This is a genomic window from Pseudomonas sp. P1_F7 (assembly GCF_056405655.1).
The window spans coordinates 55900-171242 of the sequence record NZ_JBFUBR010000002.1 but is presented as its reverse complement, the minus strand read 5'-3'; the positions used below and the strand labels follow the sequence as shown (position 1 = coordinate 171242).

General features: G+C 58.1%; 103 protein-coding genes and 3 pseudogenes (2 of these 106 only partly in view). 44 read left to right on the top strand and 62 right to left on the bottom strand.

Going from position 1 to position 115343, the window contains the following annotated elements; translation table 11 throughout:
* From AC1D1M_RS02495 to AC1D1M_RS02455, 9 genes are all read right to left on the bottom strand, one after another.
* Window positions 1-440: the 5' portion of an outer membrane beta-barrel protein gene (locus AC1D1M_RS02495; protein WP_477774365.1), read on the bottom strand. It extends 61 nt beyond the left edge of the window; the window shows 440 of its 501 coding nt (coding positions 1-440); it begins with the start codon at window positions 438-440; the stop codon falls past the left edge of the window.
* Between the two features lie 70 nt (window positions 441-510).
* Window positions 511-2106, bottom strand: a complete 1596-nt coding sequence (locus AC1D1M_RS02490) for an EAL domain-containing protein (RefSeq protein WP_477774364.1) — start codon at window positions 2104-2106, stop codon at window positions 511-513.
* Between the two features lie 262 nt (window positions 2107-2368).
* Window positions 2369-3382, bottom strand: a complete 1014-nt coding sequence (locus AC1D1M_RS02485) for a helix-turn-helix domain-containing protein (RefSeq protein ID WP_477774363.1) — start codon at window positions 3380-3382, stop codon at window positions 2369-2371.
* Between the two features lie 116 nt (window positions 3383-3498).
* The gene (locus AC1D1M_RS02480; protein WP_477774362.1) at window positions 3499-3831 is read right to left on the bottom strand and encodes a hypothetical protein; all 333 of its coding nucleotides are present in this window, start codon (window positions 3829-3831) and stop codon (window positions 3499-3501) included.
* Between the two features lie 178 nt (window positions 3832-4009).
* Entirely contained in the window at window positions 4010-4300 is a 291-nt protein-coding gene (locus AC1D1M_RS02475; RefSeq protein WP_477774645.1) for a hypothetical protein, read from the bottom strand.
* Between the two features lie 193 nt (window positions 4301-4493).
* Window positions 4494-4976, bottom strand: coding sequence for a hypothetical protein (locus tag AC1D1M_RS02470; RefSeq protein WP_477774361.1), 483 nt, complete (start codon window positions 4974-4976; stop codon window positions 4494-4496).
* The gene (locus tag AC1D1M_RS02465) at window positions 4973-5794 is read right to left on the bottom strand and encodes a winged helix-turn-helix domain-containing protein (RefSeq protein ID WP_477774360.1); all 822 of its coding nucleotides are present in this window, start codon (window positions 5792-5794) and stop codon (window positions 4973-4975) included. Before AC1D1M_RS02465 ends, AC1D1M_RS02470 begins: the two co-directional genes overlap by 4 nt.
* 683 nt (window positions 5795-6477) lie before the next feature.
* Window positions 6478-6939 carry a hypothetical protein gene (locus AC1D1M_RS02460; RefSeq protein ID WP_477774644.1) on the bottom strand — a complete coding sequence of 154 codons (462 nt, stop codon included), beginning with the start codon at window positions 6937-6939 and terminating at the stop codon, window positions 6478-6480.
* A gap of 115 nt (window positions 6940-7054) precedes the next feature.
* Window positions 7055-7735 carry a DUF3313 domain-containing protein gene (locus AC1D1M_RS02455; RefSeq protein ID WP_477774359.1) on the bottom strand — a complete coding sequence of 227 codons (681 nt, stop codon included), beginning with the start codon at window positions 7733-7735 and terminating at the stop codon, window positions 7055-7057.
* Between the two features lie 307 nt (window positions 7736-8042).
* Here AC1D1M_RS02455 and AC1D1M_RS02450 point away from each other — a divergent pair, with 307 nt between their 5' ends.
* From AC1D1M_RS02450 to AC1D1M_RS02435, 4 genes are all read left to right on the top strand, one after another.
* A complete protein-coding gene (locus tag AC1D1M_RS02450; RefSeq protein WP_477774643.1) occupies window positions 8043-8843 on the top strand; it encodes a transporter in 801 nt (266 codons plus the stop codon).
* Between the two features lie 34 nt (window positions 8844-8877).
* Window positions 8878-9270, top strand: coding sequence for a GFA family protein (locus AC1D1M_RS02445; protein ID WP_477774358.1), 393 nt, complete (start codon window positions 8878-8880; stop codon window positions 9268-9270).
* A 195-nt stretch (window positions 9271-9465) separates the two neighbouring features.
* Window positions 9466-10440 carry a quinone oxidoreductase family protein gene (locus AC1D1M_RS02440; RefSeq protein WP_477774642.1) on the top strand — a complete coding sequence of 325 codons (975 nt, stop codon included), beginning with the start codon at window positions 9466-9468 and terminating at the stop codon, window positions 10438-10440.
* Window positions 10437-11363 (top strand): LysR family transcriptional regulator, encoded by a 927-nt coding sequence (locus AC1D1M_RS02435; protein ID WP_477774357.1) that lies wholly within the window; start codon window positions 10437-10439, stop codon window positions 11361-11363. The genes AC1D1M_RS02440 and AC1D1M_RS02435 overlap by 4 nt, the downstream gene beginning before the upstream one ends.
* 87 nt (window positions 11364-11450) lie before the next feature.
* Here the strand turns inward: AC1D1M_RS02435 and AC1D1M_RS02430 are convergent, their stop codons facing one another.
* The 7 genes from AC1D1M_RS02430 to AC1D1M_RS02400 all read right to left on the bottom strand — a co-directional run bounded on the left by AC1D1M_RS02430 (window position 11451) and on the right by AC1D1M_RS02400 (window position 18148).
* Window positions 11451-12254 carry a 2OG-Fe(II) oxygenase gene (locus AC1D1M_RS02430; RefSeq protein WP_477774356.1) on the bottom strand — a complete coding sequence of 268 codons (804 nt, stop codon included), beginning with the start codon at window positions 12252-12254 and terminating at the stop codon, window positions 11451-11453.
* An 83-nt stretch (window positions 12255-12337) separates the two neighbouring features.
* On the bottom strand, window positions 12338-13147 hold the full coding sequence (locus AC1D1M_RS02425) for a glycosyltransferase (protein WP_477774641.1): 810 nt from the start codon (window positions 13145-13147) through the stop codon (window positions 12338-12340).
* A 281-nt stretch (window positions 13148-13428) separates the two neighbouring features.
* The gene (locus AC1D1M_RS02420) at window positions 13429-14145 is read right to left on the bottom strand and encodes a gamma-glutamylcyclotransferase (RefSeq protein ID WP_477774355.1); all 717 of its coding nucleotides are present in this window, start codon (window positions 14143-14145) and stop codon (window positions 13429-13431) included.
* Between the two features lie 39 nt (window positions 14146-14184).
* The gene (locus tag AC1D1M_RS02415; protein WP_477774354.1) at window positions 14185-15144 is read right to left on the bottom strand and encodes an alpha/beta fold hydrolase; all 960 of its coding nucleotides are present in this window, start codon (window positions 15142-15144) and stop codon (window positions 14185-14187) included.
* A gap of 16 nt (window positions 15145-15160) precedes the next feature.
* Complete coding sequence (locus AC1D1M_RS02410) at window positions 15161-16573, bottom strand: NAD(P)/FAD-dependent oxidoreductase (RefSeq protein WP_477774353.1); 1413 nt, start codon at window positions 16571-16573, stop codon at window positions 15161-15163.
* A gap of 195 nt (window positions 16574-16768) precedes the next feature.
* Complete coding sequence (locus AC1D1M_RS02405) at window positions 16769-17176, bottom strand: MAPEG family protein (RefSeq protein WP_477774640.1); 408 nt, start codon at window positions 17174-17176, stop codon at window positions 16769-16771.
* A gap of 18 nt (window positions 17177-17194) precedes the next feature.
* The gene (locus tag AC1D1M_RS02400) at window positions 17195-18148 is read right to left on the bottom strand and encodes a diiron oxygenase (protein WP_477774352.1); all 954 of its coding nucleotides are present in this window, start codon (window positions 18146-18148) and stop codon (window positions 17195-17197) included.
* A 199-nt stretch (window positions 18149-18347) separates the two neighbouring features.
* Between AC1D1M_RS02400 and AC1D1M_RS02395 the strand changes: the two genes are divergently transcribed.
* Window positions 18348-19304 carry an AraC family transcriptional regulator gene (locus tag AC1D1M_RS02395; protein ID WP_477774351.1) on the top strand — a complete coding sequence of 319 codons (957 nt, stop codon included), beginning with the start codon at window positions 18348-18350 and terminating at the stop codon, window positions 19302-19304.
* Window positions 19305-19334: 30 nt separating this feature from the next.
* Here AC1D1M_RS02395 and AC1D1M_RS02390 read toward each other — a convergent pair whose 3' ends face one another.
* The gene (locus AC1D1M_RS02390; protein WP_477774350.1) at window positions 19335-19673 is read right to left on the bottom strand and encodes a hypothetical protein; all 339 of its coding nucleotides are present in this window, start codon (window positions 19671-19673) and stop codon (window positions 19335-19337) included.
* A gap of 315 nt (window positions 19674-19988) precedes the next feature.
* Between AC1D1M_RS02390 and AC1D1M_RS02385 the strand changes: the two genes are divergently transcribed.
* From AC1D1M_RS02385 to AC1D1M_RS02365, 5 genes are read left to right on the top strand one after another with little or no spacing between them, the layout of a single operon-like run.
* Window positions 19989-21467, top strand: a complete 1479-nt coding sequence (locus AC1D1M_RS02385; protein WP_477774349.1) for a c-type cytochrome — start codon at window positions 19989-19991, stop codon at window positions 21465-21467.
* A 43-nt stretch (window positions 21468-21510) separates the two neighbouring features.
* A complete protein-coding gene (ctaD, locus tag AC1D1M_RS02380) occupies window positions 21511-23286 on the top strand; it encodes a cytochrome c oxidase subunit I (protein WP_477774348.1) in 1776 nt (591 codons plus the stop codon).
* Entirely contained in the window at window positions 23283-23975 is a 693-nt protein-coding gene (locus AC1D1M_RS02375; protein WP_477774347.1) for a cytochrome c oxidase subunit 3, read from the top strand. Before ctaD ends, AC1D1M_RS02375 begins: the two co-directional genes overlap by 4 nt.
* Before the next feature lie 6 nt (window positions 23976-23981).
* Complete coding sequence (locus AC1D1M_RS02370; RefSeq protein WP_477774346.1) at window positions 23982-24695, top strand: heme-copper oxidase subunit III family protein; 714 nt, start codon at window positions 23982-23984, stop codon at window positions 24693-24695.
* A 13-nt stretch (window positions 24696-24708) separates the two neighbouring features.
* Window positions 24709-25026, top strand: coding sequence for a cytochrome C oxidase subunit IV family protein (locus AC1D1M_RS02365; protein ID WP_477774345.1), 318 nt, complete (start codon window positions 24709-24711; stop codon window positions 25024-25026).
* Window positions 25027-25058: 32 nt separating this feature from the next.
* On the opposite strand, the gene AC1D1M_RS02360 is transcribed toward AC1D1M_RS02365, so the two are convergent.
* From AC1D1M_RS02360 to AC1D1M_RS02350, 3 genes are all read right to left on the bottom strand, one after another.
* A complete protein-coding gene (locus AC1D1M_RS02360; RefSeq protein ID WP_477774344.1) occupies window positions 25059-25619 on the bottom strand; it encodes a magnesium transporter in 561 nt (186 codons plus the stop codon).
* Between the two features lie 151 nt (window positions 25620-25770).
* Entirely contained in the window at window positions 25771-26061 is a 291-nt protein-coding gene (locus AC1D1M_RS02355; protein ID WP_477774343.1) for a hypothetical protein, read from the bottom strand.
* A 212-nt stretch (window positions 26062-26273) separates the two neighbouring features.
* Window positions 26274-27095: a helix-turn-helix transcriptional regulator gene (locus AC1D1M_RS02350; RefSeq protein ID WP_477774342.1), complete on the bottom strand. Its 822-nt coding sequence runs from the start codon at window positions 27093-27095 to the stop codon at window positions 26274-26276.
* Between the two features lie 96 nt (window positions 27096-27191).
* On the opposite strand from AC1D1M_RS02350, the gene AC1D1M_RS02345 reads away from it, so the two are divergent.
* Together AC1D1M_RS02345 and AC1D1M_RS02340 are read left to right on the top strand one after the other, a co-directional pair.
* Window positions 27192-28148 (top strand): threonine dehydratase, encoded by a 957-nt coding sequence (locus tag AC1D1M_RS02345; protein WP_477774341.1) that lies wholly within the window; start codon window positions 27192-27194, stop codon window positions 28146-28148.
* A gap of 110 nt (window positions 28149-28258) precedes the next feature.
* On the top strand, window positions 28259-28954 hold the full coding sequence (locus AC1D1M_RS02340; protein ID WP_477774340.1) for a tRNA (adenine(22)-N(1))-methyltransferase: 696 nt from the start codon (window positions 28259-28261) through the stop codon (window positions 28952-28954).
* Here the strand turns inward: AC1D1M_RS02340 and AC1D1M_RS02335 are convergent.
* Window positions 28935-29975, bottom strand: coding sequence for a GlxA family transcriptional regulator (locus AC1D1M_RS02335; RefSeq protein ID WP_477774339.1), 1041 nt, complete (start codon window positions 29973-29975; stop codon window positions 28935-28937). The two genes, AC1D1M_RS02340 and AC1D1M_RS02335, sit on opposite strands and share 20 nt — an antisense overlap.
* 195 nt (window positions 29976-30170) lie before the next feature.
* Between AC1D1M_RS02335 and AC1D1M_RS02330 the strand changes: the two genes are divergently transcribed.
* Complete coding sequence (locus AC1D1M_RS02330) at window positions 30171-30962, top strand: cysteine hydrolase family protein (protein ID WP_477774338.1); 792 nt, start codon at window positions 30171-30173, stop codon at window positions 30960-30962.
* Between the two features lie 101 nt (window positions 30963-31063).
* Here AC1D1M_RS02330 and AC1D1M_RS02325 read toward each other — a convergent pair whose 3' ends face one another.
* Entirely contained in the window at window positions 31064-31333 is a 270-nt protein-coding gene (locus tag AC1D1M_RS02325) for a hypothetical protein (RefSeq protein WP_477774337.1), read from the bottom strand.
* A gap of 741 nt (window positions 31334-32074) precedes the next feature.
* Here AC1D1M_RS02325 and AC1D1M_RS02320 point away from each other — a divergent pair.
* The 3 genes and pseudogenes from AC1D1M_RS02320 (at window position 32075) to AC1D1M_RS02310 (ending at window position 34227) form a co-directional block, all read left to right on the top strand.
* Window positions 32075-32725 carry a hypothetical protein gene (locus AC1D1M_RS02320; RefSeq protein WP_477774639.1) on the top strand — a complete coding sequence of 217 codons (651 nt, stop codon included), beginning with the start codon at window positions 32075-32077 and terminating at the stop codon, window positions 32723-32725.
* 599 nt (window positions 32726-33324) lie between these two features.
* Window positions 33325-33672: pseudogene (locus AC1D1M_RS02315) on the top strand (OsmC family protein); the annotation flags it as partial.
* 96 nt (window positions 33673-33768) lie between these two features.
* Window positions 33769-34227 carry a MarR family winged helix-turn-helix transcriptional regulator gene (locus tag AC1D1M_RS02310; RefSeq protein WP_477774638.1) on the top strand — a complete coding sequence of 153 codons (459 nt, stop codon included), beginning with the start codon at window positions 33769-33771 and terminating at the stop codon, window positions 34225-34227.
* A 63-nt stretch (window positions 34228-34290) separates the two neighbouring features.
* On the opposite strand, the gene AC1D1M_RS02305 is transcribed toward AC1D1M_RS02310, so the two are convergent.
* From AC1D1M_RS02305 to AC1D1M_RS02295, 3 genes are all read right to left on the bottom strand, one after another.
* Window positions 34291-35265 (bottom strand): NADP-dependent oxidoreductase, encoded by a 975-nt coding sequence (locus tag AC1D1M_RS02305; protein WP_477774336.1) that lies wholly within the window; start codon window positions 35263-35265, stop codon window positions 34291-34293.
* 68 nt (window positions 35266-35333) lie between these two features.
* A complete protein-coding gene (locus AC1D1M_RS02300; RefSeq protein WP_477774335.1) occupies window positions 35334-35978 on the bottom strand; it encodes a Dabb family protein in 645 nt (214 codons plus the stop codon).
* On the bottom strand, window positions 35968-36312 hold the full coding sequence (locus AC1D1M_RS02295; RefSeq protein ID WP_477774334.1) for a hypothetical protein: 345 nt from the start codon (window positions 36310-36312) through the stop codon (window positions 35968-35970). The genes AC1D1M_RS02300 and AC1D1M_RS02295 overlap by 11 nt, the downstream gene beginning before the upstream one ends.
* A 188-nt stretch (window positions 36313-36500) precedes the next feature.
* On the opposite strand from AC1D1M_RS02295, the gene AC1D1M_RS02290 reads away from it, so the two are divergent.
* From AC1D1M_RS02290 to AC1D1M_RS02255, 8 genes are all read left to right on the top strand, one after another.
* The gene (locus AC1D1M_RS02290) at window positions 36501-37508 is read left to right on the top strand and encodes an AraC family transcriptional regulator (protein ID WP_477774333.1); all 1008 of its coding nucleotides are present in this window, start codon (window positions 36501-36503) and stop codon (window positions 37506-37508) included.
* A gap of 88 nt (window positions 37509-37596) precedes the next feature.
* The gene (locus AC1D1M_RS02285) at window positions 37597-38649 is read left to right on the top strand and encodes a WD40/YVTN/BNR-like repeat-containing protein (protein WP_477774332.1); all 1053 of its coding nucleotides are present in this window, start codon (window positions 37597-37599) and stop codon (window positions 38647-38649) included.
* 17 nt (window positions 38650-38666) lie between these two features.
* Window positions 38667-41069 carry an efflux RND transporter permease subunit gene (locus AC1D1M_RS02280; RefSeq protein ID WP_477774331.1) on the top strand — a complete coding sequence of 801 codons (2403 nt, stop codon included), beginning with the start codon at window positions 38667-38669 and terminating at the stop codon, window positions 41067-41069.
* A gap of 155 nt (window positions 41070-41224) precedes the next feature.
* Window positions 41225-42787, top strand: a complete 1563-nt coding sequence (locus AC1D1M_RS02275; RefSeq protein ID WP_477774330.1) for a DUF1302 domain-containing protein — start codon at window positions 41225-41227, stop codon at window positions 42785-42787.
* A gap of 21 nt (window positions 42788-42808) precedes the next feature.
* Window positions 42809-44209, top strand: coding sequence for a DUF1329 domain-containing protein (locus AC1D1M_RS02270; RefSeq protein ID WP_477774329.1), 1401 nt, complete (start codon window positions 42809-42811; stop codon window positions 44207-44209).
* Window positions 44210-44283: 74 nt separating this feature from the next.
* Complete coding sequence (locus tag AC1D1M_RS02265; protein ID WP_477774328.1) at window positions 44284-45156, top strand: SDR family NAD(P)-dependent oxidoreductase; 873 nt, start codon at window positions 44284-44286, stop codon at window positions 45154-45156.
* Window positions 45157-45611: 455 nt separating this feature from the next.
* Window positions 45612-47084 (top strand): multiheme c-type cytochrome, encoded by a 1473-nt coding sequence (locus AC1D1M_RS02260; RefSeq protein WP_477774327.1) that lies wholly within the window; start codon window positions 45612-45614, stop codon window positions 47082-47084.
* A gap of 186 nt (window positions 47085-47270) precedes the next feature.
* Entirely contained in the window at window positions 47271-49394 is a 2124-nt protein-coding gene (locus tag AC1D1M_RS02255; protein WP_477774326.1) for a TonB-dependent receptor, read from the top strand.
* Window positions 49395-49524: 130 nt separating this feature from the next.
* On the opposite strand, the gene AC1D1M_RS02250 is transcribed toward AC1D1M_RS02255, so the two are convergent.
* A complete protein-coding gene (locus AC1D1M_RS02250; RefSeq protein ID WP_477774325.1) occupies window positions 49525-50658 on the bottom strand; it encodes an ATP-binding response regulator in 1134 nt (377 codons plus the stop codon).
* A gap of 117 nt (window positions 50659-50775) precedes the next feature.
* Window positions 50776-55638: a HAMP domain-containing protein gene (locus tag AC1D1M_RS02245; RefSeq protein WP_477774324.1), complete on the bottom strand. Its 4863-nt coding sequence runs from the start codon at window positions 55636-55638 to the stop codon at window positions 50776-50778.
* Window positions 55639-55936: 298 nt separating this feature from the next.
* Here AC1D1M_RS02245 and AC1D1M_RS02240 point away from each other — a divergent pair, with 298 nt between their 5' ends.
* Together AC1D1M_RS02240 and AC1D1M_RS02235 are read left to right on the top strand one after the other, a co-directional pair.
* Window positions 55937-56578 carry a response regulator gene (locus tag AC1D1M_RS02240; RefSeq protein WP_477774323.1) on the top strand — a complete coding sequence of 214 codons (642 nt, stop codon included), beginning with the start codon at window positions 55937-55939 and terminating at the stop codon, window positions 56576-56578.
* 262 nt (window positions 56579-56840) lie between these two features.
* A complete protein-coding gene (locus tag AC1D1M_RS02235; protein ID WP_477774322.1) occupies window positions 56841-57140 on the top strand; it encodes a hypothetical protein in 300 nt (99 codons plus the stop codon).
* 280 nt (window positions 57141-57420) lie between these two features.
* Here AC1D1M_RS02235 and AC1D1M_RS02230 read toward each other — a convergent pair whose 3' ends face one another.
* On the bottom strand, window positions 57421-58074 hold the full coding sequence (locus tag AC1D1M_RS02230; RefSeq protein ID WP_477774321.1) for a hypothetical protein: 654 nt from the start codon (window positions 58072-58074) through the stop codon (window positions 57421-57423).
* Window positions 58075-58351: 277 nt separating this feature from the next.
* Window positions 58352-58630 (bottom strand): DUF2790 domain-containing protein, encoded by a 279-nt coding sequence (locus AC1D1M_RS02225; protein ID WP_477774320.1) that lies wholly within the window; start codon window positions 58628-58630, stop codon window positions 58352-58354.
* Window positions 58631-59207: 577 nt separating this feature from the next.
* Here AC1D1M_RS02225 and AC1D1M_RS02220 point away from each other — a divergent pair.
* Window positions 59208-59912: a response regulator gene (locus tag AC1D1M_RS02220; RefSeq protein ID WP_477774319.1), complete on the top strand. Its 705-nt coding sequence runs from the start codon at window positions 59208-59210 to the stop codon at window positions 59910-59912.
* On the opposite strand, the gene AC1D1M_RS02215 is transcribed toward AC1D1M_RS02220, so the two are convergent.
* The 4 genes from AC1D1M_RS02215 to pdxR form a co-directional block, all read right to left on the bottom strand.
* Window positions 59902-61389, bottom strand: a complete 1488-nt coding sequence (locus AC1D1M_RS02215) for a sensor histidine kinase (RefSeq protein WP_477774318.1) — start codon at window positions 61387-61389, stop codon at window positions 59902-59904. The two genes, AC1D1M_RS02220 and AC1D1M_RS02215, sit on opposite strands and share 11 nt — an antisense overlap.
* 162 nt (window positions 61390-61551) lie before the next feature.
* On the bottom strand, window positions 61552-62817 hold the full coding sequence (locus tag AC1D1M_RS02210; protein WP_477774317.1) for an MFS transporter: 1266 nt from the start codon (window positions 62815-62817) through the stop codon (window positions 61552-61554).
* A 51-nt stretch (window positions 62818-62868) separates the two neighbouring features.
* Window positions 62869-63939, bottom strand: a complete 1071-nt coding sequence (locus AC1D1M_RS02205) for a sugar phosphate isomerase/epimerase family protein (RefSeq protein ID WP_477774316.1) — start codon at window positions 63937-63939, stop codon at window positions 62869-62871.
* Window positions 63940-64051: 112 nt separating this feature from the next.
* Window positions 64052-65560 carry a MocR-like pyridoxine biosynthesis transcription factor PdxR gene (pdxR, locus tag AC1D1M_RS02200; protein WP_477774315.1) on the bottom strand — a complete coding sequence of 503 codons (1509 nt, stop codon included), beginning with the start codon at window positions 65558-65560 and terminating at the stop codon, window positions 64052-64054.
* Between the two features lie 347 nt (window positions 65561-65907).
* Here pdxR and AC1D1M_RS02195 point away from each other — a divergent pair, with 347 nt between their 5' ends.
* The 4 genes from AC1D1M_RS02195 to AC1D1M_RS02180 all read left to right on the top strand — a co-directional run bounded on the left by AC1D1M_RS02195 (window position 65908) and on the right by AC1D1M_RS02180 (window position 71587).
* Window positions 65908-66780: a DNA/RNA non-specific endonuclease gene (locus AC1D1M_RS02195; RefSeq protein WP_477774314.1), complete on the top strand. Its 873-nt coding sequence runs from the start codon at window positions 65908-65910 to the stop codon at window positions 66778-66780.
* A gap of 243 nt (window positions 66781-67023) precedes the next feature.
* Entirely contained in the window at window positions 67024-69207 is a 2184-nt protein-coding gene (gene speF / locus AC1D1M_RS02190; protein WP_477774313.1) for an ornithine decarboxylase SpeF, read from the top strand.
* 86 nt (window positions 69208-69293) lie between these two features.
* Window positions 69294-70634: a putrescine-ornithine antiporter gene (gene potE, locus AC1D1M_RS02185; RefSeq protein WP_477774312.1), complete on the top strand. Its 1341-nt coding sequence runs from the start codon at window positions 69294-69296 to the stop codon at window positions 70632-70634.
* A 47-nt stretch (window positions 70635-70681) separates the two neighbouring features.
* Entirely contained in the window at window positions 70682-71587 is a 906-nt protein-coding gene (locus AC1D1M_RS02180) for an amino acid ABC transporter substrate-binding protein (protein WP_477774311.1), read from the top strand.
* A 72-nt stretch (window positions 71588-71659) separates the two neighbouring features.
* On the opposite strand, the gene AC1D1M_RS02175 is transcribed toward AC1D1M_RS02180, so the two are convergent.
* Window positions 71660-73360 (bottom strand): aspartate:alanine exchanger family transporter, encoded by a 1701-nt coding sequence (locus AC1D1M_RS02175; protein WP_477774310.1) that lies wholly within the window; start codon window positions 73358-73360, stop codon window positions 71660-71662.
* Between the two features lie 144 nt (window positions 73361-73504).
* Window positions 73505-74842 (bottom strand): MFS transporter, encoded by a 1338-nt coding sequence (locus tag AC1D1M_RS02170; RefSeq protein WP_477774309.1) that lies wholly within the window; start codon window positions 74840-74842, stop codon window positions 73505-73507.
* 230 nt (window positions 74843-75072) lie between these two features.
* On the opposite strand from AC1D1M_RS02170, the gene AC1D1M_RS02165 reads away from it, so the two are divergent.
* Entirely contained in the window at window positions 75073-75639 is a 567-nt protein-coding gene (locus AC1D1M_RS02165) for a nucleotidyltransferase family protein (protein ID WP_477774637.1), read from the top strand.
* Between the two features lie 214 nt (window positions 75640-75853).
* Here the strand turns inward: AC1D1M_RS02165 and AC1D1M_RS02160 are convergent, their stop codons facing one another.
* The 9 genes and pseudogenes from AC1D1M_RS02160 to AC1D1M_RS02120 form a co-directional block, all read right to left on the bottom strand.
* The gene (locus tag AC1D1M_RS02160) at window positions 75854-76060 is read right to left on the bottom strand and encodes a co-regulatory protein PtrA N-terminal domain-containing protein (RefSeq protein ID WP_477774308.1); all 207 of its coding nucleotides are present in this window, start codon (window positions 76058-76060) and stop codon (window positions 75854-75856) included.
* An 82-nt stretch (window positions 76061-76142) separates the two neighbouring features.
* Window positions 76143-76796: a hypothetical protein gene (locus tag AC1D1M_RS02155; RefSeq protein WP_477774307.1), complete on the bottom strand. Its 654-nt coding sequence runs from the start codon at window positions 76794-76796 to the stop codon at window positions 76143-76145.
* A gap of 862 nt (window positions 76797-77658) precedes the next feature.
* Window positions 77659-78360 carry an EthD domain-containing protein gene (locus AC1D1M_RS02150; RefSeq protein ID WP_477774306.1) on the bottom strand — a complete coding sequence of 234 codons (702 nt, stop codon included), beginning with the start codon at window positions 78358-78360 and terminating at the stop codon, window positions 77659-77661.
* Window positions 78361-78766: 406 nt separating this feature from the next.
* Window positions 78767-80227, bottom strand: a complete 1461-nt coding sequence (locus AC1D1M_RS02145; RefSeq protein WP_477774305.1) for an efflux transporter outer membrane subunit — start codon at window positions 80225-80227, stop codon at window positions 78767-78769.
* Window positions 80224-82269, bottom strand: coding sequence for an FUSC family protein (locus AC1D1M_RS02140; protein WP_477774304.1), 2046 nt, complete (start codon window positions 82267-82269; stop codon window positions 80224-80226). Before AC1D1M_RS02140 ends, AC1D1M_RS02145 begins: the two co-directional genes overlap by 4 nt.
* A complete protein-coding gene (mdtN, locus tag AC1D1M_RS02135) occupies window positions 82266-83318 on the bottom strand; it encodes a multidrug transporter subunit MdtN (RefSeq protein WP_477774303.1) in 1053 nt (350 codons plus the stop codon). The genes AC1D1M_RS02140 and mdtN overlap by 4 nt, the downstream gene beginning before the upstream one ends.
* Before the next feature lie 15 nt (window positions 83319-83333).
* A complete protein-coding gene (locus AC1D1M_RS02130) occupies window positions 83334-83597 on the bottom strand; it encodes a YtcA family lipoprotein (protein WP_223458264.1) in 264 nt (87 codons plus the stop codon).
* Window positions 83598-83960: 363 nt separating this feature from the next.
* Window positions 83961-84104: pseudogene (locus AC1D1M_RS02125) on the bottom strand (P1 family peptidase); the annotation flags it as partial.
* Window positions 84105-84123: 19 nt separating this feature from the next.
* Window positions 84124-85227 (bottom strand): polyamine ABC transporter substrate-binding protein, encoded by a 1104-nt coding sequence (locus AC1D1M_RS02120; protein ID WP_477774302.1) that lies wholly within the window; start codon window positions 85225-85227, stop codon window positions 84124-84126.
* 224 nt (window positions 85228-85451) lie between these two features.
* Here AC1D1M_RS02120 and AC1D1M_RS02115 point away from each other — a divergent pair.
* Window positions 85452-85670: pseudogene (locus AC1D1M_RS02115) on the top strand (transposase); the annotation flags it as partial.
* Here the strand turns inward: AC1D1M_RS02115 and AC1D1M_RS02110 are convergent.
* On the bottom strand, window positions 85670-86992 hold the full coding sequence (locus AC1D1M_RS02110) for a DUF1329 domain-containing protein (protein ID WP_477774301.1): 1323 nt from the start codon (window positions 86990-86992) through the stop codon (window positions 85670-85672). The pseudogene AC1D1M_RS02115 and the gene AC1D1M_RS02110 sit on opposite strands and share 1 nt — an antisense overlap.
* A gap of 380 nt (window positions 86993-87372) precedes the next feature.
* On the opposite strand from AC1D1M_RS02110, the gene AC1D1M_RS02105 reads away from it, so the two are divergent.
* The gene (locus tag AC1D1M_RS02105) at window positions 87373-87609 is read left to right on the top strand and encodes a hypothetical protein (RefSeq protein ID WP_477774300.1); all 237 of its coding nucleotides are present in this window, start codon (window positions 87373-87375) and stop codon (window positions 87607-87609) included.
* Window positions 87610-87759: 150 nt separating this feature from the next.
* Here AC1D1M_RS02105 and AC1D1M_RS02100 read toward each other — a convergent pair whose 3' ends face one another.
* Window positions 87760-88620, bottom strand: coding sequence for a TauD/TfdA dioxygenase family protein (locus tag AC1D1M_RS02100; protein ID WP_477774299.1), 861 nt, complete (start codon window positions 88618-88620; stop codon window positions 87760-87762).
* Between the two features lie 407 nt (window positions 88621-89027).
* On the opposite strand from AC1D1M_RS02100, the gene AC1D1M_RS02095 reads away from it, so the two are divergent.
* The gene (locus AC1D1M_RS02095) at window positions 89028-90359 is read left to right on the top strand and encodes an MFS transporter (protein WP_477774298.1); all 1332 of its coding nucleotides are present in this window, start codon (window positions 89028-89030) and stop codon (window positions 90357-90359) included.
* Between the two features lie 132 nt (window positions 90360-90491).
* On the opposite strand, the gene AC1D1M_RS02090 is transcribed toward AC1D1M_RS02095, so the two are convergent.
* Together AC1D1M_RS02090 and AC1D1M_RS02085 are read right to left on the bottom strand one after the other, a co-directional pair.
* Window positions 90492-91535 (bottom strand): AraC family transcriptional regulator, encoded by a 1044-nt coding sequence (locus AC1D1M_RS02090; protein WP_477774297.1) that lies wholly within the window; start codon window positions 91533-91535, stop codon window positions 90492-90494.
* 265 nt (window positions 91536-91800) lie between these two features.
* Entirely contained in the window at window positions 91801-92838 is a 1038-nt protein-coding gene (locus AC1D1M_RS02085; RefSeq protein WP_477774296.1) for an AraC family transcriptional regulator, read from the bottom strand.
* Between the two features lie 111 nt (window positions 92839-92949).
* On the opposite strand from AC1D1M_RS02085, the gene AC1D1M_RS02080 reads away from it, so the two are divergent.
* Window positions 92950-93993: an alpha/beta hydrolase gene (locus tag AC1D1M_RS02080; RefSeq protein ID WP_477774295.1), complete on the top strand. Its 1044-nt coding sequence runs from the start codon at window positions 92950-92952 to the stop codon at window positions 93991-93993.
* A gap of 76 nt (window positions 93994-94069) precedes the next feature.
* Here the strand turns inward: AC1D1M_RS02080 and AC1D1M_RS02075 are convergent, their stop codons facing one another.
* From AC1D1M_RS02075 to AC1D1M_RS02065, 3 genes are all read right to left on the bottom strand, one after another.
* Window positions 94070-95719 carry a 3-(methylthio)propionyl-CoA ligase gene (locus AC1D1M_RS02075; RefSeq protein ID WP_477774294.1) on the bottom strand — a complete coding sequence of 550 codons (1650 nt, stop codon included), beginning with the start codon at window positions 95717-95719 and terminating at the stop codon, window positions 94070-94072.
* Between the two features lie 183 nt (window positions 95720-95902).
* Window positions 95903-96382, bottom strand: a complete 480-nt coding sequence (locus tag AC1D1M_RS02070) for a 2,4'-dihydroxyacetophenone dioxygenase family protein (RefSeq protein WP_477774293.1) — start codon at window positions 96380-96382, stop codon at window positions 95903-95905.
* 51 nt (window positions 96383-96433) lie between these two features.
* A complete protein-coding gene (locus tag AC1D1M_RS02065) occupies window positions 96434-97306 on the bottom strand; it encodes a TauD/TfdA dioxygenase family protein (RefSeq protein WP_477774636.1) in 873 nt (290 codons plus the stop codon).
* Window positions 97307-97739: 433 nt separating this feature from the next.
* Between AC1D1M_RS02065 and AC1D1M_RS02060 the strand changes: the two genes are divergently transcribed.
* Window positions 97740-98318 (top strand): eCIS core domain-containing protein, encoded by a 579-nt coding sequence (locus AC1D1M_RS02060; protein WP_477774292.1) that lies wholly within the window; start codon window positions 97740-97742, stop codon window positions 98316-98318.
* Window positions 98319-98423: 105 nt separating this feature from the next.
* Here the strand turns inward: AC1D1M_RS02060 and AC1D1M_RS02055 are convergent, their stop codons facing one another.
* The gene (locus tag AC1D1M_RS02055) at window positions 98424-99656 is read right to left on the bottom strand and encodes an MFS transporter (RefSeq protein ID WP_477774291.1); all 1233 of its coding nucleotides are present in this window, start codon (window positions 99654-99656) and stop codon (window positions 98424-98426) included.
* Window positions 99657-99791: 135 nt separating this feature from the next.
* Here AC1D1M_RS02055 and AC1D1M_RS02050 point away from each other — a divergent pair, with 135 nt between their 5' ends.
* Window positions 99792-100250, top strand: coding sequence for a winged helix-turn-helix transcriptional regulator (locus tag AC1D1M_RS02050; RefSeq protein ID WP_477774290.1), 459 nt, complete (start codon window positions 99792-99794; stop codon window positions 100248-100250).
* A 20-nt stretch (window positions 100251-100270) separates the two neighbouring features.
* Here the strand turns inward: AC1D1M_RS02050 and AC1D1M_RS02045 are convergent, their stop codons facing one another.
* Together AC1D1M_RS02045 and AC1D1M_RS02040 are read right to left on the bottom strand one after the other, a co-directional pair.
* On the bottom strand, window positions 100271-100729 hold the full coding sequence (locus AC1D1M_RS02045; protein ID WP_477774289.1) for a metallophosphoesterase family protein: 459 nt from the start codon (window positions 100727-100729) through the stop codon (window positions 100271-100273).
* Window positions 100730-100763: 34 nt separating this feature from the next.
* The gene (locus AC1D1M_RS02040) at window positions 100764-101681 is read right to left on the bottom strand and encodes a LysR family transcriptional regulator (protein WP_477774288.1); all 918 of its coding nucleotides are present in this window, start codon (window positions 101679-101681) and stop codon (window positions 100764-100766) included.
* A gap of 197 nt (window positions 101682-101878) precedes the next feature.
* On the opposite strand from AC1D1M_RS02040, the gene AC1D1M_RS02035 reads away from it, so the two are divergent.
* Together AC1D1M_RS02035 and AC1D1M_RS02030 are read left to right on the top strand one after the other, a co-directional pair.
* Window positions 101879-102319, top strand: a complete 441-nt coding sequence (locus AC1D1M_RS02035; RefSeq protein WP_477774287.1) for a DoxX family protein — start codon at window positions 101879-101881, stop codon at window positions 102317-102319.
* A 76-nt stretch (window positions 102320-102395) separates the two neighbouring features.
* A complete protein-coding gene (locus AC1D1M_RS02030) occupies window positions 102396-103319 on the top strand; it encodes an NADP-dependent oxidoreductase (RefSeq protein WP_477774286.1) in 924 nt (307 codons plus the stop codon).
* A 78-nt stretch (window positions 103320-103397) separates the two neighbouring features.
* Here the strand turns inward: AC1D1M_RS02030 and AC1D1M_RS02025 are convergent, their stop codons facing one another.
* From AC1D1M_RS02025 to AC1D1M_RS02015, 3 genes are all read right to left on the bottom strand, one after another.
* Window positions 103398-104468, bottom strand: a complete 1071-nt coding sequence (locus AC1D1M_RS02025) for a threonine aldolase family protein (RefSeq protein WP_477774285.1) — start codon at window positions 104466-104468, stop codon at window positions 103398-103400.
* Between the two features lie 113 nt (window positions 104469-104581).
* Window positions 104582-105397 (bottom strand): AraC family transcriptional regulator, encoded by an 816-nt coding sequence (locus tag AC1D1M_RS02020; RefSeq protein ID WP_477774284.1) that lies wholly within the window; start codon window positions 105395-105397, stop codon window positions 104582-104584.
* Between the two features lie 94 nt (window positions 105398-105491).
* On the bottom strand, window positions 105492-106403 hold the full coding sequence (locus AC1D1M_RS02015; RefSeq protein ID WP_477774283.1) for a LysR family transcriptional regulator: 912 nt from the start codon (window positions 106401-106403) through the stop codon (window positions 105492-105494).
* Between the two features lie 122 nt (window positions 106404-106525).
* Between AC1D1M_RS02015 and AC1D1M_RS02010 the strand changes: the two genes are divergently transcribed.
* Window positions 106526-107425 (top strand): pirin family protein, encoded by a 900-nt coding sequence (locus tag AC1D1M_RS02010; protein ID WP_477774635.1) that lies wholly within the window; start codon window positions 106526-106528, stop codon window positions 107423-107425.
* A gap of 69 nt (window positions 107426-107494) precedes the next feature.
* Here the strand turns inward: AC1D1M_RS02010 and AC1D1M_RS02005 are convergent, their stop codons facing one another.
* From AC1D1M_RS02005 to AC1D1M_RS01985, 5 genes are all read right to left on the bottom strand, one after another.
* A complete protein-coding gene (locus AC1D1M_RS02005; RefSeq protein ID WP_477774282.1) occupies window positions 107495-107950 on the bottom strand; it encodes a glycine zipper 2TM domain-containing protein in 456 nt (151 codons plus the stop codon).
* Window positions 107951-108114: 164 nt separating this feature from the next.
* Window positions 108115-109287: a helix-turn-helix transcriptional regulator gene (locus tag AC1D1M_RS02000; RefSeq protein WP_477774281.1), complete on the bottom strand. Its 1173-nt coding sequence runs from the start codon at window positions 109285-109287 to the stop codon at window positions 108115-108117.
* Between the two features lie 132 nt (window positions 109288-109419).
* Window positions 109420-111312, bottom strand: coding sequence for a sulfate adenylyltransferase subunit CysN (cysN, locus tag AC1D1M_RS01995; protein WP_477774280.1), 1893 nt, complete (start codon window positions 111310-111312; stop codon window positions 109420-109422).
* Window positions 111312-112379, bottom strand: coding sequence for a sulfate adenylyltransferase subunit CysD (cysD, locus tag AC1D1M_RS01990; RefSeq protein ID WP_477774279.1), 1068 nt, complete (start codon window positions 112377-112379; stop codon window positions 111312-111314). The genes cysN and cysD overlap by 1 nt, the downstream gene beginning before the upstream one ends.
* On the bottom strand, window positions 112321-112791 hold the full coding sequence (locus AC1D1M_RS01985) for an SRPBCC domain-containing protein (RefSeq protein ID WP_477774278.1): 471 nt from the start codon (window positions 112789-112791) through the stop codon (window positions 112321-112323). Before AC1D1M_RS01985 ends, cysD begins: the two co-directional genes overlap by 59 nt.
* A gap of 209 nt (window positions 112792-113000) precedes the next feature.
* Between AC1D1M_RS01985 and AC1D1M_RS01980 the strand changes: the two genes are divergently transcribed.
* The 3 genes in view from AC1D1M_RS01980 to AC1D1M_RS01970 are tightly spaced (at most 32 nt apart) and all read left to right on the top strand, a layout consistent with a single transcriptional unit that may run on beyond the window.
* Window positions 113001-114116: a DUF1214 domain-containing protein gene (locus AC1D1M_RS01980; RefSeq protein WP_477774277.1), complete on the top strand. Its 1116-nt coding sequence runs from the start codon at window positions 113001-113003 to the stop codon at window positions 114114-114116.
* Window positions 114113-115282, top strand: coding sequence for a sulfotransferase family protein (locus tag AC1D1M_RS01975; RefSeq protein WP_477774276.1), 1170 nt, complete (start codon window positions 114113-114115; stop codon window positions 115280-115282). Before AC1D1M_RS01980 ends, AC1D1M_RS01975 begins: the two co-directional genes overlap by 4 nt.
* A gap of 32 nt (window positions 115283-115314) precedes the next feature.
* Window positions 115315-115343 carry the start of an SDR family oxidoreductase gene (locus AC1D1M_RS01970; RefSeq protein ID WP_477774275.1) on the top strand. Its footprint extends 760 nt past the window's final position, so the window shows 29 of its 789 coding nt (coding positions 1-29); the start codon lies at window positions 115315-115317; the stop codon falls past the right edge of the window.

Sequence of the window (115343 nt, the reverse complement as noted above, 5' to 3'; positions counted from 1 at the left end):
ACTTCGTATTCAGCGCGCAGGCCGATGTTGCGAAAGACGTCGACCTCCAGGCCGACACCGTAGGTCAAGTCAACCCCGGTATCGTCGTCGGTGGCATTGCCGTCGGCGTCCCAGGCGTGAGCACCGACACTGCCGAATACCCGCAACCGATCGCCCAACGGAAAGCCGACATGGGCGGCAGCCTGAACCGATTTGCCTTCGAAATCGACATTCTTGTCCTTGAATTGACCGAGATCGACGTAGGCACCCTCGAAGGCCAGGTAGCTATTGACGCGATACCCTGCATAAACCTTGTAGCTGGTGTCGTCGTCATCCAGTCTGGATTCGTCGGTCTGTATGCTGCTTACGCCAGCTCCAAGATACAAACCTTTGTCATCGGCGAGCGCCTGAAAAGACAGCAACGATAGCAGTGAAGCGAAGCCAAGGTTTCGAAGTAGCATGTGTAGTGGAGTCCTTGTACAGGTTTGTCAGGTGTTAGGGTTCGGCGAGCATTTGAGGGGCCATCAGGTGTTAATAGAAGTCATTGATTGATATTTTTGAGTCGTAAGGCGGGATGTTTGCCGGACATTGAAAGTAGCGTCTTGCCAACGCTTGAACAGGCAGCGCTTTGCAGAACAACGAGCCTTGTGCCAATACAACCCCCTCCGAAATCAGATGCGGCAGTTGCTCCTGAGACTCGACACCTTCGGCCACGACCTTGAGTCTTAGCGACTTGGCCAACTGGGCAATGTGTCGCCACAGGGCATCCTTGGCCGCGATCTTGTCGTCTGCGATGAATGAGCGATCTATTTTCAGAATGTCGAAAGGCACTGAATCCAGGAGCGAGAGGTTGGAATAGCCGATACCGATGTCGTCCACGGCAATGCGATGACCACACGCACGAAGCCGTCGCAATTGCATGGCGGCAGGCTTCTGATCGAGCAAGGTCCTTTCGGTGAGTTCAAAAGTCATGGCGGATGCCGGCATGCGATAGGTTGCCAGCAGGCTGGCCACAAAGTCTGGAAAGGTCGGGTCCTGAATATCCTGGGCGGAAAGATTCACCGTAATGTAGAAGTCCTTGCACGCCCAAAGGTAAGTGCTGTAATCCTCCGCCACTTGTCGAATCACCGAACGCGTCAGTTTGCGGATCAAGTCAGACTTCAGCGCCACCGGAATGAAAACATCCGCAGGCACATGGGTGCCGTTGTCGTTCCAGTGAGAAAGTGATTCGGCGCCAACCAGGTAGCCCGTCGTCAAATTAACGATAGGCTGGTAGTGAACACCCAACGTGTTGGCTTTTATGGCATTGCGAAGCCGTACGGCAGTAGAGGTGTAATGCCGTTGGGTACACCTTGCGAAGAAGAACAGCGCTGCGAACACGCACACAAGGCCGATGAATAATTTGAATTTGAGACTTGTCAGGTAGCTCAACGGAAGAGAAATGACAGAGATCAGTTCATTCCGGTTGCCCGCAAAGGCGATGAGGACTTTGTCTGCCGAGGTAACGAGTTCTTCAAGGTGGAACGGCTTCTGCATCTTCAGCGGCTGAGTGCCCGTAGAGGCAATGGGTACTGCGCCGCCGGGGCCGATGAGGTCCAGTTGCAGGTCCTCGGGAAACTTCAAATTGTCGAGCAGGATCTTCTTGTTTGCCCAGACGTAGGTCGACTGTTCCGACACAATGATGAAGTCGGTGTCCGCAGAAACTGCGCGGCCAGAATCGACCCAATAGGTTCGCTTTCCAACGGAGAACTTGCGTTTCACGTTACCGGCCAGTAACGACGGGAGTTCTTGTCCGTAGGAAGAACAGATCTTGCCATTCGGCAGCTGGATTGCCGCTTGATCAACAAATCGCAGGTTTTTAACCAGGTCGGCCAGTTGTGAGTATTGCTCGACGGAGCATTCCTGACCCGATCGATCAAGATCGCCGAGGGTTTCCAGTACTTTGTCGATCTGCGCATTAGGCTCCACCTGAGCAGCACGCAGATCGGCATAAACGTTATTCAACTTCCGTGCAATGATTGGCTCCGCCAGTCCTCCAGCACAGAACCATGCGGCCCAGCCTGTTACAGCAATCAGACATACAGTGACTGCGTGCCTTCCAAGTAACGCTTTATATATGGTAACCATCGAAAAACCCCGAGGTATCATTTTTCACTGTGCACCCTGTAGTCGCGGATTATGCGGCTTCAGTACCAGTCAACTACCCAGGCCAATAAGATGCCGCTGACATAGACGGCAATGCACAGAATGATTTTCTGCTTGAGTGGCAGTGTGTTTATTCGATGATGCATGCTTATCTCCTTGAGTGGGCAAATAAGCAATTGTGGGTGCCTGTGGTTAGTAAAACGAAATCATTAATCATCATTTGCAGGGCTTTGATAAAAAACTGTTAACGATAACTTCTATCGCCAACGACCTGATTGTAAACGGATGAGGTCGTGTTCCTGGGCTTGGTTGAGTTGCGCCTGGCTGTTTCTGACGGTGTCTCTCCGTAAGCAATCTGATACGCCTTGGAAAACCGGCCCAGATGGTGAAAGTTCCAGAACATCGCGGTTTCTGTCACGGTGGGCCACGTTTTATTAATCAGATCGCGACGGGCACTTGCGAGCCTCAAGTTTCTGATATAGGCGATTGGCGACATCCCGAACATTTCAATAAAGCCAAAATGCAGGGTGCGAGTGGTGGTTTCAAGTTGCCTTACGAGTGATTTTATAGTGAGCGTTTTTTTTGTATTTTCATGAATGTACTCTATGGCTTCTATCGCCACCTTTCTTCTTGTCGGGACTTTACGACTGAAACCACCAGCGGGTGTCAACGACTGCAATAGAGAAGCAAGCACCGCACTTTCAATCGCGGAACGCTCTGTTTCACCGCATTGTGCTGAAGCAGAGTCATTGATGTCGACACAGCAAGCGCTGATGGCTTGAATGGCCGATTGTACGAATTGAAAGTTTTCAGCCTGGAAGCTGTGTTGTGTTCTGTTGGCAAGTATATCTATGACAGAGTGATGTTGGCGGCACCGGTCATAGTTTTCCAGTGTTGTGGTGATGGTGAAAAGTGTTTCATTCGGTTCGCAGGTGTAATGCACCGATTCATCGCTATGCAGTACGATGACTTCGTCCGGCCGTAGTTTGTGATTGTTTACGACGGGACGACCAATCGGGGCCTGCGAGATGGCGAATGTCACGAATCCGGCAGGGACAGAACTGACCAGGGTGACGGATGAGTCGAACTCAAGGCGACTGCACTGGAGTTCGGGACTGTGAAAGAGCTTGTGTTGCCGAATGCGCGCCTCATGCTCAGTCGGGATCAGGCTCATTTGCCAATTGCCTATTGTTCTATTCAATTGGCTCGGCAAGGCAGAAGACAAATGAAAGATTTCATCGGGCGGTGCGATACTCATGAAATTGAAAGCTCAGCTGTTAAATGATTAGGATCAAGTATTGACTGTCCGTGCAGCGATGGCAGTCACATGCCAGATGAATGTACATCCGTGGCGGGAAGCGTGATGAGGGGTAGTCAGAGCCCGCGGATCAGTTCCAGCTCCGCCGAAAATGCGTATTTGCTGTCCAAGGGTGAGTCGTCCATGTGTTGAACGTTGCGCGGGTCAATTTTCGAACTAAAGATCTGCGATTGGGGTTTCATCGGGTCAATGGCTGCAGCTGTAAAGGAGTAAAAGTCGTCAATACGATAACCGGTTTTTACCTGATAGTTGGTTTTCACGGCGCTTTTGGCCTTCTTGTCGGTTTCGATACTCGTCAATTTGGCACTGTAGACGCCCTTGTCGTCGGCCATGGCCTTGAGAGAAAGCAATAAACCAAACGACACGGTGACGAAGTTTTTCAGTAGCATCGAGGTGATTTCCTTATTAACAGGTTATTCAGGCAGAACGTAGTTTTAGCTGCGTCTCTGGCACGGGTTGGTCTGAAAATAATCTCACCCCGATTGCGCCTGCCCAAGTCAATAACTCATATTTGCCAGGTCGCCATAAGCGGCCATTCACCGCTTGCCTCGGCAAACACCACGTTCCTCAAAAAAATATGCGCGAGTTGGCGTAACTCGTGCCGGTATCACTTTGTGGAGGGGTAGGGAGAGCAAAATCACTGTCCTGCTCATCTGTATGATACTCATTCTCACTATGGATTTTCAGATGCGATAGCTTCTGGCGGTCATCCGGGCTTGTTTCAACTTCATAATATTCAATTGTCGTGCTTTCGACGGAGTGCTCGTCGTGCGCTAATGAATAAAGTGGAATGGCAGACAGAAACAAGACCGCCAGGAATCCGAAAGTCGTCGATTTATTGGTTCGCAGGAAATGCATGGCTTTCACTTGACTCTCCTGTATAGGGCATTGTCCCGGACGAGAATCAAGCAGGCTCGATTCCAAAGATTATCGGCTAGGGATTTTTGGCAGGAGAGACGTTTGATTCAAATCAATAAGTGTTATTTTTGTTTGAAAGATTCTTTGATATGAACCTGTGCCAGGCTGGTGCCCCGCCAGTTCGGGAGGCCGATTAATGGTTCATACAGCGCAAGCGGCCAAGTTCATGTACGTAAAAACACACGGCGTTTTTATCCTGCGTCGGAATCAATTCGTAGTTTAGAATGGCGCCTTCTTGCAAGACGTATTGACGTCTGAAGAACAGGTCAGGGGTCTTTTCAATGGCAAAAAGTTCATTGTCCTGGCTGAGTTTGACGTTGCTGACTTTGATCTGGACGTGTGTTTTGCTTTCTCCGATTATATTCGCCGATATAGTCGCATTGCGGATTTTTCCATTCAGGCTTTCCAGCGTGGTCCCAGTGAGTCGACCATGCCCGATAGTGAGGTACTCTTCGGTGTTGAGTTGATTAAGATCTTCCAGCCATTGCCGGGCTTTTGTTTGATAACTGGTGTTTTCCATGTAGTGCGAAGGAGAATAAAAAAAGGAGAAAATGCACAGTGCATTGATCAAGGCTATAACCGGCCAGTGAGCGACTTGCGGAAATTTAAACTTCATAAGGTGACTTCCAAACATTGACGAATCATCAAGGCGAGGTCTCTTTCGCTGCTATTTAATTGTAAATTTGCAGTGCTTAGATCCGGGCGAATGCACGAAACGGAATAGTTGGATTTATACAGGTTGATCCAGACTTGACCCTTCAGGTTTTGCGGTAACTGGTCGGATTGTTTAGCCGACAGATCCATCAACGCTTGTGCCTCGGCAGGATCATTGCCTACGGCGTGGATGACCAGTCCATTCTTGTCGACGCTGGAAACTTCAATTTTTGGCGCATCGAAATCGAACTGAAAAATGGTAAAGGCAACGACTGCCAGCGTAATGACATAAGCGATCAGTTGAGCCTTCGTAATGCGGCTGGATTTATTGGATTTACCCGAGGGTGCAAGCAGCTCATCACGACCAGATGGCGGTTGTTGTTCAATGACGGGAGCGGGTGGTTGCGCTGGTTGCTCTGAGGGTGCTGCTGCATCTAGTTGCGTATCGATGGCACAGTGCCGGTTGAAGCAATATCCTCGTCGAGGAACAGTCATCAAAATCTCGTGATCTCGACCGTCATTGAGAATATTGCGCAGTGAGAAAACGGTTTGATTCAAACTGCCGGAGGCAACCACGCGGTCATTCCAGGTGTAGTCGATGATTTCGTCGCGGCTTTTAGTGACGCCTGGCTCCTTGAGCAGAAGGTCCAATAAACGCGACTCCGCTCTACCTAGCGTGGAATTTTGTACATCTCCATGGGGTGTCGTAATGGAAAGCACGGCGCTGTCTGGGTCGAATACTGCCACAGCGCCATTTTTCAACTTGAAGGTGTGGCTCATAGAAATCTTCCGATCAGGCGGTACTGGCCTGAGTATAGGGGCCGGATTTGGCTCGGTACATTCTGGTCTGGGAGGTGAACGAAGATGAGGGCCAAGCGGAAGGCGCACTGTGTGTCGCATTTACAATGCTGGAATGGCTCGTTTCAGAGGCGTGCAGTGCGGTAAACAGCCCTGCCTGTCAGAGGTATCAGTTGAATCAAACAAAGGAAAAGCATTGCTGGATGACCCATGGGTTTTGATTTGGACACCATGAATAATGCTTGGAATGGATTATCTGCGCTATCCGAAAACTGCAAGCTCGGGCGGATGGATTTGCGTGTAGCCACGCCTGAAAGAACCAACTTCGCTGTTCCGTCACGCTTCAATTGCAACTGAACTATCTCGATACAAATCAATTATTGTGCTTTGGTGCGTCAGGTTAATTGAGGATTATTTTTGATTCTTATTAGCTTTGAACCAGGGCCGTTACAGCTTTAAATGGACCTCGAGGAGCGTAGACACAAATCACGTTCATGGTTTGCTCGTCGGGGCTTGAACGATCCTCACCTCTCGTTCAACGGCTTTGCCCCGGGTCCTTTCATGAAGGGCCCGGGGCTTTTTTTCAAGCTTTTGCAGGTAGCCAGAAGCCAGGACGCGAGCAAAACGACAGGGACACAGATACTTCACGCCAATATCGCCGTCGATCAAGGCAAGACATTGTAGCCACGTTGTTGCAAGCAGCTGCTGTAGACGGAGTTGTTGGCGGTGATGCTTTGTTCGCTCTCATTCATATTCTGCCGGCGCGCCTGACGTTGCCTGGAGCCCCCCACGACGGCGCCGGCAGCCGCGGCACTGTGTGCGCGGTTCTGGCGATAGTCTTGCTTGGTATCGTCGTCGATCTGTTCATAGATGTTTTCATGTTGGCGACCGCGAATTTCTGCCGCGGTCGCACCGGCTACCGCGGCGGTTGCGGCGCCCTTCATCCGACCACCGGATGGCACGGTGCTTTGTACCGGATGTTGCGCGTTGGCCTGGGACTGGCAGGCACTGGTGTCCTGCTGGATGGTCTGGGAGGTCTGACCTTTGAGGGGAATCACGGTCGCAGCCAGGGCGCTGGTGCTCAGCAGCATCGTAACGAGCGCTAAGGTATGGGCCAGTATTTTCATCATTGAGTCTCACGTCAGGCGTCGGTACGGTTAACGGTTTGTCAGAGGGAAAACACGGCAAGGTATCACATTGAAACCCCATGCAGGTCTGCTTGCGATGGGGTTTGCTTGAGCGTCAACGCTTGAGGAGGAGGGCCTGCATATCGTCTGTCATGCCTTTGAGTGCAACCTTGAAGTCATTGGCAACAATCGGCTGTTCGGCATTCTTGACGGTCTCGCCGAATACCTTGCGAACGATCTTCGCGACCGGCATACCGGTTTTGGCGTCGATCAGATTGGCTTCGATGTACATCTCGGCGGTCTGATCCCGATGTCCGGTGGCTGCTTGTGTTGCCCCGACAATTGCCCCGATTGGAACGGCCTCATACCAGTGCATGCCTTCGTTGTTGGCGCTGACGTGAGTGATCGCCGCTTGCAGGATCAGCGACCGCGAATCGGTCGGCGCCAACTGTGGATAAGGGACGATCGTATAGCGGCGGGCAAAGGCGGTCTTGACGCTGTTGCTGGCCATCAATTGCAGGTCTTGCAGGGTCTTCAGGCTGACGCGCGCGGTCGGCTGCGGCGATGGATACAGTTCCATCTGCCTGAACACCACAGTGGAATACGCGCGAGGATCGAACCCTGGCGATACCCAGCGCAATACTTTCTGCTCACTCGGCGTAGTTTGCTCCTCCAGACCCTGGTAATTGCCCAGGAAGCCCGAGTATTGCTCTTGCTGCGCCACTTTCGAGACACAGCCGACCTGAAATACACAGCTCAAAGCAATACCCACAATCCATTTATTCGACATGCCCATGTATTTGCTTCTCAAGTAATGAAAGTTGTCATTCGGGTTCCGACCTGGCTCCAGGCATTGGTCTGGGCGCCTCGTATTCGGGCACTGGTACTCGCCAGTCGGTTACGCAAAGCAGGTGCTTGCACGCCGGTCAATGCGGGCCGAATGCTGCCGGTAGCGGCGGGATAATCCGAATCAATAACTCTTAAAAACTGTTAAACACACGGCCAGGAAAGATTGCACATCGATCACAGTTGCCTACGCTAACTCTTTGCAACTCGGTTTTGGCGTCTACAGGTGAGTGAGGATGGATGTGAAAGAACGATGGATGGGTACCGCGTCGACACTCGTCGTTGCATTGGGCTTCATCCCGCTGGCTCAGGCCGAAGATTCGGCAGAGTTGGCGAAGAAAGCCCTTAACCCGGTCGCGGCGATGTACAGCCTGCCGGTGCAGTACAACTGGGACCAGAAGATGGGGCCGACCGGCGAGGGCATGCACAGCGTCACCAATATCCAGCCTGTGCTGCCGTTTGTCTTGAACCAAGACTGGAACCTCATCTCTCGCACCATTCTGCCGGTCATCGACCAGCACGGCCTGGCCCCCAATGGCGCGGCGGACAAATCCGGCACCGGCGATATCACCCAGAGTTTTTTCTTCTCACCGACCAAGCCCACGGACAGTGGCTGGATACTCGGTGCCGGCCCGGCGTTGCTGATACCGACCGGCAGTGACGAGTTGCTCGGCAGCGAGCAATGGGGCCTCGGCCCGACGGCGGTGGCGTTGAAACAGTCGAATGGCTGGACCCGAGGCATTCTGGCCAACCATATCTGGGGCCTGGACGGCAGCCCGCCGGACGACAAGGAAAAGGTCAACCAGACCTTCCTGCAACCGTTCCTCTCGTACACCACCCATAGCCTGACGACTTACGGGGTGAACACCGAGTCGACCTACAATTGGCAATCACGCGAATGGTCGGTACCGGTCAACCTGACGGTCACCCAACTGTTGAAGATCGGCGGCCAACCGCTGACGGTGCAAGCCGGCCCGCGCTACTGGCTCGACAGCCCGGACGACGGCCCGCAAGGGTGGGGCTTTCGCGCTGCGGTGACGTTCCTGTTTCCGCGCTGAAGCGTCGTTTCGGATGGATTAGAGGAGACACCGCATGGACCGATTCACCGGCGGTTGTTTGTGCGGCAACGTGCGCTTTGTCGCGTCGGGGCGCCCGTTCCGGGTTGGCGTTTGTCACTGTCTCGACTGCCGCAAGCATCATGGGGCGCTGTTTCACGCGTCCGCGATATTTCATCAGGACACCGTGACGATCGAAGGCGAAACACGTGACTACGCCGGGCGGCATTTCTGTCCGCACTGCGGTTCGTCCGTGTTCTCGCGCAGTGCAGACGAAATCGAAGTGAACCTCGGATCACTCGATGCCCCTGACCAACTGACGCCAACTTACGAGAGCTGGATCGTGCGTCGCGAGGCCTGGTTGCCGCCGTTTCCGTTCACACGACGCTACGAACGCGATCGAGATGCCACGGGGCGTTTTGAGGACTAGCGGCTATAACCTTTGGCGTCTCCAAAATTGCCAGGACCCGCATCGCTCTAGGCAATAACGCGTAGTATCAGAGATGTTATTGCTGCAATCTGTGCACTAATGATCTGCAGTCAACCCGTCTTGTTCATTACAGGATCAGTTCTCACACTAGAGGCACCTATGTGAAGGCAGCTTCTGACTGAAGGGGAAATGACCATGGTATCTGCGATCCGGTTTAACCAGTCCGGCAATCCTGAAGTAATGAATCTGGAGCTAATGAGCGAACAAACGCCAGGGCAAGGCGAGGTCTGGCTCAAGCATAAGGCTATTGGTGTCAACTTCCTCGACGTCAGCCAACGTAAGGGAGCAGTGCCCATTGCGTTGCCATCCGGGCTTGGGCTGGAAGGCGCCGGGCGTGTCGCCGTTGTGGGTGCCGGTGTCAGCAATGTGCAAGTTGGGGATCGCGTCGCCTATGCCACCGGCCCAATTGGCTCGTATGCATCGGCCCGGCTTTATCCGGCGGAGCGGCTGGTCAAAATTCCGGATTCACTGTCATTCGATGATGCAGCAGCCGTCATGTTCAAGGGTATCACTGCGCAGTACCTTTTGAAGGCCACCTATCCCGTAGGGCAGGGCACTACCATTCTGCTCTACGGTGTGGCGGGAGGGCTGGGGGAAATTATGGTGCCGTGGGCCAGACACCTGGGTGCCACCGTGATCGGCGTGGTTTCAAAGCAGGCCAGTGTCGAAAAAGCTCAAGCGTTGGGATGCGATGAAGTGCTGGTGTTTGATGCTGACAGCCTGGCATCGAATGTCGCACGTATCACCAACGGGAAAAAGGTCGACGTCGTCTATGACCCGATAGGGCGTGTTTCTTTCCAGGCCTCCCTGGATAGCTTGCGACCACGTGGTGTGATGGTATCGTTCGGTGCTTCATCAGGTGCGCCGTCAGCCGTGGAACTGTCGACACTCAATTCCAAAGGCTCGCTGTTCCTGACACGTCCTTCGTTGGCAGCCCATACGACGAGTGTCACGGAATACCAGGAACGAGCGCAGGATGTTTTGGCAGCTATAGGCGCGGGTATTATCAAACCCCGGATCTGGGCTAGCTACTCGCTGGCTGACGCAGCATTGGCGCATGCCGATCTGGAGTCGGGGCGCTCATCAGGGGCGATCATTCTAAAACCATGAATCTTGATGTTTTGAATAATCAGCACAGTGACGAAATCGCTGCGTTTCTGGCCGTGGCCTCACAAGGTTCATTTGTCGGTGCCGGCCGGCTGTTGCAGCGACACCCAACAGTCGTCTCAAAGCGGCTCGCGGCAATGGAAAAGCGCCTTGGCGTTCGGCTCGTGGAGCGCTCAACCCGGCAGGTGCGAATTACTGAAGTCGGTGCCAAGCTGGAGCAGCGTCTTCGCTCAGCCATCGAGTTGATGAATGAAGCGCAGCAGCAAGCGGCCGAAGGTGCCAGCGAAATTCGGGGTACTTTGCGACTTGCATTGCCAGCAGCCATGGGAAGACTTTGGCTCGGCCCGATGTTGCCGGAGTTTCTCAAGGCTTATCCCCATGTCTCGATCCTTGCAGACTATAGCGAGCGTCTGGTCGACATCATTGATGAAGGTTTTGACGCCGCGATCCGAATCGGAGAACTGGAAGACAGCCGGTTGATAGCCAAAAAACTAAGTGACCATCGCCGGATACTGTGTGCCTCGCCTGCTTACATCAAAAAGCATGGCATGCCCGAAACTCCACAGGATCTGATCAAGCACAATTGCCTTCGCTTCAGTGGCCTTGCGTCTTTTCCTCAGTGGAGACTCCATCGCGGCAATGAGCTGCAGACGGTTTCTCCGAAAGGAAACCTGACTGCCAATGACAGTGAATCATTACTGGCAGCGGCCCGCGCGGGTGCGGGAATACTGGGCGCCGGTGACTGGTTGATGAGTCGTGATATTGCTGCCGGGAGGTTGTTGCATGTCCTTCCTGACTGGCAACTGGATACCGCAGGTGGAGTTTATCTGGTCAGGCCATCGGCCAAATTTCCTGGTGCCGTGGTTGTCGCTTTCAAACAATGGATCGAGTCAAAGTTTATCCCCGCGCCCCCATGGGCCATTTGATCGGCACTGTAACTGAGCCTGGGGGCATATCCTGATTTGCAAGCTAACGCTCAAAAAAGCACGAACTCGATCGTCTGGCGATACAGTTTAGTTTTTCTTCTTCAATAGTTTATTCATGTAGTACTTTAGGCTTAAACGATCTTTGGGTCTTGGTTTGTAGTGGGTTTTGTTTCTTTGTGCGGGATCGATCACCATGGTTCCTGCGGTGTAGTAGTAAAGCGCTATAGACTTACGGGTGATGTGCTCTGGAGTCGTTAAAGGCTCTGGGTGCCCATGATTGCTGTCTTTGTCTGTGTTGAAAATGACACAACGATTGTAAATGGGCAGGACTTTTTTAAGGCAGGTTTTCATGTCGACATCCCAAAGTTCGAGGTTGCCGCCGTATTCCTCTCGCCAGTCTTCAGTCAGATAAATGATGATATTCAGTCGACGCTCAACATTAAGCTTTTTGTTGAGCCTGAAGTCCGAGTGCACCCCCAGGAAACCACCGCTTTTGGTTTCATGCAGGCCGCCACCGACAAAGTAGGGGTCGGGTATCAAACCTTCGATGCCTGTGAGCTTTTCAAGAAACTGCAACATGGGGGCCGAGTTGAAGACGTTGAAAATGGTCTTCAAAAATGGGGCGCATTCATTGGGGCTGATTTGACGTTTTCGTTGACCTTTATAGCCTCGCTCGTAGAGCATTTCGTTGTTGGTTGGCTCGGCTGGGAAGTGCGAGCAGATGCTCGCAATCAGGTCTTCGTGCAAGAAGTTGTCGATGACTATGTGTGGAAATGGCGTAGCCTGAACATAGCGACTGGTCAACGAGTCACCGAAGGCGCTGGCGGCATTCTGGTCGAAATCAAGCTCCGGGGATAGGGTGATAGGTAGTGCTTGAGTGATGGGTGCCATTACCGCTCCAATAACTTAATATAAAAACTTATGGGTGACTTCAAACAGAGTTTAATGCACTGCTCGTTACGTCAAATCCCGGCTCAACTTTTTCTGTCGTCCTTGTTCAGACGCTTAAGGATGTTGTTGTACATTTTGGTTCGTCTATGAGTCTTATCATAGCCGCCAGCCGCTGCGACAGTGCCGGCCTGAATGTGATCCAGATAGCTGAAGATTTTACGCGGTGATAACATTTCAACGACGTAGCCAAGCTCGGTCATGCGGTCCTGGAGAGTATAGCCTGGCACGCGATCATCCATCGAAAAGTGCATGTTGTGCTGTTTGATAAGTTTGCAGTTCCACAATGTGCAGAAACTTTTCAAATAAACTTCTTTGTACGGTTTTGGTTCTCTGGAGCGCAACCCCATGGAGATTTTCAGGCGCCTGAAATGGTGTTTGAATAGTCGCGAGCTAAAGCGCCAAAGGGTTCTCGTAGTACCGCGGTTTAATTGCTCAACACAACCGACGGCCACGACTTTTGGGTTTTTTAAGCATTTATTCAGCATCATTGGGAAAACATTTTTATCGAAAACAAATGTGTCAGTGTGCATCAAGAATAAATAATCAGTTTCAATTCGCTCCAAAACCAGGTCAAGTGCTTTGCCATGCGCGATGTGGCCCGCTTCTGGTTCAGAAACAGAACGTTCGATTAAATTGATCCAGTCAAGAGTACGTAAATACTCAGTACTTTCATCGGCGGAATAGTTGTCAACTACCCATACTGGGACGCTGTTGCTGCCCACATGCTGGTGCAATAAGTCTAAGCATATCTTGGTGATTTCTGGTGTTTTGTAATTTACTATAACTATGCTGAAGGCTTTAGAGCTTTCGGGTAGAAAACCAGGGTTGTTCATCATTCAGGTGCTCGATGGTATTGTATTTAATTGTATAAGTAATTGAGCTTGTATACAGCTTTTGCTTGTTTTTCCTCGGAAAATTTGCGCGGCTATAGAGCACATTTTGTTAAATCGCTTTGTTATGCATAACAACCATAGCTTACTCAGACCTGATGGAGGGTAGTAGAAGCGGACTTCATCGTATAAGGATCTGCTCTATAGGTAAATATCCGTGACTTGATTCGTTGTATCAGGAGGCTGGTCAGGCGAGCATCGCGGGATCCGCTCGCCCGGCCTGGCTATTTCGCAGCAAGCAGGGAGTCTTCGATTTCCTGTGCCACAAGGCTTTGTATCCGCCACATATTACGGTCCCGAATGCCATGCTCCTCCAGCATTGTCACGGTCCGGAACAGGTATTGGGCCGCCGAGCCCCAGTGCCCGGCTGCGCGAGCCAATACATGGGCAACCTTTTCCATGGGCAACTTTCCGGCATAGGCCATTCCGTCGCGTGCTGCGACAAAGGCTAAGGCACGCACTATCCCGGACTCGGTTTTAACCGAAATCCAGCGCGGAACATTGGTCGGTGGGTTTGCGTCTATTTCCCGGACCATCAACAGTCCCAATTGCTTGAAATGGTCTTGCGTTGGAAGCCGGTATGCCAACCCGTTGCAGCTTCCGCCCCGGTCGAGGGCCAGCATCAGGGCTGGCAGCTCGCGCGTGCCGCGCCAGCGAGTCAGTTTGAGGCAGAACGATCGATGCCAGCCGAAGGCGGTGGCGCTGCGGCTCTCCAAAAAATCGAACTCCGGATTCCAGATCAGTGAGCCATAAGCAAAGATCCAAAGCTCCTGCGGTTTGTATTCAAACAAAAGTGCCTCCACCATCGCATCAAACTCTGCTTCGGTGTGTTCGGTCGTGCCCGGTTCAGGTCCTGGATCGGGCTCAAAACGCTCAACCCGAGCGACGAGTTCCGCAGTCAGGTTTCGTCCTTTAACGGGCGTGCCTCTCAGGGGTGCCATACCGGCCCTCCCACTATGGGTAAACATTGAACCTCCTGATCAGAGTTCTTTCAGGAAGCCCAGTAGCAGCTCATTGACCTCCGTCGCGCGTTCTCGCTGTATCCAGTGGCCGGCATCTTCGAGGATATGACACCCGCGCAGGCCCGGCAGTGTCTGCGCGAAGGCTTCGATCTGCCGTGGGGAGCTCGGAAACTTCAGCACGCCGTCGCGGCTCCCGGCAATGAACATCGACGGCTGCCGGATAATGCAACCGCGCCAGGGTGCCAGCAGTGCCCATGAGCGCGTCATGTTGCGGTACCAGTTCAAGCCGCCGCGAAATCCGCTGCGGGTGAATTCGCGGGTGTAGTAGGCAATATCCTCGAGGCTTAGCCAGGCTGGCAGGGTTTCGGGCTCGATCATCCCCCCCAGGAAGCCCTGGCCCGGCTGCAGCCGGCCGAACACCGGCCCATCGGGCCCGTCACCTGAGCCACTGAAGTAGATGCGCCGGATCGACGACTCGACATCTCTTTCCAGCTCGGCCTCGGCCACACCCGGCGTCTGGAAGTACTGGATATAGAAGTCGCTGATACCCAGCGAGGCTAGCGCGCTCAGGAGCTCCACGCGACCCGGTGGCGAGAAGGGAACGCTCATGCCGACCACTGCGCGGAACAGATCGGGTCGCATCATTGCTGCACTCCATGCCACCAGCGCGCCCCAGTCATGACCGACGATCACGGCTTGTTGTTCGCCGAGTGCGTTGACCAACTCAACCATGTCGCCTACCAGGTGGAGCGTGGTATAGGCGTCGGGTTCGGCCGGCGCATCGGTGCCACCATAGCCACGCATGTCGGGCGCTACCGCTCTATAGCCGGCGGCCGCCAGCGCCGCAAGCTGGTTGCGCCACGAGTACCACAGCTCCGGGAAGCCGTGGCATAGCAAGACCAACGGGCCGCAACCTTGCGTTGCTACCTGCATGCGGATGCCATTGATGTCGAGCATTTCGAGGTGTGGCTCGTTCATGTGCGCTTCCTGCAATTCAAGCGATGGACCCCAGCAACCGCGGCAGATTCACCAGAGCCTGCTGCCTGCTGACAGAGAGCCGATACAGCTGTGCCATTTTCTCGGTGTCGGTTTCTTGCAAGCCCCTGACCACCGCAGTCAGAAAGAATAAGCGCGACTGCTTTATCCAGCGGGCCAGGCCTTCATGCTCTCCCCAGCGTAGTTGGTTACCCAGGTAGACCGCCCACATTTTGATCCAGTCCGTGGGGACGTGAGGCGGGGGGACCATCGTGCAAAGCGCGTTCATTTGCGCTTGATCGGCCAGGTGGCTTTCCACGTAAGCGATCAAGGCCGCACTGAACAAGGGTTGGCAGCTGCTTACCATCAACAGGTTAATCTTGCCGCCGTCGAACACCTTCATTTCAGGCAGTGACGGGATGGCACTGGCGCTGCAGTCAATGTGCAGGGCACCCGGGCTCGTGGCGATGTTGCCCTGCTCGAGCACGATGCGCGTTGGCTCGATCACTCGCACCCGCCCCAGGCGCACAATATTGTCGATGCGTCGAAGCTCACGTAATTCTGCCTGTGTGACGGTGGCGCAGCGGTAAGCAGTGGGTTCCACTGACTTGTCTATGCGCAGGAGCTGGCCCGCGGCCTCAAGCCTGGAGAACAGGTCCGGGATCGAGTCTGCGGCTGTGATGGCCTCAAATTGTGCCGTGAGGCCGCCGATTGTTCGTTCGAAGCTGTCGGGGCCAGGTTGCAGGTTGGCCCGGTCGATCAACCACGGGTCGTTCGGCATGATCCAGCAGATTTTTTCGGGCGCAATACCGTTTTGCAGACACCACAGGCAAGCGTCGATCCCGGTCTTGCCCGATCCCACCACTACGTAGCTAGAGTGTGGGTGCCGGATCTTCGGCAGGTCGTTCAGTGGCACGCATTGCACGCCGGGTTCCACCCTGTACCTGGGCGGGTGGGTCGAGGGAACTGCCGTCTGGGCATGGGTGGCGTCTACCACCTTTTTGTGCACCTGGACCTGATGGTTTGCGCCGCTGACCAGCGAGGTAAACCGGTGGTCGTCAATGCGGTCGCCGGTGTAGTTGCACATGGGGAAGTAACGGACTCGACCTGACGGCAGAAACTGCTGATTCATCACCTGGTCGAAGTAGCTCACCACCTCGGCGCCGGAGGCTAGCTCATACAAGCCCTCGTTCAGTTCCGCCTTGTCTTTCGTTCCGCTGCCCAGTTCCCGTGAGTTGACGCCATAGAAGGCCGAGGGCTGGTGCAATCGGACGAACGGGTAGGCATCGTTCCAGTGCCCGCCAGGTCGGTCGTGTCGATCCACCATCATGACGCATGCATTCGTTTCCTTGAGTAGCGTATCGACGAAAGCCATGGCCGTCGCGCCAGCACCGATGATCAGGTAGTCGGTTTCGATCAGATTTGCGTCCATATGCTTTCGCCTTTCTGAAGGTTGCCCCCTCTCAACCTCAGTAGATTAGCTACCTGTACCGAGCCCAATAGAACGAATGCTCCTCACACACATAACCGATGGAATTAATGGTTGCAGCCTGAGTTACGACTCACCAGTCGTTCCTGGTGTTGTTGTTTCGATCCAGTCTCGGCTCCGAGTGGACCTCTGCCGCATTCATACTCCGTAACAAGCGGCTATGACGATGAGCGCGAGAAAACACACCAACTGAACGCAAAAGAAGGTAAATCGAACCGCCACAAACGTATTGGTTTGCTCATGGGATACGTGAACCAGCGACTGGCACACGCGAGCGATCAGGACGAGTGTGGACAAGTAGTTCACTGCAGGGCCGTTGATATCGAGTACTGAAACCACGAACACGATAACGCCAAAGACAGGCAGACTTTCCACACAGTTGGCATGTGCCCTTGTCCCGCGCCGATACCAATCCTCACCCTCGAGCTGATCGCTTCGGAAGGAGGCAATCGGTACACTCGAGAATAGAATTCCGACCCAGCGATAAACTCCGACGGTTGCCATCAACAGCAGCAAAGTCCAGGTCGCAAACCCAAGCAGCAGCAGTCGGTCGCGCGCTGTCGGTCAATTGCTCATGATGGGTGCCAGTGCGATCTGAATCCGGGACATCTGTGTTGGCGTTGTCATCTGCGTCAGCAGCCGGCCGAAGTGTGGATGCCGCACGCCCGAGATAATGTATTGCCAGCGGTAGGCGCTCAGCACGCAGGCCTTGATTTGCGCTGACTCATCGACACTCAACGATCGTGAGACATTACCAATGAAGTAGTCGGCATCGGCTGCCGATTGTGCCTGCAGGATGGCGTCGACGGCCGCCACCAGAGTAATCAGGTCATTCACGGCTTGGTCGCGCTCGGCCGGCGAGAGTTTCGCGTGCTCGTCCTGCCACTCCAGTTCATCGAGTACAACGTGCCGGCTTTCATCCTTCCAGTGAAATTTGAAAACATCCTTGAATAACGGGCACAACTCCTCGCGCGGGGCGATGCTCTGTATGTAGTGCGCCTGAACAAACAGCTCGATATGACAGGTCAGCGCCAGCACCGACCAGGTGCTGGCCGCCAGTACCGCGCGCGCCACATCGTTTGGATCGGCCACTTGACGATATCCCGCTGGTAATTGCGAACCCATCATCGTCTCCATGCGCCGGAACAGTTCCTGGTGTTTGATCTCGTCGTTGGAAAAGCGCACCAGCGCTTCGAGTGCGAGTTGATTGTCAAATACATGGGCCCGGCCTTGATCGAGCATTTTGGCACTGATAAAACGCTCGACCAGGCCAAAGATATACGCATAGGTTCGGCCCTGAATCTGACTGAGCAGGCGAGCCTCGGCCGCGGCGAGAAAGGGCAGGTGGTCGATCTGCGAGAGTCCATCGGGCAAGAACTTGCGCGAGAAGTCGAAACTCCGGTCCTGCAGCAAATCGCGATCGATCTGCCATTCGATTTTTTTCGATGATCTGACAATTTGCGCATAACGGGCGGTGTTGCCCGACTCTGAGCCGGGTAGGGTAACGACGCTGTTCATATGGAACTCCTGCTGCCCTGGTTGAGTTGGAATGGGGCAATTTCGGTTGACGTCGGAGCCATAGACCCGTGGTGAAGCCTCTGGGAACAGTCTCGATCTCTGAGTCCGCGTTGGTGCTAATCTAGGCCTCGCTGTTCAGTCAATGAATGACCGGTGCGCCTGATTACCTGCTCCGGACTCCGGAAAGGAGGGCTGGCAATTGCTGGATGCGCTTTCTGATGTCTTGCGTGTGATCCGGCTGTCTGGAGGGGTCTTCCTCGAGGCGGAACTCACTGCGCCCTGGTGCATCAACGGCAGAATCTCGGCGGATGATTGCAAACCGTTCCTGGCGGCACCCCGACATATCATTGCGTCGCATTTTGTCGCCGCGGGGCACATGCAAATACGCATCGACGGTGGTGTCGCCATGGACGTGGGGGCAGGCGAACTTGTTCTGCTTCCTCGCAACGACGCTCATTCGTTTGGCAGCGACCTGAGCATTGCGCCCATGCCGGCGCGCGAAGTTATTCAGCCGCCAGAAGTCGGCGGAATTTCGCGGATCAAGTACGGCGGGGGCGGGGAGGCCACGCAGTTGTTGTGCGGTTTCCTTGGCTCTGAAACACCCTTCAGTCCGTTGCTTTCGTCGCTGCCCTCCCTGTTGAAACTGGACCTGCGCGCGACGGCTTCGGGCACCTGGATCGAAAGCTCGTTCCGTTTTGCAGTCAGTGAAATCGCGGCGGGACGCGTCGGCTCGGCAACGGTCATCGCCAAGCTATCGGAGTTGCTCTTCGTCGAAGCCGTCGGCCAGTATGTCGCCAGCCTCCCCGCCGAGCGGCGCGGATGGCTGGCGGGGTTGCGGGATCCGCATATCGGGCGCGCGCTGGCGCTGCTCCATGCTCGTCCAACCGAAGGCTGGACCGCAGAAGCACTGGCGCTTGAAGTGGGCATGTCGCGCTCGGTATTCGCGGAGCGATTTACCGCATTGGTCGGTCAGCCACCGATGCAATACCTGACGCTCTGGCGTATGCACGTGGCGGCTCAACACTTGCGCGAAGGTCGCGGCAATGTGGCGCAAATCGGTTTTGCAGTCGGCTACGAATCCGAAGCTGCGTTCAGTCGCGCATTCAAACGCCAGTTCGGCACTTCCCCCGGCACCTGGCGCAGACAATCAGCATGAGAAAGTCCGGTGCCGAGAATCACCTGGCCGTTACTCAATAAGCTGATCGATCAACACCGCGTTGGTATAGACCAAGCTGCCATCGCTCGCACGGTGCCCGACCAGATGGAACTGACCGCGTTCGTCGTGCAAATAGACACGCATTTGACAGTCGGACAAGGGGGCGTATCCCTCGGGCATGATCAAATCCATCGAGTCCATATCGACATCGACCATGGCCTCTCGCTCGTGGGTCTTCTGCAGGCGCTCTTCGGCCTCTTCCAGACGGAGATGCAGAGGTCCGTCGACGTAGAAATGGACTTCCCCCATCGGGGTGGACTTTTGGGCGCTGCCGGTTTTGCACCAGCCTTCAATCGTCAGGGCACTCATGACGAAACCTCCCATGTGGATTGCTGGACTCTGTAGCTTTCGTCCCTGCTCAAGGTCATCACTTACGTTTGACGACTGAACAAGGGCAGGGTTCGTCCTTGGGGACCGCTTCCGGTCGATCTCTGCCGTCCGTCATCAGAAATTCAGTATAGCTGGCAACCGGACTTCCTTTGCCAGCCTCACGGTACAAGCCGATGGCTCTATACTCCTTACTGACTTTACCGCCCGGACGGGTGGTATTTGTCTGCCCTGCTTGGACGTCAGTGGCGATGCTTTTGCATAACCAATGAACAACAGGAATAGGATGAAGAGGAAATGGCAATAGCAATTACCTTGATACTAATCGTTATTGCATCAGTGCTATTCCACATACTAGCGCCTTGGCAGGCGGCACCGGCAGCTTCCAACTGGGGGTCCATAGACACCACCCTGTTCATCACCCTGATCATTAGCGGAATTTTTTTCATTGCCATCACGGTTTTTATGGCAGTAGCGGTGATGCGCTATCGTCACAAGGAGGGTGCCCGGGCGGCCTACCAGCCAGAAAATAAAAAACTGGAATTATGGTTGATCATCGTTACCTCGGTAGGGATTGCCGGGATGTTGGCGCCAGGTCTGGTTGTTTACAACGATTTCGTCAGGGTGCCGAAAAGTGCTTACGAACTTGAAGTGGTCGCCCAGCAGTGGCAGTGGGCCTTTCGTTTTCCCGGTCAAGACGCAAAGCTGGGCAGATCGGATATCAAGTTTATTGATTCCACCAATCCCCTCGGCCTTGATCCCAAGGATCCGGTAGGGCAGGACGATGTGCTTGTCATCAATAATGAAGTTCACCTTCCACTCGATCGGCCGGTGAAAGTTTTACTGCGCGCTAAAGACGTTCTGCACGATTTCTATGTACCGCAAATTCGCAGCAAGATGGATATGGTGCCAGGGATGGTGTCGTACTTTTGGTTTACGCCGACTAAAACCGGAAAGTATGAAACCCTTTGCGCTGAATATTGTGGTGTAGGTCATTACAACATGCGCGGCCATATGATCGTGGAAGAGCAGGACGTCTTCGATCAATGGCTAAAAGGCCAACCGACTTTTGCGCAGACATTAGCGACAGCGGCCAGGCCCAGTCGAGACAGCGTGCTGGAAAAAGGCCGCCTGTTGGTCGAACAGCTTGGTTGCAAGGCCTGCCATAGCCAGGATGGTGGTGCCAGTCTCGGCCCGGGATGGAAGGGGCTGTATGGCCGCACTGAACAGCTTGCCGATGGCACCCGTGTGTTGGTCGATGAGGCCTACCTGAAAGAGTCGATTCTCGATCCGAAGGCCCGCCTGGTACAGGGCTACCCGCCGGTTATGGTGGCCTATACTCTCAATGACGATGAACTGGGTGCTGTCATCGCCCTGATCAAATCACTGGGTGCTGCGCGGCAAGGCGATGAACCTTCTACTGGTGAAGCGTCGGGGCCGGGTGACGACCTGGCGGCGCAGGGACAGCGGCTCGCCGGATCGCTCGGTTGTCTAGCCTGCCACAGTGTTGATGGCAACAAGGGCGTCGGCCCCGGCTGGCAGGGCCTGTATGGCAAGACGGAAACCCTTGCCGACGGTACGAGCGTAAAGGTCGATGAGGGCTATATCAAAGAATCGGTTCTTCATCCCAACGCCAAAATCGTCAAGGGCTATGCAGCCGTCATGCCGGCCTTTGCTCCAAGTGACAAGGAGCTGGATGCACTGATCGCTTTTATCAAACTCAAAGCGAATACTGACGCTGATGCGAGCAAGGCGGAGCCAGGGAAGTCGCCGTAAAGCAGCCTGAAATACACTGAAACTTCGGCAGGAGGATGACGTGATGGCCTATGCGGAGCAAGCCGAGACAGAAGCACTGCACGAGCCCAAAAGTTTCCTGACCAAATACATCTGGAGTCAGGACCACAAGGTCATAGCCATTCAATATTCCTTGACGGCTCTGTTCGTGGGTCTTATCGCTTTGGTGTTGTCCGGCTTGATGCGCATGCAGATTGGCTTCCCCGGTAGTTTGGCGTTCATGGATGCCAGTACTTACTATCAGGCGATGACCATGCACGGCATGATCATGGTCATTTACTTGCTGACGGCCTTGTTTCTGGGTGGCTTCGGCAACTATCTGATCCCACTGATGGTGGGCGCCCGCGACATGGTCTTCCCCTATGTCAACATGCTGAGTTACTGGACCTACCTGCTGGCGGTACTGGTGTTGCTCGCCGGTTTCTTTGTTCCTGGCGGCCCCACGGGGTCGGGCTGGACGCTCTATCCGCCACAGTCCATTACTCAGGGGACACCGGGGGTCGAGTGGGGCATCGTACTGATGCTCGTCTCACTGGCGATTTTTATTGTCGCAACCACCATGGGCGGGTTGAACTACGTCACCACGGTATTGCAGGCGCGCACGCACGGCATGACATTGTTTCGCATGCCGCTCTCGGTATGGGGAATCTTCATGGCCTCGATCATGGCCTTGCTGGCCTTCCCGGCGTTGTTTGTCAGTGCGGTCATGATGCTGTTTGACAAGCTATTGGGTACCAGCTTCTTTATGCCGGCGATGATCTCGCTGGGGCAGCAGCTCGGTCACCAGGGTGGCAGCCCGATATTATTCCAGCACCTGTTCTGGTTCTTCGGCCACCCGGAGGTCTACATCGTAGCTCTCCCTGCGTTTGGTCTGGTCTCCGACTTGATCAGCACGCATGCGCGTAAAAATATCTTCGGCTACCGAATGATGGTGTGGGCCATTATCGCGATTGGCGTACTCAGTTTTGTGGTCTGGGCGCACCATATGTATGTCAGCGGAATGAACCCGTACTTTGGCTTTTTTTTCGCCGTCACCACCTTGATCATCGCGGTGCCGACCGCGCTGAAAGTCTATAACTGGGTATTGACCCTGTGGCGGGGCGACATCCATCTGACCGTGCCGATGCTGTTTGCCCTGGCCTTTATCGTCACCTTCCTGGTCGGCGGTCTGACCGGGTTGTTTCTCGGCAATGTGATCGTGGATATACCGCTCTCGGACACTTATTTCGTCGTGGCCCACTTTCATATGGTCATGGGGGTCGCACCGGTACTGGTGGTGTTCGGCGGCATTTATCACTGGTTTCCGAAAGTGACCGGGCGCATGACGAACGACATCCTGGGCAAGCTGCACTTCTGGATTACCTTTCTGGGCACCTACGCCATCTTCTTCCCCATGCACTACCTGGGTTTCCAGGGCATGCCACGCCGCTACTACGCCTATGAAAACTACGCGTTCATCCCGCAGTCCGCGCAAGAGTTGAATGCTTTCATTACGGTGGTCGCATTGACCGTCGGGGTTTCCCAATTGCTGTTCTTGTTCAACCTGGCCTGGAGTGTGTTCAAAGGCAAGCCCGCAGGCAGTAATCCCTGGGGCGCGGCCAGCCTGGAATGGCAAACGCCGAACACCCCGCCGATACACGGTAACTGGGGAGAGAAGTTGCCGGTCGTGCATCGCTGGGCCTATGACTACAGTGTGCCGGGGATAGAACAGGATTTCGTTCCGCAAACAGTTTCCGCCGAGGAACTGGAGCAGCTTCGACAGCTCGGCGCCGGAACCAAAATAGCGGACGTTAAAACATGAACAGGCTGCTATTGAAAAACGCCGACAGCGCTGACCCCGGCGGCAGTTGGAGTCGCGACCCTGAGGGTATTCAGGCCGCCGAGGGTGCCAATAGAAGCCAAATCGCAAGAGTAGGCCTGCGCTTGTTTCTGGGGGTGGTGAGCTCGTTATTCTTCCTCTTCCTGATCGCCTTTATTGCCCGTTCTCAAATGGCCGACTGGCTACCCCTGACAGAGCCTTTGGCGCCGTTAGGCAATCTCCGGCCGCTCTGGTTGAATTCGGCTTTTCTGGTATTGAGTTGCATCGCACTGCAGTGGTCGCGTATGGCCGCCCGAAAGGCTCGGCTGGGCGCAACCGTGATTGGTTTTGCATTGGGGGGCGTCTTTGCAATTGCCTTTCTGGCGGGGCAACTCTGGGTCTGGCAGCAGTTTGTCGCCTGGGGCTACTTTGTCGCCAGCAATCCGGCCAACAGTTTCTTCTACCTGTTGACCGGCCTGCATGGGCTCCACCTGCTGGGCGGGCTGATCGCCTGGTGCTGGATCGTCGCTAAATTCCTGCGTCATGTGCCACTGGCACAACTTGGCGCCAGCGTAGAGCTCTGTGCCATCTATTGGCATTACTTGTTGGGTCTTTGGTTCGTGCTGTTCGCGCTGCTGGCCAGCACGCCGCAAACCTATGAAGCCATCGCCAGATTCTGCGGCCTGAGGTGAACAGCCATGGCATTGCACCCGCAAGCTCAAGTCGAATCCAGCTCATCCAATCCACCAGGTTCGCCACCTGCACCGGGATGGCAGGGCATCGCCAGCGACTGGGCCTCGGATAAAGAGGCCTTCAAGCAGGTGCCCTGGGGCAAGGCGATGATGTGGATATTCCTGCTCAGCGATACGTTTATATTCACCTGTTTCCTGACCGGCTACATGTCGGTACGCATGACCATCACCAGCGCCTGGCCGAACCCCAGTGAAGTGTTCGCATTGACGATCGGCGGCAGGGAAATCCCGCTTATTCTGATCGCCATCATGACCTTTGTGCTGATCAGCAGCAGCGGCACCATGGCCATGGCCGTCAATTTCGCCTATCGCCGTAACCGCGCGAAAACCACGGCCCTGATGCTGGCGACCGCTGCCCTTGGGGTGACTTTTGTCAGCATGCAGGCATTTGAATGGACCAAGCTCATCGCAGAAGGGGTGCGTCCCTGGGGGAACCCCATGGGGGCGGCGCAATTTGGTGCCAGCTTTTTCATGATTACCGGTTTTCACGGACTGCATGTGTCAATCGGCGCCATCTACCTCAGCATTGTGGCGTTGAAAGTTTTGCGGGGAGATTATGAGCGCTCCGGAAACTATCAGAACGTCGAGATAGCCGGGCTTTATTGGCACTTCGTGGATTTGGTGTGGGTGTTTATTTTTGCTTTCTTCTATTTGTGGTAGAGGAGCACGGGTGATGGCACATGCTCAGGGTCAGCAACATCCAATCAGTTTGTACCTTAAAATCTGGGCGCTGTTATTCGTCCTCAGCACGCTGTCGTACCTCGTCGACTATTTCCACTTCCATGGCTACCTTCGCTGGTCCCTGATTATCACTTTCATGTTGTTGAAGGCAGGTTTGATTGTCTCCATCTTCATGCATATGGCCTGGGAGCGGCTGGCCATGGTCTATGCCATATTGGTGCCACCTTTGTGTTTACTGGTGCTCGTCGGACTCATGGCCACCGAGGCAGACTATGTTTTCCTCAGCCGGGTCATTTTCTTTGGCCAATAAGCCGCTTTCGGATGGCCTTGAGTCTCCAGGCGTTAACCCGATATCACTCGCTTGAACTGATGCCATTTGTGCTGCCAGGCCACTGTCCAGTGGGGGGCTGCCGTTCCCGTGCCGGCGATCGTCAACTTTGGATGATGTCCGATTACCTGGTCCAATACCGATTCTTGATCCGGTTCAACATCCACGAAGAAGATATGTTTGCCCTCTTTTACCGCCTGCTTGAAATTGCGGAAGTGAGTGTTCGGCACCTGGAACCCAAAAAAACCGCCTTCCCAGATGCAGAAGCCCAAAATAACAATGGCAAGGAAGATAATAGGCATCCAGCCTGCGGCGGATTCGGTCCAGCCCATCCAATAGGCGCCACCCAGGACCAGTGCTGCGAGGGGCACACCGATCAATGCACCAATCTCACCAGAGTGAACAGCATCTTGCTCCATTAACGAGTTAACCTCGTGGAGGTGATGTTGTTCAACGTCAGCAACTTTTTCACTGAGCACATGAATCTGTTCGGAATTGATGCCGCTGGCTTCCAATTCATTTTCAACGTTTTCGAGATCGTTGAGATTGTCACTGATGTAATAGTGTCGATTCATGCCACACCTCCCAACTCGTGTTTGCTGTAGACCTCCTTTGTCCGGCAGCTGTTAACCAGGATTTACAGTCGGTATCTTTACCGTGGGGAACGTTGCACACTTCATGCAATCTGAAAAAAAGTATAGCACTCGCCAGCATGCGGATCGGTCGCTAATTGATCTGCACAATGACGGGACCTTCCGTTACGATCGGCGGGTTCGCGTGGATATTCGAGGTGTTTTTCTGAATCCAGTCACGCGCGACTTTCAAGCTCGCATCACTGCCGGCCTTGTCTACGCAAACAGTGATCGACGTACCACCGTCACCCGTATTGAGCAGTGTGTAGCTTACGAGGCCAGGCACTGTCCGCAGGGTCGCGTCGATGTCGACTTTGCGCTCTTCCAGAAGCTCGAAAAGCTGCTTTGCTCCCGTACCCAGGTAGGTTCTTATCACCGCGTACATAGTCGTCTCCTTTGGGAGTACCGTCTTGATGCCAATCCAGATCCGTTGATGGCCGCAATCACCCAAGTTTCAGTTCGCCCTGATTTAATAAGCTTAGCCAAACGCCGGCGACAATCGAAATGCAACGACCACCGGCCACTCTCGGCCGATTTCTGCCTGTCAGCAAAGGCAGGCAGAAATCAGCCCATTGCAAACATCAAAATAACCCGGCGCTAACCGAACCTTGAACTTTGACGCAACTGCGCCGGACTCACTCCAAGGCGTTGCTTGAAGGTGGTCGCCATGTGCGCCTGGGAGTTGAAACCGCAGGCGTAGGCGATCTGCGTCAGCGTGGCAGTCGAATCGCGCATCAGGGCTCGGGCCTTGGCGAGGCGTCGGTCGATCAGGTAACCATGCGGGCTTTTGCCTGTGGCGTTTTTGAATGCCCGCATGAAATATCCCTCGGACAATCCAAGCAGTCCCGCCATCGCCGGTACGCTCAACGGGCCATCGAGGCCAGCATCAATGAACTCATCGAGCAAGCGCATCCGGTTACCGGTTATCGAGCCATGGGGCGGTGTCGACACGGCTTCGCTACCCGTCGCCCGCTCAGACAAGGCGAGTGCCCAGGCCTCCCAATCGTCCTCCACGGACGCGTGCAACAGCGCGGCGCGCATTCTCCGTGCGAGGGCAGTGGCCTGCTGATCGATGCGGTTGTTGAAGGCACGATCCCCCACCAACGCAACACCGTCGGTGCGCATAACCCGTAGGTATTCACCGCCTTTGGGTGATTCGGACAACACGTCACACCCGGCGGGGATGAACGCCAGGCCGTTGGGCATGGCATCGAAGGGATGTACCCGGTCGCTGCCGATAGCGTGCAGGCCTCGCTGGCTGTCGAAGGCAAAGCCAATCCCGGCCTGGGTCGCGACATATCGGGTCGCGTAGGCGCAAACGGGGAGCAATTCGATCGCCCAAGGTCCGGCCTCGATACGGCGGACCGGTTCGGAGGGGAGCGTTGGCGGCAGGCGATTTCGATGATTCATGGGCAACATAGTAGTGAAGAGGGGGCACAAAAGTCAGGTCAGTTTTCTGAAAGCCGGAATACTGCGCCCGTGCTCAGACTGGGCAAAATCTCAGGAGGACAATTCATGCACAGACTGACTCGCGACGATATCGAACAGGCCGCTCGCAACGTTTATCAGGTCATGCCTGCCACCGCCCAGTACCCTTGGCCCTTGCTGGCTCGGCGGTTGGGTTGCACGGTGTGGGTCAAGCACGAAAATCACACGCCTACCGGTGCTTTCAAAGTGCGCGGTGGTATCACCTTCATGCACTGGCTCAAACGCGAGCACCCAGGCTCGAAGGGTATTGTTAGCGCTACCCGCGGCAACCATGGCCAGAGCCTGGCGCTGGCGGCTGGCGCATTGGGTTTGCAAGCGTTGATCGTAGTGCCGCAAGGTAACTCGGTAGAAAAGAACAACGCCATGCGCGGCTTTGGCGCTGAAGTGGTCGAGTATGGGCGCGATTTCGATGATGCCCGTGAAGAGGCTGCACGCCTTGCGCACGTGCATGACCTGTTCCTGGTTCCGCCGTTTCACACCGAGCTGGTCAAAGGCGTCGCCACTTATGCGCTGGAGCTGTTCAACGCGGCGCCGGACCTGGATACCGTTTATGTACCGATTGGCTGTGGATCGGGGATTTGTGGGGTGATCGCCGCCCGCGATGCGCTGGGCCTGAACACCCGGGTGGTGGGTGTGGTTTCCACGGAAGCGGCGGCCGCACAGTTGTCGTTTGACACCGGAGTCCTATGCGAAACCGCCTCGGCAACCACCTTTGCCGACGGTCTGGCCGTACGCAAGCCGGTGCCTGAGGCCTTTGCCGTCTACGCGCAAGGTGCGGAGCGGATTGTAGCGGTCAGTGATGCGCAGATTGCCGAGGCCATGCGCGTGTATTACACCGATACCCACAACCTGGCTGAAGGGGCCGGTGCGGCGGCGCTGGCAGCGCTCATTGCGGAGCGTGAAACCATGTCGGGAAGAAAGGTGGGTGTGATTCTATCCGGTGGCAACGTCGACAGATCGGTGTATGCGCAAGTGATTGCATGAAGGGGCAATGACCTTGGTCACATAAATTTGAAATGCACGGCGTTGCTCGACACAATCGCGCCCCGATCCGGCCAAAGGCGCCGGACGTTCGTGGTGAAAAGGGGCCGCAGTTGAACGAACAGACATTGTCCATGCGCCTGGAGCGCGTGGCGGCACATGTGCCAGCCGGCGCGCGCCTGGCCGATATCGGCTCGGATCACGGCTACCTGCCAGTGGCATTGATGCGCCGTGGCGCTATCGCAGCGGCGGTGGCCGGTGAGGTGGCGTTGACGCCGTTCCGTTCGGCCGAACGTACCGTGCGCGAGAACGAGCTGGACCCGCAGATCACCGTGCGCCTGGCCAACGGCCTTGCGGCAATCGAACCGGGAGACGGGATCACGGCGGTCAGCATCTGCGGTATGGGCGGCGAAACGATCCGCGACATCCTCGACAACGGCAAGGCGTACCTGAACGGTCAGGAGCGCCTGATCCTGCAACCCAACGGCGGCGAGCAGCCACTGCGCCTATGGCTGATGGACAATGGCTATCGCATCCTCTGCGAGGAAGTGCTGCGGGAAAATCGTTTCGACTACGAAATCATCGTCGCCGAGCGCGCCGGGCCGGTGATCTACACCGCCCAAGAGCTGTATTTCGGCCCGTTGCAGATGCAGGCCCGCAGTCCGGCGTTCCTGCTCAAGTGGCAGCGCAAGTTGCGCCAGAAGCACAAGACCCTGAGCCACTTGGCCCGGGCGCAGCAGGCAGTGCCCGAGGAGACGGTGCAGGACATCGCGCGCCAGGCCCGGTGGATCACCGAATTGCTGGCTTGAGCCCGATCCGGGGTTCGTACGCGTCGTCGCTTATTCCGGCGATGGGTCCAGCTTTTTTCCCGGACCCATTGCCTTTGGCCTGGCGGGCGCTGCGACGCAGTTCTTGTGGCGTGCGCCCTACGACTCGGACGAAGCTGCGCAGCATGTGATCGGCATCGCCGAATCCGAAGCACCTGGCGATCTCCTCGAAAGTCTGGTGCCCGTCCTCAACCAGTGGCCGTGCCGACTCGATACGCAGGCGCTCGATAGCTTTCGCCGGCGTCACCCCGACCGATGCTGCGAACACGCGGCCAAACTGGCGCACGCTCATATGTGCAACGTCGGCCAGGCGTTCAACTGACAGGTCATCACGCAGATGATCGCGCACGTGGCTCAGCACCGTGCGGATCCGATCCGAGCCTGGGTCGAAATCCAGCAGCGAAGAGAACTGATACTGACCACCGGGTCGCCGATAGTAGACCACCAGCATGCGCGCGACGGAGCGTGACACGTCCTTGCCCAGGTCCTGTTCGATCATCGCCAGGGCCATGTCGATGCCAGCCGACATGCCTGCGGACGTCCAGACATTGCCGTCTTCGGTCCAGATACGATCTCCGTCCACGCGCAGCGCCGGATAGCGTGCCTGCAATTGCGGCGCGTAGTTCCAGTGCGTGGTCGCGACACGACCGTCGAGCAGGCCGCTCTCGGCGAGCAGGAAGGCGCCGGTACAGACGCTGGCAGTGCGGCGCGAGCGCGGGGACATCTGCCGTATTGCCGCTGCCATCGGCATCATCCGGTCATCGATCGGAGCGGTGGGGGCGCCGACGATGATCAGCGTGTCGAGCTGGTCGACAACCTGCAGGGCTTGCGTCGCGACTTGCAGTCCGCTCGAAGCGCTGATCAATCCGCCTTCAAGCGAAGCGACCGTGAATCGATAGCCCGAAGCGCGCGCACGATTGGCGTTGGAGAAGGCTTCGAGCGGGCCGCTCAGATCCAGCAAGACGAAGCCCGGGTAAACCAGGAAGCATATGTGACGTTGCATGCACGGGACATCCAAGGTCTGAATGGGGCGCCATAGTATGCGCTTGCTGTCTGGAAGGTCACGGGGCGCATCGAGCCCATCCGCCTCATGCAAGGTGCCTGAGCTTGTCGGCCGAAATCCAGGGATATATGTCCATTTCGTGCCGTCTTCTCGCCGTACCGTAAATGCACCACCCCCACATTGCGGACGTGCAACATGACCTTCAACCGAATTCATCCCGCCAGACTCATCTCCTGCGCCACCTTGCTGGGGGCTATCCTGATGGCGCCCGGCATTGGCTTCGCCGCCGAGAATCCTTACGCCGATCCGGCCAAACCCGCGCTCCCGGCCTCCACGTTTCAATGGGATTCCAGTCGAACCGCGCTGGTCGTGATTGACCCGCAGATCGACTTCATGAGCCCGGAAGGTGCGGGCTGGTCAGTCTTCGGCCAGAGCGTTACGGAGCAAAATCTGGTCCCTCACCTGAACCGGCTTTTCACGGCGTTCAAGCAGGCCGGAGCGACGGTGGCCATTTCGCCGCACTACTACTATCCCCACGATCACAAATGGGAGTTTGAGGCGCCGGCGGAAACCGTTCAGCACAAGCTGGGGCTCTTCGATCGCAAGGGCGCATTGACGCTGGATGGCTTCCGTAACTCGGGGGCCGACTTCATGCAGGAGTTCAAACCCTTCATCGAAGACGGCAAGACCATCGTCGCCTCACCGCACAAGTTGTATGGCCCGCAAAGCAACGACCTGATGCTGCAGTTGCGCAAGCAGCGGATCGACAAAATCGTCCTTGCCGGCATGGCCTCCAACCTGTGCGTCGAATCACACCTTCGCGAGTTCCTGGAGCGCGGTTTCGAGGTGGTTGTCGTACGTGACGCTGTCGCCGGCCCGAAGCTGCCTGACGGCGACGGATACGGTAGCGCACTGGTCAATTTCCGCTACATCGCCAACGGTCTGATGACGACCGACGAAGTCGTGAAAAAGCTGGAAGGGCGCTGATCCCCGGTATGCCCCATCTGCTGACCAGACACGGGAGTCCTTGTGGCTCCCGTGCCCGCTGACTGACATGGAATGACCCCATGTGCGAAGGATCGACCTTGTCACTCTTCCTCTCTGAGTGCATGGATCCGCCCATAGCGCAGCGGCACCAGATTGGGCAGTCGATAGCGGTTGGACTCTTCGAGGAGTTTGATATGGTCGCGGTGTTTGCTCGGTGGTTTCCATTCGGAGTGAGCCGAATGGGGCAGACGTTCGCGTAATTGCTCACCTGCGAACAGACGCTCCTTGCGCGAGAGAAAGACCGAATCGTCACCGGTGTCGTCCGAAGGCTTGGCCAAGCCTTCGGCAGATTTGCTTTTGCGGGGGGGCATGTCCACTCATTTGCTCAACGAAGTCTGACTCGCTCGGGCACAGGATCTGGTAATGCGACTGTTCCATCAGCCCCGGGGCGCGCGTGCACTGGCATCCTGGTAAGTGTCGAAGCTGTTTTTCAAGCGTAGCAGTTCCGATCCTGGACGCTGTATTGCCAGTACTGAGTGTGCGCTCGATTCGAAGTGGTTTTCGGATGACTGCAGGTGACTCGATCTTGCCGGTGACAGGTAGGCAATTTTCGCCATTGGTCGGGTCTGGCGACGAAAGTTCAGCGCAAAAGCGGTTTTTTTTTCGGCGTGGAACAAAAAACGATTCAGCGGCGTAGCGACGCGGGTTTCAGCCAAAGAAGCAAGTGTCCCCAAGTGCTGGAAACAGTACCGTTTGTCGATGTTTGTGCTCAAAAAATGAACGATCGGGATATGCTGGGCTCTGATTTCCCAGCAGGCGGATCCTTAGGATCCCGCTGCACTCACTAGAAAAATGGACGTATACCTCATCTGCATTGAATGGAATGCACATGGGGATTTTTTTTACCTGAGACCTGGAGTGATAGTATGCCGTCATCACTGACTCGCTGGGCGAGTCGCTCTCTCTTGTAAGACCCAATTATTTTAGTTGCTTCAATCAATGCGAACTTGATCGTGTAGGCGCAATTAATTAATTAATTAATTCGCATGCCTGGGGCATGGTCAGTTTGCACTGCCGCAATAAGTGGAGATGTAGTCTTGGATATTAATACAATGATCGGCCTGATCGGCCAGAAAGAATCCATGGAGTTTTTGCGTTTAGGCGTAGTGTACGTTCACCTGTTGGCTTGCTGCGTAGCTATCGGTCTGGTGTTTGCCAGCGATGTCGCAATGGTCAAGGATTTACTGAAAGGTCGTGTGTCGTCGGGACACGATAATGAACATATGGCCAGTCTTCAGAAGTCTGTTGCCAACGCGTTGATATTCTTGTGGGTGACTGGCGCTGCGATTATAGGTATTGATTACCTTGATAAAGGCATGACCTATTTTGCCAATCCGAAACTTCAAGCCAAAGTCATTATTGTATTGTTGCTGACGTTCAACGGCATGTTGTTGCACCGCTATGTATTGCCGGCAATGCTGAAGGCCGGGTCGCTGCTTGATCTCCATGTCAATGTGCGAATGTTTGCCCTGTTCTCTGGCGCACTGTCGGGCGTGTCCTGGCTGTATGCCGCCATGCTCGGTGTCGGTCGACCGCTGGCCTGGAAGTATTCGCTCACCGAGTTGCTGATGGCGTATCCGGTGTTGATCGTGCTCGGCTTTGCGATGATGGTGGCGTTGACTCAGTGGGCCCGCAATCGCAACGAGGCAACGTCCGCTCAGGAGACTACGTGGCTGTTCGCGGGAATTCCTGCGCTGCGCTGAGCTGACGAAAATCCAGGTAAAGACGGGTAAAACCGTTTGATCCTTTGAAACATCAGACCCCCTCCTGGCGAGGGGGTTTTTTGTGCGTGTGGGTATCAGGAAGTCAAAGAAAACCGGCTCGATTGGCCGGTTTTTTTTCGAGTGAAATACGTCCATTTCATCTTAGCGCCAAAGAGTTGATCGTCCTGCGTGAAAGCGATCCGAAGGGCGTAACCAGAGGTCCCCGAAGGGCCGGACGGTGGAATCCGATCATCCTTTCGGCAAGGGGGAGGGTAGCGGAGTTGACCTCGCGTCTACCGCTCATCGCCAAGGCATAAAATAAGCTTTGACATCATAGGGGCTTTGGTTGAGGATTCATCTATCGCATGCGATCTAGTCGAATGCGACAGTAATCAACAACAACCCTTGCCGTTTGGAGATTCAGCCATGAACACCGGAAGCAGCCGCAAAATGTTTATCTCTACCGCTCAAGCCTCCCATGGCCAAAACGGCAACAACTGGATCATTGCACACGCCAATTTCTGAACGCTGTCTTTTTAAATGTCAAATATGCCGCATGCGATAAAATCGCATGAATGTTAAATCCTGAGGAAATCCCCATGAGCAAAATCGAAAAAGTACTGGCTACCGGCAAAACCCACACCACTCGCAGCGCTGTTGGCGGTCACAACGGCAACCTCGATATCGAACTGTCGTCACCGGGTTCCGCCCAACCGGCCCATGTTTTTGCCGCCGTCCAGCCGCACCCGAAAGCCGAGCAACTGTTTGCCGGGGCCTGGTCAGCCTGCTACACCGCGGCAGTGGGGCTGGTGGCCCAGGAGCGCAATATTGTGTTGCCGTCGGATATGGCCGTCGACATAGAAGTGGACCTGGGCCAGACTGGTCCGGCCTATTTCCTTCAGGCACGACTGACCCTGCGAGTGCCAGGGCTGGCACACGATGTCGCGCGGCCCCCCCCCCCCGTCGGTGTTTATGCGCACTTCCGATACCATCGCGTACGACGTATAGTTTCAGTCTTGCAAGACTGGCCAAAGAGAACGTCCATGAAAAACACCGACAAGACATCCGCCCTGGATCTCAAACTCTCCGATTTCCTGTGTTTTGCGGTCTATTCAGCCAACCTGGCCTTCGGCAAAGCCTACAAGCCGATGCTTGAGCGGCTCGGCCTGACCTATACGCAATACATCACCCTGGTTGCGCTGTGGGAGGAGGACAACCAGACCGTTGGCAGCCTCGGCGAAAAGCTGTTTCTCGAATCCAATACCCTCACGCCGATCCTGAAGAAGCTGGAAGCGATGGGTTATTTGCTGCGCCAGCGCGACCCGGAAGACGAACGCCAGGTGCGGATCAATCTCACCAAAGAGGGGCGAAAACTGCGTGAAGGCCTCTCCGAAGACGGCTTCCCGCAAACCGGTCTTGACCCCGACGACTTCGTACAAATGCAGAAGGCCATTGTGAAGTTACGGGGCAATCTCATTCGGTCGACGAAAGACAGGGAGTAAGTCGTACCGAGTCAAGTGAGTGGCCCCGGATATCCGAGGTGCACCCTGCAGAGAAACCCTTCCTTATTCTGCAACCTGCAAAACCAGCTTCACTTTGGCGTTGCCACTCTGGAGCCGGTCATGGGCTATTGCTGCGTGTTCCAGCGGCAGAACTTCAATGCGTGGCGGCTGGACCCGGCCGCTTGTCAGCAAGGCGGCGATTCTGCCGAGTGGCGCACCGCTGGGCATCTTGCTGTAGGTCACCGCAGTACGCAGGCCACGTTGTGCTGCGCCAACGTGATCCGGGCCTGTATCTCCTTCGGCCAGCGTCAATATCGAGACCAGCATGCCCCCCGGCCGCAGCAGGTCCAGGCTGTCAGGCAAACTCCCGCACCCGACGCAATCGAGCACCAGATCCACGCCGTCAGCAGACCACTGGCGAGTGGCGGCAAGAATATCCTGTGTGCGGTAGTCGATGCTGAGTTCACACCCCAGGGACTCGACGTAGCTGCGATTGGTGGCACCACAGGTTGCCGCGACCTGCGCTCCAGCGACTTTCGCGAACTGGATCGCGAAGTTGCCGACGGCTCCGCCACCACCATGAATCAATACCTTCTGACCTTTTTCCAGGCCGCCATCCTCGAACAGTCCGGCCCAGGCCGCCAATGCGGGCGTCGGCACCGCCGCCGCCTGGGCGAAGTTGAGGCTATCGGGCATTTGCACCACCGAGTCCTGGGAAACACTGACGAACTCGGCATAGGATCCCCACTTTCCGGCACCGACATCACTCTGGGCAAAAACCCGTGTGCCCTCGGGAAAACCGGAAACCCCTTCACCGGTTTCCACGACTGTCCCGGCCAGGTCGAAGCCCAGGACAAAAGGAAAGGTGTAGGTGATGAAATGGCTGAGATAGCCTTGGCGACATTTCCAGTCCGCCGGATTGACGCCTGCGCAATGGACACGAATCAACACTTCTCCAGGCCCTGGCTCGGGCCGCGGGACTCGGGACAGCTGCAATACCTCGGAACTTCCCAGGCGATCTATCACTACTGCGCGCATCGTTGTACCTCTCTCTGGAGTCGTTTTATAAAAAAGGGTAGTAGGGCCGCGACGCTGCGATGCCCGAGTCATCGCAATGCCTTTCTATTAATAGGCTGTGTCAGGAGGCTGGTTGTCTGCGCACAGAAGGCATGGGCAATCGTTTCCACGGTCCATTCGGGAAACTCCGGATCGAACCAGCGATCGACCCAGCCCCAATGGAACGGATGGGTCAGGTACTCACCCAACAGCCCGTCGACGCTGGCGAACTCCTGCTGCCAGACGTGCGTCCAGGCGCTGTCCGAGCAAACGCGGCTCAACTGCCAGTTGCCGATGTTCGCGATATACGCCGGCATACGCAGCAGGTCTTGTTCCAGCGCCGCGACAAGGTTGCGGTCCTGGTCCGGGCGTACTCGAAACAACAAGGTGCGCCAGATACCGTTTTCCAGGCCCACGGCACGCTGGCCGCCGCCGATTCGCCGGTAAGCCAGGCGGTCGACGCGTGCAAGGGCGGGCAATTGCGTGAGGCCATTGGCGGTACTGGTCTGGTATGCATCGCTGACAAAGGACAAGTCCAGGGTGAAGTCGCCAGCGCCCCAGCTGCCTTCAAGGTTGCGGCCCAGATTGAAATGGCTGAGGCCGGGCAAGTGTTTCAGGTGATGCTGCAATTCATCCTGCAGCGCCTCGGGCGCGATGCCGGGGTTGAGGTAAAGCTGCACGGTTTCATTCCACATGCTGTGGTACCTCGGGTCTGGCCAACGGCTGATCGGCATCGCCCAACACATGCCGCTTTCGATGCTCGCTGAGTTTGTTCACGGCGGCCCAGAACTCCGGCACTTCGGCGCCGGCGCCCAGGCGCATGCCGTAGTAGCCCCACACGTCGGGCACTTGCCACAGCAACCAGAGTCGGTTGCGCTCGCCAGGCATAGCAACGGGTGGCGAGACCCAGCGCTGTAGCAACGTCAGCCCACGGGGGCCTGCATTGGGCAGGTAACGCTGGTCCAGCAAGGTCAGCACAGTGGGCAGGTGTTCGGCGTCGAGGAGGATTTCGTCGAGTATCTGGATCATGGCTTGCCTGTACTGTGATCCGGCGTCAGGCTGGCATGGCCTGGCAAACGGGTAATCGCGAAAGTCATTCTTTGAGCGCTCCGATGATTCGTTTGGGTCGGACGCCATTAATTCACAGGCTTTTTTGCAGCACCGTCACCGGTTCAATCAGTAACCGCTACTACACCGATCAATTTGAGAGTTGGACGATGGTTTTGCGATCACCACAGGCCGTTCGTGTACCCCATGGGCTGAGCACTCGATTGCTTGATGAATTGCAGCGCAATAGCCTGCCCGGCGCCCGCAAGCGCGGGGCCGACCGGGCGCTCTCGGCCGACGGCTTCGTGAAGCTGTTTCGCGAGGCCATCGAACAGCTCGAAGCCCAGGTGGCCAAGGGCGAGAGCCATCCACCGATGCGCAAGCAGGAAGTCGACCTGATGTGCCGTTGCCTGCTCAGTTGCGGCACCCTCGGCGAGGCGATCGATTGCGCCGCCGAATTCTGTGCAATGTTGCTGCCCCGTGCCGGCAAACTGAGCCTGGAGCGACGCGGTGAAAAAGCCGTTTTTCACATGGACTCGCTGCGCCGCACACGCAGCTCCGCCGCCTGCCTGGTCGACCTGACCGGGCTGTTCTGCTACTTGCAGTTGTTCGCCTGGCTGACCGGCAACACCCTGCAGGTGGACAGCGTGTTTCTCGCGCATCCCAAGCGCGAAGACGCCATGCCCTTTCTCGGCCTGTTCGACGCGCCGGTCGCGGTCGGCAAACGCACTTATGGCTTCAGCTTCGAGGCCAGCCTGCTCACGCGTCGGGTCATCCGCCAGCCTGTGGAGCTGGGCGCGTTCCTGGTGGACTTTCCCTTTCGCCTGGTCGGCGCCGCACCCAGCGTGGTGTCTGTGACGCAACAGGTTCGCGGGTTTCTCGAGGCGGCGCTGGGCCACGCGCAGGAACTGCCGACCCTGGGCGCGATCGCCACGGCGCTGGGGTTCAGCGAGCCGACCTTGCGCCGCCACCTGGCGGCCGAAGGTGTCAGCTACCAGCAACTGCGCCGGCTGTGTCTGTGCGAGACGGCGCAGCGCTGCCTGCGCGACACCGACTGGACCATCAACCGGATCGCCGATCATCTGGGCTTCAGCAGCGAGGCGGCGTTTCGCCGCGCGTTCCAGGATTGGACCGGACAAGCCCCCAGCCGCTATCGCGCGAATACCAACAGCGGCTAGCCGAAACCATCGTCTAATCGGACGATGGTCGGCCCTGCGCGGCGCGGCTCTACTGGTGTCAATCGAACAGCCAGTAGGAGCAGCAGGAATGGGCAGTGAACAGCAATGCCGTGTGCCGGTCAGCAACCGGCAAACCCCGGTCGAGCTGAACGTCGGTGGCCGGTGCGGCCAATCGCGAACCTGGCTGGGCCTGTGTCTGGTTGGCATGGTGGCCGCGGGTTCGGTCGCCTCGTTTCTGCCTCGCCCCATCCCGGTGGCGCCACCGACCCAGGCACAACCGCAGCAGATGTTGATCAACGGCGTGGCTCAAGCGGGCGCCAACCTGGTGGCCGCCGGCGAGTTGGGCCACCTGTTCGTCAGCCCGGATGCAGGCCGGCAGTGGGACGAGGCAACCGTCAGCCCGCAACGCGGTTCGACCCTGACCCAGGTGTTCTCTGCCAACCAGGCGCTGGTCCTGGCGGTCGGACACGATGGCTGGATCCTGCGCAGTGACGACGCCGGCCAAAGCTGGAAGGAAACCAACTTCGACGGCGAAACCGGTAATGCCTTGATGAGTGTCTGGGGAAATCCCGCCGGTCCGTTCTTTGCCGTTGGCAGTTTTGGCGACTTCCTCGTATCGACCGACCAGGGCCAGACCTGGCAAAAGCGCAACGTCGGTTTGGGCGATCGGCATCTGTACGGCGTAGCCGGTGCCGGTCCCGACAGGATGATGCTGGTCGGCGAAAGCGGCCTGGCCGCGCGCTCCACCGATGGCGGTCAGCACTGGACCCGCCTGAGCGGTTTTTACACGGGCAGCCTGTTCGGTCTGATGGCCTTGTCGGGCAACCACTGGCTAGCCTATGGCATGCGCGGCAAGGTGTTTCGCAGCACTGACTTTGGTCAGTCCTGGACAGCGATCGAGTCGGGCACGGAACGGGCGCTATACGGCGGCACGCTGACCCGCGATGGCCGTGTGGTGCTGGTCGGGGAGGGCGGTGTGGTCATCGTTTCAGTCGATCGCGGCGAAACCTTCCAGTTGCTGCACGCCGGTGGCGGGCTCAGTTTCTCCAGTGTCGGCGAGACCGCTGACGGGCGCCTGATTTACACCGGGCAGCAGGGCATGGCATTCGAAAATCCACCCTTGGCAACGTCGAATCAGTGACGGATGCGAGCACTCTCATGAATAACAATAAAACGCTGCTGATCGACCGTTGCGCCGACCTTTTGATGGCTCACCGACGCTGGTTGCTGCCGCTGTTTGTCGTCTTGACCGTGGTGTTTGCCGGCATGGCAACACGGATCAAGCTCGACCCGGGGTTCTACAAAATGATTCCCCTGCAACACCCTTACATGCAGACATTCGTCCAGTACCTGGACGCGTTTCCGGGGGCCAACCGGGTGTTGTTCAACCTGCGCTGGAAAGGCGAGGGTGACATCTACAACCCGGTGTTCCTCAAGACGCTGCATGCGGCAAGCGATGAGGTGTTTTTCATCCCGGGGGTCGAGCGTACTCGGGTGTCGTCCTTGTTCACCCCGGACACTCGCTATGTCGAAGTGACCGAACAGGGCTTCTACGGCGATGTGGTAGTACCGGCACGTTTCAGCGCCAGCCCGGCGGACCTGGACGTGGTGCGACGCAACGTAGCGCGATCCGGGGTGATCGGCCGCCTGGTGCAGAACGATTTGAAGGGCGCCCTGATACGTGCCGATTTGCAGGAAATCAATCCGCAAACCGGGCGCAAGGTGGATTACGCCGAAGTCGCCGCCGCCCTGGACAAAATCCGCGACAAGTACGCCAGCGAGCAGATCGAGGTCAACGTCATCGGTTTTCCGGTACTGATCGGCGACATCATCACCGGCCTGTCCAGTGTCTTAGCCTTCTTCCTGGTGGCCTTTGTGATCACCACGGTGTTGCTGTTTTTCTACTGTCGTTCCCTGCGCTTGACCTTGCTGGCGCTAACGGTGGCACTGCTGCCAGTGATCTGGTTGCTCGGGTTGTTGCCATTGATTGGCTTTGGCATCGATCCGATGTCGATTCTGGTGCCGTTCCTGATCTTTTCCATTGGTGTTTCCCATGCCGTGCAGATGACCAACGCCTGGAAACTTGAAGTGCTGGCCGGTGCCGATTCGCTGACGGCCGCCCACACCTGCTTCCGGCGCATCTTCGTACCCGGTGCCCTGGCCTTGTTGGCCAACGCCCTGGGGTTTGCAGTGATCATGCGCATTCAGATCGACAGCGTCCGTGAGCTGGGGATCATGGCTTGCCTGGGCGTGTTGCTGATGATCGTCACCAACAAGATGATGCTGCCGATCCTGTTGTCGAACATGCGCCTGGAGGATTCTGCGCGGAGTGCCAGGGTTGCCGCGGGCGGGCGCCATCGGCTCTGGTGGGCGCTCTCCGCCGTGACCCGGCCGGGGCCGGCGCTGTTGGTGATCGGTGTGTCCCTGAGCTTGTTGGCGGTGGGCATTGTCGAGTCGCGCAAACTGGTGGTCGGGGACATCGGTAGCGGAGCGCCGGAATTGCGCGACGGCTCCCGGTACAACGTCGACAGCCACAGTATCGTCGACCACTACGCGATTGGCGTTGATGTGCTGACGGTGGTGGTCGAAGCGAAGCAGTTCGCTGGCGATGACGCCTGCCTGCACTACGACGTGATGAACGCAGTGGACAGGTTCGCCACCTTCCTGCGCGGCGTGCCGGGTGTGCAGTCAGTGGTCAGTGTGCCGGACCTGGCCAAGGTCGGCATCGCCGCCAACAACGAAGGCAATCCGCGATGGTCGGCCTTGCCGCGCAGCAGCCAGGCCCTGCAACAAGGTGCCGAGGCGTACAACCCGGACATGGGCATGAACACTCAGGGTTGTTCGGCCATGCAGGTGTTGATCTACACCCAAAACCACGAGGGTGCGACGCTTGCCCACCTGACCCGGGAGATCAAGCGCTACATCGCCCTGCAAGCGCACGACGAAGCCAGTACCGGGTTGCGCATCGACCAGGCCTTCAAGCTGGCAGGCGGCAACGCCGGGGTGATGGCCGCCACCAATGAAGCCGTCGAAAAAGCCGAAGTGGAAATGCTCGTGGCGATCTTCAGTGCAATCACCCTGATGTGCTTTTTGACCTTTCGCTCCTGGAAGGCGGTGCTGTGCATCATCGCGCCGCTGGCCGTGGTATCGGTGCTGTGCAATGCCTTGATGGCCGTGTTGGGGATCGGCCTGAAAGTGGCGACGTTGCCGGTGGTGGCCCTGGGCGTCGGGGTCGGGGTGGACTATGGGATCTATCTGTTCGAACGGGTCGAGCATCAGCTCGAACGGGCAGGGGTGGATTTGCGCACGGCCTTTTATGAAGCCTTCCGTCAGCGTGGCACTGCCGCGGTGTTCACCGCCGTGACCATGTCGATTGGCGTGGCGACCTGGGCCTTTTCCCCTCTCAAGTTTCAGGCGGACATGGGCCTGCTGCTGGCCTTCATGTTCCTGGTCAATGTATTCGGTGCCGTCCTGTTGCTGCCGGCGCTGGCCTGTTGGTTGACCGTGGGCCGGCGACGCACGGTTTCTGCTGCGCAGATGCGAACACCCGTCGCCCGATAGCCGGGCGACACGCAAAAAAACCATCCTCTGAAGAAACCTTTTTCCGGTAGCGCAATGGCGTTCTGACCGTGGGCGTCGCTGCGCGAAAAAAACGTAAATCACGGTCGTTACAGGACAACAACAACTCACAAGAATGTCCCAGTGGAGCTGTCTAGATGAAACATGAAAAACCAGAGGCCAGGCGCAGCATGCTGTCGCGCCATTTCAAGTTGAGCTGCGTGACGTGTGCCTTGACCACGTTTGCCTTGCCATCCGTACAGGCAGGCACATTCGAGTTCGGTGACGGGATCGAAGCGGACTACCTCACGACGCTTAACTATGCCCTCAACACCCGGACGGAAAAACAGGCTCACCAGTTGCTGAACAACATCAACGGTGACGACGGTGACCGCAACTTTGACCGCGGCAGCTTCTTCAACAGTCGCGTCAGCGCGCTTGGCGAACTGAACATTCACAAGGGTGACAATGGTGTCCTGCTGCGGGGCTCGACCTTCTACGATTTTGCCTACAACAGTTCCAACGACAACGACTCGGCCGCGACCATCAACAAGTTGGGTGCGGTCGATCATTTCACCTCCCAGGCGCGCGATCGTAGCGGCACTCGCACGCGCCTGCTCGACGCATATGCGTACACGACCCAGACCGTAGGCGACAACGGCTACCTTGACCTGCGCCTCGGCAATCAGGTCGTCGCGTGGGGTGAAAGCCTGTACATCTCCGGTATATCCGGGGTGCAGGGCCCCGTCGATGCAACCAAGACCAACATTCCAGGCACCGAGATCAAAGAAGTCCTGCTGCCTGAACTGCAAGCCTCCGGCAAGTTCACGATCAACGACCTGACCTTGCTCGGCTATACCCAATTCAAAAATCATCCTTATGAGTTGTCACCCGGTGGCGACTATTTTTCCTATGCCGACATGATCGGGCCTGGCTCTGACTTCCTGCGCCTGGCGCCCGGTGATCTCGCGACACTGGCGGCGTCCGGAGGAGCGCTGACCCGAGGCCCGAGCGAAAATGCCCGTGATGGCGGGGAGTGGGGCGTCGGTGCCCGCTACAAAGTCACGCCATTTACCGAAGTGGGGCTGTACCGCCTGCGCTACCACGATCGCACCCCCAGTGTGATCACCGATTTTGCGACGCTCAGCTACCACCTCAAATACTTCGAAGACATCGACCTGACCGGCGCCAGCCTCTCCACCCGGCTGGGTGATTGGCAGGTGTCCGGCGAGGTCAGTTTCAAGGATGGTACGCCGCTGGTGACCAAAACCGGTGTCTCTCGCGGCAGTGCCACCCAAGTGCAAGTGTCGGCATTGAAAACCTGGGGTAATACCTGGATTTCACCCCAAGCGAGTTTTTCCGGCGAGGTTGGCGCGGTCCACGTCAACGACGTCGACGAAGGTGGGCTCTCCAGTCTGGCCTACGATCGCAACGCACAATTTGGCCAGTTCAACGTCACCCTGACGTACCCCAACGTGTTCGTGGGCTGGGACATGGACGTGCCCTTCACCTATGGCCGCTCCTTCAACCAATCGGCCGTCAGCTCCTTTGGTTTCGGCGGCGACGGGGACTCACGCGCCAGTCTCGGTGGCGTGTTCAAGTACCTGAACAACCTCCAGCTGGGTGTGACCTACAACGCCTATCTCGGCTCGGCAGACCCGTTGGAAAAGCCGCTGGCCGACCGCGACTTCGTCGCGATCAACATCAAATACAACCTATAAGATCCATCAGGAGAGCAAGCGATGAAGGCTTTGATTTTTCGTGCAAGTCTGCTCGGCGTCGGCGTTCTGACCGCATTGAGTCCATCGGCCTGGGCCAGGGTTTCGCCCGAGGAAGCGGCGAAGCTCGGCCACGAACTGACCTGCGCCGGCGCGGAACGTGCCGGTAATACCGAGGGCACCATCCCGGCTTTTTCCGGCAAGTGGGTGGGCACGCCCGACACCGTGAAATACGAGGGCACCGGGCATTTCTGGCCCAACCCTTATGCCGCCGAAAAACCGCTGTTCGACATCACCGCGAAAAACATGTCGCAGTATGCCGACAAGCTCACCGATGGGCAGAAGGCATTGCTGACCAAGTACCCGGATACCTTCCACATTCCGGTCTATACCAGCCACCGCGATTTCGACTTCCCCGAGTGGGTGTGTGCGGCGTTCAAGAAAAACGCGGTCACGGCCCAGGTGGTCGACGATGGTTTGGGCTTGGCAGCGGTCACCGGATCGAGCCCGTTTCCCATTCCGAAAACCGGCCTGGAGCTGCTCTGGAACATCAACAACACCGGTGCTCAGCCTTACACCACGGAAGTCACCACCCAGGAACTGGTGGTGTACCCGGACGGCAATCTGGCCTGGGGTGAAACCCTGTCCAAATTCCTCGGGCTTCGCAGTGATCCCGGGGTCATGCGCGATACGGCCGATGCCGGTTCCAAGTACGGCAGGCTCAATGCATTGTCCCTGACCAAAACCATCCTGCCGCTGCGCGACAAGGGCAGCGTGAACGTCTCACTGGAGTCCTTCAACTACAAGGAAAGTCCGCGTGACGTGTACCTCTACAACCCGGGAACCCGACGGGTTCGACAGGCGCCTTCGTTTGGTTTTGACATGCCGCTGGGCGTCGGTGGATTCCGGGTGGTGGACGAGCACCACATGTTCAACGGTTCACCTGAGCGTTACGACTGGAAGATCGTCGGCAAGAAGGAAATCTACATTCCCTGGAACGCCTACAGCACCAACCAGAGCGACGTGAAAATGGCCGACCTGGCCAAATACAAAGGCCATATCAATACCGACTTCATGCGCTTCGAACTGCAACGTGTGTGGGTGCTGGAAGCCACGCTCAAGGAAGGCTTCCGTCACCAGTATTCCAAGCGCGTGTTCTACATCAACGAGGACACCTGGTCGGCGGTGATGACCGACCAGTACGACGGTCGCGGTCAGCTGTGGCGCACGGTGCTGGGTAACTGGATGTGGGCCTACGAGACACAAACGCCGTACTGGGGCATCGCCGCGCACCAGGACCTGATCTCCGGTGCCTACCTGATCGACAACGTGCCGAACGAACGTGGGGCGCCGTTGCTCAACGCCAGCAAGGATTGGACGCCGGCGATGTTCACTGCCGAAGCTGCGGCACGGGCCGGACACTGATCTTCACGCAACAGCAAAGCCATCGTCTCGATACGGGGATGGCTTTGCACCCGACTTGAATCCAAGGAATAGCCATGACTCAAACATCTAAAAAACTGGCCGGGAAGGTTGCACTGGTCACCGGAGCCAGCCGCGGCATTGGTCGCGCCATCGCCCAGCGTTTCGCGGCAGAAGGGGCGACCGTGGTGGTGAGCGCACGCAGCCTCGAGCAGACCGCCAGCCTGCCGGGGACATTGGCCGAGACGGTCGAACTGATCAGGCAGTCCGGTGGCCAGGCCATTCCATTGGCGGCCGACCTGGAGCTACCCGCTGAGCGCGACGCCCTGGTAGCTCGCGCCGTCGCTGTCGCGGGTGGCCTGGATATCCTGGTCAACAACGCGGGCTTCGCCGAGTATTGCGACGTCGAAACGATGCCGTTCAGTGTGTACGAGCGCACGCTCGATCACTACTTGCGGGTGCCATTCGCCCTGAGCCAGGCGGCAATACCCTTGATGCGGGCACGGGGTGGTGGCTGGATTCTCAACCTGGGATCGGTGACTGCTCTGCCACCGCTGCGTCCTTATGGCGATTTCGAACGATTCGGCGGGATCTCCGTCTATGCTGCGGCAAAGGCGGCCATCAACCGGTTCACCCAGAGCCTGGCGGCTGAGCTTGAGGCCGACAATATTGCGGTGAACACCGTGGGGCCCAGCACCGCGATTCGTACCCCTGGCGGCGGGCGCTATATCCCCGACGACTACCCGACCGAGCCCGTCGAGTACCTGGTGGAAACCGCTTTGGCGTTGTGCCATTTACCCGCTCGCGAGCGGACCGGGCTGATCACTCACAGCCTGCACTTTCCTTTGGCTCACGCACTGCCGGTCTTCACCCTCGACGGCCGCGAGAGGTTGCCGGCTCCGGTCATTCCTGCATGGGCGCATCCGGCTATCGAATCGACAGGTGCATAAGTAAAGCAGGTTGCAGCGATGGAGTCGGCGGCCCAAGTGACGGTTCAGATCTGAGCGGCTCATTAAATCCGGGGGAGCAGTTCGGCTATCGGATGTTGTGTGGCGGTTGTACCGCAGGATTGGCCCTTGGTCTGAATCCCCCCGATTTCGGAGTGAATTCCCCCCGCTAATGGGCGCGATTCCCCAGCAGGATTCGCGTCTCCATCAACTCGGGAATTTCAAATTCCGAGCAATGTTTGCGGGGCGTTCAGGTGTGCCGACAAATATTGTTACATCTGTGGCAGGGTAATTGCTGAGTGAGGCTATCCCGTTCATGAAAGGTGTCGGGACGCCGTGGAGCTGTAAGTACCCCCATTGAGTGATTGATGTAACCGTCGGGTTGCATCTCGAAATACCCCTGGCTACTCAATGGACGTGCTGCGGTCATCCTCTGCAACTGTCCAGGGGAAGTCGTTATGAAGCACTCCAAGTCAGCGCTGCACCGGTTATCGGCCTTGATCATTCCATGGACGCTGGTTTGCCTGCTCACGGTAACGCTGGTGGCGGCGGATGAGCCTCAGGGCAATGACAGTCAAAGCAATGAGAAGTGGCTGGAGCCGGCACGCTCCAGGCTCATGCATGTGATTGGCGGGATGCCGTTCTTTCCGCATCGGGCCAATACCCCCGGCAACCTGGTTTTGAATGTGAAGGACTTCGACAATGCCCAGGTCTGTGGCGCTTGCCATACAGAGATTTACAAGCAGTGGCGCTCGTCGATGATGTCCCAGGCCTGGGATGAACCCATCTATCGGGCCTTGCTCAAGCGTGCGAGTTCGGCCACCGAGGGGAAGGTCGATAACTTCTGCACTGGCTGCCATACCCCGATCGGTCTCACGACCGGGCAGATCAATTCGCAAGTCAACCGCTCCTCGATTGAAGACAGCGCGAAGAATCATCCGATGCCCGGGGTCGATTGCGAGACCTGCCACAACATCAGTGCCCGCACGGGCCTCGATAACGGCGCCTATGTCCTGAGTCCGCGAGCACACGGTAAACCGACCAAGTTCGGCCCGCGCAAGGATGCCGTTTCGCCTTATCACGACACCGTGTATTCCGCTCTGCACACCCGTTCGGACTTTTGCGGCACCTGCCACAACGTCACGCACCCCTTCAGCAGCGTGGCGGTGGAGCGCACCTATGACGAATGGCAGGAGAGCACCTACAGCCTTAACAATGTGACTTGCCAGAGCTGCCATATGGCGGGTTTTGCGGGCAAGGCCGCGATCATGGGGCCAGACCGCGAGGAGGTCGCCTCGCATTGGTTCAGCGGTGCCAACGCGATGATGCTCAAGCATCTCGGTCAGGAGGAGGGCGCGCAACGCGCACGCGACATGCTCGCGCGCGCCGGGGACATAAAGTTTCAGCAAGTGCCGGCAGCCATGACGCCCGGGCAATACACCTCGGTAGCGGTCAAAGTGACCAACGTCGGCGCCGGGCACAAGCTGCCGACCGGCTTTCCCGAGGGTCGGGAGATGTGGATCGATTTCCGGGTGCAGGATGCCAGTGGTCGGGAGATCTATCGCCTGGGTTCGATCAAGGACGGCAAGACCGAGGTCAACACGCGAAATTTCAAGGTGCACATAGGCGACAAGGACGGCAATCCGCTGGACGTCGAGGTCTGGAATGCCACGCAGATTCTCTCGGACAACCGCATTCTGCCCAAGGGCTACGATATCGGGGAGTTCTCCTTCCTGGTGCCGGCCGACGCCGTCGGGCCGCTGACCCTGACAGCCGATCTGAACTACTGGCCGTTTTCCCAGAAACTGGCCGACTACCTGCTCGGCAAGGATAAAGTGCAGGTGGAAATCACCCGGATGGCCAACGTCACGCAGAGCGTACCCCTGTCGACCAGCGTGTCAGTTGTCGGGCGTGATACGGCGCACTTTTAGGAGGGCTGTGTCGACGTCGGGGCAGGTCTCTGACATTTTTCGGGGTCAAAACCATCATGAGTTGAGGGCTTACGGGCAGACGTGAGGGGGTGAGCTGTAGCGCCAACAATTTGTACCGGAATGATATGTATTTACTTACAAAAGATAATCGTTATTATTCGCGCGATCATTCATACAAAGGTGTCCATGGTGGCTCGATCGCGCATTTACCCAGCCTCTCTGTCGTTGCTGGGTGTTCTGGTTGTACCTGATTTACAGGCAGAAACGGAGTCTGCTCTAACCCTACCGGCAACCGCTGTGAACAGTGAGTACAACGAGCAAAGCTACATGTCGACCGAGAGCAGGAGCGCGCTGAAGATCGATGCGCCGCTACGAGATATCCCGCAAACCGTCAACGTAGTTCCCCAGAGCGTCATCAAGGATCAGGGGGCTCAGTCGATGGAAGACGTGCTGAAGAATGTCCCCGGTATCGGCCTGTCCAATGGTGACGGCCAGCGCGATCAGGTCACCATCCGTGGTTTCAGTGCCATTGGCGACATGTACATCGATGGCATTCGCGACGATGCGCTGTACTTCCGGGATCTGTCCAACGTCGAGCGGGTGGAAGTGATCAAGGGGCCGGCTGCGGTGCTCTATGGCCGAGGTTCATCTGGTGGCCTGATCAACAGCATCAGCAAGACACCCAACTTCGCACCCAAGCAGGAGATCGGCGTCAGTGTCGACAGCGAGGGCAAAAAACGCACTCAGTTCGATGCCGGTTGGGCCGATCAGCAGCAAGGCGATAAAGCCTTTCGTGTGACAGGTGCACTGGAGAACAGCGACACCTTCCGGGATGACGGCTACATCGACCGCAAGGCCATCGCGCCTTCGGCTTACTTCAAACTCTCGGATGATCTGGAACTGAATCTGGGCGCTAACTATCTGTATGACAAGCGCCTGATCGACTTCGGCATCCCGGCACAAGGCGACCGGCCGGTCGATGTGGACCGCGACAAGCGCTTCGGTGCCGCCGACCCGGATGATGACTATACCCGCAGTGAAGTGTTCTCGTTCACGGCGGGTGTCGACTACCGGATCAACGACGATTTCAGCCTGAGCAATACCAGTCGCTACTACCACTACGACCTGGATCGCAACAACACACTCGCTGACTCCAGCCCGACACGTTTCGTCACTGCTCCCAATGGTGAACTGCTGGTAAAACTCAACCGCGGCAACGTGCAGCGCAAGGAGGACGGGTGGTTCAATCAGACCGAACTCAAGCAGCGCGCCGTGCTTGCCGGGATGAACCATAACCTGCTCTATGGTGTGGAACTGGGGCGCCAGGTGAAGGACCAGTCCGTATTCAGCCAATCCAATGTGGCCAGGGTGCCGGTGTACCGCGATGCCCTGGTCGACGTGCCGTTCCAGGCCAACCGGCAAACCGCCAAGGGTACCAATACCCAGGACACCGCCGGCTTCTACATACAGGACCTGATCGAACTGGCGCCACAGTGGAAGGCTCTGCTGGGTGTGCGTTACGACGTGTTCGATCAGGAATACGCCGATGACCTGACGCACAGCGAGCTGTCCCGCACCGATACGACCTGGAGTCCGCGAGTCGGTCTGGTCTACCAGCCTGATCAAGTGCAGTCCTATTACGTCTCGGTGAGCCGTTCCTACCAACCCTCCGCCGAGATGTTCGCCCTGAGTACGACGAACCAGGATCTTGAACCAGAGGAGACCACCAACTTCGAGATCGGAGGCAAGTGGGACCTGCTCGACAATCGCCTGGCGTTGACGGCGGCGCTGTTCCGCCTGGAACGCACCAATATGAAAACCAGCGATCCGGCGAACCCGACCAAACTGGTGCTTGCCGGTGAGCAGCGCACCGATGGCCTTGAGCTGACCGCCAGTGGGCAGTTGAGTGACAAATGGCAGGTCTATGCCGGTTACGCCTATCTGGATGCCGAGATCACCAAGTCCAACAGTTTTACCAACGGTGTCGCCAACGAAGGTCAGGTGCCCACCTTGACGCCGCGCCACAGCGCCAACCTGTGGTTGGTGCGTTCGCTGACGCAAACCTGGCGTGTGGGCATGGGGGCCAACTATGTCGATGATCGCTACACCGCGCTGGATAACAATGTGGTCATGCCGGCTTACACAACCGTGGACGCCGCGCTGCTGTACAACGAGCCGAAATGGGACATGGCCCTGCGTCTGCGCAACGTTTTCGACAAGGACTATTACGCTTCGGCGCATGGTTCGGTGGATCTGATCACGCCCGGTGCCCCACGGACGCTGGAGCTGAGCACCAACTATCGTTTCTGAGTACAGACCTGAAGAACAGGCGTCCGGCATTGTCGGGCGTTTGTTTGGGGGATTGCCCCCTGAAGGGACAGTCAGTTTCCAAGGGGCGGGAGCTGTACTCACCATCCATAGCCTTTCAGTGCCATCCGGGTCAGTCGAGTGGCAGCGATATCGTTAATCTCGTTCCTTTGTCCGGTGCGCTGTCGATCGTGAATTCCCCGCCCAGCATGCTGATGCGTTCCTTCATTCCCACCAACCCGAACGAGTTCAATTTTTTGCGGTCCGTCATGCCTACGCCATTGTCGTTGATCAGCAGGTAAAGCCGACGGCCCTCCTTGTAGAATTCGATATGCACCTGTGTCGCTTGCGCGTGCCGGGCAATATTCGACAGCGATTCCTGCACGATGCGGAACAGAGTCGTGGCGGATCTTTCATTCAGATCGCAACGGAAATTTTCGTCTTTCGCCGACATCGTGCAATCGATCGCGCTGCGCTGCCGGAACTCTTCAAGTTGCCACTCGATCGCTGCCTGCAATCCCAGATCGAGTACGGGCGGCCGAAGATCATTGATGATGCTGCGGACACTGCGGATGGCTGTATCGAGGTGATTCAGAGCATCGCTGGCCTTTTCGTTGAGCTTGGGGTGCATGGTACTGGTGCGCGCCTGCAACATGGAGACATCGATGCGCAACGCCAGCAGACTCTGTCCCAGCTCGTCATGGATGTCGCGTGCGATCCGCTTTCGCTCTTCTTCCTTGATGTGCTCCTGATAGGAGGCCAGTTCGCGCAACTGCAGCTTCGATTGCAGCAATTCTTCGGCCTGCATCGTCAGTTTGCGCTGCAGGTAGAACAGGTCGACAAACACCTGAATCTTGGCGCGAAGAACTTCGGCCACAATCGGCGAGAAGATGTAATCCACTGCGCCGGACGTATAACCGCGGAAACGCTCGGAATCCGTGTCGGCCTCAGCTGTGACGAAGATAATGGGCGTGTGGGCCGACTTCGGGCGGCCGTGAATGAGTGCAGCGGTCTCAAAACCGTCCATCACTGGCATTTTCACGTCGAGCAGAATGACGGCGAAGTCGCGCTGCAATAGCAGGCGCAGCGCCTCGCGTCCGGAAGTCGCCGTGGCAATATCGAGGCCCATGTCGGCAATCACTGCGGCGAGCGCCGTAAGCTTGGCGGGATTGTCATCCACCAGCAACACGGATGCTGGCACGCCATCAGGCGGGAGCGGGTGCCGCACCTGGGCTCTCTCTTTGAATACCGGGGGTTCCTGCTGCATATTAATGCCACTTCGCTTTGCGCTGGCGCCTCTTGCCGTTACGGCAGCACCGGTAAAATCGAGCCGGCCTTGCGCACTTTGCCACCTTTGCTGTCGCGCAATGAGCGCGGTACAGAGTCATCGATAGAGCCATTTGCGCATCAGTGACAGCAGCTGGTCGGTATCCACCGGCTTGCTGACATAGTCCGAGGCTCCTGCCTCGATGCACTTTTCACGGTCACCCATCATCGCCTTGGCCGTCAGCGCAATCATGGGCAGAGTTTCAAATCTTTTGAATGTACGGATCTGGCGCATGGTTTCAAAGCCATCCATCTCGGGCATCATGATGTCCATCAGCACGATGTCGGTATCGGGCTGCAGCTGCAGCAGTTCTATGGCGGTTCGGCCGTTTTCGGCCGTGGCCACCAGCATTTTGTTGCACTCAAGCACGCTGGTCAGGGCAAAAATATTGCGCACGTCATCATCGACTACCAGGGCCTTTTTACCCTCGAGACTGTCCGAACCCTCATAGAGTTTTTCCAGCATCCTGCGCTGGGTCTGCGGCAGCCTGGCTACGACGCGGTGTAGAAACAGCGCGGTTTCGTCGAGTATGCGCTCCGGGGATTGAACTGCCTTGATGACGCCCTTGCCGAGCAGCGTCCTGAAACGCTCGTGTTCCGGCTTGGTCAGTGTCTCTGCACCATAGACGACGATCGGCAATTCACGCATTGCGTGGTCTTCCTGCAACGCCTCGAGAAACCTGATGCCGGATGCGTCGGGCAGTTTGAGATTGATTGCCATGCAGTCGTAACGTTTCTTTGCCAGCTTCTTCAAGGCTTCAGCGCCGCTGGCGGTCGTTGCGATTTTCACGTCGGTGTTGCCGAGTAGTTCGAGGATGCGGGCGCGGTTCTCTTCGTCGCCGTCGATGAGCAGCAGACTCCTGGTCTTGCGCCGCGCAAATGCCACGATGCCGACCAGCGCATTTTGAATCTCGTCGGCTGTGACCGGCTTGAGCAGATAGTCGAAAGCGCCATAACGCAGCCCGCGTGTGCGGTCGTCGGCGATCGAGATGATCTGGACCGGGATGTGACGCGTGGCGAAATTGCGCTTCAACTGCTCGAGTAGCGACCAACCATCGATGTCCGTCAGGCCCGGGTCTAGCGTGATCGCGGCGGGTTTGAAGCGCTCGACAAGCTCCAGTGCATCCGCACCACGGGTCGTGACGATAGCCTTGAACCCCTTCTGGCGCGCGGCCTCGAGCAGAATGCTGGCGAATCGGGCGTCGCCCTCGAGCATCAGCAGCACTTGGTCCCCGGGCAGGACAGACTCGCGGTCGTCCAGTATCTGTACAGACGGGCCTGACATGAGGTCGCGTTTAAATTGGCCAGGTACTGTCTCTGTCGCTGATTCGTCTAGCGTCTGACGCTGGGCATCCTGTGTACGCAAGGGCACGTACAGCGCGAAAGTACTGCCCTTGCCGATCTCACCGGGGATCAGCCGCAGCTCACCGCCCAGGCGGTGTGCGAGCTCGCGGCTGATCGACAGGCCGAGGCCGGTGCCGCCGTATTTTCGTGAGGTTCCGGTATCCGCTTGCTGGAATGCTTCGAAGATGAGCTTCTGCTTGCCGGCAGATACGCCGATACCGGTGTCGGTGACCACGAAGGAAACCACCGCATCGGCGCGATTCAGTTCGCTGCGATCCACGCTCCACCCGGACACAGCGAGCGCGATGCTGATCTTGACGCTGCCTTGCTCGGTGAACTTGAAGGCGTTGGACAGCAGGTTCTTGACCACCTGCAGCAGGCGCTTTTCGTCGGTCCAGATGAAGGGGGGCAGGGTAGGTGCCAGTTCAATCGTGAAGGTGAGGCCTCGGCTTTCGGCGACCGGCCGGAAGGTGCGTTCGATCTGGTCGTGCAGATCGGCGAACAGCGCTTCATTCAGATCCAGTGTGACCGTACCCGACTCGATCTTGGACAGATAGAGAATCTCGTCGATCAGCTCCAGCAGGTCTTTGCCCGCGCTACGGATGGTCTTGGCATATTCGACCTGCCTGGGCGTGAGATTGTGTTCCGCGTTGTCGCTGAGCTGCCGGGCCAGGATCAGCAAACTGTTCAATGGCGTTCTGAGCTCATGGGACATACTGGAGAGGAATTCGGACTTGTACTTCGAGGTCAGCGTCAGCTGCTCCGCCTTCTCCTCCAGCGACAGCTTGGTGATTTCGACTTCACGGTTCTTGCGCTCGACTTCGGCTTTCTGCTCCGCCAGCAGTCCAGCCTTGTCCCCCAGTTCCTCGTTGGTCTGTCTCAATTCCTCTTGTTGCCTTTGCAGCTCCTGCGCCAGCGATTGCGACTGCTTGAGCAGTTCTTCGGTACGCATATTGGCTTCGATCGTGTTGAGCACGATCCCAATCGATTCAGCAAGCTGATCAAGGAAGGTTTGATGAATGATGCTGTAGCGCGTGAACGAAGCCATTTCGACGACGGCCTTGACCTTGTTCTCGAACAGGATCGGCAACACGATGATATTCAGCGGGGCGGCCGCACCCAGTCCCGATGAAATCGCGACGTAATTGGCGGGTACATCGGTCAGCAGGATGCGCCGCTTCTCGTAGGCGCATTGCCCGACCAGGCCCTCGCCGAGCCGCCACTCATCGTTCACATTGATGTTGCCCTTGTACGCATAAGCCGACAGCAGTTTGAGTTTCGCAGGATCGGGCGGGCTCTCGTTCATCATGTAGAACACACCGTGCTGGGCGTTGATCAGCGGAGCCAGTTCAGACAGCACCATCTTGGAAACTGCCGCCAGATCGCGCTGGCCCTGCAGCAGACGGTTGAATTTCGCGAGATTGCTCTTGAGCCAATCCTGCTCCGCGTTTTGCCGCGTGGTTTCCCGCAGGTTGCGGATCATCTCGTTGACGTTGTCCTTCAATTCCGCCACTTCACCCTTTGCTTCCACCTCCACGTAACGAGTCAGATCGCCCTTGGTCACGGCAGTCGCCACGTCGGCAATGGCGCGCACCTGATTGGTCAGGTTGGCCGCCAGACCGTTCACGTTGTCGGTCAGATCGCGCCAGGTGCCGGCAGCACCCGGCACGTTGGCCTGGCCCCCGAGCTTGCCCTCGACCCCCACTTCACGAGCCACCGAGGTCACCTGATCGGAGAACAGCGCCAGCGTATCGGTCATACCGTTGATGGTATCGGCCAGTTCGGCGATCTCGCCCTTGGCTTCCAGTGTCAGTTTCTTTTTCATGTCGCCGTTGGCTACTGCGGTCACCACTTTCGCGATGCCTCGCACCTGGCTGGTCAGGTTGGCCGCCATGAAGTTCACGTTTTCGGTCAAATCCCTCCAGGTGCCGGACACGCCTTGCACCTGTGCCTGTCCCCCGAGCTTTCCTTCGGTGCCGACTTCGCGCGCCACCCGCGTCACTTCGGCGGCAAAGCTATTGAGCTGGTCCACCATGGTGTTGATGGTGTTTTTCAGCTCCATGATTTCGCCCTTGGCTTCCACGGTAATCTTGCGCCCCAGGTCGCCTTTGGCCACCGCCGTCGTCACGTCGGCGATGTTGCGGACCTGATTGGTCAGGTTGGCCGCCATGCTGTTGACCGAGTCGGTCAAGTCTTTCCAGGTTCCACCGACGCCCGTCACCTTGGCCTGGCCACCGAGCTTGCCGTCGGTCCCCACTTCGCGAGCCATGCGCGTCACTTCGTCGGCAAAGGTCGAGAGCTGGTCCACCATTGTGTTGATGGTTTCCTTGAGTTGGAGAATTTCACCCTTCGCTTCGGCTGTGATCTTGCGTGACAGGTCGCCGTTGGCCACCGCCGTCGTCACGTCGGCGATGTTGCGCACCTGGGTGGTCAGGTTGGCCGCCATGCCGTTGACCGAATTGGTCAAGTCCTTCCAGGTACCGGACACGCCGGTCACTTCGGCCTGTCCGCCCAGTTTGCCTTCGGTACCGACTTCCAGCGCGACGCGTGTCACCTCCGAGGCGAAGCTGGAGAGCTGGTCGACCATCGTGTTGATAGTGTTTTTCAGTTCGAGAATCTCGCCCTTGGCCTCAACGGTAATTTTCTTGCCGAGGTCGCCGCGCGCCACCGCCGTCGTCACCTGTGCGAGGTTGCGCACCTGGGTGGTCAGGTTGGCCGCCATGCCGTTGACCGATTCGGTCAGGTCGCGCCAGGTGCCTGATACGCCACGCACTTCCGCCTGACCGCCCAACTTGCCTTCGGTACCGACTTCCAGAGCCACGCGGGTCACCTCCGCAGCGAAGCTCGAAAGCTGGCCGACCATCGTGTTGATGGTGTTTTTCAGCTCGAGAATCTCACCCCTGACTTCGACGGTAATTGTCTTGCCCAGATCGCCTTTGGCCACCGCGGTTGTCACGTAAGCGATGTTGCGCATCTGGGTGGTCAGATTGGCGGCCATGTCGTTGACGGAGTCGGTCAGATCTTTCCAGGTGCCGGATACCCCTTTGACATTGGCCTGCCCACCGAGAATCCCTTCAGTGCCGACTTCGCGCGCCACGCGGGTCACCTCGGAAGCGAAGGAGCCCAGTCGCGTCACCATGGTGTTCACGATCTCGGCGGATTTGAGGAACTGGCCCCGGAGTTTCAGGCCGTCGAGTACCGGTGGTACCTGCTGGCTCAGATTACCCTCGGCAACCGAACCGATAACGCGAATCATCTCGTTCATCGGGCTGATGAGGTCGCTGGTGAGCGCATTGCTCGAGTTGACGATCTTTTGCCATGAGCCTTTCACCATCGGCAGTTCGATACGCTCATCGACCTTGCCCTGCTTGCCGATCAGTCGCGCCACGCGTTCGAATTCGGTAGCGGTGTCGGCCGCCATGTCGATGATCTCGTTGAGCGTGTCGGCGATCTTGCCCGGCATGCCGGTCCAGTCTTCCGGCATTCGCGTGGTGAAGTCACCATTGCGCAACGCCTTCAGCGCTGTCAGCAACGTCTTCATGTCGAAAACTTCGATCGGTGTCGTCACTGTGGCCATGTCTATGTCCAGTCAAAATTGATGCCACGCGCAAGGCGTCATGCAGGAGCCGGCATTGCAGTATTGACCATGCTGAAAACTGAGCGTTGGCTTACGAAATATTAGCAAGGTTGGCGCAATGCCCCAGATCCTGGGGAAATTGGTCGGGAACAGGCCGTTCCAAGCGACAGCACCGGCAGTCCGGAGAAGTGAGCACTAACGCCTGAGGCAAAAAGTGCAAGTGTGCTCTGTGCCTGCTAACGTCAAACGCTGCAGCAGATTCCATGGCTTGCTGGCCACTGGTGAATGGAAAATACAGATGGTTGACCACAAAATCAGAGTCTTGCTGGTGGATGATCACAGCATCGTGCGTAATGGCGTGCGACGCATGTTGGAGACTGCCAACGAGATCGACGTTACGGGTGAAGCAGCGACGGCACAAGACGCAATGCTCCTGGTCCGGGAGCAGGATTTCGACGTGGCGCTGGTAGATATTCAGCTGCCCGACAAGACCGGCCTGCAACTCCTCAAGCTCATGCGTGCGGAGAAGCCCAAGCTCGCCGTTCTGATGTTGAGCATGCATTCGGTCGAGGCCTATGCGTTACGCGCAATCAAGCACGGCGCAGCGGGATACCTCACCAAGGATATTTCTGCAGCGACCCTGGTTACGGCAGTTCGCAAGGTGGCCTCAGGCGGCAAGCACGTCAGTCCTGAGCTGGCAGAAAAACTGGTCAACGCTATCGGCAGAGGCGACGGGGCACCCCACGAAGCGCTATCCGACCGGGAGCTTGAAGTCCTAAAGCTCCTCGCTTCAGGCGAGAGAATTGTCCGCATCGCTGAGATATTGCACTTGAGCCCGAGTACCGTCACGACGTACCGGGCACGTATCCTGGAAAAAACAGGAATGGACAGCAACGCGAAACTGGCCCGCTATGCACTCGAAAACGGCCTGTTAACTTAAAACACCCTGCCGTCCGACGCAGCCGAGCCACTCAATCGTTCTCGGCATCCTCCACACTCTGTGGCACATGCCCAGCTTCGCCGAAGCGTCGCCGGATCCAGCCTGCTTGTAGTGGAATCACTACAAGCGCTTGGCCGATATCGCCACAAAGAAGTCCTGCTAACGTCGATAGCGGGGTCCGTTCCAATCAAGCATATTTACCTCTCGGCAAATTTTCGTCCGCTGCATTCATGTTGAATCAATGTTCTAACTAGAGGACGTCATGATGATAGGTTATTGGTTATGTGCGTTGCTGTGGGGTGTGGTGCTGCTGGAGGAGATCCAACTCATGCCCCTTCAAGAATGGAAAGATGAGGGTCTGAAAAAGGTTCTGTTGTTGCGCCGGACCAGAACCCGGACCGGCTACTTTATTGCGTTGATCGCGGGCGCCATGTGCCTTTATAGCGAAATCCTGGTGGCGCCGGTCGATCAGAACATTTTCAATCTGGAGCTGATACTTGCCCTGTGTGGTGGTCTTTGGGGGGCTTATCTTTCCGTAGTCTGTATGAAGGGCAAGCGATAGACGCCTATCATCCGAGGTTAGCGGACGAGTTCCAGGCGCGCGGCATTATTGAACGGGATGAGCGAAAGGGTCTGAGGCGACGGAGCATAATGCCCGTGCTGTCGAGGCGGGTTCAACACACTGGATTTGGTGTAGGCGGGATCTTGGTTAAACCGGCGCTGGCAGCACCTTGGGTGCTGTCAGCGAGGCTTGAGGCTGCACACTTCTGTCAGCCGGTTTTTGTGAACTGCTAACAGCGGGATTTATTGGCTAAAGCTGAACTTCCTTGTTCAACCTGGCTTCACCATCCAGCCAGGGCGGCGTTTCCTGGTGACCAGGTGCCTCGCTCCATACGCGCTTCGGTGTCTTTGCTTTTTGCCCAGACAGTGAGCAGTACCATCATCCCGAAACCGCCGACGATGAGAACCGGATAGGCTGCCAGCAACTCCACCAGCGAGTACTTCCAGGCCAGCGGACGACCAACACCCAGCATGGCGGCATAGAACCACGACACGCCAGAGAGGGCGCCCGAGAACAGCGCCAGCATGCGCAGGCTGAAGGAAAGTTTGAGTAACGAACCGGCTTTTTTCAGCGCCGGCAATACAGCGCTATGCAACAGGTAGCCGTTAAAGGTCAACAGCACAACTATGCCGATCTTGGCTTGCAATTTTGGATTGAGGAAATATTCCATCCCCTTGCCGGCATAATCGATCCCGACAATGCCAATGCCCGTAATCCAAAGCGCTACAAGTGCAAGCGATACGGTTTTTTGAAGGCTTTCCATGTGCGCGTCATCTTGGTGACCTGACGCATCCCCCTTCAGGAGTTGCTTGACCATTGCAATGTCACTGGTCAAAACCAGCCCGATTGCAACGCAGCAGGCGATAAGATGAAAATATACAACGCCCAAACGCACATATTCCACGGTGGACGAAGAAAACATACTAAGTTCCATGGTGACCTCTTGTCTTCAATAGTGAATCAACTTGGCTCTCAGCACGGTTTGATTGGAATTTACCGTTACTGACTGCCATTTAGATCCAGCAGTTGTTATCAGTTAATCTTGCGACATTACGCCATCAAGATAATAGTGAATTTCGCGAATGAACTTTTAGTCATTCGAACATGTCCATTTTCAGGTAACAAAAAACATCATCCGCACTGAGTGCATATGAGGTTTAACTTCCGCTTCTGGGGAGGGCGGCGAGCCCGGAACCCGATCGACTAGTTGATCAGGCAATGCTGGTTGGGTCGGCGGGGCTTCCACCCCATTCGAGGAAACGGATCTTGTGAACCTCGCCCTCGCTGTCTTCGTAGACCAGGGTCACTGGTACCACGCCGGTCTTATCGGATGTATCGGTGCGCTGCAGTACCCGTTTCACATCGATTTCCATCCCGTAGTGGTATTCGACGGCTGAGACATGCGCGCCGGGTTCTTGCAGGCTGTTCTGGTCGAAGACACTGGGTGCGAGACTGGAAATCACGGCACTGACAATTGTGGTGATGCTCATAAGGCTTTACCTCTACTGACGTTTGCTTGACAAGGACCTAATGTGACACGTCGAGAAAGTGAAGTTCACTCTACCGCGACGAACGTGCCTGCCTGAAAAGCCTGTAGTGGCTGCAAACTCCCGGCAATTCCCCGCGCTTGACGCCTCTCGACCATTCGTCCTTTAACCCCCGTATTTGTTGGTCAAAGTCCATTTTTGAAGGAGGTCATGACATGTCATGACGGATTTTTCGCGCGGTGGTTGTGACGATACATGGACCGAAAACGCCTGCTATCGAGCCGGGGTTGTATGTACCTGAGCGCAGGAGAGCGACTGTTGGTCGGATGAAAGATGGGGCCGGGTTTTATGAGGCTATCTGTTTATTGACGTTTTTAATGGCCTTTTAAAACAATGGGTTGGCGTCTGAAAATCAGAATATTGTCATGGTGAATGCTTGTTGACGCTGGAATTTAGTCCGACCTAAGTCTGATTTCCGAACGCCTGGAGCCCGGGACATGTGACTGGCAACCGGCGTCATCCCCGGTTCCCTGCTATTAATCAATGAGTGTTCGAGTGCTGATCCTTTCGGGAGCGCGTCATGAATCCATCCATTCGCATCGGCATTGCCGACGATCATCCTATGTTGCGTGAGGGTGTTGCCAATACGTTGAGAAAACGGGCGGATCTGCAGGTCGTGGATCAGGGCGCCAATGCGCAAGATGCCATGGATATTGCCCGGCGGGTGCGTCCGGATGTGATGCTGATGGACGTCAATATGCCGGGCGATGTGTTCGCCGCGGTGCGGTTCATTTCCACTCAGCTGTCGAATGTGAAGGTGCTGATGCTGACGGTTTCAGAATCCGAAGACGACGCCTTTTTGGCACTGGAGGCCGGCGCGCGCGGGTATGTGTTGAAAGGTGTCAGCGGACCGGAACTGATCCTGGCGATCAGGTCGGTTGCCAGGGGTGAGACGTATATCACCCCCGAGTTCGCCAACAAACTGCTGAGTAACAACAAGAAGCACGAAGCGCAAATTCACACGATTGATCTGACCCATCGCGAGGAGGAGGTCATTCGTGAAGTTTCAAAGGGGCTGACCAATAGGGAGGTTGCGTCAAAGCTGATGATCAGCGAAAAAACCGTCAAGCACCACATGGGCTGCGTGATGCAGAAACTGCACGCCCGAAATCGTGTCGAAGCGGTCACGGCTCTACGGCATTACAGGGAGCGCGAAGCTGTCGGGCGACTTCACATCGGCGCAGCAAAAACACCAATGGATGCCGGAACGCCCCCTAGAGTTTGAACTGTGCATTTACCGACGTACCAGAGACGCTGGAGTCGATGCTGAACAACCCGCCCAGAGATTCAATGCGATAACGCAAACCGGCGAGCCCCAATCGGGTTCTGCCGGATGCCTCTTGCAGCATGGCGTCCGCCGCCATGCCTGGACCACTGTCCCTGACGCTGATGTTCAATACTTCGTCAATGTATTGCGCCTGGATGACCTGACCCTCACCGTTGGCATGCCGGTAAGCGTTGTTGAGGGCTTCTTGCACAAAACGGTACAAACAGAGTTTGAGCGGTAGTGGCGCGGACTTCGGTAGCAGCCCCAGGGCTAATGTGACCTTGGTGCCAGTGCGTTGCTCGTGCCGTTGCGCCACCAGTTGCAACTCTTCTACCAGGCTCAATTCATTAATTTCCGGAAGTGCCAGACCTCGCGATAAATCGCGGACCTCACGCAATGCGTCGGTGGCGGCGCCACGAATGGTTTCCAGCGACTCCTGATCGACAGCGGAGCAGTTTTCGGCCAGGTCGTCGAGCCGGATCAGAATCAAGGTCAATAACTGCGCTGGCCCATCGTGCAGGTCTGCACCAATGCGCCTCAAGGTGAGTTCGTTGACATGGGAAAACTCCTGGGTAGCCGTCGCCATCTTGCGCTGGAGTTCGGCATTGCTGATATGCAGACGGGTTTGCTCCTGCAGCCGTAGGCGCAGTGCCACTTGTTGTCGCTGGATGATCTTGTCACCGCGTCGCACGATGAAAAAAAGCAGCGTCAGCATTGCCAGGGTCGCGGCGCCAACGACCCCCCATACCTGCTCTCGGACGCGATTGATCTCGCGCTTCAGACTACCGGCCTTTTCATAAAATTCGCCCACCGCGATGACTTTCCTGGTGCTTGAATCGCGCAGGGGCGCGTAGATCTCATAGAGCGGCACGTTGAGCTTGCGCTCGAACTCGTTCTCATCCTCGTTCAGCCCTTCAAGGTCGGTGACAACTTTGCCCTTGAGTGCCTCGGTGATCTCATCCATCGGGAATTTGTGGTTGGTGATGGCTTTATTCGTGCTGTAGACCACCGTGCCATCCGCTCGCCAGATCTTGATCGAAACAATGTGATGTTTCAGCGAACGACTTTCGGTGAGGCGGTCCAGGGACTGGACACTTGCAGCCGAGAGGTTGTTGTCCCGGCTCATCTCCTGCACATAGGGCTCCAGAAACGTATCCATGTACTGAGCGCCTGCTTCTGCTGCGCTATTTACCGCGGCACTTTCTATTCGTGCGCTCACCAGTTTGCCGACGAAGAACATGGTCAGTCCCAGGATCACCGCAGCGGCAATGACAAACTGGGTCGAGCGACTCAGATTGCGCGCCTTGACCCTGATCCGTGTGCGCCAGATTCCATTGCGAGCCGCATCGGAAACAGGGGCTGGCTCGACCAGAGCCTCAGTCTCCAGCGCGGTAAAAGTCGCGTTTTCTGATTCGGCTTTTGCATCTTTTGCCATCGACATGGTTCCCTGATCATCGTGATAAGTCGGTTGGAAACCCTGCAACTCAGTGGATATCTGGAGATTGGCTGTGGGCGCCACGCCCATGATTGCGGTAACCGAGAGGCTCCGGTTACCGCCGCACGGCGTTGTATTGCGACGTGTACACCCGGTCTATGTTCAGGCTTGCGCGGCGCTGGTCTTGCCAGTGACCGTGGAATTTTTCCGGACCGCTTGATACAGCAGGCTGGAGACCATGAACCCGACAATGGCCAACAGGCTCATCAACGAGAAGACGTAGTTGTAGCCTTGTTGACCTGGGAAGTGGTCAAGGATTGCGCCATAGATGACGTAGGCAAACATGCCGGGCGCATAGCCGATCAGGCAACCGATCCCAAAGGCTGAACCGGTGATGTGCTGGGGAATGCCGACTTCACCCATGGGGGCCCAGAACACGCCACGCATGGAAAAAACAATCAGCGCGAAGGAGAGGGTGGCCGCCATACCTGCGTAGATGTAATCCGGGCTTTTCGGGATGAGCATGATGACGCCCATCAGCGGCAGCAACGCCAGGAATGCCCACTTCAGATAGCGGCTGGAACTCTTGAACTGTTTGTCGGCAATGAAGCCGCCAGCAGGGCCGCCCAGGATCTTGAGGAAGTACTGGTTGATGATGCCGTAGGCGCCTACCAGGGCTACGGGCAGTTCGTACATTTCCTTGAGATAGGGAATGAAATAGGTCAGGCCGCAGTACACGATGTAGACCATGAACACGTTGAGGCTGACCAGCCAGATGCCCGGCACCTTGATGGCCTCGAGCAGGTTCGACAACCCGTTCTTTGGCTTGACGGTCGACTGGGTTTTGCCGCTCTTGAGCAGCAGCCAGGTCAGGGTACCGGCAAGAATGTCGATGACCGAGTAGAAGAGGATCGCCGACTTCAGACCGTTTTCACCGGAGCCCATGGCGACGAAGACGCCCAGAGCAGAAAAGGCGACCAGGGTATCAATGACGCCGCGCCCGCCTTCGAGAAGACCGAACAGGCGCCCCTGCTCCTTATCGTCGCCCAGGTTGCGGATGGCTTTGAGCAGCGAAGGCCAAAAGAGGCAGTCGGCACACACGGCCAGCAGGCAGAACACCACCAGCAGATTGCTGAAGGGCGGGAAGGTCGCCAGGTAGAGCCCGAGGCCGCCGGTACCGATCAGGCCGAGGGGGATCAGCTTGCGCGTGTCGTACCGGTCGGCGAGCATGCCGCCCACCACGAACAGCGCGGTGGCGATGATGGCGTTGGCGCTCAGCAGCACACCGATTTCAGTGTGGGACAGCCCCATGAATTCTTGCATGGGGATATAGAAGGCGTCTTTGAGATTCGCCAGCTTGTAGATGGTGCCACCACCGAGGATGAGAATCAGGAATCTGAGCCATTTGGCCTTGTCTTGGGATGTCATTATTGTTCTCCAGGCGTAATTGGGTAGGCAGTGCCGGTCGGCACGTCAGGTTCAGGCGTTAGCGCAATGGGCCAGGGTCAACTCGGCCAGGGTTCGGAACTCGGCCAGCAGACCTCGTACATAGGCGACCTGGTTGTTGGCCCAACGGTGTTCACCGGCCAGCATTTGCTCCAGCGAGAAGCCTTCCGGCAGCGCTGTTTCACTCATTTCCCGGTACGCAATGAACGGGTCGGCGGCTTCGTCGAGCTGGCGGAACGCCGGGGCGACGTAGTGGTTTTCCTGCTCCAGAATGAAGGCGATCACTTGCGGGGTTGATTCGCCGAGCATCAGCAATTCGAACAACATGCGTGCGCTGGGCAGGTCGTCTTCGTCACTGCCTTGCAGCACGCCGTAATGGCCGAATGCGTTTTGCTCGGGGACGATGCGCACACCCTTGAGGTGGGTCTGGCGTATGTGCGGCGCGAGGTTGCGCAGTGCCGCAAGGGGCTGTTCGCAGGCATTGATCATGTTGCCGAAATCAAACAGGGCATGCAGCCGAGGGTGGTTCAGCCGGTTCAACAGTTGCGCGATCTCGCCGCTCTTGAGTTCCTCATGCTGCTCGAAGTCGAAGAACAGGTCGTGCTCGTCTGCCTGCTGCGCGAGGTAATGCAGGTCTGACTCGATCACGTCCATGACCCGGGACAGCGCCCCTTCGTAGCGTGAGTAGACACGGATGTTGCGGGTGCCCAGCGCCTTGGCAATGGCGATCACTTGATCGACATCTTTTTTCAGGGTGCTGCTGATTTCCAGATGCACGTCCAGCCCGAGTGCATTGGCCTTGGCGGCGAACGCCTGAAGCTGCGCGGCTGTCATTTGACTCAGACTGTTTTCCTCACCGTCGAGCAGGTGCAGGCTCAGGCCCTGCAGTTCGTGGCGATAGGCAAAGTCCAGCAGGTCGGCAGGTGTCACGCGGCCGTGGGTCAGGTTGGTCAGCAAGGGGTAGGCATGGGCAAACAGGCGCAGTTGCGCCAGTCGGTCGAGCAACTGGCGGGCCAGTGCCTCGTTCAGTAGGGGGGGAGCCTCGGCCTCGACAGCCTTATGGCTGAGCAAGGCGTTGAATCGTTCCTGGATCTTATTGTTCATTCGAGTCGTTCCTGGTTCAGACACCGGGTCTACCGGCGCAGCCTTTATCGCGCCAGTCAGGAACTCTCGATAGATCCATTATCAGTTAATTCATAAGACCACTTGCCTTGGGTCAAGTGGCCGGCTGCAGGTAGCCCATTGTGCTCAAGGCCTGGGCCAGCGCTTCGACGCGCGCTTCGGCCTGGTCCTCGGGGGTGCTGGCGAAGCCGATCAGCAGCGCCGGCGGCAAGACGTGTTCGACGCAGTAGTCGCTCAGGGGATAGGTATGAATGCCATGCTGGCCGAGTTCCCTGGCCAGGGCGTCGTCATCGAGATGCGCGGGCAACCAGGCGATCAGGTGCATGCCGGCTTCCACCGGCGTGATCCTGAAGAAAGTGCTCAACCGTTTCTGCAGTTGTTCCACCAGTGCTTGCTGGCGAGCCTGGTACAGGGCGCGCATTCGACGAATATGGCCGAGAAAGTGGCCTTCGCGCATGAAGTCTGCCGTGACGGCCTGTAGCAGTGTGGGCGGGCTGCGATCCATGACCGCCCGCAGGGTGCAGAAGGGTTCGATCAAGGCGTTCGGCAGTATCACGTAACCCAGCCGTAGCGAGGGGAAGAGCACTTTGCTGAACGTTCCCGCGTAGATGACCCGGGCCCATTGATCCATCGCATAGAGTGCCGGCAGGGGACGACCGTTGTAGCGAAACTCACTGTCGCAGTCGTCCTCGATGATCCAGCTTTGATTGCGGGCGGCCCAATCGATGAGTTCCTGGCGCCGCGCATAACTCATGGTGATGCCCAAGGGATGCTGACGAGAAGGTGTGGTAAACACCAGGCGGGCGTCAGGACATTGAGCAAGGCCTTGCTGGACATCGATCCCCTGTTCGTCGATACGCAACGGCACGACCAGGCCACCTTGGGCCTGGAGCGCAATTCTCGCCGCGATATGCCCCGGATCCTCCATCCAGAAGCTGTCCTGCGGATTGAGCAATAGCATGCCCAGCAGGTTGAAGGCTTGCTGGGCGCCGGACACGATGACCACCTGATCGGCGCTGCAATCAATGCCACGGGCATCGAAGACGTACTCGGCAATCGCCTCGCGCAGGGCCAGCAATCCCTGCAGTTCGCCATAGCCGAGCATGGCCTTGGTGGGTTTGTGCAGGTGGCGATTCATCAGCCGCTTCCAGACCGATTGCGGAAACGCATCGTAAGCACTGTGACTGGGCAGGAACGAGGTCGGGCTCCCGGTGGACCAGCCCGCATAGGAAACGCCGCGGAAATAGTCGCTACGCAACGACAGCATGGACTGGCTCAGGTCGGACAGGCGAGGCGGCTGGCGCTTGTGCTCATCGTCATCGATACCGCGGCTTTCCCACTCATGGCCGACATAGGTCCCGGCCCCGGTCCGCGACGTCAGAAAACCTTCGGCAATCAGTTGATCGAACGCATTGAGAATGCTGATTCGCGAAAGCTGCAGTTCTTTGCTCAGGGTCCGGGTCGATGGCAGGCGTACGCCTCCCTGAATCCTGCCACTGAGAATCTGTTTGCGAATCTGCAAGTAGAGTTGGCGGTACAAGGGGGTCGAACTGGCACGGTCCAGCTCGATACCTGACAACAACAAACCTGCGGAGGATTTCATTTTTTGTTCGTCTGGATGGAGTGAGTTTGGCCTGAATTGCTGTCAGGCAGCCGGGGGCGAAAGGGTATCGAGCGGTACTGGATATGTCATCCGGTCCGCTTCTTCGACGAGCACTGGCGAATAGAATCCAACCGCCGTCCGGCACTAACGTATCTTGTCATGGTCAATAAACCCCGCACGACCCTCAGCGGTCGAAATGCCCGGAACCGACCGGCCCCGCATCGGTAATTTGATCAAGGACAGTGAAAGCATGCTCGCCGCCACATAATCAGCAACTGCCTCCACCCAGTTCCCTGAATGGGACTCGCCGTACGTTTATCCCTCTATTCCTTTCGAAGATTTAACCCATGCACCTACGCAAAATTGCAGTTGGGCTGTCGGCCCTTGTTTTGCTCTCGACCGGGGCGCAAGCCCGCAGCCTGTTGGATCTCCTCAAGCCGCCCACCGCGCAACACGAACAAGCGTCCCGCTCGGGCTCGATCAGCCAGAACGCGGCCCTGGACCTCTACTCAAACAAACAGAAGCAGGCATCGTTTGATGGCTGCGCAGATCTGTTCCCGGCAGCGAAACCGATCAACACGGCCACAGTGCCTGCATCCATGAAACCCCTGGCGCTGTGTTCCGACAACTTCGCGGTGCTGTACTCGCAAACCAGCAAGACCCCGCTGGTTGTGGTCGAACGCCTGAACGCGGCCCAGTTGCAAGATGCCAAAGGGGAGGAGCGCACCAACCAGTTCTATCCGGACCCACGCATTCCCAAGAGTGGGCGCGCGGAGTTGAGCGACTACCGCAGCCAGCATCCGGCCGTGGACCGTGGCCATCAATCCCCGGCCGCCGATGCACCGAACCCCAATGCAATGGCCCAGTCCTTTGCGCTTTCAAACATGGTGCCGCAAGACCCGACCAACAACCGCAAGATCTGGAGCAAGGTCGAGTCCGATGTCCGAAAGTTTGCCAAGCGAGCCGATGGCAACGTGTTTGTCTTTACCGGCCCGCTGTTTGACCCTGGCCACTCCACCATCGGCGACAACCAGGTCTGGGTGCCGACCCGTCTGTTCAAGCTGGTTTACGACGCATCGTCCAAACGTGCCTGGGCCTACGTACTGCCTAACGCTGAGACCCGAATCGAGAAGCCGATGGACTACGACACTTTCGTGAAGAGCACCGGGCTCAAATTGCTCGGGAATCTGCCCGTCACAGGTTCCGCAGGGCGCACCTGATGAGCCGCACCCCAAAGGTTGAATGCAACTGATGGGGTGCTTCATCCACAATTAAGCGTTGTGCGTGATTGCTGAGGATTAAAACCTTTGGATTAATTTCCGTTAAAAAATTCGGCAGGAAGTAACAAATAGTAAAAATGAACTATACCCAATAGGGCAATCGCTCCTGACCCCGGGACATGATGCCTCCACAAAGACTCGTCCCAGGAACTTCAACGTCAAACAGACCGAGAGATTCTGGTGATGAACGCCTTGAAAATCGCTGCCAGCGATGCGGTCCGAGCTTGCTTTCGTAATTCCCGTGAAATCGTCCGGCTCGACCAGACTGACTTTACCGATGTTGCGGTTGCCGTGCTCTCGGTAGAGGACTTGGCAGTAGGGGCTCTGGACTCCATCAAGCGTACGGGGTTCGACATTCCTATCTTCCTGGTGGCCTCTCAGGGCCGCAGCAATCGTTCCCTGGAGGTCTACAAACAACTGCAGGATGTGATTTTGCAGGTCAATGGTGTGTTCGACTTGTCCAGCAATAATGCCGAGTACTACGGCAACCAACTGGAGACCGCGGCCAAAGCCTACGAAGAAAGCCTGCTGCCACCGTTCTTCGATGCACTCAAGCATTACACCGAAGCCGCCAACGCAACCTTTGCCTGCCCCGGTCACCAGGGCGGCCAGTTCTTTCGCAAGCACCCGGCCGGCCGGCAGTTTTTCGACTTCTTCGGCGAGACGCTGTTTCGCGCCGACATGTGCAACGCCGACGTCAAACTCGGCGACCTGCTGATCCACGAAGGCCCGGCGCTGCTGGCGCAAAAACATGCGGCCAAGGTGTTCAATGCGGACAAGACTTACTTCGTACTCAACGGCACCTCGGCATCCAACAAGGTGGTGACCAACGCCCTGTTGACCCCCGGCGACCTGGTGCTGTTCGACCGCAACAATCACAAGTCCAACCACCAAGGCGCGCTGTTGCAGGCCGGTGCCACGCCGGTCTATCTGGAAACCGCGCGCAATCCCTACGGCTTCATCGGCGGCATCGACGCCCACTGTTTCGAAGAAGACTACCTGCGCCAACTGATCGCCGAAGTCGCCCCGGACAAGGCCCAACTGCCCCGGCCATTCCGTCTGGCGATCATTCAACTGGGCACCTATGACGGGACCATCTACAACGCCCGGCAAGTGGTCGACCGCATCGGCAAGCTGTGTGACTACATCCTGTTCGACTCGGCCTGGGTCGGCTACGAACAGTTCATTCCGATGATGAAAGATTGCTCGCCCATGTTGCTCGATCTGGACGAGAACGACCCCGGCATCTTCGTCACGCAATCGGTACACAAGCAACAGGCCGGTTTTTCTCAAGCCTCGCAAATCCACAAGAAGGACCGCCACATCAAGGGTCAGCCGCGCTACTGCAATCATGCACGGCTGAACAATGCCTTCATGGCCCAGGCCTCGACCAGCCCGTTCTACCCGCTGTTCGCCTCGCTGGATGTGAATGCGCGCATTCACTCGGGCCGCAGTGGTCTGCGCCTGTGGGACGACTGCGTGAAGTTCGGCATCAATGCGCGCAAGCTGATCCTGGAAGCCTGCACCATGGTCCGCCCGTTCGTGCCGGATACCATCGACGGGCGCCCATGGCAGGATCATTCGACCGACGCCATCGCCACCGACATCCGTTTCTTTGAATTCCATCCGAAGGATCGCTGGCATGCCTTTGCTGGATACGCCGAGAAGCAGTACTTCATCGACCCGTGCAAACTTCTGTTCACCACACCGGGCATCGACCCGGTAGACGGCAGCTACACCGAGTTCGGCATTCATGCTGGCATCCTGGCCAACTTCCTGCGCCAGAACGGCATCGTTCCGGAAAAATGCGACCTCAACTCCATTCTGTTCCTGCTCACCCCGGCCGAAGACTGGGCAAAGATGAGCCACCTGGCCGCGCAAATCGCCCGTTTCGAACGCTTCATCAGCGATGACGCGCCGATGAGCCGGGTACTGCCAGCGATCTATACGCAGTACGAAGAACGCTACCGCGACTACACCATCCGCAGGCTCTGCCAGGAAATGCACGATCTGTACCGCCAGCACAACGTGCAGCAATTGCAGAAGGACATGTTCCGCAAGGAACACTTCCCGAAAAAGGCCATGAACCCGCAGCAAGCGCAAATCGAGTACATCCGCGGCAACGTCGAACTGGTGCCCTTGGCTGACGCCGATGGTCGCGTCGCCGCCGAGGGCGCGTTGCCTTACCCGCCGGGCGTCTTGTGCGTCGTGCCCGGGGAGATCTGGGGTGGCGCCGTGCTCAAGTACTTCCTGGCACTGGAGGAGGGCATCAACCGCTTGCCCGGCTTCACGCCAGAGCTACAGGGCGTCTACCTGAAACACGAAGGCGGTCGCACCCGCGCCTATGGTTACGTGCTCAAGGTCTGATGCAGTAAGTATTAGCCCCTGTCCGGCCGCGTGCTGCACGTCGCCAGGCTCAGGTTCAAAACTCTGAACAAGGCAAGGAGTTTGCGATGGCTGACTCAAGCAAGAAAATGGGCCTGATGGGGCTCACGACGCTGGTAACGGTCAACATGATGGGCTCGGGCATCATCATGTTGCCCACCAATATGGCTCAGTTGGGTGCCGTCTCTTTGTTGTCGTGGATTTTCACGGCGATCGGTTCGATGGCCATCGCCTACTGCTTTGCCCAGTGTGGCGTCTTCTGCTCACGCTCCGGCGGCTTGTCCGCCTACACCGAAGAAGCCCATTCAAAATCGGGCTTTTTCCTCTGCTCGTACCTGTACTTCCTGTCACTGGCCATCGCCAACGTGGCCGTGGCCATTTCGGCGGTGGGCTACATGACGGCCTTCGTGCCCTGGCTGGGCACGGGTGCGATTCCACTGTGCGTCGGCACGATCGGGCTGATCTGGCTGACTACCTTTGCCAACTTCGGTGGACCGGGCATCACCGGCAAGATCGGCGCTTTCACGGTGTGGGGCGTGATCATTCCGGTCGCGGGCCTGAGCATCATCGGCTGGTTCTGGTTCAAGCCCGATGTGCTGGCCGCCGCCTGGAACCCCAACAGCCTGCCGACCTCCGAAGCCATCGCCAAGGCCATCCCCCTGACCCTGTGGGCCTTCCTCGGCATGGAATCGGCGGCCCAGGCCACCGATGCCGTGGAAGACCCCAAGCGCAATGTGCCGTTGGCCTGCCTGTTCGGCACCCTGGGTGCCGCCGTGGTCTATGTACTGTCGACCACTGTCATCCAGGGCATCATTCCTAACGCGGAACTGGCCAAATCCTCGGCGCCCTTCGCGCTGGTCTATGCCACGATTTTCAACCCGATGGTGGGCAATATCGTCATGGCCCTGGCGGTCATGGCCTGTGTCGGTTCGCTGCTGGGCTGGCAATTTACTCTGGCGCAAACTGCGAAGATGACGGCTGACCAGAACCTGTTTCTCAAGTTGTTCAGCAAGGTCAACGCCATGAATGCGCCCGTCATTGGCATGATCGTCTGTGGCGTGCTGCAGACCCTCATGGCCCTGTCGACCATCTCGCCCGACGCCGCCGCCCAGTTCAGCAAGCTGGTCAGCCTGGCAGCGGTCACCAACCTGATCCCCTATATCACTGCGCTGACCGGCCTGCTGGTGATCATGCACAAGGCCGGGGTCTCGTCGGCGATTCACACGCGTAACGTGGTGGTCTTGCTGATCGCCGTAACGTACTCGTTGTACGCCCTGTATGCCTGCGGCAAGGACGCAGTGATGGGCGGCACCCTGGTGCTCGCTTTCGGCTACCTGCTCTATGGATTCCTCGCCAAGCGCTTCACCGAAGCGCCAGCGGCCAACCAGGCCAGGGCCGCAAACCCTTAGGCGTGGCCAACAGGACTGCACAGACATCTGCATACGGGGAGCCGGACATGAACGTACCATTTGCCACAACCACCAGACTGCTGCTTGCCTTCGCCCTCTTGACGCTGCCACTAGTGGCCGGCGCCAACACCCTTGAACGCGTGCGCAGCAGCCACACCTTTACCTTGGGTTACTTGCCGGACCTGGCGCCTTTCAGCAAGCAGGAAGGCGACAAGGCCAGCGGTTATGCCATCGACCTGTGCCTGAAAGTCGCCGACAAGCTCAAGAGCGAGCTGGGCCTGCCCGACCTGCAAGTGCGCTACCAGCTCGTCAAGATTTCGGACGAGGTCAACGCCGTGAGCCAGGGTAAAGTCGATATCCTCTGCACGCCGACACCGCCCACCCTGGAACGGCGCAAGATGATCAGCTACTCCATACCGATCTACACCGCCGGCCTCTCGGTCGTGGTGCGCAACGATGCGGCTGAATCCTTGCTCAATGTGCTCAATGGCAAGGTGGCCAATACCGGACCGACCTGGCGTGCCAGCATCAACAATGGTCTGGCCAACCACACCTACGCCACCATCGAGGGCGGGGTGACCGAAGACTGGATTCGCCAGCAGATGCGTCTGCTCAACGTGATTGCCTCGCTGGTGACCGTGGCCAACAACGACGAGGGCATAAAGCTGGTCGCCGAGGGCAAGGCCGATGCTTTCTTCTCCGAACGCATGCTGCTGCGAAACGAAATCGCCAAGGAAGGCGCGGCGAAGAACCTGATGCTCCTGGACCGCATCTTCGAGTACTCGCCGGTGGCGATGATCGTGGAGCGCAATGACGAAGACTTCCGCTTGCTGGTCGATATGGCCCTGAGTGAAGCCTATTACTCGGGCTTTGTAGAAAAGGCCTACGACCAGTACCTGGGCGGGACCAACGATACCGTGAAAAAACTGTTCAGGGTGTATGCGTTGCCTTAGTGGCACCGTGCAAACCTGTGGCGAGGGAGCTTGCTCCCTCGCCACAGGTGATTTAATTGGCTCGGGCCAGCGTCAATTCGCCAGGACCATGGCGAAGTAGCCGAGGACCGTCAGCAGGACTCCTGACACAGCAAACGCCACAGGAAAACCGACCCACGGCACGTTGCTGCCGATTTCCGCCGCCGCCTCCAGGCACGGCCCGGAATGACTGCGGGCACCGGCCATGCCGCCCATCAGTACCGCCGGATTGATCTTCATCAAGTGATAGCCAACCACCCAGACGGCGAACGGCGGCAGCATGCAGCCGACGAAGCCCACCAGGAATATCTGCACGGCGAGCGTACCCGTCAGTTGAGCGAGGAGGGTGGCACCGGCATTGATCCCGACAATGGCAACGAACACCAGCAGGCCCATGTCCTCAAGGATGTTACGCGCTGCGTTCGGCGTATTGCCGAAGAAACGCAGGCGCGAGGACAGCGACGAGACGATGATGCCCGACACCATCAGGCCGCCAGCGCTGCCCAGGCCGACAGAAGCGCCAAAGGCGGGGAACTGGATCAGACCGATCAACAGCCCCAGGGTCATCCCGGCAAACAACGTCAGTAAATCGGTCATGCTACTGGGCCGGGCGATGACGCCAAACAACTCGCCCGCGCGTTGCACGGCGCTGGACAGTCCGGTGACGAAAAGCACGTCGCGGCGTTGCAACCGGGTCTCCGGCCCTACCGGTAGTGGTACACCGCCGCGCTGGATGCGAGTCAACTGAAGCTGCCCCGCCAGGTCCAGTCCGCGGAACTCCTTGAGCGGCTTGCCGATGACGGTTTTCTCTGTCACCAGGATCTCCGCGTGGTCCAGGGGGACGGCGAGCGCCTTGGCGTCGTCGACTTCCGGGCCGATAAGACCGATGTTGGCGGTCAGACCTGTACGTGTGCCGCCAAGGGTAATCACATCCCCCAACTGCAACTGGAGATCAGGATCTGCCCCTGTCGACTCATCGTCGTGATGCACATTGACGATGCGATACTCCGGGAATCGTGCGAGAAATTCGCGGATGGTGAGGCCGGCAGTCGTGCGGTTTTCCAGCCGGTAAGCACGCAATCCGAAGGCCTTGTCGGCGGTGAGGCCGTCGTCCTCGAGATCATGCATCCCATGCTGTTCCTCATAACGACGGGCTGCCGCCTTTGCATCGACCCCCCACCAGCGCGGCATGTATTTGCACATCAGGACGATGCCGACGGTGCCCCAGATGTAGGTAATGCCATAGGACAGGGTAATCATCGCCGACACCCCCTCGACGGTGTCGCCCGGTGCGAGGTGGACGGCACCCGAGGCAACCGCCTGTTCAGCCGAGCCGATGGCCGAGGACATGGTCGTGGCCCCGGCGAGGATTCCGCCGGCCGCGCCGGTCGGCAAGTTGAAAAGACGCGTGCCCAAGACCACCACGGCCAGACTGACCAAACTGCAAATGACCGCAAGGACGGTGAACTTCAGCCCGTCATCCTTCAGGCTATTGAGGAAGGAGGGACCGACGCGCAAACCGACCCCGTACATGAACAGGTAGTAGAAGAGGTTCATGGTGAACGTGTCGAGCTTGAACGTGATGCCATACAGGGAGGCGGCAATGGCGATGCCACTGCCAACCACGATGGCGCCTCCGACGGTACCCAACCCATAACCCTTGATGGTGAAGCGGCCAACCAGCACCGCCAGGCTCACCACCAGGAACAGCAACATGTAAGGGTTGGCATTGAGAAACGAGAAGAGTGCCTGCACGGGTTGATTCCCCTTTTTCGCTACGTTAATGCCTGATGTCAGGAAAGACTCAGGCACTAGCGTAGCGTGTGAATCCGGGGCGGTTGATCCGCAACACCTTTGCGATTGAACAGCACCGGGCCCAGGACAGGCTCGTTTGGTGTTTCAGGCGGATGCGCTCACTCTTGCGCCTTTCTCCTGCGACGCAACGTCATGCAGGGAAATCCTCGAAGTCTCCGGCAATGCCAGCCCACCCGCCAGCGCGAGCAATGCAATCGCAATCAGGTAGAACGCTGGCGACAAGTTGCTGCCGGTCGTGCTGATCAGCCACGTCGCCACCAACGGTGCCGTGCCGCCGAAAAGGGTATACGCCATGTTGTAGGTGATGGCCGAGGCGGTGTAGCGAGTACGGGTAGGGAAGGTTTCCGAGAGCAAGGCCGCAGTGACCACGCCACACAACACCGCGCCAATCGCCAGGAGCATGACGCCGACGATGGACGCTGCGAACGAGCCGGAGCTGGCCATCAGAAACGATGGATACACGGTCGCAATCAACAGCGCGCAAGCCGTCATCACCGTCATTCGACGCCCGACCCGGTCCGAATACAGCCCGGCCAGCGGGCAGATCGCCGCAGCGAACAGCAATGCAATCAGCGACACCAGCAACGCTGTGGCGCGACTCAGGCCGCCCGCGACTTGCAAGTAAGTCGCGAAATAGGTGGTGAACATATAAAACGACAGTGCCGTGAGTGACACAAAAGCACCCAGGCAGCAGATAGCCGCACCATGGTTGCGCAAGGTTTCCTTGAGTGGGGAGTGTGCGACTGCATGCTCCTGGGTCACCGCCTGGAATGCCGGTGTCTCATCGAGCTTCCAGCGCAGGTAAAGACCCACCAGGCCCAAGGGTGCGGCAATCAGGAACGGCAGACGCCAACCCCAACTGCCCATTGCTTCGGCCGACAAGGACGCCTCGAGTGCGTAGGCCACCACGGCTGCCGCGGCGAAGGCAGAAAATGTCGACACCGGAATGAAGCTGCCGTACCAGGCACGTTTATCACTCGGTGCATGCTCCATCAGGTAGGCACAGGCACCGGCGTATTCCCCCCCGGCGGAAAAGCCCTGGGCGCAACGAATCAGGGACAGAAGAATCGGCGCCATGACCCCGATCGCCGCATAACTGGGCAGCACACCGATCAAGGTCGTCGCACCGGCCATCAGCAGAATGGTCATCGCCAGGGTTCGCTTGCGGCCGATCCTGTCGCCCAGCATGCCGAAGAAAATCCCGCCAAGGGGCCGAAACGCAAAGGCCACGGCGAATACCGCAAAGGTCTTGAGCAGCGCGGCACTGGCATCGCCACTGGGGAAAAATTGTTGGGCGATGGTCGTGGCCAGAAAGCCATAGACGGCGAAGTCGAACCACTCGACGAAATTGCCGATGCCGGCGGCCACAATCACTCTTCTCAGCGTTCTTGGGCTGACTTGTTCCATAGTTGCGCTCGTCATGCTTGACCTCGACAATTCGTCAGTAAGCTATCGATTATCGGGGCAGACACTGAGGCGGCTCACTTCAAAAGTGTCATCCACATAGCCAGCACCGACTTCATACCGTTGAATGACGCATGATTCGCGCCAGATTGGCCGAGGGTGAGCAAAGGGCGGTGTTTTTCGCGTATTTGTAAAGCGTTGGCGGTATTGTCGGTCGCCAGGACTTGATCGATTTAGAAGGGATGAAGATGACATTGACTGTCGAAAGCCTGGTCAGGATCGCAATGACCAATCCAGTAAACGCAGAAATTGCTGATCGCTTGCCTGAGCTCGGTTTGAACCAGTGCATGCTCACGGCCGGTTGCTTGTTCCAGGCCGTCTGGAATTATCAGTCACAGCGAGCGGCAGGGTGGGGAGTGAAGGATTACGACGTCTTTTACTTCGATGATGATCTGTCATGGGAAGCCGAGAATGAGGTCATCCAATCCGCTCAACGTCTGTTCAACCACCTTGACGTGAACGTTGAGTTCAAGAATCAGGCTCGCGTTCACCTGTGGTACAGCCAGCGGTTTGGCGGGGAATATCCTCAGCTTCAGTCGGCGAAAGACGGGATTGATCGCTACCTGATTGCCGGTACCTGCGTTGGTCTGGATGTTGAAACGGGCGAGGTCTATGCGCCCAACGGCCTGGCCGACACAGAGCACGGGTTAGTTAGAATCAATCCAAAGAATCCCAGGCCAGACTTGTTCGACCAGAAGGCGAAAAGTTATCAGGCTCGCTGGCCTTGGCTCAGGATCGTAGAGCTCCAAAGTTGAATTGGAGCGAGGGGAGTTTACCGATGAAGCAATTTATTGGAGATGAAAACCGATCGCTGCCTGTCACGGCGGCCTGTAAACGAAGCAGCCCTTGGCGAAGGGCTGCTTGGACTGTGGATTAAACACAACAGATTTTGTGTCAGCAGGATCTCGGTCAAACCGGCGCCAGCAGCACCTTGGGTGCTGCATTTGAGGCTTGAGGCCGTACAACAGATCAGCTGTTGGTGTGATCGGCTGCCTTGGCCTTGCTTTCAGCGACAGCGGCTTCAGCCTTCTGTTTCTGTGCAACCTGGTAGGTTTCCATCGAGACTTTCCGGGCCGACTCCATGCGTGCGAAGGTCCGATCACCACCACCTGTGGCCATTGCCAGAGAAGAAGCGGTCAGAGTGGCGACTACGAAGAGAACTTTCATGGATTTCATTTGGGTATCCTCAAGTGAGACTTTGTTAACAGTTAAAGCGGGATTCATTGGCTAAAGCTGAACTTGCTTGTTCAACCTGGATTCACCAGCCAGCCAGGGCGGCGTTGCCTGTTTTCCAGGTGCCTTGCTCCATGCGCGCTTCGGTGTCTCTGTTTTTTGCCCAGGCAGTGAGCAGTACCATCGCCCCGAAACCGCCGACGATGAGAACCGGATAGGCTGCCAGCAACTCCACCAGCGAGTACTTCCAGGCCAGCGGACGACCAACACCCAGCATGGCGGCATAGAACCACGACACGCCAGAGAGGGCGCCGGAGAACAGCGCCAGCATGCGCAGGTTGAAGGAGAGTTTCAGTAACGAACCGGCTTTTTTCAGCGCCGGCAATACAGCGCTATGCAACAGGAAGCCGTTAAAGGTCAACAGCACAACTATGCCGATCTTGGCTTGCAGTTTGGGATTGAGGAAATACTCCATCCCCTTGCCGGCATAATCGATCCCGACAATACCAATGCCCGTAATCCAAAGCGCTACAAGTGCAAGCGATACGGTGTTTTGAAGACTTTCCATATGCGCGTCATCATGATGACCTGAAGCATCCCCCTTCAGAAGTTGCTTGACCATTGCAATGTCACTGGTCAAGACAAGTCCAATTGCAACGCAGCAGGCGATAAGATGGAAATATACAACTCCCAGACGTAAATACTCCCCGACTGGTGAAGAAAGAATACTAAGTTCCATGACAACCTCTTTGTTCTAACAGTGAATCAACATGACTTTCAGCACGGYTTGATTGGAGTTTGCCGTTGCTGATTGCAGTCAAGATCCAGCCGTTCTATTGATTTATCTTGCGGCATTACGCTGCCAAGATAAAAGCGAGTTTGGCGAATGATCTTTTAGTCATTCGATTATTTCCATTTTCAGGTAATAAAAAACCTCATTTTCGCACTTGGTGCATATGAGGTTTAACTTCCGCTTCTGGGGTCAGGTGAGGATCAGTGCCCGTGCCACCTGTTGCGTATTCTGAACGAAAAAAACCGTGTCCGTTCATTTTTTGATCAATTTTGCTGACCAACGGCAGTGTCCCTGGCTAGTCGCACATTGCCATCTTTTGTCGCGCAGCCTGCACCATTACTGGGTTTGCGGCGAGTCGGAAGGCAGCCGAGAGCCCCGCCATTTTTTTTCGTCTTTTTTTCCAGATTCCATGGGGAAAATCGGGGAGTTTGATCGAATCAGCCATAAAAAAGCCCTTGGCCGGGTTAACAAACCAGGTCAAAGCACTGCCATTTTTCCCTCGAAAAAGCACATTCTCGGCATTGCCACAGAGGAATCTTCAGCAAAAAAATTGTCTCTGCGATTGATTCCTCGGAGAAACGAGCCTCAATGCTCCTTCTCGGTGCGCTCCTGCTGTTCCGTGGTTTTCCCGTTACACCCATGAGTTGATGATCGAGAACATCGACATCCATAAAAAACCGGGTTATCAGGAAACCCGCCGGGCCACGGAGGATGGTTCGCTCGGGTTTTCATGCGCAAAGCGCTTCAGGCTCGATAATCAAGGGCAGGTATGGATTATCCGGGCTTCACGCATGACGATTTCCCGGTCCTACAGGCAGTACTGGCTGGTGGGCAGCACGTCGATCTTGTCGAAATCGATGAAGCGGCTGCAGCTGTCCATCATCGCGGCCAGATTGCGCTGGAATTTCGCTTCGTCGCCCACCGCATCGAAAAAGGCCCGGGGATCGGTCATGGCAGCTGGCGGAAAACATTCCTCGACGATGGCATCGATCCGTGGGGCGCCGTGCGACAGGGCCAACACCACCAGGTTTTGCACGTATTGGAAGTTATCTTGCGTGTCCACGGCCACCGCAGTGTGATGGTTGCGCCAGATGTCCAGCCAGGCCTCGGGGGTCAGGCGTGGAGGGCGGGTCAGCAGGGCCAACTGGGCAAACCCGTGGGTACGTTCACCGGGCGTTGAAGGGAAGCGAGTATTGGCGATGGCGACCGACTCGCAGACCAGGTAGGCGGCCATGCGTGCCGTTGCCGCACTGATCAAATGGTCGAAAGGGAGACGTGCCGGCCCGTTGGCACTGTCCAGCCACAGCGACAGGCTGCCATCGGGCAATGGTCGGTTGTTTTCCTGGCGCAGGCCGGCTGCAGGCTGCACATCGGCATCGGACAGGTTCAATTGCACACCACGGGCACCGAGTGCCTGCAATTGCCCGGCGACCTCACTGCGCAGGCGATCGGCGAAGGTATCAGGACTGACTTGAGTATTACGCCACAGCAGATAGATGACTTTTTCCATAGCTATCAAGCTCCTCGTTGCGGTTGATGGATGGAGCAGCCGTAGTGCTGCCTGGTCCATCCGAATGACCCGGTGCATGCAGACATGCGGGGAAAATCCTTGGCGTCATAGTCAATCAAGGTCAGCCTTCGGTAATACCTCAAACAGACTAGTGACCAACAATATGGGGGCAATACGCTCCCGATAACCAGCGGAGGGTTCTGGAGGAATGGGAGCATATATGACTTCCACCTAACCTCTCGCTGCCCCACAACAGGCCCGTAGGGAATGACCGGGCTCGATTTTTTTCGCTGTCGGACTAGTTCTTTGAGTCACTATTGTGATTGTCCCGAGGGCTCATCAAATAGAGGGTCAAGACAAAGCGCCCCGGCACCAGTGACAATAGTCCGAGCATGCCGCAGGAGGCTCAGTCTCCCTTCACTGCAATCGCGTTGTTGGAGTGATACCCACCGCCCAGAGCCTTGATCAGGGCAATCTCGCTTTCCAGCCGCTGCCCCTGCAACAAGGCAAGGCCGCTATGCTCGGCCAACAGCGGCAGGTTCGACTCAAGCGCTGTAACCCTGTCCAGCAGGCCGCGCTGATAATGCGCCGTGGCACTGTCGCGATTGAAGCGCATATTGCCGATGCGTGATTGCTGCAGCTGCTCCTGCGTCTCCAACCCCTGCTGCTTGCTGCCGGCCACGGCGACATCGCGTACGGCGTCGAGTACGGCCTGGTTGTACTGATACACCAGGCCATTGCTCAAGCTACGGGCGGTGGCTAATTCGGCATTGAGGCGGCCGCCGTCGAAGATCGGCAGGGTCAGCCCCGGGATCAGGTTGATCTGCCGGCTGCCATGGGCCCACAAATCGCCCATGTGCAGGGCGTCGGCACCGTAAAAGGCTTTGATATCGAAGCTGGGGTAGAAGGCCGCCTTGGCCGCGTCGATGTTCGAATAGGACGCCTGCACCAGCCATCTCAAGGCCTGCAGGTCAGGTCGCCTTGCCAACAGTTCGTAACCCAGGCTATCGGGCACCCCATAAACGTGCTCCGGTAACGTGCGCGGTGCCAGCGGCAAGGTGACGTCGGCCCCCACGCCGAGCAGTGCGCGCATAGCCTCGCGCAGTTGCCATACCTGGCTGCGCAGGGAGACCACCTGGCGATCGATCAGTGCCTGGTTGCTCAACGCCTGCTGTTTCAGCGGCTGCGACTCCAGACCACGCTCGATACGCGCCTGGTGCGCGACCACCACCTCGGCAGTGATGGCCGACATGTGTTGCAAGTCGTCTAGTAGCTGCTGTGCGGTCTGGATCTGGAAATACAGCATGGCCACATTGCTCGAGACCTCCAGTTCGACCCAGGCCTCTTCAGCCTGACGCGCATTGTGAACCCCCAGGGCGGCGTCGACCTGGGCTCGTTGGCGTCCCCAGAGATCCAGTTGGTAGGCTCCGCCAAGACCCACCACACCCTCGGTGTACCAAGGGCCGGTGAGCCCGAGGGCTGGCTCATTCTGGGCGAAGGGTCCGAGGAAGCCGTTGGCGGAGACGTGTTGGCGGTTGACCAGCGCGATCAACTGGACTTGCACGCCCGTCAAGGATTTCACCGTGTCGGCCTGGGCCCGAGCCTGGTCGATATGGCTGCGGGCGAGCGCGATGCTGGGGGCCTGGGCGAAGGCCATTTCAATCAGTTGGTTCAGTTGCGGATCTTGGTATCGCCTCCACCAGCTCGCCTCGGGCCAACCCTCACGGGCCAGGTGCAGGTCGTCGGCCAGACGTAGCTCAGCCGGGTCCCGTTGCGGTGCCAGGCTGCCTTCTTCGCGGATCAGTGCACAGCCACCCAGTAACAGGCACAGGCCGAGCAGCCATGCACAATGAGCGTGTCTGTTCATGGGCTCGGCTCCGAGAGGGCACCTTGCTCATAGCGTCGCCAGTCCGGTAGCGAATCCAGCAGGTGGTGCAACGTGCGCAGGTCATGCAGCAGGGCTTCGGCGTTCACGCCAACTCCCGCCATCGTAACGTCGAGCGCAGGCAAGGCCTCAAACGCTGTGCCCTGGGTTTGCAGGTGCAGGGCATATTGCGCCAGCCAGTCACTCATTTCCTGTTGCTGCTCGTCCAGCCAGCGCTGCGTTAACGCCGGGAGCTGTGCTTCGAGCACTACCCGACTGCGCTGCAATTGGTCAGTCAGCAGGAGGACCTCCCGCGCCTTGGCGAGCAGCGTCTGGGTGAACAGCGTCAGCTCCTCGTGCTCGCCCTGATGCCAGCCGGGCTCCAGGGCTACCCGCGCAAGCATGGCCTCGCACTCGGCGAGCTGGCGCCAACTGCGCAGGCTCTGCCCGTGCAGGCGGTCAGATGGGTCTCCCGGTTCCAATACCGGTGAGCGCAACAGCGCGGCGATCTCGTGCAGGGCATCCGCCAGGCGTCGGCGCAGGCTGTCGCCTTCGCTTTCTGGCCAAAGCACGCCGTGCACCAGAGTGCTGACCAGCACGCCGATCAGGATGCCCACCAACCGGTCGCGGACTTCCGTGAGGTCGATGCTCGGACCAAACTGTTCGAGCAGGGCCAGCGCGAAGCAAAACATGATCTGCAGACCGGCATAGCTGATGCGCTCGGAGCCCGCGGCGACCCATGCGCCGAGGGCGATTACCGGCAGGCTCATCGCCAGCAGGCCGACCAGCGTCTCGATGTGCGGAACAACGAAAACGAGACACAGCAGCGCCAGCGCGCTGCCCATCAGACAGCCGCCGATCCGCAGCAAGCCCTTTTGGGTCGAGGCGCCGAGGCTGGGCAAGGCGATGATGACGCAGGTCAGCATCACTGTGTGGATGCCCGGCCAGTCCACGCCGTTGTAGAACACGTAGCAGATCAGCGTGGCCAGCCAGGTCTTGAAGGCGAAGCGCAGGTAATTGGGGTTGCTGAAAGCATCGCGTACGAGCAAGGGTTCCTTGGCGGTCGGAGCACCGGAGGGCGTGGCATGTTCGGCTGTGGCCAAGGCGCGCAAGGCGTCGCGCATTTCTTCCAGTGCCGGGGGGGCCAGTAACCGTTGCAAGGCTTCACTGCTCAGTACTGGCGGTTGCGACAGGTTATCGGCGTCGATGGCTGCGCCCAGGGCCGCGCAATCCTGGCGCAACGCCGCAAGGGCCTCGGTGTCGTCGCAATTGAACTTCAGCGCGGCAGCTGCCGCATACAAACGAGAAACACAGGTGATCAACGCCAGTTGTTCGATCTCCCGGGTTTCCTTCACGGGCGCGCGCATGCTGGCGAACTTCAGGAGTTTGTGCAGGCTGAGCACCCCTTGCTGGACTTCCACCGCGCTGATCCGCGCCGTTTCCATTTGCCCTTCACCCAGCGCGGCCAGGCGCGCATCGACCTGTGCCAGTTGCCTGCGCATCGTTTCGCGCAATTGCCGCTGGGGCTCTTTGGGCAACAACACGGTGTTCACCAGCAAGGTCACCAGGGTCGGGTAGACCACTGCCATCCACACCCATAGGCAACCACGCAACAGCAGCTCCGGTTGTGCAGTGAGGTCCACCAGGCTTTGCACGTAAATGGTGACGATGGCTACCACGAAAAACAGCGGACCGAGGCGTGTTGCGCGCATGGCGAACACACTGACGAGGAACACCGCACTCGCGCAGAGGATGCGCAGCAACGGGTAGCCGTAGGTGAACTTGAGCAGGAGGATGGCGATGGTCGCGCTGACCATGAACAGGATGCCGGCCATGCGCGTCAGCACCAGGTTACTTTGGCTGACGAAAAACACCAGGATCAGCGACAGCGCCAGCAGCGGCACTTCCAGGCTCATGGAGAGGATGATCACCAGCGCGCAGGCCAGCACATTGCGCAACAGTGCGTTGCCACGTCCTGGAAAGGGCGAAAGCTCTGCGTCAAGGAAGCGCCAGAAGCGTCGCTCCCAGGTTAGCGCAGCACTCATTGCGGTGAGTCCCCATCTTGACCCGTATGGATCAAGGCTACAGCCGATGCGCCGATGCGGAACAGGTTCGGATCGGGTTTGTCGACGCGGATGCGTACCGGAAAACGCTGTGCCACCCGCACCCAGTTGATGGTCCGCGCGACCTTCGGCAGCCCTGCGGCCTGGGCGCCGCCGTCATCAGGAAACACGCCAAAACCAATGGAATCGACGGTACCACTGAAGGTGCGGCCGCTGTCGCCCATCAGGTAAAGGGTACTGCGGCTGCCATTGCGGATCTTGTCCAGTTCGGTCTCGCGGAAGTTCGCCACCACGTACCAGCGACGCGTGTCGATCAGGCTGAAGAGGGGATGACCGGCGGCCGCGAACTGACCGTTGGAGGTGGTCAAACCGACGATGAGTCCGTCGAAGGGCGCGCGTACCACGCTGTGTTCCAGGTCCAGTTCGGCGCGGGCTATCTCCGCTTGTATCACCGCGCGCTTGCTCACCAGCGCATCGACCCCGCTGACCGCCGCGGCAGCCTGTTTGGCCTGTAACAGCGCCGCATTCAATTCGGCACGAGCGCTCTTGGCGGCGGTGCGGGCCTGATCCACCTGTTCCGCGGAGACATAGCCAGGCTTCAGCAAGGGCTCCATGCGCCGCAGCGTGTCGGCACTCTGCGCGGCGGCAGCCTTGGCACGTTCGACACTGGCTGTCACCGCTTCGGAGTTGAATTGTTGGGCATCAACCTGACGCTGGCTCAGAATGATTTCCTTGTCCAGCGCCTGCAGTGAGGCCTGAGCCTGGTCCAGCACGTCCTGATACACCCGAGCGTCGATGCGCAGGAGTACGTCTCCCTGTTTCACCTGCTGGTTCTCGCGCACGGCCAGTTCTTCGATGCTGCCGCTCACCTCGGGGGTGACGTTTATGGTGTCGGCATACACGTAGGCATCATCGGTACGTGGGGTGGTGTCCAACCGCCAGACCACCCACAGCAGCATCACCAGCGTCAACCCGAGCAATACGAGAACGATCAAGCGTCGGGGTAGTTTGTTCACAGCGGATTCGCTCATGATGCAAGTCCCCGATCAATTCTGGAAAAACAGCAGCCAAGTGCTCATCGACAACAACGCGGTCAAAACCGGATAGGTCAGAACTGACGGCACCAGCCAGGCTGCGTAACCTGACCGTGCAAGCAGTGCCTGAAGCACAAAGGCCAGCAGCATGCCGGCGAGAATGCAGAACAGCCAATCGGGGAAGTAGGCCCCCAGAACTGGAATCGAAGGGGCATTGGAGCAGCCCGATAGCGGAACAATCAGCAACAGTGCCAACACGTTGTGTTCACGGCTCATTTGAGCTTCCACCCCATTGCAAAGCGGCAATTGGCCGATGCTACCTACATTGGCCTCGTGAAATGTAGTTAATTTTTGGCCAGTCATCTCGGATGGGCAGAGAATTCCGAGTGTTTCACTGGGTCTGGAGTGGATAGTAGTAGCGGCTTCGCTCAAGCGATTTAAATAGGCCCGACAGGCCTCGTATGCGACATCTGCCCACCTGTTCCCAGCAAAAAACCATGGTGGAGGGATAGGCGAGCTGAGACCGAAGAGCCCCGACCTGTTTTCAGCCTTGGGCTTTCACAAAGCCTGAGCAAATGAGTCCCTCCTCATATATGGATGCTTCCAGCCCCAGGCAGCATCAACGATCAGCACAGATCCTCAAGTTCTGAACCGCTCCAGTCTCGGCACCACATGCCCATCACCCTGGGTGGTATCTGCGGCCAGCAAGGTATTGACGATGGCTTCTTCTACAGCTTCGGTGGCGGCCAGAAACAACTCACTGATGTGGTCGTTCAGGACATGCGTCGGGTTAGATGTCGGCTCAGTTGCCGTTCTTGATATTGCTCCAGGAGCGCGTGCGGATACGATCGACCGCATGGGACTGCGGTTGCAGGGTGAACAGCGTGGCTATCACCTGCGCAGTGGGGTAGATGTTCGGGTTGTCTTGCACCTCGGCCGAGACCAGCGCGTTCGCGTCTTTGTTGGCGTTGGCGGTGAGCGCCAGATTGGTAGCAGGCGCAATCACTTCCGGGCGCAGCATATAGTTGATGAAGGCCAGCCCATGCTCGGGGTGGCTGCCGTCTTTCACCAATACCAGGTTATCGGACCACAGCGGTGCACCTTCGATGGGGATGCTGTATTCGATTTTCACTCCTTTGCCGGCTTCGTTGGCGGCTTGCTTCGCACCGAAAACCGCACCGGACCAGGTCAGGGCCACGCAGATATCGCCATTGGCCAGGTCACTGCCGATCTTCGACGAATTGAAATAGGTGATGTACGGGCGCAGTTTCAGCATCAGCGCTTCGGCTTTTTTGTAGTCTTCGGGGTTGCTGCTGTTGGGAGGGAGGCCAAGGTAGTGCAGGGCGATCGGCATGATCTCGGCGGGCGCGTCCAGAATTCCCACCCCACATTGACTGAGTTTGGCCAGGTTCTCCTCTTTGAACAGCAGGTCCCAGGAGTTCACCGGTGCCTGCTCACCGAGGACGGCGCGGACCTTTTCAACGTTGTAGCCGATCCCATCGGTGCCCCATAGGTAAGGTATGGCGTACTGGTTGTCAGGGTCGTTCGCGCGAAGTTTTTCCAAAAGCACAGGGTCGATGTGTTTCAGATTGGGCAGTTGGCTGCGGTCCAGCTTCTGCAAGGCTCCGGCCTTGATCAGGGCGGGCAGAATGAAGTTACTGGCCACCACCACGTCATAACCGCTATGGCCGGTCATCAGCTTGGCTTCCAGTACTTCGCCGCTGTCGAAGGTGTCATACACAGGTTCAATACCCGTGTCGCGCTTGAAATCCTGGAGGGTGGTCGGACCGATGTAGTCGTACCAGTTGTATACGTGCACGGTGGGCGCATCAGCTGCTGCGGTCGTTATCCAGGCCGATAGACAGGTGCTGATTCCGAGGTTCAAAGACGAGCGGTAACGACACACAATGTGGCACTCCTGGCCTGCATCAGGACCATGATGATCGGGAGATGACAGGTTAGTGATGCAGGCCGTAGCGGCCTATTACCATGGTGGGTTACTCGAAAGGGGTAGTGATTGGAGGCCTTGTCGCCCAGCCTTGCAACAAAGCGCTGCAAGCGTTGAAACACGTTGATGCCTTAAGTCGCGATTGGTCGTTTTCTACCTGTAACCGAAGCGTTTATCACTGACCGATGAAAGCCAAGTGCTGCCTCAGTACTTCATTTCGCAAGATCGCTCGCAGCGTCCATGAAGCCGCTCGTGATGTGGCTCGGCGCATCGCAGCGACGCCGGAGTACGTGCGCTCTCACCACGAACGGAAGAAGGTCGAAATGTTGTTTACCCACCTCAAGCGCATCCTGAAACTGGATCGCCTGCGACTTCGTGGCATGAGTGGTGCGACCGATGACTAGCGAATACCGGCGCCCGCCATGGACTCTGGCACCCACTGCGCTATCGATAGCGGCTCGATGTAGCGGATGCCGCCATGAGGGCCCACCACGCCATTGATGTTATAGGTGCCTTTCGACAGGTCGTACGTCATGAAAGGTGTGGCGTCCGGGACCTGCTTGTCATAGCTCTGGCTGAAGAACGCAAAGGAGCCACGGTAGAGCTGGCCACTGGTGTCGTACTGATCGGAGGCCACAGCGGCCCAGGTGTCTTCATCCAGGTAAAAGCGGCGCTTCTGGTAGATGTGCTTTGCACCGGCCTTGAGGTTGCCCTCCACGACGTAGACCCGGTGTTTTTCCCAGCGTACGAAGTCCGGCGCAATGAAGTTTGGCGTGGTCAGCGATTTGGCATCGCGAGCGTAGGTCAGTTTGTAGGTGTTGTAGGACACGATCATTTCCTGCTTGCCTACCAGCGTCCAGTCGTAAAGTTCGAGTGCACGGGCGGTACCGGGGTTGGGTGTGTCGTAGGCCAGGATCGAAATCTGTTTGACGCGGCGCTGGGCAGGCATGTACTGCCAGGCACGGCCGGGGCGCTGCAGCGGGTTCGTGGCGTTCTTGAGCATGATCGACTCGCCGGCACGCCGCGCAGGTCCGGTATAGGACAGTTTCAACTGGTAGTAGATGTCGGAATTGTTGATGGGCCTGGACATGTTCTCGTAAATCGGGAAGGAGACGAATGCCTCGCCCGTCACCGCCAGGCTCGCCACGCCCGCCGAGTCGACGCTCCAGGAGTCGTACTTGGAGTGGATGTTGACGCCCTGGTAGCGCAGCAGGAAATTCCACATGGCCTCGGCACCCGATTGCGGGATCGGGAACGGCACACCAGGCAACACGTTGTCGAACGCTATCCCTCCGTTGAGGGATCTGGCAGCGCTGGCATTCTTGAGGCTATTGTCCAGCACCGCCTGCGGGAGCGATGCAGTGCGGTGGGTCGGATACACGTCGATGCGAAAGCCGGGGTAGCGCCTGGCCAACGCTACGGTGGTGGCGGTCAGCATGCCTTTGTACGAATCGACGTTCTTGCCGTTGATCACCAGCAGTGGTTTTTCGTGCGCAAAGGGGTCCGGGCGCATGCTGTCGCCGGTCTTGAAGCTGGAGGGGGCAGTGGTCAGGCCACCGTTGTAGGGCGGAATGGAGCCATCGGCATTCCCGGCCTTTTCGGCACCCACCCACGTCAGGCTGGTGCCCAGCCGAGCGGCTTCCTGGCTCGATACATAGGCCTGGGCATCGATGGCCAGCGCCATGAGGGGTACGGCAGCCAGAAGACTTTTCACGAATTTCATATTGTTATTCTCCTGCCTGGCGTACCAGGCAACTCGTGACTCAGGCGGAGCAGTCGCTTACGTCGGCTCGAGCGCCAGAGGCTTTTTAGTACTGCCATTAAATAGCCCCCGTATCAGGGGGGCTTTTCATTTGACGACAGTCCCTTGGCTATTCATGACAGACCCAGGCTGTCTGGGCGGGCAGGGTGGCTGTGCTTGCCTCAGGCAGGCTGCATACCTGCATCACGTGCCAGTTCTCCTGCCTGGAACCAGCCTGATGCGTTCGATGGCGCGGTAGCCGGGAGTGACCATCACTTGTTTGTATTTCCCAGAGGAATCATTGAGTTACTGAATGGTCATAGCTGTAACCATTCCATACCTCCGACGTTTAGGACGTTCATATGAATCGCGCAGTAATGTTGATCGTGGCCATTTCCAGCGCCATCTTGTTGGGAGGCTGCGGCCCGCACTGGGATGACGGAGAAAGGTACGGTCGATATCACGATCATGATCATCGACGTGGCTACGACCAAAGAGGGGACGATGATCAAGGTTATGACCGTCAATATGATCGTCGTGACTACGATCGCGATCGCGATCACCGTCGCTACCGCGATCGCGATGACAACGACGACTGATACGTTCAACGTCATTGAAAAGCAGGGGGCAGGTTGATCCGCATCCGGACCTGCTACCTGTTTAAATGCCCCTGTCACTGAGTAGATGGAAGGGCCGCAAGCGACCCAGGGAAGACGCTCGGAAGCGTCCCTGGGCTCTGGGCCGTTTACTTATCTGTAGGGTTTGTCGCCGATAATGGCCGCACGCTCCATCTTGCGATGGCAAGGCGGATAGTCCATCACTGCATAGTGCTGGGTGCAGCGGTTATCCCATATCGCCACGCTGTTTTTCTTCCAGCGCCAACGGACTTGATACTCGGGGTTGTAGGCCTGGCTAATCAGGTACTTCAGCAGGTCGACGCCTTTTTGGTTGTAGTCCTGGCCAACACGGACACGTCCCTGGCTGTGGTAATTCACAAAATGCGTAGCGTAGGCATTGACGAATAGCACCTTCTCGCCCGTTTCGGGATGGGTACGCACTACCGGATGCTCGGCATCCGGGTATTGCGCCTTCATAGCCAGGCGCTTTTCCTTTGGCATGGCGGCGGCGAAGGAGGAATTGAAGCTGTGGTTGGCGATCAAGCTGTCGATTTCCTGCTTCACATCTATGGGCAGGTTGTCATAAGCCAGCACCATGTTGGCCCACATGGTGTCGCCACCGGTCGGTGGGCATTCGATGCACCGCAGCACAGCGCCCATCGGAGGCGATTCACGCCAGGTGGCATCGCAGTGCCACGCATTCTCGTAGCGATCCGCCGGATTCTCCGGGGTCTTGTAGATTTGCACGAGGCCTGGGGCCTCCGGGTGGCTGGGGAGCATCGGATGGGTTTCAAGCTGGCCGAGGCGCATGGCAAATGCTTCGTGGTCGCGGCGCGAGAGCTTGTCCAGATCCTGGTCGCGCAGGAACAGCACCTTGTATTTCAATAGCGCTGCGTAGATTTCATTAAACAAGCCGTCATCGCGCACTGCGTCGCCGAGGCTCACATCGAGCAGTTCCGCGCCAATGGCACAGGTCAGTTGTTCGACTCGCATTCCGTCTCCATTTCGATGGTTCTTGGCCGGTCCGTGGGGCAGGTGAAATCGTGCCTTGATTTACGGCGGCGCTTGTTATTGTTGGTCCAGTCTTTGCGGGTGCGGCGGGGCGGAAAATGGGTATCCGGAACAGGTTGCCGGCCTCATTACGCAGAGCAGTGCCCGAGGTCCGATAGTAGTTTGCGAGCGAACAACTTCATGTGCACTGCAGGACAATTACTTCGCGTATTGGGACAGTAACCCACTCAAAGTGCTGGCCCTTCGCGTGGGAAAACGTGCTATCCACCCTGTCCCAGTTTCGCAAAATTGTGTCCTGAATAGCTCAGTAATGGACACCTCGTCCGGGTTAACTTCATGCGGCAACACGCTTGATAACAACAATAAAACAACGACTTTGAGGAGGCTGCATGGCCTATCACCCAATCGCCGCCGACGATGACGACGCAGGTTGTGTCGGCGTTGCGCGCCAATATGCCTGGATCGTTTTTGCACTGACGTTCGGCCTGTTGATTTCCGATTACATGTCGCGTCAGGTACTGAACGCGGTGTTCCCGCTGCTCAAGAGCGAGTGGGCGTTGAGCGACGGACAGCTCGGTCTGCTCAGTGGCGTCGTTGCCCTGATGGTTGGCCTGCTGACGTTCCCGCTGTCGTTGATGGCCGACCGTTTCGGCCGAGTCAAGAGCCTGGCGTTGATGGCGTTGCTATGGAGCCTGGCGACCCTGGGCTGCGCGGTGGCGCAGGACTACCCGCAGATGTTCATCGCGCGCTTTATGGTCGGTGTCGGTGAGGCGGCTTACGGCAGCGTCGGCATCGCCGTGGTGATCTCGGTATTCCCCAAACACATGCGCGCCACCCTGGCCAGTGCTTTCATGGCCGGCGGCTTGTTCGGCGCTGTTTTAGGGATGGCTCTGGGCGGCGCCATCGCGGCCAAGCTGGGCTGGCGATGGTCCTTCGCCGGCATGGCTCTGTTTGGCCTGGTGCTGGCGGTGCTCTATCCGCTTATCGTCAAGGAAGCACGCATCGCGCCGCAACGTGCTGCGCAAGTGGCCAACAAGGCAACGGCGGCGGTCAAGCGGCCGCTGCGTACGCTGTGGTCCAGCCGTTCGGTGATCGCCACGTACGTGGGTAGCGGTTTGCAGCTATTCGTCGGCGGCACGGTGATGGTGTGGATTCCCAGCTACCTCAACCGCTACTACGACATGCCCACCGACAAGGCCGGCGGCATGGCGGCGATCATCGTGCTGTGCAGCGGTGTGGGGATGATTCTGTGCGGCATGCTCAGCGATCGGCTGTGTCGCCACTCGCCGAAGCGCAAGGTCAGCCTGGCCATCGGATTTTGCCTGGGCAGTTGCCTGTTGCTGTCGGCGGCGTTTGCCTTGCAGGCGGGGCCGGTGCAACTGCTGCTGATCTGCCTGGGCATGTTGATTGCCACCGGCACCACCGGACCTAGCGGTGCGATGGTTGCCAACCTGACCCACTACTCCGTGCACGGCACGGCGTTCGCCACGCTGACCCTGGCCAACAATCTGCTGGGGTTGGCGCCCGGGCCATTCATCACCGGCCGGGTGTCCGACCTCATCGGTCTGCATGCCGCGTTTCAACTGGTGCCGCTGGTCAGCCTCTTGGCGGCGGCGGTGTTCTTTTATGCCAAGTGTCATTACCACAGAGATATCGCCCGGCTTGAGGGTCAGAGCGTGCCTGAGCCCTTCAGTGCAGCCGGGATAGAGGTGAGGTTATGAGTCGTCGTTTACGATTTATGGCAGGGCTTCACTGGGCTGGCTCCTCGTTACGGTGAAGCTCTTGACCGGTGTCACAAACACCGGTTTTTCGCGGCGACTGTACCAGCAGTCGCCGTTTTTTTTGCCGCGGGCTCAGAAAGGCTTGGAGGCTGCAGAGTAAGTTGAGGGGGAAGCGGACTGTTTCTGCGCGTTGCGCCATACCGCCGGCGGCATGCCGAACTGGTTGATGAACCAACGGGTAAAGGAACTCGCCATGGAGAAGCCGAACATGTCGGCAATGTGGCTCAGCGAGTGGTTAGGGTTTTCCAGATAACGCAGTACCAGGGCGCGGCGCACATCATTGATCAGGTCGCTGAAGGCACAGCCATGGTCCTTGAGGCGACGTTGCAGGGTGCGCACGTTCACGCCCTGGGACTGGGCGATCTGCTCGATGGTGGCGCGGCCCATGGGCAACAGCAGGTAGATGGCCTTGCGCACTTCGAACAGCATCGAGGTGCCTTCGGGGCTTTGCAGCGAGTCAAGGTAGCTCTGGGCATGACGGGCCATGGCCGGGTCGGCATGGGGGTTGATCATGTCGAGACTGGCGTCGGAGCAGACGATGCCGTTGAACTCGCTGCCGAACTCCAGGTTGCAGCCGAACAGGCGGCGGTGCAGGTGCAGGTTGTCCGGCGGCTGGTGCATGAAGTTGACGCTGTAAGGCTGCCAGTTCGAACCGAGCTGGGCCGAGCACAGCCGGAACATCAGGCCGATGGCCAGCTCCGTGGCCTGGCGGCTGGGCATGGGCGTTTCGGTGACCATCTCTACACGAATGATCGCCATCTTGCCGGCCTCCTCAACGAAGATCGCCAGTGAATCGTTCATCAGATGACGGTAGCGCACCATCACCTGCAACGCTTCGCGCAGGCTGCGCTGATGGCTGAGCAGCAGGCTGACCACGCCGAAGTCTGAAAGCTGGCGCGACTCGGCCATGCTCAGGCCGAAGGTCTGGCAACCACTGGCGACGGCCGAATCTTCCAGCAGGCGCACGGCGGCATCGATGGGAATGAGATATTCGGGAGCTTGTAGCTGAGCTTTGCTCAGCCCGATGTCTGCCATGACGTCGTGGGGGTTGAATCCCAGCTGCTGGGTGACTTCCAGGTATTTGGTCAAGACGGCGGCGCGAACAAGCTTGGGCATGCGTAGGATTTCCCTCGGCCGATGGCGGCGTTTCATTTTTCATCGACGATGTATTGAGCGAGAGGATGGAGAGATGTTGCTAGCGCCTACCCATGGAGGAGAGGCTGCGGACCTATAGTAGGTTGCAGGAGAGTGATGCCAGGTGCATTGGGGGACAAAATCTTCGCGTGTTGGGACGCCAGCAGCAGGCCATGGCTGGATGGCGACGACAGGTCCAGACAGTGGCTGGCCAGCAGGCTGAGAGTCGACGAACCTGTCTTTCTATTTACTGAGGCGATACAGGCTCGGCTGCCGCCTTGCTCTCTCGATAGGAGACGGCCCAGGCCGAGGGTGTCTTGCCAAAACGGCTGCGGAACCAGCGTGAGAAGTCACCGGCAGAAGAAAAACCGAGAAGTTCGGCGACCTCATACAGTCGGCGCTTGCTGTTGGCCAGATACTCTTCGGCGAGTTCAGCACGTACAGCATTAATGATCGTTGTGACACTCTCACCCTCGACCGCCAGGTGTCGGTTAAGGGTGCGTCGATGCATGCCAAGATGCTGGGCAACCCCTTCGACAGAGCACAGTCCGCTTGGCAGCAGCATCTTGACGATCTGGCGCACCCGCTGCGCCGGCTCGTCGCGCAGGTTGGCCAGCATCATGTCCAGCGATCGCTTCACTTCGCGATGCAGCGCCGGGTCTGCCTCAGGGATTGCCATATCCAGATCGCGTGCGCGGCAAACGATGGCGTTGAGTTCCTGGGAAAACTCGATGGCTGTTCCCAACACGCGGTGGTGCACCTCCAGACTGGCAGGGCATTCATGAGTGAAACAGACCCTGACCGGCCGGAAGCTATGGCCGCTCAGAATGCTCAACGTCCGCAACATGATACCGGTGGCTTGTTCTATCGCCTGGCGCCAGACGCCATGATGGCCCTGCATATTCACACCCACCTGCAGCAGGGTCATGTCGCCTGCATCCTCAAGCCACAATTGCACGCCGGCGTTATGCAGTCGCGTATAGCGCAAGCAAGACTGCAAGGCTGCCCGCAGTGTTGGTTCTTCGCGGATAAGCAGCGCCAGCATGCCAAAGTTGGAAAGCTGTCGCTTTTCCGCGAGCAGCAGTCCGAAGGCCTCCTGGCCGGACAGGCGGGCTGACTCCTCAAGTAGCCAGCCTACCGAATCGCTACTGATCATTATGTTCGGGTCGTCGAGGACACTGGCCGGCAGCTTGGCCATGCGCAGCATGCGAAAAGGATCGAGCCCCACTGAACGGGCAACCTGCTCATAGCTGGTAAGGCTGGCGCTTCGCGTCAAGGTATACATGCTTTCCCTCGTGTCCCAGATTCACCAGATTGTGTCCTGAGAAGCTTAGTGCAGGACACCCGCTCAGGGCTACCTTCACGCCGACAACTACAACAAAGATGGAGGTAGATAATGGAAACGCGCACTGCAGTACACATAGCTCAGCCGGTCGCCGCAATGGGAAATGTGGATGCCGACGCCCCCGATGCATTCAACCACTGCTTTGCCGAGCTCAACGGCATTCGCATGCATTACATCGACGAGGGGCAGGGCCCGCTCGTCATTCTGCTGCACGGTTTTCCCTACCTTTGGTACATGTGGCGGCGTCAGATCGTAGCGCTGGCCCAGGCCGGCTATCGAGTCGTCGTCCCCGATCAACGGGGATTTGGTCAAACGGACCGACCTGATGCCATCGAAGCCTATGACATGAGTCAGTCAGTCGGCGACATGGTTGGCTTGATGGCGACCCTGGGCGAAACGTCCGCGGTGATCATTGGACACGACTTGGGCGCCTGGGTGGCCCAAGCGGCGGCGATGCTGCGACCGGATCTGTTCCGTGGCCTGGTGATGCTCAATACCCCGGTGCCACCGCGCGGCAAGGTCAAACCGACCACAGGTTTGCAGGCAATGGCGAAGGGCAGGGTGTACCACCATCTGTATTTCCAGCAGCTCGAAAAGCCGGATCGCGAGTTGGCCAGTGATCCGCGCAAGACCTTGCGCAGCGTTTTCTACTCGATTTCGGGCAACGCCGTCGGAGCTGAACGCTGGCGCCTGTTTGTCGAACCCGGTGAGCCCATTCTCAACGCCTTCACTGAGCCGAAGGGCGAATTCCCGTCATGGCTGAGCGCGCGGTCGCTCGACTACTACGTCGCCGAATACACCCGCACAGGGTTTACCGGTGCCTTGAACTACTACCGCTGTCGCGACCGGAACTGGGAAATCACCGCGTTTCTCGACGGTGCGGTGGTACGCCAGCCAAGCATGTTCATCGGTGGAGCTGCCGATCCTTCACTCGAGCCGATCGAAATCCGCGGTCTCTACGACCAACTCGACAACTATCTGCCCGAACTGCGCAAGAAGGTACTGCTACCCGGCGTTGGTCATAGCGCCGCAGAAGAGAGCGCCGATCAAGTCAACGAATTGCTCCTGGAGTTTCTTGAGCAGTTGGAGCGCTAGGAGCCGGGGTTTACTGTGCGTGGCCGCGATCACTCGCGGTCACGCATGAACTGCTCTGGACGGATCCTTACAACGCTCAGCCGGCAGCTTTGACCAGCAGGTGATCGCCGAACTGCTCGCGCAGACGGTTCTTCAGGACCTTGCCTGTAGCGCCCAATGGAATCGTGTCGACGAAGACCACATCATCCGGCGTCCACCACTTCGCGATCTTGCCTTCATAAAAGGCCAGCAGTTCCTCCCGCGTCAGTGCTGCTTGCGCTTTCCTGACCACGATCAGCAAGGGGCGTTCGTCCCACTTCGCGTGTTTCGCGGCAATGCATGCAGCCTGGGAGACGGACGGATGGGTCATCGCGATGTTTTCCAGGTCGATGGAACCTATCCATTCCCCACCCGACTTGATCACATCTTTGCTGCGATCGGTGATCTGCATGAAGCCATCGATATCGATGGTCGCCACATCGCCGGTTGGGAACCATGCCTGGCCTGCGTGCTCGAGGAGCGGCGAACGATCGCCTTCGCTTCTGAAATAGTCGCGCACCACCCAGGGTCCCCGCACCATCAGGTCACCCGACGTCGCGCCATCCCAAGGCAGTTCCAGGCCATCCGCACCGACGATCTTCATGTCGACGCCAAACACTGCCCGGCCTTGTTTGGATTGCACGGCATTACGCTCTGCCGGTGACATATCAAGGTGCCTGGCCTTCAGGGTGCCAATGGTTCCGATCGGGCTCAATTCAGTCATCCCCCATACGTGCAACACTGCTACGCCGTAGGTTTCCTGAAACGTGTGCAGCATGGACGGAGGGCAGGCTGCGCCACCAATGATCGTGCGTTTCATGCTAGAGAATGGCTGGCCTGTTTTTTCCAGATAACCAAGAAGGTTTTGCCACACAGTCGGGACACCGGCGGACAGTGTCACTCGCTCAGCTTCGAGCAGTTCGAATAGCGATTCTCCATCCAGGGCAGGTCCGGGAAGTACAAGCTTTGCCCCGACCATGCATGCGATGTAGGGAAGTCCCCAGGCGTTGATATGGAACATCGGCACAACGGGCAGGATCACATCGTGCGCTGAACAATTCAGGGCGTCGGGCAGCGCGGCCGCATAGGTGTGCAACACCGATGAGCGATGACTGTACAAAACCCCTTTCGGATTACCCGTCGTGCCAGATGTGTAGCAGAGCGTACTGGCGGCTTCCTCGTCGAAAATCGGCCAGGCGTAGTCAGAGGAACCCTGCTCAACCAGATCTTCATAGCACAGCAAGTTGTCGATACCGGCGTCTTTGGGCATGTGAGCTTGATCGGTCATGGCGATGAACGCCTTGACCGAATTACAGCGGCCAGCGATGACCTTGATCAACGGCAGGAAGGTCATGTCGAAGAAGATGTACTGGTCTTCGGCATGATTGGCGATGTAGGCGACCTGGTCTTCATGCAGGCGAGGGTTGATGGTATGCACAATGGCGCCCATGCCGGCAACGCCGTAGTACAACTCCAGGTGACGATAGCCGTTCCATGCCAGCGTGCCGATCCGGTCGGCGGGCTGGACACCCAGGCTGGTCAGCGCGCTGGCCAACTGGCGCGCGCGACGGTGGCAGTCACGGAAGGTGTAGCGATGGATATCGCCCTCCACCCTGCGGGACACGATCTGCGTATCGCCATGATGGCGGTCGGCGTGCTCTATGAGCGAGGAAATCAACAGTTGCTTGTGCATCATCAAGCCATGCATGGCATCGCTCCGTTCATAAGTCTGTGATCGGGGAGCGGACAGGCGGCCAGGGCCCTCTGTCAGATTCCACGTCAAGACCGCGAACCGGGACAGCCTGTTTTCCTCCCCTGGATTTTTGCGATCAGGCTACTTTCCCGGCTCCCCCTTGAATCGAGGGATGCCGGGAGTTCTCCTGGAACCGGATCAGTTGAATGCCGTGAGGTCTTTCGGTGCGATGTCATGCTGCTCGCAATAAGCGAGATAGCGCTTCAGCCCGGACTTCCAGTTTTCCAGCGCGACGATGTTGTCGTTGTCATCGAGAAACGCGAGATCGCCGTTGACCTGAACCAGCGTGAGCACATAGCCATCGCCATTTCCGGTGCTGACGACCTCCGGGGTGTGAGTCGAACCGGCGGTCTCGTACACGATGCTCCCCGGGCCGGCGACCCAGTCATGCTCTTTGTACTTCCACTGGCCTTCGAAGGTGTAGACCATCACCGTACCCGTGTGGTGGTGCTTGGGCAGTTGCATGTCGATCGGCGCCTTCATCATGACGATCCATTCACCGCGGATCGGGTCGAGCTTGAAGTACTTCAGCAGGACGTTTTCCGCGTAGGGCGTAAACGGTACCCACGGCAGGGATTCGCCATCGATGACTGCGGTGTCGACGTGTTCGTAGAGCATAGGTATCTCCGTTGATTTTTGTTCTGATCGAGAATTTGTCGGTAGCCGGGGTCAGATAAGCGACGAGCCCGCAAGGGTGGCGCGCAGCATCTTTCTTGGCGCATTGCCGTAGTCAGCCACCGCGTAGTGCTGGACTTGCAGGTTGTCCCACATGGCAACCGTGTTGGTTCGCCACTTCAGGCGTACCTGGTATTCCGGAATGGCGGCCTGGGAGGTCAGGTAGTTCATCAAATGATGAGCCTCGGGCATGAAGTCCTGGCCGTAGCGGATATCCTCGAAGTTGAAGAAGTTCGAGAAGTGGGTGGTGAACGCCGAGTTGACGAACAGCACCTTTTCACCCGTCTCAGGATGGACAAGCACCACCGGATGCTCAGCGGCGGGGGTCTTCAGGGCCATCGCGTGACGTTCTTCACGCGGTAACTGGGCGCCAAAGGTCTGCTCGGCACCGTGCTTTGCAAACAAGCCATCGATCCGTTGCTTGATGCTTTCGGGCAGCTTTTCGTAGGCCATCACCATGTTGGAAAACAGGGTGTCGCCGCCGGTCTCCGGACCCATTTCGCAGCGCAATACCGCTCCGCGGGGAGGCGCCTTCTTGTAGGTGACATCGGCATGCCAGAGGTTTTCCCGGCTGGCCTTTTCGACATAGCTCTTGGGCTTGCTGGGATCGAGATTGCGGTACAGCATCAGCAGCTTGTCCGCCTCCGGATGGCTCGGTGCCAGGGGATGGGCTTCCAGTTCGCTGAATTGCGCGGCAAAGTGCTGTTGCTCCAGCGGGGTGATGTCCTGATCGCGAAAGAACAGTACTTTGTGCTTCAACCATAGCGCCCGGATTTGCGCGATCAGTTCAGGATCCTGAGCAGCATCGGCCAGGTTGACGTTGCTGAGTTCGGCACCGATGGCGGGGGAGCAAATCTCCACCTTGATCGAATGCTGGCGCACTGACGACCGGATAATGGCGGGTGCCGAAGGGGTGAGGGGGGAAGGCGTGTCTTGGGCTGCGGTGGCTTTTGTCATTGTTGTGTCCAATCCGTGCTGGGTACGGCGGTGCACACTATGTGCATCCGGTATAGGTAACTGTCCCCTGCCGATTGGGCAGAGGTGCCGTTGCTATAGTAGGTATCCGGGGCGCGATGCTATTGGCTTGGCAGGACAGTTTCTTCGCATATTGGGACGAGTGAGCCGGGGGCATATCTCAAAGGCGAAGACCGGTTGAATCCACACCCCAAACCTTCCCGTCATGCCATATTCAAAGGAAAGAGGGGCTAGTGGCTAATGCTGATCAGTTAAGGGTTTGAACACTGCAATTCTTGTGGGATCAAGCCAGGGATTCACCACTGTCCGCTATCTGGAGCGTCCAATGCCGCCCATCACCACGCGCCTGGTGGCGCTGCTGGTTCTTTGCCTGACGCTTGAAGTGCCGGCCCAGACCAACGACTGCCCGGCTGGCGAGAAACCAGTGTGCCTGGACAGCTGCATCTGCCTGCCGGACGCCGTGCCTGATGGCATCTACCAGATCGCGGCGCCTGCCCTGGCGCTGTGGCTGGCCCAGGCCCGTGCTGAAGCAGCCAACGCCGGCATCCAACCCATTCCACCGCACATCCGCGAGCAGCTGCTGCATTGGTACGACCCCAGTGTCCTCGATGCCGCGCGCTACAAAATCAGCGACAACGGCCAATTCAGCGCCGCCACTGCCATGCTGCAAAACCCCGATGTCGGTGCCGTGACACTGATCGACATCATCCTCTTTCGGGACGCTCAATCCGCAGAACAGGACATCGCGCTCTGGGCTCACGAACTAAAACACGTGCAGCAGTATCAGGAGTGGGGGGTGTTGGGATTTGCCCAGCGGTATACACAGGACTTCAATGCTGTGGAGGCCCCGGCTTATGCCATACAGGCTGAGGTCAGGCGGTCGGTGCGGGCGGGGACTTACTGACGGGCAGTGGAGCTGCCTGTCGCCATGAGTTATTGATTCGCTCAGTGACGAATCCGGTTTCGCTTTCCAGCAAGAACATGTGGTCTGGCAAGAGGTGCCGGGTTTTCATACGGATCTTCCTTGATGGTTCGTTGAGAAATGCAACGTGAGCAACCACAGCACCAGGGCAGCCGCACTGATCAAAGCGCCCAGCAGGCTCACGGCTTTCCAGCCCCAAAGCGCATAGACCTGCGTCGCGGCGGCGGCACCCAGTGCACTGCCCACCGAGTAAAAGCACATGTAGGCGCCGACCATGCGACTTTGCGCGTCGGGTCGTGCCGCAAAAATCAGGCTCTGGTTGGTGACGTGTACGGCTTGCACGGCGAAGTCGAGCAAGACCACTCCGCAAACCAGGGCGATCAATGACGTCTGCGCAAACGCGATGGGTAACCAGGACAGCGTCAGGATCGTCAGCGAAATGCCGGTCACGCGTTGCCCCAAACCTTGATCGGCCCAGCGACCGGCTCTTCTGGCCGCCAGGGCACCGGCGACGCCTGCCAGGCCAAACATGCCGATGGCCGTGTGTGAAAGCGACAGCGGCGGGGCGCTCAAGGGCAGCACCATGGAGGTCCAGAGCACGGAAAAAGCGGCAAAGATCAGCAAGGCCAATAGCCCCCTGATGCGCAAGACCGGTTCGGACATGAACAGCGTGAAGAGCGAGCGGATGAGTGCCGGGTAGGTGTATCGACTGCGTGGAGTCACGGCGCAGGGCAACACTTTCCAGAACACCGCAGCGAGGGTCAGCATCAATCCCGAGGAAACGAAATACACGGCGCGCCAGCCCGCCAGATCTGCGATCAGCCCAGAGGTGAACCGCGCCAGCAGTATGCCCAGGACAATGCCGCTGGTGACGGTTCCCACGGCCTGGCCACGTTGTGACGGCGTTGCCAGCACGGCGGTGTAGGCCACCAGCACTTGAACCATCACTGCCAGCAAACCCACAGCGATCATGGCCCCCAACAGGGTCAGCCATTGCTGTGCGGCGCCGACCCCCGCCAGCGCAATCGCAGACAGCAGCACTTGAATCAGAATCAGCCCTTTACGGTTCAACAAGTCACCCAGCGGGACGATGAACAGCAAGCCTAGCGCGTAACCGATCTGGGTAGCCGTCACCACAAACCCGATCATTGATGAGGCCACACCCAGGCTCTGCGCCATTGAGTCGAGTAAGGGTTGCGCGAAGTAAACGTTGGCGACTGCCAGCGCGCAGGTGACAGAAAATAAAAACGTGAGTGATGGAGATAGCCCCGAAGCCTGCGTGACGAAAGGGCGGGTGGTTGAGTCGGCATCTGCTGTCACGTGAGCCTCCGTGGCGTTAAACTGGTTTCAATTAAAAACTGGATTCGATTGTTGCTGAATCGGGTTTCAAATTGCAACCACATTGCTCAAGATTGAACGACAGACTGGGCAGTCCTTATCCAAAAGGTAAATACGATGGTCGAAGACGCTACATCGCACAGCAGCGAATGTCCGGTAGCACGAGCACTGGAAGCCATTGGGGATCGATGGTCGCTCATGATCATCCGCGACGCGTTCGACGGCATTCGCCGATTCAGCGAATTCCAAAAAAGCCTGGGGGTGGCGAAAAACATTCTGGCATCGCGCCTGAAAACCCTGGTTGAGGTCGGTGTATTCGTCGTTCAACCGGCGTCGGATGGTAGTGCCTACAAGGAGTACGTTCTTACGGAGAAAGGACGGGAGCTGTTTCCGGTGGTGGTCAGTATGCGGCAGTGGGGCGAACGTTTCCTGTTCACGCGGGAAGAGACGCGTTCTGTGTTGCTGGACAATGCGTTCGGCCAGTCCCTGATGCCGATCGAAGTTCGCTCGTTGAGCGGTCAAAAACTTGGACCGTCCGATTGCCACAGAGTGAGAGTGGTTGCCGACGAGTCGTGAGTCGATCGGTTGAAGGCGAATCAGTCGAGCAGTGACACCAGCCGTGGTTCGATTGACTGAGCCTGCACTTCAAGCAACGCCAGCGTGACAGGTAACTTGAAGCGTCGGCGTCCGGCACTGCCCGGATTCAGGAACAGCCGCTCACCGCGCCAGTCGATGCTCGGCTTGTGCGAGTGCCCGGTGATCACCAGCTTGATACGGCTATCAAGATTGGTCGCCACATCGGCGATGTCATGCACCAGCAGAACCGTCCAGCCGTTGAGCTCCAGGTGCAGACAATCGGGCAACTCCCGCGCCCAGGGTGCGTCCAGGTCATTGTTGCCTCGCACCGCATCCACCGGCGCGATTGCGGCCAATTGGTCGAGGATCGCTTCGCTACCGATGTCTCCCGCGTGAAGGATGCGATCACAGCCTTGCAGAGCGGCAATGGCTTCGGGGCGGAGCAAGCCGTGGGTGTCTGAGATAACGCCGATTTTCATTGCGGGCGGCTCGAGCGGCATTGTGGTTCCAGGCTCAAGGGGATGTCTCCTGCGCTGAGCATTGTTGAACGAAGCGCTCAATCAACCACCTCGCAGCCGGCCCCGGTGGCAGATCCGTGCGGTAAATGACGTCAAAGGAGTAAATTCCGCTTTTGTATTCCGGTATGTTCAGTTGCACGAGTCGGCCGCTCTCCAGATCTTCCTGGACCATCGGGGCTGGCATGTTCCCCCAACCGATGCCTTCACGCAGCAGCATGTGCTTGGCGCCCAGGTCCGCCAGCCGCCAGGTGCGGTTACTGAGCACGGCGAAATCCTTGTCCTTGGTCAGCAGCGAGCGGTCGGACAGCACCAGTTGCGTGAACTCTCGCCCGGCGCCCGGCACATTCGCGTCGCTTGATGCCAGCGGATGATTCGGCGCCGCCACCGGAATCAACTCGACACTGCCGATGCCAATTCTTTCGATACCGTCAATGCCCTCGTTCATGGGGCCACTGACACCGACGATCGCGCCACGGTTGATCACCAGTTCGGTGACGGCGCCGAGCGCCTCCATATGCAAGTGCAGGGCAACGGTCGGGAACTCTTCGCGAAAGGATTTGAGTGCATCCACCACGCGCTCGGGGGGAAGCATGACATCGAGCACCACGTGAACTTCGGCTTCGAGCCCTTGAAGCAAGCCTTTGACCTTGGCGCGTAGTCCATGAATGCCGTTGGCGATGGTCCTGGCTTCGGCCAGAACGGTGCGGCCGGCATCGGTGAGCTGGGGTTTGCGGGTGGTCTGGCGGTCGAATAGCGACACACCGAGCTGCATTTCAAGGTTGGCGATCGAGTAGCTGATGACCGAAGTGGCGCGGTGCAGTTTTCTGGCGGCCGCCGCAAAACTGCCGACTTCCACGACCGTCAGGAATACGCGTAGCTGGTCCAGTGTCGGTGTTCCCGGGTCAGAGATCATGCCTGTTTCCTTAATCGAGACGTCGCTCGGCAAATCCCACGATTTAACTCTCCTTTACCGGTTATGTGGAGTAGCTTTTCTAATTTATCGAATCTAATGATCTAAATTAGTCAGCTATTCAGGTTAGCTGATGAAAGGCAACATTTCCTCACCAGGGCGGTTCCTGTCGAATCGCACCCAATTGAAGGAAATACCCCATGACGACTTCTGCAAACATCGCTCAAACAACCACCTCTGAACAGAGCCGTTCCGATGTGACCCAAGCCTCGGCTTCGTTGATCGGCCGCGTACTGCTCAGCGCAATCTTCATCCTTTCCGGTTTTTCGAAACTGGCCGCTCCCGCGATGATGGTCGGCTACATCAGCTCTGTCGGGCTTCCGCTTCCACAACTGGCGTTGGCGCTGGCGATCATTGTCGAGATCGGCGGCGGCCTGGCATTGATCGCCGGTTACCGCACCCGCACCGTCGCCGCAGTCCTGGCCGTGTTCAGTGTGTTCACCGCACTGGCGTTCCATAACGCACTGGGCGATCAGAACCAGTTCATCCACTTCTTCAAGAACATCGCGATGGCCGGTGGCCTGCTGCAAGTCGTGGCCTTCGGTGCCGGTCGCTTCAGCCTCGACGCGCGCCGTCGTTGATCCCCCCCGCGCTGCGAAGGTCGGTCCCTCGCAGCGCAATGTTTTTCTCCCTTCTTTTTCAATAGTCGAGACCTCCATGAAAGCCATACGCGTGCACGAATACGGCAGTCCTGAAGTTTTGCGTCTGGAAGATGTTGCAGACCCAGTCGCCGGTGTTGGTGAAGTGCTGATCGATGTGGCCGGGGCAGGGGTGAACCCGATTGACTGGAAAATCCTGTCCGGCGCCATGAAGGCGTTCGTCCCTTTGCCGCTGCCTTTTACACCGGGCGTTGAAGTCGCCGGTACCGTCGTCGCGCTGGGCAAGGGCGTCAGTGAGTTCAACATCGGTGATGAAGTGTTCGGTTTCATCAACATTGTCGGTGGTTATGCGACCAAAGCGGTTGCCCAGGTTTCCAAGCTGGCGATCAAACCAAAATCCCTCAGTCTCTTGCAGGCCGGCGCGGTCCCGGCAACGGTCCTGACGGCCTGGCAGGCGCTGACCGAACACGCTGGCGTGCAACGGCGGCAGAAGGTGTTGATCCATGCCGCGGCCGGTGGCGTGGGCAGCATGGCCGTGCAGATTGCCAAGTACCTGGGCGCTGAAGTCTACGCAACGGCCTCTGCACAGCATCATGCCTACCTGAAAGACCTCGGTGCTGACTACACCATCGACTACACGACTCAGGCTTTCGAGGAGTTGGTGTCCGGCCTCGATGTAGTACTGGATCTGGTGGGTGGCGAAACACAAACCCGTTCGTTTGCGGTACTGAAAAAACACGGTGTGCTGGTATCGCCCGTGAGCCCGCCGAACATGTCACTGGCGAACGACTACGGCGTAACCCCCGCGAACTTTGCCACCCGTTCCGATGGCCGGCAGCTCTCGCTCATCGCCGAACTGTTCGACAAGGGACACCTCACCGTCGACGTTGAGGCATACCCTTTGAGTGAGGCGAAAGTGGCGATCGAGAAAAGCATGGGCCGTCACTTACGGGGCAGGCTTGTCCTCGATACCACGAAGTAAGTGGTTGCCAGTGATTGTCGGTAGAGTTGGGCGTCGATACTGGAGACGCCCATCAGCCGCTGCGTTGTGTGGCGACCGTTACTCGTGTGCCTGATCAACAGCTCGCCGCACCTGGTTCAACAGGTGATCGACATCCTCGGTGGTGGTGGCGAACGAGGTGACAAAGCGAACGATGTTGGGTCCCCAGCGATCATGGTAGAACCCGAACCCGGCCTTCAGCAGTGCTTCGATTATTGCCGAGTCCAGCCGACAGAACAGGATATTCGCCTCGGTACCGCCGAGCACCTCAACGCCGCTCAGGTCGGCAAGTCCCTGGGCCAGGCGTTGGGCCGCAGCGTTGGCCTGGCGTGCATTGCGCAGCCAGAGATCGTCGCTCAGGTACGCATCGATCTGCGCCGAAAGAAAACGCATCTTGGAAGATAGATGGCCTGCACGCTTGCGCCGGTAACTCATCTCGGTGGCGAGCGAGGTGTTGAACAGGACGATGGCTTCCGCCGCCAGCGCACCATTCTTCGTGGCACCAAACGACAGGGCATCCACGCCGGCCTTCCACGTCATCTCGGCAGGGGAGCAGCCAAGCGACACCAGGGCGTTGGCAAATCGGGACCCATCCATATGGAATCCAAGGGAGGATGACTTGCAGACGTCACCGATGGCTGCGATTTCGTCCAGGGTGTAGATGCTGCCGACTTCGGTGGCCTGAGTGATGCTGACGCAGGCAGGTTGAGTCGTGTGCACGTCACCGACTTTGTCGCGAGTCCGCTCGCGCAGTCGAGTGATGTCCAGCTTGGCCGCCGGGCCGTCGACGGTCATCAGCTTCGCACCGTTGGAAAAGAACTCAGGCGCGCCGCATTCATCGTTGTTGATATGACTGGCCGGATGGCAATAGATGTTGCCCCAGGGCGGCGTCATCGTGCTCAGGCACAAGCCGTTGGCGGCAGTGCCGGTGGGCACCAGAAAGACCTCCACGTCACGCTCGAAGATCTCGCAGAACTTGCGCTTGACCTGTTCAGTCAACGCGTCTGTTCCATAGGGGCTCGCCTGGCCCGTGCTGTGTTTCACGAGGGCTTGTGCCACCTCCGGCGAAGCGCCTGCGATGTTGTCACTCGAAAAACCCAGCGCGGGCGGTCTGTTTGTTTCACCGTTCATCATCCAGTACTCGGCTGCGCAGGCGAAGGTGTTTCGCCCGGATTGGCGCATCCTATGGAGAGGGAAGGTTGTTGCGCTTGTAAAAAATTGACGGCCGCCTGATGGCCGACGCCCTATGTCCTGTAGCGGGAGGGTGCGACGCCGAATGCCTGTCGAAAAGCGCGGTTGAAATGGCTTTGATCGTAAAAGCCGACAGCGTGGGCGACATCGATGATCGGTTGCTCGCTGCGTGATAACAGGCCACAGGCCCGTTCGAGACGCAGGCGAAGCAGCCACGCGTGTGGCGTCATGCCGACGGTCCGCTTGAACTGCTTGAGAAACGGGAAGCGGCCCAGCCCACACAATCCAGCGAGATCATCGAGTGTGATTCGCTGATCGATGTGGCTGAAACAATAGTCCCTGACGCGAGACCATTGCAGGGGGGATAGCGTGCCTGTAATCGTTTCGGGTTTGATCGCCCGTGACTGGCTCAACAGGTGTTCAAACAGGGTGATCCATTGCGTCTGCACCGCGAGGCTGCCGGGTCCAACGGCCTGCTGCATCGCTTCGTGCAATCGGTGCAGGTTGCCGACAACCCCCGCGTCTTCCAGCAACACACTGGTCAACTCAAGCTCTCTCGGTTGACCGCTGATCTCCTCGGTCATACTCGCGACCAGCGCTTGCGACAGACGGAATGTCTTGAGCGTATAGGCGCCGCCGTCTTCGGACACACCATCGTGGATTTCACCCGGCGGCATCAGGGCAATACTTCCCGGACCTAAAAGAAACGACTCGCCTTTCGATCGATGACGCTGGATGCCTTCGGTGACAAAGCCAATGTGGAAATCGAGGTGGTAATGGCGATCGAAGCCTGTATCCACAAAGCGTGCGGACCCTAGCACCAGGCCTGGCACTTCGGACACGTGATGGTAATTGGCATGCTCAGTCATGGGACCCGTTCAACAATCGGCGAGGGGGGCAAGGACGCACAAAGTTTAGATTCACAAGCGCTATAGATCCATGGGTTGCCAGCAATGGGCGCGATTACTGATACACCGGCGGTGCGTCTGGCGCGTTCATTTTCTGGATCACCAAACCGATGAACGCCGATACCGCTAGCGGCAGCTGCCGACGGCTCGGATACAGCACGTTCAGGCCGTAGCCTTTGGGTTGGTATTGCGGCAGTACCGGGACCAGTAGGCCGGCCTCTACTTCAAGCTTGGCCATCACCGGCGGCAGCAGCGCGATGCCGAGGTCCGCCACGGCGGCCTTGCGCAGTGCCTGGGCGGTATTGCCGCTGAAGCGTCCGGTCACTTGTATTTCTTCCTCACCGTTCGGGCCGACCAAACGCCAGGTGGCGTGGCCGCCGGGATGCGCAGAGATCACGCAGTCGTGGCTCGCCAGGTCCTGCAGCGTGCGGGGTGAGCCACGCGCCGCGAGGTAGGCGGGGCTGGCGACCATCCCGACGCTGCGCGGATCAAGGATCTGACGGCCGACATAGCCTGAATCGCGCAAGGGCCCGCCGCGAAAGGCGACATCGATCTGCTCGGCGATCAGGTCGGCCTGCGCATCGCTGAGTACAAAGTCGAGCCGCACGCGCGGATGCGCGGCCAGAAATTCGCTCACCCACGCCATCTGAAAAAAGTCGAAAAAATCGGCCGGAGCCGCCACGCGGACCCGGCCACTGGGCTCGTTACTGCCCGTCATCAACGCCTGTCCCGCTTCGAGCAGGCCATCGACGGCTCCCACGCAACGCTCATGAAAGCCTTGGCCAGCACTGGTGAGCGTGAGCTTGCGAGTGGAGCGTTGCAGCAGCCGAGTGCCGAGCTGTGCTTCAAGCTGCTGGATGCGGCGACTCACGGTATTGGGTGGCATGCCCAGCTGTCGCGCGGCTTCTGCAAAGCTGCCGCAGCGTACTACCTGCACAAACATGGCGATGTCATTGAGGTCGAGCATGGCGGGGCATTCCTGATGTTGGTGGACGAGTGCAATCCAATTGTACCGGCTTATCAAGTAATCGCCCCGGGCCTATTGTTTGGAGCATCGGGCCGAAAGGCTGCCAACTCCGGGTAATCATGATGCTTCTTAAGCAACAACCTCAGATCGGTATACGAGAAACCGTTACCCACCGGGCCATCAGCTACCGCACCACCGGCAGCGGGCATGGCGCGATTGTCCGCTTGATGAGTCCTGACGATCTGGGCCACCTGATCAAGCCTTTTGTGTTCCTTGATCTGTTTGAAAGTGAGAGCTCATTCATCAACGGCATGCCACTGCACCCGCACTCGGGGATCGCCACCGTCACGGTGATTACCGAAGGTAATTTGCGCTTCGAGGATGCTGATTCGGGCACGGGGATGATCGACTACGGCGGTGTCGAATGGATGCGTGCCGGGGGCGGGGTCTGGCACGGCAAGGAAATGTCGGTCGGTACATCGAAGCGGATTCAGGGTTTTCAACTGTGGGTTGCACTACCGCCTGAGTTGGAAAACGCCAGTGTCGACAGTCAATACCTGGAATCAGGCGTGATGCCTGAAGTCGGGCCGGCGCGGTTGATTCTCGGCACATACCAGGGTGTCCAGAGCCCGGTCCGTGCTCCCGCCGGAATGAATTACCTGCTGGTCACGCTACGTGCCGGGGAATCCTGGACGTATGTTCCGCCTGGCGAACATGAGTCGTTGTGGTTGAGTGTCAGCCGCGGCGCTTTGTCCGCACCAGGCCTGGTCAATGCAGGAGAGATGGCCATCTTCGAACCAGGCAACGGCGCCGTGACGCTCAAAGCGCCGCAAGAAGATACGGTCTTCGTGATCGGTTCAGCCGCACCTCATCCCCATGATCTGGCGCTGGGAAATTACTCGGTGCACACCAACCCGCAAGCCTTGCGTGCGGGAGAGGCGAAAATTGCCGAGATTGGCGTTCGGTTGCGTGAGTACCTGAAAAAGCCCAACGGGTCAGTCAGCGTACCGGTATTCAAATAACCCATGAACCATGGTGACGCGCCATCCGAGTCAGGATGGCGCGCCTGTGCCACTTCGCAGTCGCTGCCCCTAACTTTGTGGCACCACCCGCGCTTCGTTTCCGGCACCCTCGACATAAACGTTCATGCCTTTTTTCAGCCCCGGGTTGATCGGCTGGGTCACCTGAACCAGTACGCCGCTGTGGGTGCGAACAATGATCTGCTGTGCGTCCACGGGCTGATCATATTTTTTCTTTTCGACGTAGTTGCCGCCCGCCGCGCCAGCGAGGGCGCCGGCGACCATCGCCACATCCCGGCCGGTACCCTGGCCGATCAGGCTGCCCAGGGCCAGACCGCCAATACCCCCCATTATGGCACCGACGCCGCTATCGTGATTGGTCTGCATCTGGGTCTGTGTAATCTGTTCGATTTTCCCCGAACGAATCTCCATCTCGCCAGCGCCTCCACTCCCGGCGCCGACCGCGGCACAGCCGCCAAGCACTAGACCAAGAAGCGTAACCGTCAGCCAGGAAGCGATAGTTTTCATCGTCGAACTCCATTTTCAGAGGAAGTGGATCATGCAAATGCATCCATTCACGGTAGACGAAAAAGCCTGATTCGCTCGGTTGTTTGGCTGTGCACAGCGCTTCACGTTCGTGAATCAGAACGCCAGGCGCGGATCACCGGGTTTCGCACGCTGCTGACACAGCGTTATCCCAGCGACGCAACACTGTTCAGCAGGGTCTTGACCAGTTGGGCCTGGCGGGTAGCCCCGGTCTTCGCGAAGACACCGCGCAAATGGGCGCGCACGGTGTTGCGTGAAACGCCAAGCGCCTCGGCAGTTTCATCGAGCGTTTGCCCGTCCATTACCAGCATGGCCACTTCGGCTTCTGTGGGTGTCAGCTGGAACAGGCTGCGCAGCAGGTTACGCGATGCCTGCGGTGAGTCCGCCGGGTCGCGAATGAACACCGCTACGGCTGGACGCCGTGCGCCGCTCCGGGATTGATAGCTCACGGGGATGGGGCGCAGCAGTAAATTCAGCGGCATTGCACCACTGGGTCTGGACAAGGTCAGCACCTCGATATCATCGACGCCGCGCTGACGCTGTTTCAGTACTGCCTGGATGGCTTGCTGAATACTGCGGTTTTCATGGTTGGCAAAGGCACAGAGCTTGTCGTGTTTACACTCCAGGCCGTCTCGACTGTCGAACAGGCGCTGGGCGGCGCGGTTGCAGCGCATCATTCTTCCACTTTCGTCGAGAATCGCCGTGCCCACCATGAGACGGTCGATGGTGGCGGCATAGAGTTGGCGCTCGGAGTCGAGTTGCTCTACGGCCGAATGCAAATCCACCGCTTGTTGCAGGTGTGGCAGGAGCAGGCGAATCAGGGCGATTTCCGCGGTATCGAAGTCTCGACTGGCGTGATTGCGGCAGACGAACAAGGCGCAGTGCATGCCCGTGGAAGTGCGCATGTTGGCGACCAGGACATGGCGCAGGTCAAGCGGTTGCAGGTAGTTGCGGTAGAAGTCATGGGCCAGCCAGACATCGGTTCCCAGCACCTGGTCGGCCGTAGCCACCTGCTCGACAGGCCAGTCGATGAAGGGGCAGATCGAGAAGTAGTGCTCGCTATAGGACGGTTCTCCCGGCAGCAAGGGGCCATGAATCGAGGCGTTGACGATCAGCCCGGGTCGTTCATGGTCGGGATTGCGCAGTACCAGGGTGAAGAAACTGGCCTCGAAACGTTGACGCAAGGTTCCCAGCAGGCCGGACCAGGGCGTGGACTCCAGCGGACCGTGGTAGACGAGTGCAAGCAAGCTGCTGAGCTCTGCCGATGAAATGTCCGTGTCGGGGGGGAGGTCCTTGCAGACCGGAAAAGGGACGGTCATGTGTGTGCCTCGCTGCTTGTTTTTATCGATGGAGTATCGAACGCAGCTACGCAGGTAAAATCGTCCGTTTGGCTTAGGCGGGTGATGAGAAGGGGATAAGCGCAGCGGATACACCGCCGCGCTCATGGGCGGTTAAAGCGCCAGCAGTGCCTCGACGATACGTTCGGCGGCGGTCTCGGCCGACTCGTTCCGGGTGTCGATATGAATATCCGGCGCTACGGGCGCCTCATAAGGTGAGTCGATCCCGGTGAAGTTTTTCAACTCACCGCGCCGGGCTTTCTGGTAGAGGCCTTTGGGATCGCGCTGTTCGGCCAGGGCCAGTGGCGCATCAACGAATATTTCAAGGAAGTTGCCGTCACCCGCCAGGTCGCGTGCCATGTCTCGCTCGGCACGGAAAGGCGAAATGAACGACACCAAAGTGATCAAACCGGCATCGAGCATCAGTTTCGCCACTTCCGAAACCCGGCGGATATTCTCTACCCGATCGACTTCAGTGAAGCCCAGGTCGCGATTCAGGCCATGGCGCACATTGTCGCCATCGAGCAGGTAAGTATGGCGCCCAAGGGCATGCAGCTTGCGCTCCACCAGATTGGCGATGGTCGACTTGCCCGCACCGGACAACCCGGTGAACCACAGGATACGCGGCGACTGGCCCTTTAGCGTCGCATGCGCTTGGCGATTGACGTCGATGGCTTGCCAGTGCACGTTCTGCGCGCGGCGCAAGGCAAAGTGCAGCATGCCGGCACCGACCGTACGGTTGCTTAAACGGTCGATGACGATGAAGCCGCCCGTATCGCGGTTGTCGGTATAGGCATCGAAGGCAATCGGCCGGTCCAGGTGCAGGTTACACACGCCAATACCGTTCAGTTCCAGGGTTTTGGCCGCGAGATGCTCCAGGCTGTTCACATCAATCCGGTGCTTGAGGTTGGCACAGCTCATGCCGACGGTCCGACAACCGATCTTCATCAAGTAAGGACGCCCGGGCAACATCGGTTCTTCGTCCATCCACACCAGCGTCGCCTCGAATTGGTCGGCCACTGCCGGTGGTGCATCGGCCAGAGCAATCAAGTCGCCACGGCTGATATCGATGTCATCCTTGAGAACAAGGGTGACAGCCTGGTTGCACAGGGCTTGTTGCTGCTCCCCGGCGCTACCGAAGATCGCGGTGACCTCACTCTGCTGTCCTGACGGCAGTACCCGGATACGATCCCCCACGCTGACGCTGCCGGCGACAACGTTGCCGCAGTAGCCACGAAAATCCAGATTGGGCCGGTTTACCCACTGTACGGGCAGGCGGAACGCTGCCTCGACTTGTCGAGCCTGCTCCAGAGGGACGTTCTCCAGATGCTGGAGCAGGGTCGGCCCCTGATACCAGGGGGTGTTCGCGCTGGCTTCGAGCATATTGTCGCCACGTAGCGCAGAGAGCGGGATGCACTGGATGTCATGCAGGTCGATCTGCGCGGCGAACGCACGATAATCGGTTTCAATGCGTTCGAACACCGCCTGTGAAAAGCCCACCAGGTCCAGCTTGTTGATGGCGACAACGACTTTGCGAATGCCCAGCAGCGACACCAGATAACTGTGCCGACGGGTCTGGGTCAGCAAGCCCTGACGGGCGTCGATGAGGATCACCGCCAGGTCGGCAGTAGAAGCGCCGGTGACCATGTTGCGCGTGTACTGTTCGTGGCCGGGGGTGTCGGCGACAATGAATTTGCGCTTGTCGGTGGCGAAGAAACGATAGGCCACATCGATAGTGATGCCTTGCTCGCGCTCGGCGCTCAGGCCGTCGACCAGCAGGGCGAAATCCAGTTCGTCGCCCTGGGTGCCGAGTTTTTTCGAGTCGGCCTCGAGCTGGCCAAGCTGGTCCTCGAACAGCGCCTTGGACTCATAAAGCAGGCGACCGATCAGCGTGCTTTTGCCATCGTCGACGCTGCCACAGGTGATGAAGCGCAGCAGCTGCTTGTTCTGCTGTTGTTGCAGGTAGGGCGTCAAGTCGCCATTGCGTGCATCGGTGATCACGTTCATCAGAAATACCCCTCTTGTTTCTTCTTCTCCATGGAGCCGGCCGAATCACTGTCGATCAGGCGGCCCTGGCGTTCCGAGGTGCGGCTGACCAGCATTTCGCTGATGATCGCCGGCAGGTTGTCGGCGTCACTGTCGATGGCGCCGGTCAGCGGATAGCAGCCAAGCGTGCGGAAGCGCACCTTGCGCATTTGCGGGGTTTCTCCCGGCAGCAGCGGCAAGCGCTCGTCGTCGACCATGATCAGCGTGCCGTCACGGCGCACCACCGGGCGCTCCTTGGCGAAGTACAGGGGCACGATGGGGATCTGTTCCAGGTAGATGTATTGCCAGATATCCAGCTCGGTCCAGTTCGACAACGGGAATACCCGCAGGCTTTCGCCCTTGCGCTTGCGGGTGTTGTACAAACGCCAGAGTTCGGGGCGCTGCTGTTTGGGGTCCCAGCGGTGCTGCTCGGAGCGCAGCGAAAACACCCGTTCCTTGGCCCGCGACTTTTCTTCGTCGCGCCGGGCACCGCCGAACGCTGCATCGAAACCGTAGTGGTCCAGGGCTTGTTTCAGGCCCTGGGTCTTCCACACATCGGTGTGCAAGGCCGAGCCGTGGATGAAGGGATCGATGGCCTTTTCCACGCCTTCGGGGTTGATGTGCACCAGCAGTTCCAGGCCCAGGCGTTCGACGGTCTGGTCGCGGAAGGCGATCATTTCGCGAAACTTCCAGGTGGTGTCCACGTGCAGCAGGGGGAAGGGCGGCTTGCCCGGGGCGAAGGCTTTCATCGCCAGGTGCAGCATGACCGCGCTGTCCTTGCCGATGGAGTAGAGCATCACCGGGTTTTCACACTCGGCCACCACTTCGCGGATGATCTGGATGCTTTCCGCTTCCAGCCATTGCAGATGAGTCAACATCGAATACCTCCTAGAGTTCTGCCGGGTTCGGCTCCGGCTGAACTCCACGGTAGGTAAAGCAGCGCCGGCGCTTCTTCGTCTGCTCGGACGAAGAGGCGCCGCCAGCAGAAGGTCACGCGACGGACGCGTACAGCGTCTCGGCACGGATCTTGAGCGCGCGGGCAACGGCATCGAAGCCCTGTTGCACCCAGGCGCCATGATCGCTCATGACCTGGTCGGCGGTGGCGCCGAGGAACTGGTCGGTGGTGTGGTAGCGGCAACTGGCCGCGCCGGTGCGCTCGATGTGCTGCTCGCGACGGGCAGCGTCGGGATTGTCGGCGTTGGCATACATCTCCCAGGCGAGTAACCGGTGGGGTTCGAAGTCTGCCAGGTACTCGATCACGTGCAGCAGTTCACCTGGCCGCCCCGGATTGGGCAGGAACAGATTGACCGGCTCGCCGAGCACCAGGCTCGACTCGACCTTGACCGTGTAGGGGTTCCACTGCGGGTAGGCGGGCAGGTCGATGAGGATCGCCCAGACCCGTTCGGCCGGGGCGGCGATGTCCACGGTCAGCGAACGGACCAGGTTTTTTTCTGCGCTCATGGGTGGCTCCTGTGAGGATGACTGCGCGCCACGGGCGGTGGCGCCAGTGAGCCCTGGGCTCAGGCGCGATCCTCACCGCTTGCACCCGGCGGCTCCTCGTCCGCCTGGACTAGATCGGGCGCTTAGTCCGCACGGACGAAGAACCGTTGCCGGGCTTCTCCCTAAGGTCGTGTACAGCGGCGGGCCCTCCGCCGGCAGAGGAGACTGACATGGCTACAGACACCCCCCAACTGGAGGTCATCAACGGTGAGACCTGGACCCGGTTTTGCGAGCAGTTGCGCCGCAGCGGCGAACAGATACTGCGTGCCGAAGCCCCGGCCGACGAGCAGACCCGCGCCGAAGGCTTTCGCTACCTCACCCGCTTGTTGCGCATCGCCCTGGAGATGCACCTGGAATTCGCCGACCCCGACTTCCCCGGGTTCATCACCCCCTCCCACGAAACCGCCAAGATCGGCGCCGACAACCCCGACAACCTGTACCGCTATGCGCGCCTGAACGGCGAGCACGAATACCGGGTCAGCGGCCAGCGCGGCAGTGTCGCCTACCTGAGCTTCGGTTCGCAGAAGGGCGGTTACGAGACTGACGGCAAGATGATCCAGACCGGCTTTATCGACGCCGGGCAACTACAGCTGGATGCCGAGGGCAATTTCGAGATCATCCTCAGCCAGCGCCCGCCGGCCAGCGGCAACTGGCTGCCTCTTGAGCCGCAGAGCAACGCGCTGATCGTGCGCCAGACCTTTCTCGATCGCAGCGGTGAGCAGCCGGCGCAACTGTGCATTGAACGTCTGAATGCCCGCCAGACACCCGAACCGCTGGATGCGCCGCGCTTGCAACAAAGCCTGCAGCGGGTCGGCAGTTTCGTCGAGAACACCGCCCGATTGTTCGCCGACTGGGCTCAGGGTTACCAGGCACACCCCAATCAACTGCCCGCCGCCGACCAGGCGCTGTGCCAGTCAGTGGGGGGCGACCCGAACATTTTCTATTACCACTCTTACTGGGCTCTGGCTGATGACGAGGCATTGCTGATCGAGGTCGATCAGGTGCCGGCCTGCGACTTCTGGAACCTGCAGATCAACAACTACTGGATGGAGTCGCTCGACTACCGCTACCACCGCATCTGCCTGAACAAGCATTCGGCGCAGCTTGCGGCGGACGGCAGCCTGCGCATGGTCCTCAGCCACCGTGACCCGGGCCTGGCCAACTGGCTGGAAACCGCCGGCCATCCCCACGGAACCCTGTGCCTGCGCTGGGTCGGCGCCACACAACCGGTTCACCCGACCACCCGCGTGGTCAAACTCAATGACCTCAAGGAGCTGGCAGTATGAGCGGCAACGATTTTTCTCCGGACCTGTTGCTGGCCGAGGCCAGCGCTCGCGCAGGTGGCCTTGAGGATTTCGGCCCGGGCGATTTCCGTCAGGGCCTGCAGGTACTGGCGCAGGCCCTGGAGCAGGAAGCGCGGTTATCGTCCCAGGGGCGTGTGCTGTTGCGCGAGAAGCTGCTGGCGCAACTGGTCAATCGCCTGGTGATCGAAGACCACTGTCGACGCTTCCCGGAAATCCTTGAACTGCAAATCAACGACCCGTTGGTGATCGTCGGCCTGCCACGCACCGGCACCACACTGTTGCAACGCACCCTGGCGGTGGACCCGCAGTTCAGCAAGGCGCAGTGGTGGGAAACCCGTTACCCGGCGCCGCTCGGCGGGGAGACCCTGGAGCAGCCGTTGCAGCGCCTCGGCCGGGCACGCGCCGAAGTGGCGGCGATGATCGAGTTCCTTCCGCAGTTGCTGACCATCCACCCACTGGACGCCGAGCAGCCCGACGAAGAGTTCATGTTGATGGAGCACTCGTTCCTCTGCGCCATGGACTCCTACGTCAACGTCCCCAGCTACACCGCCTGGCTCGACCGTCAGGACCAGACCCAGGTCTACCGTTACCTCAAGCGCTGCCTGCAGTTCCTGCAATGGCAGCAGGCACGCCGTGGTATCGCCCCCGGCCGGCGCTGGTTGCTCAAGAGCCCGCAGCACCTGCATACCCTTGAGCTGTTGTTCGAAGTGTTCCCCGGGGCGCAGGTGGTGCTCACCCATCGCGAACCGGCCAGGACCATTCCCTCGCTGGCCAGCTTCATCCATACCCTGTGGCAGCTGTACAGCGACCAGGCCGATGCCGAAGCCGTCGGCGAGCAGTGGAACCGGCGCATGGCGCGGGCCTTGCGCCATGCCATGGCGGTGCGCGAGGGCATGCCGGCCGGGCGCTTTCTCGATGTGCAGTTCGAAGACACCCTGGCCGCGCCCCAGGCAGTGGTCGAACGCATCTATCGTTTCGCCGGACTTGCATGCACGCCAGAGGTTCAGGCAGCCATGAGCCAATGGCTGTCCGCCAATGGCCGGGAAAAACGCGCAGCCCATCAATACAGCCCAGACCAGTTCGGCCTCAGCGACGCGCTGTTGCAACGTGACTACGCCGAATACCGCGCCCGGCATCTGGGCGCCTGAGCCAGTCCCAAAACAATAAGAGGATTCATCCCATGCTGCTTAAAGACAAAGTCGTGATGGT

Coding starts and splice junctions, on each gene's coding strand:
- AC1D1M_RS02165 (WP_477774637.1), top strand. CDS start 75,073: ATGACATTGACTGTCGAAAGCCTGGTCAGGATCGCAATGACCAATCCA.
- AC1D1M_RS02445 (WP_477774358.1), top strand. CDS start 8,878: ATGGACCGATTCACCGGCGGTTGTTTGTGCGGCAACGTGCGCTTTGTC.
- AC1D1M_RS02035 (WP_477774287.1), top strand. CDS start 101,879: ATGACGACTTCTGCAAACATCGCTCAAACAACCACCTCTGAACAGAGC.
- AC1D1M_RS02435 (WP_477774357.1), top strand. CDS start 10,437: ATGAATCTTGATGTTTTGAATAATCAGCACAGTGACGAAATCGCTGCG.
- AC1D1M_RS02140 (WP_477774304.1), bottom strand. CDS start 82,269: ATGAGTGCTGCGCTAACCTGGGAGCGACGCTTCTGGCGCTTCCTTGAC.
- AC1D1M_RS02040 (WP_477774288.1), bottom strand. CDS start 101,681: ATGATCTCTGACCCGGGAACACCGACACTGGACCAGCTACGCGTATTC.
- AC1D1M_RS02370 (WP_477774346.1), top strand. CDS start 23,982: ATGGCATTGCACCCGCAAGCTCAAGTCGAATCCAGCTCATCCAATCCA.
- AC1D1M_RS02410 (WP_477774353.1), bottom strand. CDS start 16,573: ATGGACGCAAATCTGATCGAAACCGACTACCTGATCATCGGTGCTGGC.
- AC1D1M_RS02430 (WP_477774356.1), bottom strand. CDS start 12,254: ATGGCACCCATCACTCAAGCACTACCTATCACCCTATCCCCGGAGCTT.
- AC1D1M_RS02240 (WP_477774323.1), top strand. CDS start 55,937: ATGGTTGACCACAAAATCAGAGTCTTGCTGGTGGATGATCACAGCATC.
- AC1D1M_RS02205 (WP_477774316.1), bottom strand. CDS start 63,939: ATGAACAATAAGATCCAGGAACGATTCAACGCCTTGCTCAGCCATAAG.
- AC1D1M_RS02045 (WP_477774289.1), bottom strand. CDS start 100,729: ATGAAAATCGGCGTTATCTCAGACACCCACGGCTTGCTCCGCCCCGAA.
- AC1D1M_RS02425 (WP_477774641.1), bottom strand. CDS start 13,147: ATGAACAACCCTGGTTTTCTACCCGAAAGCTCTAAAGCCTTCAGCATA.
- AC1D1M_RS02450 (WP_477774643.1), top strand. CDS start 8,043: ATGGGTACCGCGTCGACACTCGTCGTTGCATTGGGCTTCATCCCGCTG.
- AC1D1M_RS02320 (WP_477774639.1), top strand. CDS start 32,075: ATGATCGGCCTGATCGGCCAGAAAGAATCCATGGAGTTTTTGCGTTTA.
- AC1D1M_RS02230 (WP_477774321.1), bottom strand. CDS start 58,074: ATGGAACTTAGTATGTTTTCTTCGTCCACCGTGGAATATGTGCGTTTG.
- AC1D1M_RS02155 (WP_477774307.1), bottom strand. CDS start 76,796: ATGGAACTTAGTATTCTTTCTTCACCAGTCGGGGAGTATTTACGTCTG.
- AC1D1M_RS02030 (WP_477774286.1), top strand. CDS start 102,396: ATGAAAGCCATACGCGTGCACGAATACGGCAGTCCTGAAGTTTTGCGT.
- cysD (WP_477774279.1), bottom strand. CDS start 112,379: ATGCCGTTGCCCGCGCGCTCAAGATCCGTGCCGAGACGCTGTACGCGT.
- AC1D1M_RS02210 (WP_477774317.1), bottom strand. CDS start 62,817: ATGACATCCCAAGACAAGGCCAAATGGCTCAGATTCCTGATTCTCATC.
- AC1D1M_RS02245 (WP_477774324.1), bottom strand. CDS start 55,638: ATGGCCACAGTGACGACACCGATCGAAGTTTTCGACATGAAGACGTTG.
- AC1D1M_RS02280 (WP_477774331.1), top strand. CDS start 38,667: ATGAATAACAATAAAACGCTGCTGATCGACCGTTGCGCCGACCTTTTG.
- AC1D1M_RS01980 (WP_477774277.1), top strand. CDS start 113,001: ATGGCTACAGACACCCCCCAACTGGAGGTCATCAACGGTGAGACCTGG.
- AC1D1M_RS02355 (WP_477774343.1), bottom strand. CDS start 26,061: ATGTACGCGGTGATAAGAACCTACCTGGGTACGGGAGCAAAGCAGCTT.
- AC1D1M_RS02060 (WP_477774292.1), top strand. CDS start 97,740: ATGCCGCCCATCACCACGCGCCTGGTGGCGCTGCTGGTTCTTTGCCTG.
- AC1D1M_RS02415 (WP_477774354.1), bottom strand. CDS start 15,144: ATGAACGAGCCACACCTCGAAATGCTCGACATCAATGGCATCCGCATG.
- AC1D1M_RS02420 (WP_477774355.1), bottom strand. CDS start 14,145: ATGGCACCCCTGAGAGGCACGCCCGTTAAAGGACGAAACCTGACTGCG.
- AC1D1M_RS02130 (WP_223458264.1), bottom strand. CDS start 83,597: ATGAGCCGTGAACACAACGTGTTGGCACTGTTGCTGATTGTTCCGCTA.
- AC1D1M_RS02000 (WP_477774281.1), bottom strand. CDS start 109,287: ATGACCGTCCCTTTTCCGGTCTGCAAGGACCTCCCCCCCGACACGGAC.
- AC1D1M_RS02400 (WP_477774352.1), bottom strand. CDS start 18,148: ATGAACAGCGTCGTTACCCTACCCGGCTCAGAGTCGGGCAACACCGCC.
- AC1D1M_RS02215 (WP_477774318.1), bottom strand. CDS start 61,389: ATGGCAAAAGATGCAAAAGCCGAATCAGAAAACGCGACTTTTACCGCG.
- AC1D1M_RS02285 (WP_477774332.1), top strand. CDS start 37,597: ATGGGCAGTGAACAGCAATGCCGTGTGCCGGTCAGCAACCGGCAAACC.
- AC1D1M_RS02460 (WP_477774644.1), bottom strand. CDS start 6,939: ATGAAAATACTGGCCCATACCTTAGCGCTCGTTACGATGCTGCTGAGC.
- AC1D1M_RS02110 (WP_477774301.1), bottom strand. CDS start 86,992: ATGAAATTCGTGAAAAGTCTTCTGGCTGCCGTACCCCTCATGGCGCTG.
- AC1D1M_RS02365 (WP_477774345.1), top strand. CDS start 24,709: ATGGCACATGCTCAGGGTCAGCAACATCCAATCAGTTTGTACCTTAAA.
- AC1D1M_RS02095 (WP_477774298.1), top strand. CDS start 89,028: ATGGCCTATCACCCAATCGCCGCCGACGATGACGACGCAGGTTGTGTC.
- AC1D1M_RS02005 (WP_477774282.1), bottom strand. CDS start 107,950: ATGAAAACTATCGCTTCCTGGCTGACGGTTACGCTTCTTGGTCTAGTG.
- AC1D1M_RS02100 (WP_477774299.1), bottom strand. CDS start 88,620: ATGCGAGTCGAACAACTGACCTGTGCCATTGGCGCGGAACTGCTCGAT.
- AC1D1M_RS02295 (WP_477774334.1), bottom strand. CDS start 36,312: ATGATCCAGATACTCGACGAAATCCTCCTCGACGCCGAACACCTGCCC.
- AC1D1M_RS02330 (WP_477774338.1), top strand. CDS start 30,171: ATGACCTTCAACCGAATTCATCCCGCCAGACTCATCTCCTGCGCCACC.
- potE (WP_477774312.1), top strand. CDS start 69,294: ATGGCTGACTCAAGCAAGAAAATGGGCCTGATGGGGCTCACGACGCTG.
- AC1D1M_RS02235 (WP_477774322.1), top strand. CDS start 56,841: ATGATGATAGGTTATTGGTTATGTGCGTTGCTGTGGGGTGTGGTGCTG.
- AC1D1M_RS02455 (WP_477774359.1), bottom strand. CDS start 7,735: ATGGGCATGTCGAATAAATGGATTGTGGGTATTGCTTTGAGCTGTGTA.
- AC1D1M_RS02300 (WP_477774335.1), bottom strand. CDS start 35,978: ATGTGGAATGAAACCGTGCAGCTTTACCTCAACCCCGGCATCGCGCCC.
- AC1D1M_RS01975 (WP_477774276.1), top strand. CDS start 114,113: ATGAGCGGCAACGATTTTTCTCCGGACCTGTTGCTGGCCGAGGCCAGC.
- AC1D1M_RS02145 (WP_477774305.1), bottom strand. CDS start 80,227: ATGAACAGACACGCTCATTGTGCATGGCTGCTCGGCCTGTGCCTGTTA.
- pdxR (WP_477774315.1), bottom strand. CDS start 65,560: ATGAAATCCTCCGCAGGTTTGTTGTTGTCAGGTATCGAGCTGGACCGT.
- AC1D1M_RS02255 (WP_477774326.1), top strand. CDS start 47,271: ATGGTGGCTCGATCGCGCATTTACCCAGCCTCTCTGTCGTTGCTGGGT.
- AC1D1M_RS02050 (WP_477774290.1), top strand. CDS start 99,792: ATGGTCGAAGACGCTACATCGCACAGCAGCGAATGTCCGGTAGCACGA.
- AC1D1M_RS02475 (WP_477774645.1), bottom strand. CDS start 4,300: ATGCATTTCCTGCGAACCAATAAATCGACGACTTTCGGATTCCTGGCG.
- AC1D1M_RS02390 (WP_477774350.1), bottom strand. CDS start 19,673: ATGAGTGCCCTGACGATTGAAGGCTGGTGCAAAACCGGCAGCGCCCAA.
- AC1D1M_RS02225 (WP_477774320.1), bottom strand. CDS start 58,630: ATGAGCATCACCACAATTGTCAGTGCCGTGATTTCCAGTCTCGCACCC.
- AC1D1M_RS01985 (WP_477774278.1), bottom strand. CDS start 112,791: ATGAGCGCAGAAAAAAACCTGGTCCGTTCGCTGACCGTGGACATCGCC.
- AC1D1M_RS02260 (WP_477774327.1), top strand. CDS start 45,612: ATGAAGCACTCCAAGTCAGCGCTGCACCGGTTATCGGCCTTGATCATT.
- AC1D1M_RS02025 (WP_477774285.1), bottom strand. CDS start 104,468: ATGAACGGTGAAACAAACAGACCGCCCGCGCTGGGTTTTTCGAGTGAC.
- AC1D1M_RS02085 (WP_477774296.1), bottom strand. CDS start 92,838: ATGTATACCTTGACGCGAAGCGCCAGCCTTACCAGCTATGAGCAGGTT.
- AC1D1M_RS02465 (WP_477774360.1), bottom strand. CDS start 5,794: ATGAGCCACACCTTCAAGTTGAAAAATGGCGCTGTGGCAGTATTCGAC.
- AC1D1M_RS02385 (WP_477774349.1), top strand. CDS start 19,989: ATGGCAATAGCAATTACCTTGATACTAATCGTTATTGCATCAGTGCTA.
- AC1D1M_RS02310 (WP_477774638.1), top strand. CDS start 33,769: ATGAAAAACACCGACAAGACATCCGCCCTGGATCTCAAACTCTCCGAT.
- AC1D1M_RS02070 (WP_477774293.1), bottom strand. CDS start 96,382: ATGCTCTACGAACACGTCGACACCGCAGTCATCGATGGCGAATCCCTG.
- AC1D1M_RS02480 (WP_477774362.1), bottom strand. CDS start 3,831: ATGCTACTGAAAAACTTCGTCACCGTGTCGTTTGGTTTATTGCTTTCT.
- AC1D1M_RS02010 (WP_477774635.1), top strand. CDS start 106,526: ATGCTTCTTAAGCAACAACCTCAGATCGGTATACGAGAAACCGTTACC.
- AC1D1M_RS02170 (WP_477774309.1), bottom strand. CDS start 74,842: ATGACGAGCGCAACTATGGAACAAGTCAGCCCAAGAACGCTGAGAAGA.
- AC1D1M_RS02440 (WP_477774642.1), top strand. CDS start 9,466: ATGGTATCTGCGATCCGGTTTAACCAGTCCGGCAATCCTGAAGTAATG.
- AC1D1M_RS02325 (WP_477774337.1), bottom strand. CDS start 31,333: ATGCCCCCCCGCAAAAGCAAATCTGCCGAAGGCTTGGCCAAGCCTTCG.
- AC1D1M_RS02075 (WP_477774294.1), bottom strand. CDS start 95,719: ATGCATGGCTTGATGATGCACAAGCAACTGTTGATTTCCTCGCTCATA.
- AC1D1M_RS02270 (WP_477774329.1), top strand. CDS start 42,809: ATGAAGGCTTTGATTTTTCGTGCAAGTCTGCTCGGCGTCGGCGTTCTG.
- AC1D1M_RS02470 (WP_477774361.1), bottom strand. CDS start 4,976: ATGAAGTTTAAATTTCCGCAAGTCGCTCACTGGCCGGTTATAGCCTTG.
- AC1D1M_RS02290 (WP_477774333.1), top strand. CDS start 36,501: ATGGTTTTGCGATCACCACAGGCCGTTCGTGTACCCCATGGGCTGAGC.
- AC1D1M_RS02015 (WP_477774283.1), bottom strand. CDS start 106,403: ATGCTCGACCTCAATGACATCGCCATGTTTGTGCAGGTAGTACGCTGC.
- speF (WP_477774313.1), top strand. CDS start 67,024: ATGAACGCCTTGAAAATCGCTGCCAGCGATGCGGTCCGAGCTTGCTTT.
- ctaD (WP_477774348.1), top strand. CDS start 21,511: ATGGCCTATGCGGAGCAAGCCGAGACAGAAGCACTGCACGAGCCCAAA.
- AC1D1M_RS02080 (WP_477774295.1), top strand. CDS start 92,950: ATGGAAACGCGCACTGCAGTACACATAGCTCAGCCGGTCGCCGCAATG.
- AC1D1M_RS02150 (WP_477774306.1), bottom strand. CDS start 78,360: ATGGAAAAAGTCATCTATCTGCTGTGGCGTAATACTCAAGTCAGTCCT.
- AC1D1M_RS02350 (WP_477774342.1), bottom strand. CDS start 27,095: ATGTTGCCCATGAATCATCGAAATCGCCTGCCGCCAACGCTCCCCTCC.
- AC1D1M_RS02265 (WP_477774328.1), top strand. CDS start 44,284: ATGACTCAAACATCTAAAAAACTGGCCGGGAAGGTTGCACTGGTCACC.
- AC1D1M_RS02195 (WP_477774314.1), top strand. CDS start 65,908: ATGCACCTACGCAAAATTGCAGTTGGGCTGTCGGCCCTTGTTTTGCTC.
- AC1D1M_RS02375 (WP_477774347.1), top strand. CDS start 23,283: ATGAACAGGCTGCTATTGAAAAACGCCGACAGCGCTGACCCCGGCGGC.
- AC1D1M_RS02345 (WP_477774341.1), top strand. CDS start 27,192: ATGCACAGACTGACTCGCGACGATATCGAACAGGCCGCTCGCAACGTT.
- AC1D1M_RS02160 (WP_477774308.1), bottom strand. CDS start 76,060: ATGAAATCCATGAAAGTTCTCTTCGTAGTCGCCACTCTGACCGCTTCT.
- AC1D1M_RS02360 (WP_477774344.1), bottom strand. CDS start 25,619: ATGAATCGACACTATTACATCAGTGACAATCTCAACGATCTCGAAAAC.
- mdtN (WP_477774303.1), bottom strand. CDS start 83,318: ATGAGCGAATCCGCTGTGAACAAACTACCCCGACGCTTGATCGTTCTC.
- AC1D1M_RS02020 (WP_477774284.1), bottom strand. CDS start 105,397: ATGACTGAGCATGCCAATTACCATCACGTGTCCGAAGTGCCAGGCCTG.
- AC1D1M_RS02305 (WP_477774336.1), bottom strand. CDS start 35,265: ATGCGCGCAGTAGTGATAGATCGCCTGGGAAGTTCCGAGGTATTGCAG.
- AC1D1M_RS02335 (WP_477774339.1), bottom strand. CDS start 29,975: ATGCAACGTCACATATGCTTCCTGGTTTACCCGGGCTTCGTCTTGCTG.
- AC1D1M_RS02105 (WP_477774300.1), top strand. CDS start 87,373: ATGAATCGCGCAGTAATGTTGATCGTGGCCATTTCCAGCGCCATCTTG.
- cysN (WP_477774280.1), bottom strand. CDS start 111,312: ATGAACGTGATCACCGATGCACGCAATGGCGACTTGACGCCCTACCTG.
- AC1D1M_RS02220 (WP_477774319.1), top strand. CDS start 59,208: ATGAATCCATCCATTCGCATCGGCATTGCCGACGATCATCCTATGTTG.
- AC1D1M_RS02275 (WP_477774330.1), top strand. CDS start 41,225: ATGAAACATGAAAAACCAGAGGCCAGGCGCAGCATGCTGTCGCGCCAT.
- AC1D1M_RS02485 (WP_477774363.1), bottom strand. CDS start 3,382: ATGAGTATCGCACCGCCCGATGAAATCTTTCATTTGTCTTCTGCCTTG.
- AC1D1M_RS02090 (WP_477774297.1), bottom strand. CDS start 91,535: ATGCCCAAGCTTGTTCGCGCCGCCGTCTTGACCAAATACCTGGAAGTC.
- AC1D1M_RS02250 (WP_477774325.1), bottom strand. CDS start 50,658: ATGCAGCAGGAACCCCCGGTATTCAAAGAGAGAGCCCAGGTGCGGCAC.
- AC1D1M_RS02490 (WP_477774364.1), bottom strand. CDS start 2,106: ATGGTTACCATATATAAAGCGTTACTTGGAAGGCACGCAGTCACTGTA.
- AC1D1M_RS02180 (WP_477774311.1), top strand. CDS start 70,682: ATGAACGTACCATTTGCCACAACCACCAGACTGCTGCTTGCCTTCGCC.